Below are 115,343 nucleotides of genomic sequence, written 5' to 3'. Positions count from 1 at the left end.
TTGAAGTTTAGCTTTAATTTGAGGTATATTTTCAAAAAATTCATAAGCTTGACTAACTGTCATATTTAAAACATCAGAAATTGATTTGTCTTTATATTTCACCATTAAAGTTTCACTATTATAACGTTTTCCTTCACACACTTCACAAACAACTTCAACACTTGGCATAAATTGCATTGAAATAGTAATAACTCCATCACCTTGACAATGTTCACATCTTCCACCTGCAACATTAAATGAGAATCTTCCTTTTTTATATCCTCTTATTTTTGCTTCAGGTAAATTTGTAAATAGATCTCTTATATCATTAAAAACTGAAGTATAAGTTGCAGGATTACTTCTTGGTGTTTTTCCAATTGGTTCTTGAGAAATATAAATTACTTTATTAATATTTTCTACTCCTCTAATTTCTTTTACTTTACCCGTTGGAATGTATTCTTTAGATAAATTATTTTGTAAACCTTTATAAACAATATCTTCTAATAATGTAGATTTACCACTTCCACTAACTCCTGTAATTGTTACAAATTTATTTAATGGAATAGTTACATCAATATTTTTTAAATTATTTTCACTAGCTTTAATTATTTGAATAACTTTTTTATTTCCACTTCTTCTTTTTGTTGGAACTGGTATAGTCATACGTTTTGATAAATATTTTCCTGTAATAGTATCAGTTTTTAAAATTTCATTATATGTTCCTGAAAAAGTAATTTCTCCACCGTTCTCACCGGCTCCTGGACCAATATCAACAATTCAATCGCTTGCTTTCATTGTATCTTCGTCATGTTCAACGACAATTAAAGTATTTCCTAAATCTCTTAAATGTTTTAATGTAGCAATTAATCTATCATTATCTTTTTGATGTAATCCAATTGAAGGCTCATCTAAAACATATAAAATACCAGTTAATTGACTTCCGATTTGTTTTGCTAATCTAATTCTTTGAGATTCACCACCAGAAAGTGTTGTAGCTGTTCTTGCTAGATCTAAATATCCTAATCCCACTTCATTTAAAAAACTAGTTCTTGAAATAATTTCATCTAATACTAATTTAGCAATTGTTTTTTGAGTTTCAGTTAATTCAATATTTAATAAAAAATCTAACTCTTCACTAATGCTTATTTTTGTATAATCAAAAATTGATTTATCATTAATTTTTACTGATAATGCTATTTCATTTAATCTTGATCCTTGACATAAAGTACAAGTTGTTGATGACATAAATTTAGAATATCAATTTCTAATTTCTTCAGATTTAGTTTCAAAATATCTTCTTTTAATTAATTGAGCTGTTCCTTCGATATAATCAAAACTTTCATATTTTTTACCATTACTACTTACAAGTCTGATATCAATTTCTCTGTCACTTCCTCATAAAATAACATCAATTTGTTTTTTAGTTAATTGGTTTAAAGGCAAGCTTAGATCAATATAATAATAATCACACAATGTTCTAAATTTTTGTCATTCTAAATTATCAGTATGTAAAAAGTTTCTATAATAACTAACTCCACCTTCATTAATTGAAAGATTCATATTAGGCATAATTAAATTAACATCAGGTTCTAAATTTACACCTAATCCATTACACTCACTACAAGCACCTAATGGAGCATTAAATGAAAATAATCTAGGTTCTAATTCAGGAACAACAAAATCACATTCTTTACATGCAAAAGAAGTTGAAAATAATTTCTCAACTTTTTGATCATCATTAATATAAGCGATTTTAATTAAATTATTAGAATAGTTTAATCCCGTTTCAACAGCTGCAAAAACTCTTGAATTGATCTCATCAGCATTTTGATAAATAACTCTATCAACAACAATATCAATATTATGTCTTTGATTTTTATCTAACTGAATTTCATCATCTAACATTTTTAATTCACCATCAACAATTACACGAATAAATCCATCAGAGCTTAATTTCTCTAAAACATCTTTAAATGTACCTTTTTTATCTCTAACTAATGGTGAAAGTATATGAATTTGTTGATTCTCTGTTGTTGTTTGTTTAATATTATTTACTATTTCACTAATGCTCATAGCTTGAATTTGACCATGACCATTTATACAATAAGGTGTTCCAATTCTTGCATATAATAAACGTAGATAATCATAAATTTCAGTAACCGTTCCAACTGTTGATCTTGGGTTATGACTTGTTGTTTTTTGATCGATTGAAATAGAAGGAGATAATCCTTCAATTGAATCAACATCAGGTTTTTCATTTCCACCTAAAAATTGTCTAGCATAAGCTGAAAGAGATTCAATATAACGTCTACGTCCTTCAGCATAAATTGTTGAAAACGCTAATGAAGATTTACCAGATCCACTTAATCCTGTAAAAACAACTAATTTATTTTTAGGTATTTCAAGATCAACATTTTTTAAATTATGTTCTCTTGCACCTTTAATTATGATTTTGTTGTTCATAATAAACCTCCTAATTAGAACTTTTTTGATTTTCTAATTCAATAATTGTATCTCTTAAAACTGCAGCTCTTTCAAAATCTAATTCTTTTGCAGCTTGTAACATTTCTTGACGTAAATCATCAATAGCTTTTTGAAGTGTTTCAACTTTTTGTTTTGAATTTCGGATTTTTTTAGCTTTTTCAATTGCTTGTTTAGATTTTTTGCTTAATACTGATTCAGTGATTTGTTTTGAAACTGTTTTAGGAGTAATATTGTGTTCTTTATTGTATTGTTGTTGAATCTCACGCCTACGATTAGTTTCATCAATTGCTTGTTGCATAGCTTGACTAGTACTATCAGCATACATTATAGCTTTACCGTGTTCATTTCTAGCAACTCGTCCTATTGTTTGAATTAATGATCGATAGTTTCTTAAAAATCCTTGTTTATCAGCATCTAATATACAAATTAAACTAACTTCAGGAAGATCCAATCCTTCTCTTAACAAGTTAACTCCGACTACAACATCATAAACTCCTTTTCTTAGATCATTTAATATTTCACTTCGTTCTAGTGTTTTTAATTCAGAGTGTAAATAAGCTACTTTAATATCTCTTTGTTGTAAATAGTTAGTTAAATCTTCACTCATTCTAATTGTTAGAGTTGTTATAAATACTCTTTCATTCACTTTTTTTCTGTTATGTATTTCATTGATAATATCATCAATTTGATTTGTTGTAGGTCTTATTTCAACAATTGGATCTAACAATCCTGTTGGCCTAATAATTTGTTGAACTACATGATTATTAACTTGATCTAATTCATAATCTCCTGGAGTTGCTGAAGTATAAATTACTTGATGTAATAAACTATTAAATTCATCAAAATTCAAAGGGCGATTATCTAATGCACTAGGTAGTCTAAATCCGTATTCAACTAGCGTTGTTTTTCTAGATCTATCAGTGTTATACATTCCTCTAATTTGAGGAAGCGAGATATGAGATTCATCAATAATAGTTAAAAAATCATCTTGAAAATAATCTAATAAAATATAAGGGCGTTGACCTGGTTGACGCAGATCTAAATGAGAAGAATAATTTTCAATACCACTACAATATCCAAATTCTTCTAAAGATTCAAGATCATATTTAGTTCTTTGTTCTAATCTTTGAGATTCTAATAATTTGTTTTCACTAGTTAAAACAGCTAATCTGTCAGTTAATTCATTTCTAATGTTGTTACAAATTATTTTCAATTTATCTTGTGGTGTGACATAAGCTTGAGCAGGAAAAATTGAAACAGTACTAGTTCTATCTATAACTGCTCCAGTAATTGAATTTAAAACATCAATCATTTCAATCTCATCATTAAATAATGAAATTCTAAACATAATATTATTTGCTCAACCAGGAACTATTTTAATGACATCACCTTTAGCTGAAAAACTACCTAATTCATTTTCAATATCATTTCTTGTATAACCTGTTTTAACTAATCAATTTAATAATTCATTTCTTGCAATTTTTTGTCCTAATTTCAATTCGAAAAATGCTGATGAGTATTCATCTGGATTTTGTAAAGCAAAAATAGCAGCAACACTAGCTACAACTATTGTGTCATTTCTTGTTAAAAGCGCATTACAAGCACTAAGTCTCATCATATCTAATTCCATATTCTGACGAGCATCTTTATCAATATATAAATCTTTAGATGGAACATAAGCTTCAGGTTGGAAAAAATCGAAATTTGAAACAAAATATTCAACTCTATTTTCAGGAAATAATTCTTTTAACTCGTAATACAATTGCATAGCTAAAGTTTTATTATGAGCTAAAACCAAAGTTTGCTTGTTGTGTTTTGCAATAACATTTGCAATAGTAAAAGTTTTACCAGTTCCAGTAGCACCTAGTAAAACTTGATATTTTTTATTATCTTTTAATCCTTGATTTAATTGTTCAATAGCTTGACTTTGATCTCCAGAAGGTGAGAATCTACTTACTAATTTAAACTTATTGTTATTTATATAATTCATATTTAAAATTAATTACTTTCTTTATTAATTTTTATTATACTCTCATTTTTAATGTTATTTTTGTTTGTCAATTTATTTGACTTGTTATAAATTAAAATATTTAAATAATAAACACCAACATATAAAAAACTAATTAAAGCAATAAATGCAATATTTCCTAAAATATAAAGAGCAACACCTATTTTATGAGCTGATAAAAATGAGTATGGATAAACAACAGATTGATCACCTACATTTGGTATTAATCTAATTCCAATTCAAATTAAATATGCTGAAAGTATAACAACATTTTGTAAACTTCCTAATCAAACTTGTCTTTTAGTTTTTTGATCAGAAATAGGAAAAACAAAAAAGTAAACCAATCAAATTAAAGGAACAATAACATGAATTGCACTAGCACGATAATAAGTATCAAAACTTGTGTCATCTATTTGAGTTTGACCTATAAATATTCCAACAACATAAAATAAGAAAATAAAAATCGTTCAAGCAGTAAATGTATATTCAGTATATTTAAAAATAAGTAATTTTTTAGTTTGTAACATTTTTGTAATTTTCATAGCAGAAAATACCATTACAAAAGTAGCGTATCATTCACTTAAATAAGTTGTATCTCTTGCAAATATAAAATCAGCACCTTCAGGTTTATTTGTAGTTATGCCAAATGATTTAAATACAAAAAACATAAATAAACATGAAGCTATTAAAAATAACATAATAACTGAAACGATCATCTCAGATTTAAATGTTCTTTTAAAAGTTTTTAATCAATTTTTATTATCAACTTTTTTCATAAATACCTCCATTTTTATTTACTAAATTATTAATTTTTATTACTGCAAAATAACTTGAAAAATGCACAGCAAATATAAAAATACCTAAGAAAATAAAATTAGTTACTCCTAGTTTTTCTATATCAATATCAACAAAACTAAATTGATTGTTTTTAACTAATTGTAATCTTGCAAATGTTTTAACAAGTACATAAACAATATAAACAAAACTAATTAATGCTAATCTTCATGTTGATCTAAACATTACTTTATTATCTACTAATGTTTTATTTTTAAACAATAATAAATAACTTAAAAATGCAATTGGCAATAAAAAGTGTGAGTTAATTATTTTTAATCAATAAGTTCAGTTAATAATTGCGTTAACAAAACCTACGCTTAAATAAAATATAAATAAAATCATAGATGCTAAAAGCATACTTACAGTTAAAAATTCTACTCATTTATTAGAATAAACTTGTTTTATTTTTATATTTTTATATAAAGCGTAAACTGAATAAGAAGTTGAAATTCACATTGATCACATAGAAATTGAAATTGAATCTAAAAAAATTAAACTATCTATATTAGCAAGTTTTTCACTAATATTAGTTATTGCAAATGAAATATTTATAAAAAAGCTAATAAAAATAATAAAACTGTAGAATATAAGATCAGTTTTTAAAGTCCTTGTTAGTGATAGTTTTTTCATGTTTCTTCTCCTTACATAGTTTTATTATATAAAATATATGAAAAATAATAAAAAGTACGTTAGTAACTTTTAAATTACCCGATACGTACTTTTACTTTTTGATCTTCTTCGGTTGCGTCTTCTGCTTTTTTCTTAGATTCAAATCTTGCTTGTTTTTTGAAGTCATCCATTCTTTGAACAAGTTCTAATAAAATATCTCTTGCAATTGATAGTTTATGCAATTCGTCTGCATCTTTACATTTTTTAGCTATTTTTTCAAAATCAGCTTGAACTTCTTCTATTGTAATTGTTGTGATGTCTCTTTCTTTTTGAATTTTTTTAATCAATCTTGTGATTTCTTGATTTTCAGCTGAAGATTCAGAGATCATTTGTTCTCTTCTTTCTAATTCCATTACTAGACCTAACATAATGTCACGTTGAATTCTTAATCTTCTTAATTTTGTTTTATCTTCTTTGAATTCTTTTTCTAATTCATCAAAACGTTTATTAATTGCAGAATTGTTAATATCATCTTTTGATAGACCAGTTTCATTTAAGATGTCTTCAATATCTTTATCTGTGATTTCAATTCTTTCTTCTCTTGGTTCTTCTTCAACTAATTTTAGAATTACATTAGATAAGTTGTTTACAATTTCATCAGCGATATTTACTTTCATTTTGTTAAATAAACTAGTTGCTTGTTCAACATAAATTGCTAATGGGTTATTTTGAGCATATTGTTGTAGATAGATTCCACTTTTTAGTTTATTAGCTAAATCTAAGTGTTTAGTTCAATATTTATCAAATGAATCTAAAATGACTCTTCTTTCCATATTTAAAGCTACATCTTCAGGAATATCTGAAATTCTTGCTTTATATAATTTCATCATTGCTTCAGCTATTTCAATTGCTAGATCCATTTTTTCTTTGTTATAGAAATCTTGAACAGTAAATTTATTTTTAGGAACTAAATTACCATCAATTACTTTTAATAAACTTTCTGAGTTTAATGTTTTTTCACCGTGAACTTCAGTTGAGTGTTTTTCAATTAATTCATAAGCTGTTGTAATTTGGAATTTTTTAATTGCTACAGTTAGATCAGTTGCTTCTAAAATATCTTCACGTTGAGCATAAATAATTTCACGTTGTTGAGCTAGAATGTTGTCATAATCTAAAACGTTTTTACGTTGATCAAAGTTCATTCCTTCAAGTTTTTTCTGGTTGTTAGTAATTGCTCTTGTAAACAATCTAGATTTAATATAATCATCACCTAAAGATTTAAAACGTTGTCTTTGTTTTGGAACAGTAAAACGAATCATTAAATCATCATCCATTGAAATATAAAATCTTGAAAGACCTGGATCACCTTGACGACCTGATCTACCACGTAATTGGTTATCAATACGTCTTGCTTCGTTACGTTCAACACCAAACACACGTAAACCACCAAGTTTTTTAACTTCATCACTTAACTTAATATCAGTTCCACGACCAGCCATGTTAGTTGCTAAAGTAATAGCTCCTAATTGTCCAGCTTTTGCAACAATTTCAGCTTCTCTGTCGTGATTTTTAGCGTTGATTGTTTCAAATTTTAATCCAGCTTTTGTTAGATATCTTGATATTTGTTCACTTGATTCAACACTAGTAGTTCCAATTAGAATAGGAGCACCAAGTGCGTGAGTTTCTTTTACATCTTTTACAAGTTTTTTTAACGCTGCATTTTTTGATCCGAATGTTAGATCTGGTTCATCTTTACGAATAACAGGTTTATTTGTTGGAGTAACAACAACTCTTGTGTTATAAATTTTAATAAATTCTTCTTCTTCAGTTTTAGCAGTACCAGTCATTCCTGCAATTTTTGAATATAAACGATAGAAGTTTTGATAAGTAATTGTTGCTAGTGTTACAGTTTCTTCTTCGATTTCAACATTTTCTTTAGCTTGTAAGGCTTGTTGAAGTCCATCTGAATAACTTCTTCCTTCCATAATACGACCAGTAAATTGATCGATTAATAAAATTTCTCCATCTCTAACTGTATATTCAATTCCTTCTTTAAAAACAAATTGAGCTTTTAAAGCGTTCATGATTAAGTGGAAAATTTCAGTATTTTCTAAAGCAAATAAGTTTTTTAATGAAAAGAATTCATTTGCTTTTTTCATACCTTGTTCATTTAAATAAACTTGTTTTGATTCTAGATCAATATCAACATCATCATGTTCTTTTAAAGTTAAAGCAAAATCATTAGCTGTTTTATACATGTTTTTTCTAGATGATGATCCACCTGAAATAATTAAAGGTGTTCTTGCTTCGTCAATTAAAACTGAATCAGCTTCATCGATAATACAATAGTTTAATTTTCTTTGAACTCTTTGACTTGGATCACTTACCATATTATCTCTTAAATAATCAAAACCTAACTCTGAGTTAGTTGTATAAGTAATGTCTTTTTCATAAGCTTCTTTTTTTTCTCATTTAGACAATCTACTTCCATTAAGACCAACAGTAATACCTAAAAAATCATAAACTTGTCCATTTATTTCGCTATCACGTTTTGAAAGATATTCGTTAACAGTAACAACATGAACTCCTTTACCAGTTAAAGCATTTAAATATGCAGGAAAAATACCAGTTAAAGTTTTACCTTCACCAGTTCTCATCTCAGCAATATCTCCAGAATTTAAAATAATTCCTCCAATTAACTGAACTCTATAAGCATTTAATCCCAACACTCTTCTAGCTGCTTCTCTTGCTAGTGCATAAGCTTCAATTAATAATGAATCAGGTTCGGTCCCGTTTGCTATTAAATCTTTAAATTCTTGTGTTTTAACTTTGAAATCTTCATCTTTTAGTTTTCTCATTTCTGGTTCTAATTCGATAATTTTATCTGCAATTTGACCATATCTTTTAATTAATCGTTTATCAGAAATCATTTTATCCTCCCACATTTTTGGCATTACAATATAATTATTATATAACATATAATAATAAAAATAATTTAGAAAATAGATATGAAAACAATAGATAGTAAAGTTTATACAAATCAAATAATAATTAAGAATTCAAAATTCATAACAATTATGAAAAAAGTTAGTTCTAAACAAGAATTAGAAAGTTTTTTAAATACTTATTCTCAACTTGATGCTACACATAATTGTTATGCTTATAGAATTTATGATAATAAAGTAATTGGTGGTTATAATGATGATGGAGAACCTAGTTCAACTGCAGGAAAACCCATCTTTAATGTATTAGAAAAAAATAATTTATTTAATGTAGTTATTTTAGTTATTCGTTATTATGGTGGTATTAAATTAGGTGCAGGACCTTTAACAAGAGCTTATTCTAATTGTGCTAGTGAAGTAGTTAAATTAGCAAATATCATTGAAACTAAAAAATATTATGTATATAAAATCCAATTTAATATAACAGAAATAAAACAAGTTAATAATTGAATGAATAAAAATAAAATTGAAATAATTAATAAAGAATTTAATGAAAAAGTAGTTTATTTAATTCAATCAGAAGATGAAATTGATAATAGTAATTTATTTCAAATATTAGATATAAGTATTGTTAATAAGTAATAAACTTAAAATTTGTGTGGGATTCCACACTTTTTTTAAGTGTATCTAATTGCTGTAGTTTCAAATGCTATTTTTTGTTTATACATTAAACTTCAGAATCAATAAATGATCCATCTAATAAAAAGTCTATTAAGCCTATGTACAATACACCTTTTTGATCATATTTAGGTATTGAATTATCAAAAGTTATAATTATCTTTTTAAATGAGTCATCTATATTATATAAAGAACGAGCTTCTTGTTCTTTTTTTTCTTGTGTTGGCATTTGGTATGCTGATTGAATGTAGTATTTTTTATTTGCTTTTTTAGCTACAAAATCAACTTCTAAAGTTTTTCTGTTTGTTTTATTATCAACTGTTGAAAATGTTTCAACAACACCTGTATTTATAATAAAACCTCTTCTTTTTAATTCGTTATATATTATATTTTCCATAATATGATTTTCTTCATATTGATTAAAATCTAAACGTGCGTTTCTTAAACCAAGATCTTCAAAATAATATTTTAAAGGAGTTTTAAAAACCTTACCTCCTTTAACATTAAATTTATAACAACTAGAAATTAAAAATGATTGTTCGAAATAATCTAAATAATTACTTACAGTAGTTGGTGATATTTGTATTTTTGTTTCTGAATCAAATCTTTTTGATAATTTACTAGGATTTGTTAGAGATCCAATACTTGATGATATGAAATTTAATAATATTTCTAGAACATATTTATCTTTGTGAATTGATTTTCTTTCAAGTATATCTTTTATATAAAGTTCATTAAACAGATTAACTAAGTACTCAACTTTTTCATCTTCTGTATCTAAAATATAAACACCTGGTAGTCCCCCATAATAAAAATAATGTTCCAAAGCTTTTTTTTGATCAGCAAATAAAGGTAATATTTCACTAAAAGATAGTGGCAACACATGTATTCTATTAGATCTATCTCTAAATTGAGTAAGTATTTCACTAGATAGCATTACTGAATTACTTCCAGTTACATAAACATCAACATTATCTCTTTTCATAAGTTCAATTAAAACATCTACAAAAGTGATTTTGTGTCTACTATTTTTAACGTAAGGATTATCTATTATTTCACAATATTGAATTTCATCTATAAAAACATAATATTTCTCTTCATTAGAAACAATAAATTGTTCTATATGTTCTATAAGTTTTAAAGGATCTCTTAAAGAAATATTTTTAACACTATCTAGTGAGAGTTTTATAATTTGTTCTTCTTTTACACCTTTAGAAATTAAATAATCATTAAAAATGTTAAAAAGTAAAAACGATTTACCACATCTTCTTATTCCTGTTATAACTTTAACCTTACCGTTGTTCATTTTATTTATTAGTTTATTTAAATAAAAGTCTCTTCTTATTGACATAGATACCTCTTTAGATTTATGTAGGTTTCACACTTTTTTAAGTGAAATTGGGCTAAATATATAAATTTTTTAATATTTTTTTACCGAACACTTAAAAATTATGTGTTTTCCACACTTTTTTTAAGTATATTATACAAAAAATACATGTTTTATCAGGTTATAACTAATAAATATTTAAAATTTCTGTGGGATTCCACACTTTTTTAAGTGAAATTGGGCTAAATATATAAATTTTTAATATATTATTGCTAAATACTTAAAAATAATGTGTTTTCCACACTTTTTTTAAGTTTACTTAGAGAACTTCTTTTAATTAATGAATTTACAACTTTTTTAATCATATGTGAGATTAATTTGTTAAAACCTTTCTGAAACATTAAAAATAGCACACAAGTGCTATTTTTTATTATTTATTCTTTGTTTGATTTTTTCTCCTATTTTGTGAACAACTCAAATTAAAGGTAATCCAAATAAATAAGAAAAACAAACATCTGAAAATCAATGACCTCTATCAACAACTAAAGCACAACTCATAGATAGTAAGTGTAATAAGAAAATTACTAAGAAAATAATATTTATATAACTTAATTTCCTTTTATTTGAAAGAAAGAAAAAGAATGTTGTTGACATTGTTAAAGTTCCAATTATATGACCTGACGGAAATGCTCATTCTACTCACTTGTCATAAAAATTTAAATCTTGACGTGGATGAAACGGTTTTCCATTTATTACATATCAAGCTCAATTACCATCAATGTTAATTACATCATTATTGCTATCAACTAAACCGTGTTTAAACTCAGTTTGATCCAAGTAAAAATTTACTCAATCTTGATGACCTTCTTGTTTCATTTTTTCTAATAGATCAGCATAAATAACATTGTAATAATAAACTCTAGAAGTCATTCCTTTTAAAATGATAACGATTATATATGCAATTACAAAAAACATAAACATTTTAATAGATTCAATTCAATATTGACTAGATAAGAAGTTTTGAGATCTAGCAAACTTAAAATGCAATAAACAAAAACCAACGATCATAATTAAATGAGTAACAGTAATTGAAATTATAAGTGCTACTTTTCTATAATGCATACTCATTAAAAATACAGCATCTCCATCAACTTCAAATCCATTACCTTTTTTAAGTTGAAAATAAGATACAGTTGATAGAACTAATAAAGATGAAATTAAGATTGCTAAATAGATTACTTTTATAATTCATTTATTTTTACTTCAGAAGTTTAACTGATTATTTTTTGATTTATGTAAAAACCAACTTTCAACAACAACCATACAAGCAAAACATATAAATGGTGTTAATAACATATTACCTAACATTTCATAAGTAACTGATCAATATTTACCTATTTCATAGTCTAATGCTTTTTCAAAAAACTTAGATATTTCAAGATCTGTTTTATAAGGTGTAGAAATCACTAAACCTACCAAAGCTAATATAAAAAGTATTAATAAACTAAAAAATATAGTATAAAAAACTGAACTTTTCTTTTTAATATTCATCTTACACCTCTTTTATATTTATAAGTCTTATACAATATTTAATTTTACCTTAATTGTTAATTAATACGTGCTTATTTTATCTTTTACTTTTTAGTGTTATTATTAAATACGTAAGGATTGATTAGAACAATGATTACGAAAAATGAAACCAAACCGATTTTACTAATTGATGGTTATCATTTATTACATAAAGGCTATTATGGTACTTTAAAAAGAAAGAAAATTTCAACAAATAAAGACGGAGTTATAATTAACGCTGTTTATACATTTGCAGCAAATATATTTAAATTTATTAATTCAAACAACTATCATTGTATTATAGTTACTTTTGATATTGATAAAGAATCTTTTAGAAAAAAATTATATCCAAACTATAAAGCAAAGAGAAAAGAAACACCAGCAGATCTAATTCCTCAAATGAAAATAGTTAGAGAATTTTTAACTGCAGCAAACATTCCTTGATATGAAAAAGAACCTTATGAAGGTGATGATGTCATGGGAACTATTAGTAGAATTGCAAATAAATTAGGATATGAAGTTAGAATTCTTTCTAATGATAAAGATACATTTCAATTAGTAAATGACAAAACTTATATAATTACAAATATTAGTAAAAAAGACGCTACACATATAATTACTGAAAAAGAAGTTTATGAGCATTTTTCTTGCTCTCCTAAACAAGTTGCAGATATTAAAGCGTTGTTGGGAGATAGTAGTGATAACATTAAAGGTGTTAAATATATGCGACACAAACAAGCGTATATGTTATTAGAAAAATATAAAAATGTTGAAACAATTATTGAAAACATTGATAAGTTACCTAAACCTTTAAAAAGAAATATTTCAGAAAATAAAGATTTATTAATTTTAAATAAACAAATAACTACTATTTTAACTAATTTAAAATTAGGAAAAATTAATTTTAAACCTACTAGAGTTACTTATTATAAATTAATTAAATTTTTAAAATCTCAACAAATGTATTCTTTTATTAAACCTATTAGAAATAAGATTGAACAGTTTGATAAAAGTAATTCAATTAACTATAGTAAAAATAAAAAGAAGAGAGTTACTAATAAAGTTAGCAAAACAAAAAGTCAATCTAATTAGATTGACTTTTTAATTATTAGTCTATTTTAGTTGGTGTTTCTAGTCTACTTCCATTTTCATCAACTAAATATAAGTTTTCAGTTATTATCTTACATTCAGTTTGACTAACAGTCATTAATCCACCACTAACGTGAACATAAGTTGTTTGATTATTTATTTTAAAATTTAAATCACTAATTATTAAAGCAGTTACAAATGGAGGCATATTTGCTAATATACCCATTTCTCCATCAATAGTTTTAACATTAATTATATCTACTTCTTTACCGTTGATAAAAATACCATTTGGAGTAATAATTTTAAGTTTAATTCCCATAGTTTGTTTTCCTAAAATTATTTTTTGTCATTTTTAAATTTCATAATAACATCATCAATTGTTGATGCATATAAGAAGTATGATTCAGGAATATTATCTACTTCACCATCTAAAATAGATTTAAATGATCTAACAGTATCAGCTACTTTTACAAATACTCCGGCTCTTCCTGTGAATTTTTCACCAACAAAGAATGATTGAGATAAGAAGTTTCTTATTTTTCTTGCTCTTTGAACAACTAATTTATCTTCTTCACTTAATTCATCCATACCTAGAATTGCAATAATTGATTGTAAATCACGGTATTTTTGTAATGTTTCTTGAACACCTAAAGCAGTTTGATAATGATCTAATCCTACAATTTCTGGATCTAGCATACGAGATGATGAAGCTAGTGGATCAACTGCTGGATAAATTCCTAAACTAGCAATAGATCTATCTAAAACAATACGTGCATCTAAGTGAGTAAAAGTAGTTGCAGGCGCTGGATCAGTTAAGTCATCAGCAGGCACATAAACTGCTTGAACTGAAGTAATTGATCCGTTTTTAGTTGAAGTAATACGTTCTTGTAATGAACCCATTTCAGTAGATAAAGTTGGTTGGTATCCTACAGCTGAAGGCATACGTCCTAATAAGGCAGAAACTTCTGCTCCAGCTTGTGTAAATCTAAAGATGTTGTCAATGAATAATAATACATCCATGTTTTTCTTATCTCTAAAATATTCAGCCATTGTTAATCCAGTTAACGCAACACGCATACGTGCTCCTGGTGGTTCGTTCATTTGACCAAATACTAAACTAGTTTTATCTAAAACTCCAGCTTCAATAAATTCGTAGTATAGATCGTTTCCTTCTCTAGTTCTTTCTCCGACTCCAGCAAACACCGAAACTCCGTTGTGTGCTTTTGCGATGTTATTAATTAACTCTTGAATTAAAACGGTTTTACCAACTCCAGCTCCACCGAATAATCCAACTTTTCCTCCTTTAGAAAATGGAATCATTAAATCAATAACTTTAATTCCTGTTTCTAAAATTTCAGTAGTTGTAACTAATTCATCATAACTAGGAGCATCACGGTGAATTGGTAATCTTTCACCTTCAACATCAGGTTTTTCGTCAATTGCATCACCTAAAACATTGAACATACGACCTAATACAACATCTCCAACTGGAGCTTGAATAGGTTTTCCTGTATTTTTAACTTCTAATCCACGAGTTAATCCATCAGTTGGTCCCATGGCGATTGTTCTAACTATTTCATCACCAATACTTTGTTCAACTTCTAAAACAAGTTTTACACCGTTATTATCAACTACTAAAGCATCATAAATCATAGGGATGTTATTTTCACTAAATTTAACATCAACAACAGGACCCATAACTTGAACTATTTTACCTGTTGATACAAATTCAGTAGATTCTTGACTTGTTTTTTTACTTTTTTTCATTTTATCCCTCCTAATTTGATTGTGCATTAGCACCAGAAACAATTTCACTTATTTCTTGAGTAATAGCACCTTGTCTTTCACGGTTATATTTTAAACTTAAAGTTTGTTCTAAACCTTTACCGTTATTAGTTGCATTTTCCATTGCATTTCTTCTAGAAGCTTGTTCGCTAACTTGAGATTCAACTATTGTTCCATATAAAACAGAATTTAAATATAAACTAATTGCTGTGTCTAAAATTTCTTCTGCACTTGGTTCAAAAACAATTTTAGCTTTTGAACTATCATTTTCTTGTTCTTTATCATTTATTTTAATAATTGGAAATAGTCTTAATATTGATGCTTCATAAGTAACATTATTGATATATTTAGTATAAACTAGTCTAATATCATCAAATTCACCACTTGTGTAAAATGATAGAATATCATTTCCTAATAATCTAGCTTGTTCGTTTGTAAAATTAATATCAACATCAGTTTTTTGTTCTTTAATTTTTACTTTTCTTGCTTTGTAAAATGAAACAGCTTTTGCTCCAATTGCATATACTTGATCATTAGGTTTAATGTTTTCCATGACTAATTTATTAACATTAGAATTGTAAGCTCCACATAATCCTAAATTTGAATTAATAACAATTCATAATGTCTTTTTTAATGATTTTTCATCATCTTTTAAATAAATAGACTTATCTGAATTAGTGATAATGTTATTAAATAATGTATAAACTTCAGTTACATATTGATGTGTTTCAACTACTCTTTTACCAATTTTACGTAATTTAGCACTTGCTACAAGTTGCATTGCATTAGTGATTTTTCCAATGTTTTTAACTGAAGAAATTTCTGCTTTTAAACCACTTAAATTTGGCATAAACTATTTTCCTAAACTTTCATAATCAGCAAGTGATCCATATTGTTCTGGTTTGTAATCTTTAATAGTGTGAGTAATTCTTGCTACAATTTTTTCTGCTTCTTTTAGAATTGATTTCTCTAGTTGATCGTCAAATACTTTGTCTTTTTCTAATTTTTGATATAACTTTTTAGCTGAACTATCTTTAGCAAAATGACGTAAAACTTCATTTTTAAATTCCGCAACAAAGTCAAGAGGAAGTCATTTAATTAAGTGAGATTTGATAGTTAATAATAATATAGCTTCTTCTGTTTGAGATAATGGGCTGTATTGTTTTTGGATTAACATTTTAATAATTCTTGCACCTTGATCAAGTTTGGCTTTAGTAGACTCATCTAGATCTGATCCAAATTTAGCAAATGATTCTAATTCATAGTATTGAGCTAATTCTAATTTTAAAGTTCCAGAAACTTGTTTAATTGACTTAATTTGAGCAGATGATCCAACACGAGAAACAGAAGGACCGATGTCAACAGCTGGTCTTACACCTTGGTTAAATAATTCACTTGATAAGAAAATTTGTCCATCAGTAATTGAAATAACATTAGTTGGAATATATGCTGAAATATCTCCTGCTTGAGTTTCAATAATTGGTAGAGCTGTAATTGATCCTCCACCATATCTTTCATTAACTCTAGCAGCACGTTCTAATAAACGAGAGTGTAAGTAGAAAACATCTCCAGGATAAGCTTCACGACCTGGTGGTCTTCTTAATAGAAGTGACATTTCACGATAAGCAACTGCATGTTTTGATAAATCATCATAAATGATTAAAACATCTTGTCCATTTTCCATTCACTCTTCAGCAATAGTGACCCCAGTATATGGTGCTAGATATTGAAGTGGTGCTGGTTCACTAGCTCCAGCATTAACTACAACTGTATATTCCATTGCACCATATTTTTTAAATTTCTCAACAACTTGAACAACTGTAGAATCTTTTTGACCGATTGCTACATAAATACATTTAACGTTTTTTCCTTTTTGATTAAGAATTGCATCAACTGCAATTGCAGTTTTTCCTGTTTGACGATCACCAATGATTAACTCACGTTGACCACGTCCGATAGGAATAGCTGAATCGATTGCTAAAATTCCTGTTTCTAAAGGTTGAGAAACTGATTTACGTGCCATAACACCAGTTGCTACTCTTTCAACTGGTCTTGATTTTGTTGTTTCGATTGGTCCTAAATCATCAATTGGATGACCTAGTGCATTAACAATACGTCCGATCATTTTATCACCAACTGGTGTTTCAACAACCTTACCACTTCTTTTAACAAAATCTCCTTCTTTTACTAAAGTTTCATCACCTAAAATAACAGCTCCAACAGCACCTTCTTCTAAGTTTAAAACCATACCATAAACATCATTAGGAAAAATTAATAATTCACCCATCAATGCTTTATCTAATCCATAAATTAAAGCAACACCATCACCAATAGTAACAACTGTTCCTTGTTCTGATTCAACAACTTTTTTACCGTAATTTTTGATTTGTCGTTCAATCATTTCAGAGATTTCTTTGATATTAAAACTCATTTTTTAACCTCCTATTCACCTTTTATTGCTTGATATTTCATAGATTCTAATTTAGCTTGAATAGAACCATCAAATATTTTGCCATCAACATAAACTTTAACTCCACCTATTAATGAAGAATCAATTTTGTTAATTAAGTCTATTTTTTTATTAATTTGTTTTGAAATTTTTTGTTCAATCATTTCTATTTGTTTTTTAGTTAATTCTTCAGTTGATCAAACAATACCTGAAACTATTTTTTTAGAAGCTAATAATTTTTGATATAAAACTTTTAAAATATCTCTAAAGTTTATAAAAGCTTGTATTTCAACTAATAATTTCATAGCGTTAATAAGATGTATATTAAACCCAAATCCATTAAAAGTTTCATCAATTATAGATATAGATCTACTTTTTTGTTCATTAGTTGAAAAAGATAAAATTTTTGCAAAATCATCTTTATCTCTTAAAACACGAATTAAAACATCTGTTTGTTCAATAAATTCGTCAACTAAATTTTCTTCTATTGCGATATTTGACAAGGCTACAGCTCAGTTGTTAATAACTTTTTCTTTTAATAACATAGTTTTTAATCTAAGTTTTTAATAAATTCGTCAACTAATTGTTTATTTTTTTCTTTATCAATTTCTTGATTTAAGATTTTTTCAGCTGCACCAAAAGCTAAGTTTACAATTGTATTTTTAATTTCATCTTCTGCTTTTAAACGTTCTTGAGCAATAGAATTTTTAGCTTGATTTTGAATGCTTCTTGCTTGAGTTGTTGCATTATCAATGATTTGATTTTTTTGAGCTTCAGCATCAATTTTTGCACTTTTAATAATTGATAATGATTCAGTTTTAGCATTTTCTAATAAAGAATTTGCTTTTTGAACTTGAATGTTTGCTTGTGATTGTTTTTCAATAGCATCAGTTAAAACTTCATTGATTTTTTCTCTATGTTTATCAATTGCTTGTCTAAATGGTTTGTAAACTCATTTTGATAAAACAATAACTAAAACGATTGTTGCTAATACATGGGCAATAAAATTAGGTAAGTTTGGGAAAAGGTTTGCAACAATGTCGGGCACACCTTGAGTTTGAGCAAATAAAGCAGTGTTAAATAAACTAAATACCATAATATATTCTTTCTATCTAACTAAACAACAAAGATTAATAAAATAGCAATAACTAATGAATAAATCGCACCAGACTCAGCAATACCAGCTGCAATAATCATTGTTGAAGTGATTTTTCCGTGCATTTCAGGGTTACGTCCAATAGCAAGACACGCACCTTGACCAACTGCTCCTTGACCAATTCCTGCTCCAAGAACACCAACCATTGAAACTCCTGCTCCAAGGTATTTTAATCCTGTTCCAGTATCTGAAGCTAATAAATTAGGTAAAATGATTGATAATGCAGTAATGTAATTTGCTAATACGTTTGATACAAATGCTGTATATAACATGATTTTTTTCTCCTTTTTAATTTAATTGAATAATTTGTTTTTGATTTTGTGAATTATTTTCTATTCACATATTTTCAACTGCCTCATCTGCTTTATGAGACCCTTCATCAAGTTTAATTTGCTCTGCTCAATAAGATAGAGTTAACATAGTAAATACTATAGATTGAATTAATCCGTCAAATAAATCGAAATAGATATGTAACATTGGAGCTAATGGTGTCGTGAATACGTTCAATCCTGCTCAAAAATATTTATATTGTAATTTTCAAGCTTCATTAGCATCTGGAAACTCAGATGGATTTCATATGTAATAAGAAATTCAATGATTATTAACAGATTCTGTTGTTCAACTTAATTGAAAACCTATTAATAAAGCATACAATAATCCTAAAATAATCGATCCACCTAAAAGGTTACCAAACAAACGGAAAGATATTGAAAGTAACGGGGTAAATTGTGAAAATAATTCAATTGGATTTATGTAACGACGACAGAATGATCATCTTTGATATTTCAAACCAAAATAGTAAATCATTACAAAAGTAACTAATCCCATAGAAAATGTAACTGTAAATGATGTTGTTTGAGATTCAAATCCAAGTAGTGAAACTACTGATCCTAAAAAGATATAAGATAATAAATACATTGCATATGGTGTAACTTTTTTATATTTTTTACCTAGAATTGAAGTAACAATATTTTCAACTGTTAATACAAACATATTTATTAAAACTAAAAATCCAGACATTTTTTCATCTACATTATGAGATCTGATTTTCTTGTTATAAATAATAGAAATTGTACAAACAAAAACAGTTACCAGAAAAATAGTGATAAATGAACTAGTAAAGCTATCTCATTTTTTGAAATTATCAGCTATTGACATCAACATTAACTTGCTTCCCCCTTTCTTTTTTTATTTCTAATATCTAAATAAGAACTTATTGGTAGTAAAAATACAGTTGTTAAACCAATTAGAATAGATAGATAATTAAAAATTTTTCCATCATATAATACTAAAGATAAGAAAAATGGAATAACATACAAACCAATTCTAATAAGAAACATAAAACAAAATAGAAAAGGATTTTCATACTTAATCATAAGTTCTCTAGTATAAAACAACATTATCAATCCTAAAATTGATGAAATTTGACCTAAAATTAATCCAGTTAATCAATTTCATGCTATTGTTCTTGTACCAACCAAAATTGCAAAAACAATAACAAAAAATGATATTCATAATAAGTTAACAATCAAGGTTATTTTTGTTAAATTCCTTGAAAGCGCTTGTTTTAACATGCTTTAATAGAACCTTTCTTTTATATGGTAGTCCATGATATAATTTTACTCCTTTTTAGCTAAACTATCATCTAAAATTGTTTAACGTCTTTAATATTGACTATTAGAAGTGCGGTTTTTACTATTGAATTTTTAATTATTAATTTATTTTTGATTTTAATAATAAAAAACTCTTATGTAGAAATTAAATCTACTTTAAGAGTTTTTCAATTATTTAATTATTATTTAGTACCAAAAATTCTATCTCCAGCATCTCCTAATCCTGGAACGATGTAACCTTTTTCATTTAAATATTCATCTTTTGAAGCTGCATAAATTTCTACATCAGGGTGCTGTTGTTGGATTTTTTGAATTCCATTTTCAACAGCTACTAAACAAACAAATTTAATGTTTTTAGCTCCTCATTCTTTAACAATATCAATAGCTTTACATGCACTTCCTCCAGTTGCTAGCATAGGATCAACAACAATAACATAGCTTTTATCAATATCTTTAGTTGTTTTTGCAAAATATTGGTGAATTTCTAAAGTTTCTTCATCTCTATATAATCCAACGTGAGCAATTCTTGCTGTAGGAATTAATGCTTGAATACCATCTAACATACCTATTCCTGCTCTTAAAATAGGAACTAGTACAATCGGTTGATCAATTGTATAGCCTTTAGTTTTTTGAATTGGTGTTTCAATTTCAATTTCTTGTAATTGTAAATCTCTAAAAATTTCATAAACCATTAATTGAGCAATTTCATTTAGATTCTCTCTAAAATCTTTAGATGAAGTTTCTTTTCTTCTCATTCTTGTTAATTTATCAATAATTAATGGGTGTTTTAATTCAGTAAATGCCATAATATTCTCCTTTTTATCTATTTTATTTTAATTTAAAAAATATGCAAATATTTTTATTAGTTACAAAAAATTAAAAAGTGCTTAAAAGCACTTTAAATTTTATTAGAATATAGTTCATTTAATTTATTTTGCATAAAGTATTTATCTTTGATAATTTTGTCTTGTTTTATTAAGTTATATTTATCTAAAACCATGTTTAAATCTATATTTTCATTACTAATTTCATACATTATTTCGTCTTTAGATGAATAAGTAGTATTTCCTAAAATAGAAAAATCATCAGTAATTAATAACATATTTCTAGGATCTAGATTATATGTTTTTTCATCTGTAAAAATATTAGTTCCAAAATAATGATAATCTTTATTGTTTGAAAATAACTCTAACATAGTTGCATAAATATCAATATGACTTCTAACGTTTTTATTTACGCCTTTTAATATACCTTTAGCTTGATTACTGTTTGGATCGTTATTTTTATCTGGAATATAAACAAAAGCAAGGATTTTTTGTCTTAGTTTTACATATTCTAATCAAGTTAATTTCTTATTATAATAGATTTCTAAATCATTTTTATTTAATCCAGTATGTGGATGATCGCTATAAAATACAAACATAGTATCTTTTAATTTATTACCTAATTTTATAAATTGTTTAATAACATTGTCAAAATCAATAGCAGCATTTAAATATCTTCTACCTTCAGTTGATAGTTTATTAAGATTATCATTTTTAATTTCTACTTTATTTTTATAATAGTTAAATGGAGCATGTGGGAATAATAAATTTACATGAAAGAAGTTTTTATCTTTCTTGTTAGGATTGTTATTATTGGTAATAACATCATAAATTAAACTAGGTAGTATTTGATCATTAATAACATCAGTATTAAATAAGTTTAAAGTAGGTTTTATATTGTTTGATCCATCTAGATTTTTGATTTCTTTAAAGTTGAAAACATTGAATTTATCATCATTTCTATATTTTTTATCATCTGTAAAATAATATCTATTTTGATGACCTAAAGATTTTTCAAAGAAATGATTATAGTGATAAAACTCTAAGTTATTTGGTTCAAAAATATAGTTATTAAAATCAGTTAATACTCTAGGTAGTGAAAATTGAATTTCACTTTTTGTTCTTTTTAATTCTTTAGAACTTACTCTATTTCCTGTTGGTATAATTCCAGTTGAAACTCCTAGTGTACCGTCAGCTGAATTACCAACTCCTGCATTTGAATAGAAGTTGTCTAACACATATGATTCTTTTAATAATGCTCTTAAGTTTGGTAGATAATCAGTGTTAGTGAAAATATTATCTTTAGCGCTAAATAAATGATTAGTTGATTCAAATTGAACATAAATTATGTTTTTTATTGAATCTTTAATTTTATAAATTTTTGAATTAGCATCTAAATTCTTTTTATCATTAGCTAATATATTTTTAGAATAACTATTTAATCTAGAATATTTATTGATATTTAATTTGTCTTTATCAATATCTAATTTTTGATTATTTTTAACAAATGGATCATAACTTGAATAAAGTACATAATTTAATTTACCCATCATTTGCATCATTAAAGTTTGATTAGATGATTCAACTTGTACAGTATTTTTTAAGAAAGTATTATAATTTCAAAATGTTAAAAATGAAGTAGTTAATCCACCAGAAAATAAACACATAGAAATTAGAAATCTTTTAAATAATCTTATTGAAAAATTAGATTTGTTTTTCTTAACATTAACATCTTTAAAATACTTTCTATTCAAAATAAGATATGTTATTGCATAAATATCAAAAAGAATTATATAAATTATCAGAAGGTAGAATTTATACTCTAAAAAGTAACCCGCTCCTGCATTTTTTCCAGCATTTATATAAAATTGACTAGCATTTTCTATTTTATGATCATAAAAAGGAAATGCTGTAGTTGCATATTTTGAAACTCCAAAATTCATGAATAGATAGACAATTAATAAAATTAGAACTAGGTTCATTAATAGAATTCTTATTAATTTATTTTTAAATAAAAGTATTACACTAAATAATACTAAAAGTATTGAGATATCTCCTATAATAGCTAATACTTTATGTTTTAAAGGTATGGCAAAAAACGTTACAGTTTGTAAATAATTACTATTTAATCTTGTATAAAGAAAAGTGAAAAATAAACATAAAAAGATTACATATATAAATATATGTAAAACTTTGTCTAATATTTTTTTAGATTTTTGTGACATTAATTATTCTATTAATATTCTATGTTTTGATATATAGGGAATTGTTTACAAATTTCTGTTACTTGTTTAGATAATTGTTCTAAGTTTTCTTCTGATCTATCTTTTAAAGCGCTACCTATAATTTGTGCAACTTTTATAAATGTGACTTCTTTAAATCCTCTTGTTGTCATTGCAGGTGTTCCAAATCTAACTCCTGAAGTATAGAATGGTTTTTCTTGATCAAATGGAATCATGTTTTTATTTGCAACGATTCCAATTTTTTCAAGAGTTTTTTCTGCTACTTTTCCTGTAATTCCAATAGTTGATTTAACATCGATTGTTATTAAGTGATTGTCTGATCCACCAGCAACTAATCTAAATCCTTGATTTTGTAATTCATTAGCAAATGCTCTTGTATTAGCAACGATTTGTTTTGCATACTCAACAAATTCAGGAGTTGATGCTTCTAAGAATGCTTGAGTTTTTCCAGCAATTTGATTTTCTAACGGTCCACCTTGTGATCCAGGGAAAACTGCTGAGTCAACTTTTTTAGCATATTGTTCTTTACACAAAATAACTCCACCACGTGATCCTCTTAAAGTTTTGTGAGTTGTAGTTGTTACAATATCAGCATATTCCATTGGGTTAGGGTGAACTCCAGCAGCAACTAATCCTGCAATATGAGCCATATCAACCATTAACATAGCCCCTACTTTATCAGCTATTTCACGGAATTTTTTAAAGTCAATAATTCTTGAATAAGCACTTGCTCCTGCTACAACTAATTTTGGTTGGTGTTCTAAAACAATTTTTTCAATTTCATCATAGTCTAATTGTTCAGTTTCTTTACTTACACCATAAAATCTAAAGTCATAACTTGATCCTGAAAAGTTAATTGGATAACCATGTGTTAAGTGTCCTCCGGCATCTAAACTCATAGCAACAACTTTATCACCCTGATTTAAAATAGCTCTATATGCTGCTTCGTTTGCTGAACTTCCTGAGTGAGGTTGAAGATTAGCGTGATCTGCTTTAAATAAGTTTTTAATTGTTTCGATTCCTAAACTTTCAATTTCATCAACAAATTCACAACCTCCATAATATCTTTTTCCTGGATATCCTTCGGCATATTTATTAGTTAAAATTGATCCATTTAATTTTAAAACTGCTTCTGAAACGAAGTTTTCAGATGCGATTAATTCTATATGATTTTGTTGTCTTTCTAATTCCTTTCTTAATGGAATTAATATTTTTTCATTAATTTTTGAATTCATTTAATGTACAAACCCTTTCTATGTGTCGTCCTGCTTCAAAATCTGTATTTAAAAATGTATCTACTAGTTCTAACGATTTTTCTACAGCAATAAATCTTGCTCCAGTTGCTAAAATATTAGCATCATTATGCAAACGTGAAAGTTTTGCGGCTTGAGTTTCATAAACTAAAGCAGCTCTTGCTCCTTGAACTTTATTAGCAGCAATACTAATTCCAATTCCAGAACCACAAAGTACAATACCTTTACTATTTTTATCTTCTACAACATGTTTAGCAACGTCATATCCTATGCTTGCATAATTACATGATTGACCATCGCTATTTCCTAAATCAACAACTTCATAACCTTTTTCTGTTAAGTGTTTTTTAATAGCGTTTTTCATTTCAACTGCTGTATGATCGTTTCCAATATAAATTTTATCCATTTTTACCTCCCAGTTTAAAAATATTTTACAACATTATTAGATAACATTTATAGTTAAGTAAAATATTAGTAGGTGAATAGTGTGAATAAAATTAGTATTTCAAATGAAGAGTTTTTTCAACTTATAGATCAAGGTTGAAAAGTTATCGATGTTAGAGATCAATATGAATATCAAAACTTCAAAAGATTTGAACCAAGTGAAAATATTTCATATCCTGAAGTTATAAATAATCCACAATTTAGATGACCTGATATTAATGAAAAATTAATCATAGTATGTAATCACGGAAATAGATCTGGACTTACTGCTAGATTCTTACAAAAAATGGGTTATAAAAATGTTTATGTTTTAGATCGTGGAATTTATTCATTAGACTAATAAAGTAAAAATCATGCATAAGCATGATTTTTTTATCTATTTAAAAACTCTATTAAAAATGTAATCAACATGTCTTAAAAAGAAATTATTATCAAATAAAGATTCTAGTTTTTCTTTTGCTACATAATTTGTTAATGAACTTTGTAAAACTTCATTTTTGAAATCTAATTTATCTTTTAAACATTTTAATGTAATTGCTTGAACTTGATCGTAAATTTCTTCTCTAGTGACATTTTTACAATTTATTAAAATATAAGTTAATATTCTTTGAGAAAAATAAATATTTTTAGCTTCGTTAATATGATTTAACATTTGTTGATGATTAATAACAATATTTTCTAGTGTATCATTTGTTCTTCTAATTACATAAACTAGTAAATTAAATATTTCAGGTAAATAGATTCTTTCATTTGATGAATGTGAAATATCACGTTCATGTCATAAATTATTATTTTCTAAAACTGTTAAAACTTGAGATTTAATATAACGACTTAACCCAGCAATATTTTCACTTGATATAGGATTTTTCTTATGTGGCATTGATGAACTTCCTTTTTGATTTTTACTAAATCCTTCAGCTAATTCATTAACATCACTTCTTTGTAATAATCTAATTTCAGTTGAAATTTTTTCTAAAGTTGTTGCAATATTTGCAAATACTTCAACTAAGAATATGTGTCTATCTCTTTGACAAACTTGAGTTGATAAATTATCAACTTGCATATCTAATTTGTCAGCTACATATTTTTCAACTTCTACTTCTAAATTAGCATAATTTCCCATAGATCCAGAAATTTTAGCTACTTCTATATCTTGTTTAGCTAATTTAAAACGATTAATTTGTCTTTGAATTTCATCGAATCATAAAGCGAATTTTAAACCTAAACTAGTTGGTTCTCCATACATTCCATGAGTTCTTCCCATGATTAATGTTTTTTTGTTTTCTAGTGCTAATTTTTTAAGAGTTGAAGAAATATTTTCTAATTCTTTTTCAACAACAATATTAGATAGTTTAATTAAATAATTTTGAGCAGTATCTACAATATCAGTTGAAGTGATTCCTAAATGTATTCATTTACTTTCATCATTTAATTGTTCAGATAACATTCTTGTAAAAGCAACAACGTCATGTTTTGTTTCAGCTTCAATTTCTAACATTCTATTTAGATCTACTTTTAAATTGTTGTTAATTTTATCAATATCAGTTTTATCAATATAACCTAATTCAGATCAAGCTTCACAAACTAGTTGTTCAACTTTTAGTCAAATGTTATATTTGTTTTCATCACTTCATATTTTTGCTATTTCTTTAACTTCGTATCTTTTAATCATCAAATTCACCTTTAATTAAAATTGTTTGCTTACGATCTGGTCCAACTGAGAATCCTAAGAATGGAGTTTTTACAATTTCTTCAATTTTTTTCATGTATTTTTGAGCATTAATTGGAAGTTGGTCAAATGAAGTAACTTTAGTAATATCTTCATTTCATCCATCAACTTCTTCATAAATTGGTTTACATCTTTTTAGATCTAAATCATTTGCTGGCATTGAATGAATAATTTTTCCATCTAATTCATAAGCTGTACAAATTTTAATTTTTTCTTCAGTATCTAAAACATCAAATAATGTTAAGAATAATTCATCAATTCCACCAACTCTAATTGCATATTTTAATGCAACTAAATCTAATCAACCTATTCTGCGTGGTTTTCCTGTGTTTGATCCATATTCTCTGCCACGTTCTCTTAATTTGTTAGCTAATTCACCTATTATTTCGGTTGGCATACCACCTGATCCAACTCTAGTATTATATGCTTTAACAATTCCAACAACTTTATTAATATGTTTTGCGTGAACTCCTACTCCAATTGAAGCATTGTTTGCTGAACAGTTTGATGAAGTTACAAAAGGATAAGTTCCGTGATCAATATCTAATAAAACACCTTGTGCTCCTTCAAATAAAACAAATTTATCATCTTCAATTAAGTTAGCAACTTCATAACCTGAATCTATAATATTATTTTTAATTACTTCAAAATTACTCATTAATTCATTATAAATTGGTTCTAATTTTAATGGTTCGTGATTATAAACTTTAGTAATAATTTCATTATGATAATCTATGTTTTCTTCTAATAAAGCTTTAAAGTTTGGTTGTAAAATATCGCAAATTCTAATACCATAACGAGCAGCTTTATCTGAATAAGTAGGACCGATACCACGTTTAGTTGTTCCTATTTTATTTTCTTTTCTAGCTTCTTCTTGAAGTTCATCTAATAAAGTGTGTCACTCAAAAATTAAATGTGCTCTATCTGAAATATAAACGTTTTTAGTATCTATTCCAGCTTCATTTAATCTTTTCATTTCAGCAACTAAGTTTTTTAAATTAACAACTGTACCATTACCTATAATGTTTTTAACATCAGCATTAAATACTCCTGAAGGTACAATAGTTACTTTATGTCTTTTATTATTAAATTCAATCATGTGACCAGCATTATCACCACCAGCAAATCTAACTACAGCATCTGCTTTTTGAGCAAAATAGTCAGTTATTTTACCTTTTCCTTCGTCACCTCATTGACTACCTACAACAACAAGCGACTTGTATTTTTTCTTCATAAATTTTCTCCTTAAAGTATATAAATTTATTTTACAATATAAAATTCTTTTAATTCTACAATAAAAAATCTTATGCTTTTAACATAAGATTTTTAGTTATTATTAATACTCGTTGTTGTGGTATTCTTCAGCTAATTTTTCAATTTCACTTGTTCCTGTTAAACCAGTACCAGCAGGGATTAAGTTTCCTAACATAATGTTTTCTTTTAATCCTTGTAGTTTATCTTCTTTTCCTTTGATAATAGCTTTTGTTAACACTCTAGCTGTATCTTGGAATGATGCTGAAGATAATCATGATTCTGATTCTAATGGTGCTTTTTTAATACCAAAGATTTGAGCAACTGATAATGGAGGTCTTTGTCCATTAATAATACATTTTTGCACAGCTTGTTTTCAATTTTGAATTGTAACAATTTCACCTGGTAATAAGTCTGAATCACCACTGTCAGTAATTTTTACTTTGTTTAACATTTGTTTAATAATGATTTCGATGTATTTATCTGAAATTTCAATACCTTGTAAACGATAAACTTTTTGAACTTCTTTTAGAATGTAGTTTTGAACATCTTGAATTCCACCAACTTCTAATAATTGATGTAAATCAATAGCTCCTTCAGTTAATTTTTGACCTACATGAACATGTTCACCATTTTCAACACGAAGAATTGAGTTGAAATCAGTTTTGTATCTTCTGATTGTATCGTTTTCACCAACAATGTTTATTACATAAATTCCATTGTGATCTTCAATGTTTGATACTATTCCATCTATTTCTGAAATAATTGCAACTGATCCTTTTGGTGTTGTAACGTCAAGTAATTCTTTAATACGAGGTAACCCTTGAGTAATATCAGCATTACCAGCAACCCCTCCGGTATGGAAGTTACGCATAGTAAGCTGAGTTCCTGGTTCTCCGATAGATTGTGCAGCAACAACTCCAACAGGTTCTCCAACTTTTACTAATGAAGCAGTTGCTAAGTTACGTCCATAACATCTTTGACATACACCACGTGTATTATCACAAGTTAATACTGAACGGATTAATACAGTTGTAATTCCTGCTTTAACAATTTTTTCAGCAATGTTTTTATCGATCATTGTATTAGCAGCAACAATTAAATTGTTATTGTTATCATAAATATCAGCAAATGCAAAACGACCATCTAATCTGTCTTTTAATGGAACGATAACATTATCGTGTTTTGTATCAATAATTGCTGATACTTCAAATCCTTTAGTTGGTTCACAGTCTTCATTTACAACAACAATTTCTTGTGAAACGTCAACTAATCTTCTTGTTAGATATCCTGAATCGGCAGTTTTTAAGGCAATATCGGCCATACCTTTTCTAGCTCCGTGCGTTGAAACGAAGTATTCAGACACAGTTAATCCTTCACGGAATGATGATTTAATAGGGATTTCTTTAATATCTCCTTTAGTATCGTTCATCAATCCACGCATACCTACTAACTGAGTGAAGTTAGATACATTACCACGGGCTCCTGAATCCACCATTACAAAGATTGGGTTTTTTACATCTTTACGTAATACTGTTGATAATTCGTTTTGGATATTATCTTTAATTGTTGATCAAACTTCAATGATTCTACGTTTTTTCTCACTAGCAGTTAACATACCCATGTTGTAGTATTCAGTAATTTGTTCAACTTTAGCATCAGCTTCTTTGAATTCATCGTATTTGTGAGTAAAGGCAACAACGTCACCAGCAGAAATAGTAGTTCCTGATTTTGTTGAGAAGTGGAATCCTAGATCTTTCATTTTATCTAGCATTTCAGCTGTTTTTCTTGCTCCATAAGTTTGGAAGTATCTTTCAATAATGATTGATAATTCTTTTTTCTTAATTGGTTGTTGAATTTCAACATTATTAATTACATCATTAATGTTTTGGTTGAAATCATAAATAAACTCAGGTAATACTTCTTCAGCATTTCAAATACTGTTTGAGTTAATTCATGGGAAAGCTTTATCAAAGATTTCATTAAAGTATAATTTACCAACTGTTGTTAATAAGTATGAATTTTGTCTTTGCTCTTTATTGCTAAATTTTTCTTCTGGAAGTGCTGATAGTGGTATACCAATTAATGCATTTAATGAAACTTGTTCGTTTTTGTAAGCTGTAAATGCTTCTTGAATAGATGCAAACATCATACCTTGACCTTTAGCATCTTTTTCTTCAGTTGTTACATAGTAGTTTCCTAAAATGATATCTTGACCTGGAGTAACAATCGCTTTTCCATCTTTAGGTCCTAGAATCGCATTTGATCCTAACATTAAAGCTCTTGATTCAGCAATAGCTTCTTTTGTAATAGGAACGTGAACAGCCATTTGATCCCCATCGAAGTCGGCGTTAAATGCAGTTGTAACTAGTGGGTGTAGACGGATTGCTTTTCCTTTAACTAATTTAGGTTCGAATGCTTGAATTCCTAAACGGTGTAAAGTAGGAGCACGGTTTAAAAGAACTGGTCTTTCTTTAATAACTTGTTCTAAAGCTTCTCAAACTTTAGGGTCATTTTGTAATACCATTTTTTCAGCAACTTTAACGTTTTCTGCATATTCATGTTCTTGTAGTCATTGAATTACAAATGGTTTAAATAATGTAATAGCCATTTCACGTGGTAATCCTGCTTGATACATTTTTAGATCTGGTCCAATTGCAATAACTGAACGAGCAGAGTAATCAACACGTTTTCCTAATAGGTTTTGTCTGAAACGACCTTGTTTTCCTTTTAAAACACTTGTTAATGATTTTAAAGGACGTTTATTTTTACCTTGAACTGGTTTTGGTTTACGTTCGTTATCTAATAAGGCATCAACAGCTTCTTGTAACATACGTTTTTCGTTGTTAACAATAATTGATGGTGCTCCCATTTCTTTAACTTTTTTAAGTCTTTCATTTCTGATGATAATTCTTCTGTATAGATCATTAATTTCAGAAGTAGTGAATCTACCACCATCTAATTGAATAATAGGACGAATGTCTGGTGGAATAACTGGAATTACTCTCATAACCATTCATTCTGGTCTTTGGTTTGAACGTCTTAAAGAATCAAGAGTTTCTAAACGTTTCATTAATTTAGATCTGTCATTTGGAGATTTTTTAAGGTTAGATAGTTCAGCTTTAATAGCTTTGCTTTCTTTTTCTAAATCTATTTTTTTCAATAGATATTCAACAGCTCTTGCTCCAATACCGAATTTAGCACCTGTATACTTACCAATTAAAGTAGTTGCTTCGTCAATAGAAAATGGAACGCTAGTATTATTTAATTCTTCTAATAATCTATTAGCTTTTCTAGTGTCACGGTGTTCTGGATCATTGATTATGTTAATAACTTCTAAAATTGTTTCACGTAATTTTTCACGTGTTTTATTAATTTTAGTTGAACCTAGATCTAAAACTTCTTTTTCAGTAAAGTGTTTTGAATCTCCAGCTTCTAAAACTATGTGTGAAACAAAGTATACTACTTCTTCTAATTCTTTAACTTTTAGATCTAATAAAGCAGCAATTCTGTATGGTGCAACTTTTAACATTCAAATGTGAGTTACTGGTTCTTCTAATTCGATGTGTCCCATTCTTTCACGTCTTACGATCGCTTCAGTTAGTTCAACACCACATTTCTCACATTTTTTACCTTTATTCATAGGGTTTGCTTTTTTGTATCTACCACATGAACATTCATAGTTTTTAGTTGGACCAAAAATTCTTTCATCAAATAATCCATCTTTTTCAGCTTTTAATGTTTTATAGTTGATAGTTTCTGGTTTAGTAACTTCTCCGTGTGATCAAGAACGGATAGTATCAGGGTTTGCTAATTCAATCTTAATAGATTTTTTGTTTTTTATGTTTTCCATGTTTCCCCCTATTATTCTTCATCTTCTTCATTAAATCCAAATGATTCTAAGATATCTTTTTCATCAATGTAAGTTAGATCTTCTAATTCATTTTCAACATCTTGGTTATCAATTGATAGGTTTTCTACTTCTACATTTTCATCATCAAATAATTTTGATAATTGTTCTTCTTCTTCATATGCATTAATTGATAATCTATCACCTTGTTCATCAATCATATACATATTAAATCCTAATCCCATAATTTCTTTTGAAAGAACGTTGAATGATTCTGGAATTCCTGGTTCAGGAACACGTCTTGATCTAACAATAGCTTCATAAGTTTTTGAACGACCTTTAATGTCATCTGATTTAATTGTTAGAATCTCACGTAATGTGTGAGCGGCTCCATAAGCTTCTAAAGCTCAAACTTCCATTTCTCCGAAACGTTGTCCCCCGTTTTGAGCTTTTCCTCCTAAAGGTTGTTGAGTAATTAATGAGTATGGCCCTACGTTACGTGCATGAATTTTGTCATCAACCATGTGTGATAGTTTTAACATATACATCACACCAACTGCGATTGGTTTATCAATAGCTTCACCAGTTTTACCATCAATTAAAGTAACTTTTCCATAATTTGTCATTCCAGCTTCAGCCATTATTTCATCTAATTCTTTTTCATTTAATCCTTCAAATACCGGAGTAATTATTTTTTCATTTATTTTTTTAGCAGCCATTCCTAAGTGGATTTCTAGAATTTGACCGATGTTCATACGTGATGGAACCCCTTGTGGGTTTAACATAATGTCAACTGGTGTACCGTCTTCTAAGTGAGGCATATCTTCAACTGGTAGGATTCTTGAAATAATACCTTTGTTTCCGTGACGTCCTGACATTTTGTCACCTTCTTGGATTTTACGTTTTTGAACGATGTAAACTTTAATTACTTCTACAATATCCGCTGGTAAATCGATACCATCTGGATTTGATGCAGATTTAGCTTTGAAACGTTTAATTGATTGAACAATTCCTTCTCCACCGTTTGGAACTCTTAATGAGTTGTCTTTAACGTTTCTTGATTTTTCACCAAAGATTGCATGTAATAATTTATCTTCTGGTGATAATTGAACTTGACCTTTTGGAGTAACTTTACCAACTAAAATATCTCCAACTTTAACTTCAGTTCCTATAGCTACAATTCCTTCGCTATCTAAGTGTTTTTTAGCTTGTTCACTTACGTTTGGAACTTCACGAGTAACTTCTTCTAGTCCTTGTTTTGTGTTTCTTACTTCGATTGTGTATTCATCGATGTGAATTGAAGTAAATCTATCGTCCATTACAACTCTTTCACTCATAACAATCGCATCTTCGAAGTTGTATCCATTATAAGTTGAAAAAGCAACCACAACGTTTTGACCAATAGCTAATTCACCTTGATCCATTGATGGACCATCAGCAATAATTTCACCTTTTTTAACTACATCACCTTTTTTAACAATTGGAGCTTGAGTTAATGAAGTACCATTATTTGATCTTTCAAAATCAGATAATGTATAAGTTTTAATTCCTGATTGTCCTTGAATTGAAATCATTTTTGAATCAACGTATTTAACGATTCCGTCTTCTTTAGCAACAACCGCTTCTCCTGAGTCACGAGCAGCTTCAAATTCAATACCAGTTCCAACAAATGGAGATTCTGGTCTAATTAATGGAACAGCTTGACGTTGCATGTTTGCTCCCATCAGTGCACGGTTGGCGTCATCGTTTTCTAAGAAAGGGATTGCTGAGGTGGCAACAGAAACAATTTGTTTTGGTGAAACGTCAATGTAATCAATTTCATCAATTCTAGCCATGTAGTCATCACCATTAAAACGTGAAACTACGATTTCATCTAAGATTTTTCCGTTTTCATCTTGTTTAACGTTTGATTGAGCAATAATAAATTTTCTTTCTTTATCAGCTGTTAAGTATTCAACTTGATCATTTTGAATAACACCATTAACAACTTTTCTATATGGAGTTGTAATAAATCCATATTCATCAACTCTTGCATAAGTTGATAAGTTATTAATCAATCCGATGTTTGGTCCTTCTGGAGTTTCAATAGGACAAATTCTTCCATAGTGAGATGGGTGAACGTCACGAACTTCAAGTCCAGCTCTATCTCTTGATAATCCACCAGGTCCTAAAGCTGTTAATCTACGTTTATTAGTTAATTCTGATAATGGGTTAATTTGATCCATGAATTGTGATAATTGTGATAAGTTAAAAAACTCTCCAATAATTGCTGTTAAAGGTTTAGCATTGATGATTGTTGAAGTTTTAACTTTGTATAAATCACTTGTAGCTAATTTTTCTTTAACGTTTTTATCAATACGGTTTAATCCCATTCTGAATTGATTTTGTAATAATTCTCCAACTGTTCTTACACGTCTGTTTCCTAAGTTATCGATATCATCGATTTCACCAATGTTGTATTTTAAGTTTAATAAGTATGAAATTGTTGAAATAATATCAGGAACTGTAACAAATTCTTCAACACTTTCTTTAGTGATTCCAACTAAAGTAGTTATTTCATTTTTTAGATCATTATCTTTATAAACTTTTAGTTTTTGAACTTTTCTACTTCCACTGATTTCTTCTAAATAATTAACATCAAATGTCATTACACCAGTATCTAAAATATCTGAAATTTCTTTAATGTTTGATTTGTTAACTTCAGTATCTTTTTTAACTAAAATGTTGTTGTTAGCATCAAGAATATCTTCAGCTATGATTCTTCCAAAAATTCTATTTTTAATAGCTAATTTTTGTTGTAATTTAAATCTTCCAGCTTTTGTTAAATCGTATTTACGTTTATCAAATAAAATACCATTAATGAATTTAGAAGCACCTTCACTAGTTGCTGTTTCACCTTGTCTAATTTTTTTATAAATTTCTTGTACTTGGTGTGCTCAATCAACTTGTTGATCTCCAAAACTTGTGTCTTGATGTAAAGTTTCATTTATAACAGCATCATTATCAAAAATTTCTAATATTTGTTTTGAACTAATTCCTAATGCTGTTAAAAGAGAAGTTGCAGTAGTTTTTCTTGATTTATCAATTTTTACATATAATGGATTGATTGCATCAACTCCAGTTTTTTTAGAATCTGTTTCAAATTCTAATCAAGTACCACGACTTGGAATGATGTCTCCAGAATAAATCATTTCTCCAGTTTTTCTGTTTAATTCTTTATTAAAGTAAGCACCTGGAGATCTAACTAATTGGGAAACAATAACTTTTTGTGAACCATTAATAATAAATGTTCCAGCTTCAGTCATTAATGGGAAATCTCCTAAGAAAACTTCACCTGATTTATAAATTGAAACGTTTGCGATTAATGCTGTTTGTTTGTTTTCAATAATATCAATTTGGATTAGATCTGGTTTTTCAGCTTTTTTAATAGTTACTTCAAAAAAGTATGAATCCCCAGCACTTTGTTTGAAAGCTACTTGATTACTATCTGTTCTATTTTTTAATCATATTGTTAACGATTTTTTAATATCTTTTTCATCAAAACCTTCGAAATCTTTTTGAATTTCTTCAGTTCTGTTAACAGATAATTTTAAGTTTGCATAAATTGGTGCATCATAAATTTTTGATTCTTCTTTAGCTTTTCTTACACTAATTCTTGGTTCTTTAAAACCTCAATTTTCTAATGTTAAAACACTAGTTCCATCCATTGATAAAATAGGGAAGAACTCATCTAAAACTTCTTGAATACCTTGTTGTTTAAATCAGTTAAATGTTTCAGTTTGCACTTCAATTAAGTTTGGTAGAGATAAATTACCTGAAACTTTAGAATAGTTACGTCTTTTAACTCCACGGTTAATTTGTTGAATTTTGTAAGCCATTGTATAGTCCTTTCTCATGTTCTATTTGACTAGAAATCTAGCCTTTTCTAGATCTTTGTCACAAAAACTATATTTAATAGTTTGATTACCTATTTTTTGAATAACATTTTTAGTAATCAGTTTATCTAATATTTTTTCTAGTTCTTGATCACTAAGCAATTTAATTTTGTTTATTGTTAATAAATTTTTAATACTACTTAATGATAGGTTTTCTGTTTTTTGAAGCATCAGTACAAGTAAAATAAATGTCTGATCATCTTCAAAAATTCACATTCTGTTTTTTATATCTTTTAATATCCATTTATAAATGTGAGAAGCGTGATAATAAAAATTTATATTCTCAACATAATAATGCTTGATCGTATTTAAAGTTTGATTAACATCCAACTCTTCATTAATTAAATTATTTATATTATCATTAAAGTTATTTCAATTTTTGGCGATTTGATATAGAGGAATAACTATTTTTTTACTTTCATTTCTTTGGAATGAAAATCATTGTGTAAATAAAGTTGAAAATGTTAAATTATAATTTTTAAAAGGTGATATAAGCATTACTACAATAAATAAAATATATGCTTGTGTGTAACCAGATAACATCTTGCTATCCATGTCTTTTAAATAATCAAATAATGCGTTAAACTCACTATCAATATCAGTTGCAGATAGTGTGTTTTCTACAATTGTCTTATCAGTTGGCGAACGATAGTAATTAGTTTTAATATCTAGATCAAAATCTAAATTTTGCAATAAGATGTGAACAAACATCTCAAAGTTATTTTCATCTAATACTATTTTAGGCATTTTTATAAATTCGTATGCATAAATGGTGTTGTAAATAATATTTTCAATTTCTGTTTCAGGTCTTTTTCCTTTTTTAATATTTTTAAAAGTATAAAGAACTTCAAAAAATGAATAATTTATTTTTTTTTCTAAAAATAAAAGTAGACAAAACTCAAAATCAAACAACTTTTCTTCCACTACCGGTTCAACAAATTCATCATAAAATGCTTTTGTGTAATCATACAAAAATCGATCTCGATCAACTTGGTTGACTAGATCATATGATAATTTATTTCTTGTTGTTATTGGTATTGTTGTTTTGAATGTGCTATTTTTTAATCTTTTTAGTATGTTGTTTAATGACTTTGTTTTTAAAAAGTAATCAAAACGCATTTATACATCCTCTTATAATCGCCAAATAATAAGAAAGAGAATAGCAGAAGCTCTTAACGACTAAACTATACTCGATTTAATTAATTCTAAACGTTTTTTAACAAAAAGTCAATAGAGTTACATGTTAGGTTGTTATATCAAATAAAAAAGAGTTACAACGTAACTCTTTAAACTGTTAATTATTACAATAGAAATTATTTAATGTCTACTGAAGCTCCAGCTTCAACTAATTTAGCTTTGATTTCTTCAGCTTCTTCTGGTTTGATGTTTTCTTTAATTACAACTGGCATTGTTCCGTCAACCATTTTTTTAGCATCCATTAATCCAACTCCAGTTAATTCTTTAACAACTTTAATAACTGCAACTTTTTGTGGTCCTGCAGCTGTTAAAAGAACTGAAACTTCACTTGGAGCTGCGTTTCCTGCTTCTGGAGCAGCTGCTGCTGCAACACCTACTGATGCAACAACACCGAAGTGATCTTCGATTGATTTAACTAAATCGTTTAATTCGTTTAATTTCATTTCTTCTAATGCTTTAATAATATCTTCTTTAGTAATAGCCATGATTTTTCTCTCCTTTATAAACTAATTTAATTGATTGCTATCAATACACAAATTTTTTTAAATTCTATTAATTGCTTTTAGTTTCAGCAACTGCGTTGATTGCTGCCATAACTTTTCGTAATGGGTATAGTAAACTTGAAGCAAACATTGAGTATAGTTCTTCTTTTGAAGGTAAAGAAGCAACTTCGTTGATTCCAGCTGTATCAACAACTTTTCCTTCGTAGATACCAGCTTTTAATTTAAGATTTTCATTTTTCTTAGCAAATTTTGCTACTAATTTAGCAGCACTGATGCTATCTTCGTTTGAAAATATAAACACGTTTTGTTGAGTTAGGAATGGACTTAAATCGCTTAATCCTAATTCTTCAACAGCTCTTCTAACAAGAGAATCTTTATAAACTTTAACATCAATATTTTGTTTTAAAGCTTCTAATCTTAATTCTGTCATGTCAGCAACTGTTAAGTATTTATATTCAGCAACAGCAACACCTTGAGCGTTTTGAATTTTTGAAACAATTTCAGAAACTATTTCAGCTTTTTTAGCATGATTAGGTCTTGAGTTTGACATCTAAATTCCTCCTTTGTTCTATAATTAACTTTAATAAAAACCTCGGTTAGTAACTAATAAACTAAACCGAGGACAAAACAAAAAAATGTTTTTTAAAAAGAATTCCTCGGTAACATTATTAAGGTTGTACCCGTTACTGTCTTCGGTATTAATAGCCTTATTAATATTACCACACTACACATAAAACTGCAATATAAACTTAAAAATAAGAACATTCATAAAATTTAAGTGTGTAGAATTAAAAAACCAAGTAAAATTACTTGGCTTTAAAACTAATTATTTTGTTTTTTATTTTTAGATGCTTGTTTATATTTTCTAATAAGTGGTAAAGAAAGACTACCTACTATTCATGCTGAAGCAAGTGAAACTATAACAATAAATGCTGTGTCAGTACCTTTATCTTCAGCCGGTTCTACTTTTACTATAACAAATTTAACTGTAACTGAACCTTCATAATTATCAACATCTTTTTTTGCACTTATTGTTGCAATAAGTTGTTTGGCTATACCTTTTTCATTATTTTCAACAGTATACTTATTCATTATGATTTGATCTGCAATTAATTTAGTTGTTGTTTTACTGTTTGCAATGTTTATAGCATTCAAAACATCATTTTTAGAAATTGTAGGTGGTAGTTTTGGTGTTTCATACCTAACTTTTTGTATTACTTTAACAAGTTCATCTAACTTAAATTTAGCTTTTGGGTTAACTTTGAAAGTAACTTCAATTGATCCTGTGTATTCTTTACTGTCTTTTTTAGCTGAAATTTCAGCTTTTTGATCATCTATTTTTTTTACAACTAATTGTTTAATATCTAAAGTTTGATTATTTTTTCTATTAATTGCTGTAACTATATCTTGATCAGAATATTTAAGAATATCACCTATATTTTTTTCTGTAACTAATTTATCTAAAGATTGTTTTTCTGTTTTATTTTCTGATTTTAAAACAATATGATTTGTGTGTGTATTTGTTTGTTTATTTTTATTTAATAAACCAGGAGCTAAAGTTGTTGATAATAGTAAAGTTGAAATAGTTAAAATACTTAAAAATTTCTTCATAATTTTTTTATAAATAATTGTTATGATAGTTTTTGATTATTTTCAACTTGTACTATATTTTCAACTTTATTTTTTTCTCATTTATCAGATAAGAATTTTGGTGCTCCTTTTCTAGCACATCATAATTGGTACTCTATTTTTGGATTGTCTCTTAAAACAATTCAAGATATTTCAAAACAAGCTATTACTAATGCTGAATAAGATGCTCATTCAATAGGAACAAGTATAGCTCTTTGAATCATCTTAACAACAATTAAACCTTGTCTAGTTGATGTTGTTCCTCCATATGAAGCAAATGATAATGGTGTAATAACTAGTAAGTGTAATGCTACTGAAGTTAACATTAGTCCTACAATGCTTAAAACAAAGTATATTTTTTTATCTTGCTTTGGTAAAAATACTAATGCACCTAAAAATCCGTACATAACTTTAATTAATGTAAATCCAAAGTGTGGAACTCCTCCAGAAATTAATAATCCAGTAAGATCACTTAATAAACCAGCTAATGGTCCAGCTAATGGTCCTAAAAGCATTCCACATAAGAATAATAAGAAATTACCTAATTGGATTTTGAAACCAAATACTTTTGAATATCCGATCACATTAGTTGCAATAATGCAAAGTGCAATTAATACTCCTAGTAAAGATATAACTTGAATTGTTATCTTACGTCAAAAATGACGATCTAAAAGATATCCGATAACAAAAAATGAAATAATAAATAAAATCGCTACTGCGTTTGCAGAAAAGAACGTAAGTTTATCTGCTATTTTAGGTCCGTTTCCTGCTAATAATGCTAATGAAATGAAATCAATCAGTCTGCCCTTCTATAATATATATTTTTGAGAATAAATTACTCAAAAATATTATAAAGATATTTTTTAAATAAAAAAAGATCTCTTAAAAAGAGATCTAGTATTAGTAAATTATAATTGAACTTTGATTCCTGGCCCCATTGTTGTTGAAACACTTACGTTAATGATGTAATCACCTTTAACAGTTTGAGGTTTAACTCTTCTGATTTCATCAACAACAGTTTTGAAGTTTTGTTCTAATTTGTTTACATCAAATGATGATTTTCCGATAATTAAGTGAACGTTTCCTTCTTTGTCAGCACGGTATTCAACTTTACCTTTTTTAATTTCATCAATTGCGTTAGCAACATCCATAGTAACTGTTCCAGTTTTTGGGTTTGGCATTAATCCTTTTGGACCTAAAATTTTTCCGATTGCTCCTAATTTTGCCATCATTTCTGGAGTAGCAACAATAACATCAAATTCAAATCAGTTTTCGTTTTTGATTTTGTTGATTAAGTCTTCTCCACCAACGATATCAGCACCAGCTTGTTCTGCTTCTTTAACTTTAGTGTTTGTTAAAACTAAAATTCTTTGGCTTTTTCCTGTTCCTGCAGGTAAAACTATAGCACCACGAATTTGTTGATCAGCTTTTCTTGGGTCAATGTTTAAGTTAAATGAAACTTCAACAGTTGAATCAAATTTAGTTGTTGAAGTATCTTTAGCTAATTGTAAAGCGTCTTGTACAGGATATAATTTGTGTTTTTCAACTTTAGCTAAAGCTTCTTTGAATCTTTTACTTATTTTAGCCATTATTTAATATCCTCCATACCTGTAACTTTGATTCCCATGTTTTTAGCTGTTCCTGCGATTTGTTTCATAGCTGCTTCAATAGTGTTTGCATTTAAATCAGGCATTTTGTATTCAGCAATTTTTCTAACATCTTCTGCTGAAATAGTTGCAACTGTTTGAGTTTTTGCGTTGCTTGCACCTTTATCAATTTTAGCTGCTTTTTTTAACATAGCTGCAGCTGGTGTAGTTTTTAAAACGAATTCAAATGATTTGTCATCATAAGCTGTAATAATAACAGGAACAACATCTCCTGCTCTATCTTTAGTAGCATCGTTAAATTGTCTTGTAAATTCAGGCATGTTGATACCTAATGAAGCTAATTCTGCTCCTGGTTTTGCTTGCATAGCCATGAATTCTAATTTAGCTATACGTGTGATTTTTTTAGCCACGGGTTTTTCCTCCTTATATATTTAAGGTCGTTTTTTACTCGCTGTGGTCCGTATGAGTTATTTTAAAATAAACAAACTCTCCCACAATAAAAATCGCCTACACATTATTATATAACAAATTTTTATAAATAAAAGAAGTTATTTTACTCTATTTCAAATTTAGTTGTCAGTATATTAAAAATAAAAAGTGTTTTTATTTTTATGCTTAAAGTGGGAAACATAGAAAATAAAAAGCATTTTTAAATGCTTTTCAAATTATTAGTATTCTTTAATTGGTTCAACATTTTTAAATGAAATTTCTAAAACTGTTCATCTACCGAACATTTCAATAGTAACAAATGCAACACCTTTTGAATAATCCATATCTTTAACTTTTCCTTCTTCACCTTCATGAAGTCCAGTTTTGATTTTAACAACATCTCCAACTTTAAAGTCAGCTGTAAATAAAGGTTTTTTAGCAACAGCTTCATTTTTAGTTTTTTCAACAGCTTGATCTTCTTTTTCAATAGCTGTATCTGGTAATAACATTTTTAAAGTTTCTTCAGTTGTTAAAGGGGAAGGCTTAGCTCCACGTCCACTTGAACCGATAAATCCAGTTACTCCTGGAGTGTTTCTGATTAAGAATCATGCTCTTTCACTCATAATCATATTTATAAAAATATAACCAGGGAATTTATTTTTTTCAGTTTCTTTTCCAGATTTTGTTGTTACTAGTCCTTTTGAGATTTTAATGTGAAATATTTCATCTTCAATGTTTGCAGATTTTATTTTTTGTAATAAATCAGCTGAAACTTTTTCTTCATGACCTGTCTGACAACTAATTACAAATCATTGACCTTTAGCAGTTAATATTTCATCTTCTAATTTTCTTATTTCTTCATTTGTCATAATCTATTATCCTTACCTTTATTAAAATACTTTAATCAATTGAAATAATTGTTGAATACCTAAGTCTAAGCTATAAAATATAACCGCAAAAATAAGCATAAATAAAATAACAATTATAAACTTTTTACTTAAACTATCAGATCCTGATCATCTAATTTTAGAAATTTCTTTAACCATTTTTATTGGAAACTCTTTAAACATTAATTTAATGTCTCTAGGTTCTTTTTCTTTTTTAACTTTTAATTTCTTTTTAGTTTTTTTTGAGATTTTAATTTTAGAATTTGAAGTAGTAGAAACTGAGTTATTATTTTCAGTTGTATTAGTCTCAACGTTAGTTTTATTTAAATCTTTATCCATTATCTTGTTTCCTTATGTAGTGTATGTCTAGTGCAGTTTGCACAATATTTTTTTAGTTGTAATCTTTCTTTTTGAGTTAATGTAGATTTGTTAACTTGATAGTTTCTATTTAAACATTCTTCACAAACTAATGTTATTTTTCTTTTAACTTGTTTAGACATAATCACTTCTCCCTACTTTTTCATTCATATATATTATATATAATAATGTCAATTTAACAACTTAAGATAATTTTTCTAACTTATTTGCTATCTCATAACAAATAATAGAACTAGCAACACTTGCATTAAATGAATCAATTGTTTTATTTGAAGGTATATAAATATTTACATCACTATTTTTAGTAACTAAACTACTTACACCTTTTTGTTCATTACCAATTACTAAAACTGTTTTATTAGCAAAATTAACTTTTCTTATATCAACTGAATCACTATTTAAATTTGTTGAATAAACTCAGAAATTATTATCTTTTAATTGACTTATAGCATTACTTAAATTGTTAACTTTAGAAATTTTAATATCATAAGCTGTTCCACTACTTGTTTTTACAACTGTTGGGTTAACTTGAACTTGTTTTCTATCTAAAATAACAATTCCATCCACTCCAAGTAAAACAGCACTTCTAATAATTGCACCAAAATTATATGAGTCATGAATTTGATCTAACATTAAAATAAATGATTTTTCTTGTTGGTTCACAAAATCTAATAACTCAGCAAAAGGTGTGTAATTAAACTCTTTAATTTCAGCAACAATACCTTGATGATTAACGTGTTCATCAAACATTTTTTCTAATTTTTGATCAGTTGATTTAATCACTTGAATTTTACTTTTATTTAAATTAATTGAATTCAAATAACTCAAATCTTTTGTTCAAATAGTTTTAACCATGTTTTGATGTTTATTTAAAAACTCTAAAACTACGTGTCTACCATATATTAAATTTTTCTTTTCCATTGATTAAAGAATTCCTTTTTTAACTAATTGTTCTCTTAATTGATCTGCACTAGTGAAATCTTTTTGTTTAACTTTTTCTTTTCATTGTAAATATAATTGTTTATCTTGATCATTAATTTGGTAATTAAATATATCTTGACTAAATCCTAATGTATTTAAAATATGAATTAATGAACCAACTAAAATCTCAATTTCTTGATTTGAACTAATATTTTTATTTATATCTTTTATGATTGATTCAATTAAAGATAATACCATTGCTGTATTTAAATCATCTTGCATATACTGATTAAATTTATCAACATATTCTGATTGACTTACAACATTAACTTCTTTATTCATAACAACTGATCAATCAATAATTTTTTTAGAAAGATTTTTTAATTTATCTAAAAACTTATTTGCTTGATGAATTATATCTTTATTTATATTTAATGGTAAACGATAGTGTGATGATAAAAAGATTCATCTTAAAGTGTTAGGGTTGTGTTCTTTTACAAAATCTTTAACTAAAATAACATTTCCTAATGATTTAGACATTTTTTCATCTTCAATTTGTAAATGTCCATTATGCATTCAAATATTTGCAAGTTCTTTATTTCTTAATCCTATAAATTGTATTCTTTCATTTTCATGATGAGGGAATTTTAAATCAATTCCACCTGCGTGTATATCAATAGTTTGATTATTAAAAAATTCATCAATTAATAAAACACATTCAGTATGTCAACCAGGACGACCTAATCCAAATGGCGATTCTCATCTAACACCAACATCAGTTTTTTTTCATAAAGTAAAATCTAGTGGGTTTTTCTTTTTAGAATCAATTTCTACTCTTTCTCCAGCGATTAATTCATTAAGTTTGAATCCTGAAAGTTTAGAGTATTGTTGTTCATATTTACTAATATCAAAATAAACATCACCATCAACAACATAAGCTGAATTGTTGTCAACTAATTGTTTAATAAAATCAATCATCCCATTCATTTTTAAACTAATTGGAATTAAAGTATCTGGATGATTAACATTTAAAGAAGTTAAATCATCTAAATATGCTTTAGTATATCTTTCTGATAGTTCTTTTTCTGTTGTACCTTCTTCTAAAGCTTTTGCAATTATTTTGTCATCTACATCAGTTACATTTTGTAAAAAATTAACTTTATAATTTAAACTTCTTAAAAAACGCACAAAAACATCCATTAATATAGATGGTCTTGCGTTTCCTATATGAATAAAGTTATAAACTGTAGGTCCACAACAATAAAGAGTAATTTCTTTTTTATCCAAGTCTTTTACTTGTTTTGATAATGAATCATAAATTTTCATAAAATACCTACTCTCTATTATTTCTATCTTACTTTAATTAAAGGTCTTAAAACCACATAAACAGTAGTTAAAACAGTTGTGTTAAATAATAATTTTACAGGTACTTGAATCATTCTCAGAACAACCATTGTAATATAAGTGTTTTCAGTTCCATTAGTTCCATCTCGAATTTGACCTGGAGTCAATATTTGATAATCAGCTCACGCAGCAGATAGAACGGTTACTAAAATTTCAGTGATAATACATAACAATATGATTGATAAAATAATATTTAATATTTGATTTTTCTTTCTAATCTCTAAAACAAATGTTACTAAATAAATTAAAACTAATGTTCCACCCATCATACCTAAGAATAGATATGGAAACACCGCAGGATTTACTTTAATACCAAAGATTCTAGTATCATCTGGATTTAAATTTTGCATACCTCTCATGATTCAAAACATAAAACCAGCTGATAAAACTATAAACATAGTAATTAAACTTAAAGTAAATCATTTATTTTTTAATCTAAATGAATATGCTGTCATTCCTGCTCAAAAACCAAATGAGAAGGCAACAACTAAATAACCGATATGTATATATGAAGGCACAAACATTAATGTTAAAGCTTCAGTAACTATACCTACTATTAATCCGATAATTGGACCAAATATCATACCCGTGATTTTGATCATAACACCTTCGAAAGCGATTCTTATTGGTGGTAGGACTGTAATAGGGATCGTTAATGAGATAACTGTTGTTATAGAAACTGAAACAGCAACCATCATAGATATATATGTTATTTTTTTAGTATCAAACTTTGTTCTTTCGTTATAAACAAAACCATTTTTATAATTTCTTACAAATCTTTTTGAAGCTTTAAAAATAAAGTAGATGAAAATAGTAGACACCGTAACAATTAGTGAAAAATATGCTAAATTATGTGACTGAAGCAAAAGTTTTCTAAGATTGTCTAATCCTGCCATTTTCATCACCACCTTACTATATACCTATTATATTTATATCTTAAAAGTGTGGAATGTATAATTTACCACACTTTAACGTTGAACACATACCTTTATTATATTAGATAAAACAATGTTCTACTATTATTTTTGTTCTGACTTTGTTATTTCTAGTTGAATATCTTTAAATGATGCAACTTCTTCACTATAATCTTTAGCATCAGAAAATCTATAACCAACAAAGCTTCATCCAAAACTATTTGTATCAGTAGTTGATTTATTATCTGCAGCGTTAGCATTATTAAAAGTAGGAACAAACACTTTGTATAAGTTTTTAAAGTTTACGTTAAATACAAAATCTTTTTTCTCATTTTTACTATTTAAATAGTTATATGTTAATTGAAGTTTTAAACTATCTGATTCTTTATTATTTAAATAGTAGAAATCATATTCTGAAGTAGCTTTTAAAGATTTTTTATCTTCAGATAGATTTCAATTATATTTAAATTTATCTTTTTGTCCTTCTTCAGCAAGATTAATTTTTTCTCTAGTTTTTTCTGGAGTTAAATCTTTTGATGAATATATTAATTTTGGAGCTAAAGCATCATTATTAACCACACCTTTATCTCCAATAATAGACGAACCATATGGATCTTTTGCACGGTTAGTTCCAAAAACAAATTCATTTACTTCATTTTTATTTTCTTTATTATATGTAAGATCACCAAGAATTTTATCGTCAACTGATGTTAATTTGATTTCTTCACCTTGTTCAGTTGGTTCTTTTCTTTTATCAATTGCAAATGTTGAAAAACTTGAACTTGATGATTTAATTTCTGAAACTAATTTAACAGATGAGTACATATTATCATTTGAAGAATTTACAATTTGATTTAAGTTTGCAACAAATTCATCATCTCAATCATTAATTTTTTCTCAATCTTGTTTAACTGATTTTTCTCATTTAGCAACAATTTCTTTATTTTTATCTTCTTTAGCAAATTTTCAAAGTTCTAATAAACCTTTAATTGAAGAAATATGAGTTTCTGATTCATCCATTAATTTATAGAATTCTTCTTGAGTTTTAGCTTCATTATTAGCATTGTTTCATTGACCTAAAATATTAGTTTTATCTTTTTTACCTTTAAAAATTTTGTACGCGTCACTCGCATCTCTTTTTTGAATAATGTTAGCATTTAATAAATTTAAAACTCTTGCAACTAAACTTCCATAACCAGTAGCATCTAAAGAAGTTTGAAGATCTTTTTGTCATTCTTCTTTGTTATCTGAAGCTTTAATTTCTTTTGGTTCATATTGATTTTTGTCTTTATTTCAAACCATTTTATTAATAGTTATGTTTTCATCATAAGTTCTTTTAACTTCTACTTCGTTTTTACCACATGAAACAACAGTTAGCCCAGGTATTATTGCTAATGTTGTTGACATCATAAGTGTTAATAATTTTTTCACTTTTCTTCATCTCCCAAACGTATAAATACTATCTAATTATAACAAATTATCAAAGTATTATTCAAATCATTTTTTTAACATAATCTCTATGTACTTAAACAATAATAAAGATTAAAACTTTTAGTTTCAATCCATAAATCTACCGTGATCTTTAATAAATCTTAACTCAACAGTTGTTGTTGCACCATTTCTGTGTTTTGCAATTATTAGTTCTGTTTTTTGTTTGTCTGATTCACTTAGATCTTTATTATAATAATCTTCACGATATAAGAATGCTACTAAATCCGCATCTTGTTCAATAGCTCCTGAATCACGTAAATCTGACATCATAGGACGTTTATCTTCTCTAGTTTCAGCACGACGGCTTAATTGTGATAAACAAATAATAGGAATTTGAGTTTCTCTTGCAATTTGTTTTAACTGTCTTGAAATTTCACTAACTTCGTTTTGTCTATCTTTATAATTAGATCCAGCAATTAATTGTAGATAATCAACAACACAAAGTTTTATATCATGATCTCTTTTCATTTTATATAGTTTAGATCTAATTTGTTGAATAGTAATTCCTGGAGTTGGATCGATATAAATAGGGGTTTTATTAAGCTTATCTTTAGCTAGTAATAGATGTTCTCATTTTTCACGATCTAATCCTTTACCACTTCTTAAATTTCAAGAATCAATTGATGAGATTCTAGATAATAAACGTTGAGTTAGTTGTTCAGCTGGCATTTCTAGAGAAAAGAAAGCAACAGGATAGCCTTGACTTGCAGCATTATAAGCTAAGTTTAATGAAAATGCAGTTTTACCAACACTCGGACGAGCAGCTAAAATAATAAAATCAGATGATTGTCAACCACTAGTACATTTATCTAAACTTGAAAATCCACTAGGAACTCCAGTTAGTGAATCTGGTTTTGATTCTAATTCTCTAATTTTAGCAATAACTTTATTAGCGACCATTCCAATTGATTCAATTTCAAATTGTTTTGATTCTAGATCGATATCTAACAATCTTGTTTGAGCGATTTTTAGTAAGTCATCAATTTCTAATTCTCCGCTAGCTCTTTTCGCTTCTAATTCTTTAATAACATTGTTTAATTTTCTATCAATACTTAAGCGATGAATTCTATCAATATAAGATTCTAATCCTTCATCTGTTCAATATTGAGCAGCAATGTTAAAAATATAATCTTCTCCACCAGCATCTTTTAACATGTTTTTTGCATTTAAAAAATCAATAATAGAAATTGGAGATATTTCTTTTTGTTTAAGATTTAATTCTAAAATAGTTTGATAAATTAGTTTACTTGTACCAAAGAAAAAATCTTCAGCTTGTAATCTACTAGTAATGTCAGCTAATGTGTTTGGATTACTAATTGCTGCTGATAAAACAAAATTTTCAGTATCTAAAATTTGTTCTTTTGTTAATTCTTTTTTCATATTAAGCTTCCTTAACTTCAACTTTAATTAATGCTTCTATTCCAAATTCTAATTTAATTTTTACATAACTTAAACCAATGCTGTTGATATTTTTAAAGTTAACGAATTTTCTTTTATCTAATTCTATTTTAAATAAATCATTTAATTGATTAACAATATCTTGATTAGAAATGCTTCCAAAAACTTTTCCATCATTTGTTTGTAATTTAAAGTGTAATGTTACTTCTTCTAAAGATTTTTTAAAAGCTAAATTTTGAGCTTTAGCAAGTTGTTTTTCTTCTTCTTTAACTTTTAATTTTGTATTTAATGTGTTTACACTATTATCAGTTGCTAATTTAACTAATTTTCTAGGTAGTAAGAAGTTTCTAGCATATCCATCACTTACTTCTTTTACTTCATCTTTTTTTCCTTGTCCTTTAACATCTTGTAAAAAAATTACTTTCATATCTTCACCTCATATTTATTATTTTTATTATACAACTAAGCAATAGTTATTTATAAGTATCATGGTTAATAAAAAAATCTAGATAAACTAGATTTTAACATTTATTAATCGATAACGTATGGTAATAAAGCCATTTGACGTGCTCTTTTAATTGCAGCAGCTAATTGTCTTTGGTCTTTAGGAGATGTTCCAGTAATTCTTCTTGGTAAAATTTGTCCATTATTTGAAATGAATTTTTTCAATAAGTTAACGTCTTTGTAATCTATGTATTTAATGTTATTTTTTTGAAAGAAATTAACTTTTTTTCTTTTTTTGAACTTTCTAATAGCCATAACATATCACCTTTCTACTTATTTATTCTCATAGAATTGAAAATTCATCATCAGAATCATTCTGTGAATTATTTTCAAATGAATTAGAAGTTGGAATAGAATTATTTGACATAATATCTTGATCAAACATTTGATTATCAAAATTTGATGCATTTCTAGTTGCATTAACTTTAGAAGATTCTAAAAATGTTACTTTATCAGCTGTAATGTTAACAATAGTTTCAACTCTTCCATCAGGTGTTTTATTACTTCTTGTAGTAACTCTTCCTTCAACAGAAATTAAACTTCCTTTTGAAAGATATTTAGCCATGTTTTCAGCTGTACGGTTAAATGCTGAACAAGGAATGAAATTAGTTCTTTCTTCACCATTTGAAACATATTCAGAAACTGCAACTGTAAAGAATACAAATTTAGCATCATTTTTTGCAGCAGTTCTTAATTCTAAATCTCTTGTTAATCTTCCTATTAAACAAACTCTATTCATCATAAAATAACTTCCTTTGTTTTATTATTAATTATTAATATTATTTAACTTCTTTTGATGATGCTTCTTCTCTTTTGAATGAAGCTCTTTTGAAGTTTTTCTTTTCACGTTGTTCTTCTTCGAATTTTGTCATATCAGTTTTTGATAATTCAACTGATTCTTCGTAATTTTTATTATTTTCAGTATTTAAAACTAAAGTTCTAACAACATTTTTATCAATTTTAGCAACACGTTCAAATTCTTTAATTGCAGCTGATGTTGCTTCAACAATAACTACACGGTAGAATCCTTTTTTCTTATGATTAATTTCATAAGCAAAGTCAATTAAACCTAAATCGTTAGATTTAATCATTTTTCCACCTTCTGTTAAAATGTTATCTAATTTAGTTGATAATTCTTTTGTATCTTTTAAATCCTGATCTAAAATATACATTACTTCATATTTTCTAATCATTTAGATAATCCTCCTTATGGTCTTTTGGGCTTTTATAAGCCAAGGAGTTAATTCATTTCGAAATTAACTCATATGAATTATATAAAAAATCACTTATTAATACAACTTAAAAACGACTAATTTATAAAAGTAAAAGGATTCTTATAATAATTAGAATCCTTTTTTGTCATTTATTAATTATTTATTAAAGATTTCAAATAGAGTTCTTACTAATACACCTTGTCCACGACCATCAATATCAGCAGTTCCAGCAATATCAAAGTGAACAAATGGTTTGTTTTCAGCAAATTCATTTAAGAACGCAGCAGCAGTTGAGCTTCCACCTTCTCTACCTTTACATGAGTTTGTTAAATCTGCCATGATTGTATCATTTTTAACTTTTTCAACATGTTCTTCAAAAATAGGCATTCTTCACATTCTTTCACCTGTTTTTTCAGAAACTTCTTTTAGTGTTTTTCATTTTTCATCATTATGAGTAAACACTCCTGTTGCTCATGAACCTAAAGCAATAGTCATTGCTCCAGTTAGAGTTGAAGCTTCTCATATTTCAGTTGCTTGTTTTTCTCTAATTGCATAAGTAATTCCATCAGCTAATACTAATCTTCCTTCAGCATCTGTATTACCAATTTCAACAGTTAATCCATTCATTGAAGTTAGAACTGATTCAGGTAAAGTTGCAGTTTTTCCGATTCTGTTATCAGTGAACATACCAACTCCAACAATGTTAATTTTTGCTTTAGCTTTTGCTAATGCCATAACTGTTGAAAGCATGATAGCAGCACCTGACATATCGAATTTCATTCCTTCAATAAAGTTAGTTGGTTTTAAGTTGTATCCACCAGTATCGAATGTAATTCCTTTTCCAACTAATGCTACTTTTGGTTGTGATTCGTCACCGATGTATTCTAAAACAACTGCACGTGGTTCATAACAAGATCCAGCATTAACTCCTAAGAATAATCCCATTCCTAGATCTTCAGCTTCTTTTCTTCCTAAAATTGTTACTTTTAATCCATCGATTGTTTTAGCTTTTTTAGCAATTTCATCTGCTAGATATTCACTTGTAGCGATGTTTGGTGGAGTGTCTTGTAAAGTTCTTGCAAAGTTTACAAATTCCATTTTAATTTCTTCTTTTTCAATTAATGGTAAAACTTCTTCTTTTGTTGTTAAGTTGTAAACTACATCAGTTTTGCATTCACATTTTTTGTAGCAAACTTTTTTAAATGATTCAAATGAAATTGATTCATAAATAGCTGAAATAACTTTTGATTTGCATCCGCATTCAGCAGCAATTTCAATAAATGAATCTAAATCTACATTAACACTTAATTTGTTTGAAGCAACAAATTTTTTAAATGCTTTTCTAATTTTTGCAAATAAATCTTTTCCGTCTTTTTTAATAACCATGTAGATTTTCTTTTCTTCACTAATTAGTGTAGTTGAACAATCTGCTTGAGAAACATATTTTAATTCTTTTGGATCAACTACAGCAACTAAGGTTAATTCTTCATGCTTTTCGTTAAATTTAATCATATTAAACTCTCCTTTTTTCAATTAATCATATTATAACATTTTTAAATTTTCTTAAGCTTCTTGAAATATATTTTTAGGTGATTGTTTACTTGTAAATGCTTTAACTGAAATCAACATCATAACTATAAATAATACAAATGGAATTATACAAATTAAAATAAATGAAACAGATCAATAAAATGAAAGTGTTAAATTAAATGTATCAGTGAATTGAGAACCTAGCATTAAAATTATACGGTTGACTATTAGAATAGCAAAACCAACTGATAGAGTTGCTGCAACAACATATCCAAAAATAAGATATCTATTAATTTCTTTTAACTTATATCCCATAGCTTTAAATAGAATAATTGTTCTTCTGTTTTCATATAAAATCAAAATAATTAAAATCATAGAAATAGAAATAGAAACAACAACTAAGTAATATAAAACTTTTTGAATTGCTCTTGTTAACGGGTCTAGTTGTTTTTGAACAATTTCAGCAAACTTATTAAAGTTAAAAGAATTATTAGCCATTGATTTTAAATAAGTTACTAAAAATGATGATTCAATATCTGCATTTATATCATTGCTATGTTCAGTTATTGGGAATCAATAATTTGTAATTTGTTTTCCATCTGATTCTGGATTATAACAAGTAGTTCATTGATTATTTTGATTTAAAACTGAAAGTGATGAATATATAGGTAAAGTAAAGTACTGATTGTTTATTGGTAATTCATCTTTAGAAAAATTAGTATTATTTAAGAAATCACCATCATTATTTATTCCATCACGCATAGGTTCTATTATGTTTTTTATCTCATCATTTACTTGAATGTCAACATCTTTTTGATCATCACTAGTTAGATAATTATAGTTATATAACATGTTAATAAAATCTTTTTTATCAAAATATAAACCACTATAAATATTTTGTCTATTATAAACTTTAGCTATTTTTATATAAACAAATGGAAATGAATCTACTTGATCTGATTGAAATGCAGTACCAAGAGTAATTTTTAAAATATCACCTAATCTTGCATTACTTTCTTTAATAAAAGTATCAGTTGCAGCAACATTTAAAACAGGAACCTCTCTAGTTTTTTTATCAACTTTAAATCTTTCTACACTTATTGTTTTTGAATCTTTAAATTTATTTTTAATTTCTTTTTCTATATCTTTTAAAGCAAAATTTTTTGAAATTTCATCATCACTATTAACAGCAATTCCTGTTGTTCAACGAAATCTTTCATGTGCTAATCCATTGTATTTATTAATATTACTACTATACATTAAAGAATGAGATCAATAACTTGCTATACTATTTTCTTCTGATTTAAAAGATAAAGATTTTCCAAACAATAAATTAATCGGAACAGCAATATCTGGGTCATTATATTTATTATTTATTAAAGATAATTTAGTTCTATATTCTTTTATAAAATCAATAATTTTTTGATCAGTTGAAATTATTTGTTGTTTGTGATCATCAATCATTTTTTTCATAAATTCTTTTTGATCTTTATTACCTATTTTTGATTTATCGATTTCATTTATAAGATCATCAATAAACTTCTCAGGATCTGTATTTTCTATTTTATGAATCAATTCTTGTGAAATCATATAATTTTTAATATCATCACCTGAAAAAGTTGTATTAAGTAATGCATTGATCAAATCTTCTATTGAGTTAATTGATGTTATGCCTTCTAGTGATTGAATTGAAGAATAACTTAATTTTCTATTATTAGTTTCTTTGTCAGTTAAATCAGAAGCATCATATGTAACAGGTAATGAATTTTGTAATTTAACTGATTCATATGGTTTGTATGCTTGTCTAATTGATTCAATAGAATTTTTAACTGATGAGTTGAATTGTACTGAATAAAATAATGTAGTAAATGAAATTAATAATAATACAAATGTAACTATATTTTTATAGATATTTTTAAATGAAAACGCAAATCCAATTTTTATATTAGATGGTGCTTGATTAATAGTTTTTTTAAATAATTTATAACCTAATTTTGGTGCTTTTGATTCATTAACACTATAAATAGATAGATTTTTATCTGATAGTTTAGTAGCAGTAACTAAAATAAACATGATAAACATAACTATAGAAATAAAGATAAGTAGAAATGTTGTTTTTTCTGAAAATAAAGAATTTGGTCATATGAAAGGATATTCATTTTTAACAGCATCAACAAATATTTGTGAGATAAATGATGAAGTAGAAATACCAATTATTAAAGATATTATTAATGGGAAAATAATTGATGAAATTGTTAGTAATGAAAGTTTAAGTTTATTAACTCCTAAGCTTCTTAAAAATGATAGATTTTCTCTTTGTAATTTAACTAATTGATCAGCAATGAAATAAAAGACTGCACAAACTAAGAAAATCATTAGAATTGAAATACCTGAATTAACAGCAAGTAATATGTTTTTAGCTTTAATTGCATCGTTTGCATATTGTTTATTATTATAAAATGTTCTATCTAAAGTATGATCTTTAAATGCAACGTCATTAGGTTGGTTTAATTCAAAATCTTTTAAAAATAAGTTGTTAAATTTTTTATAATCTTTTGCAGCAGATGAATCGAACGCAATTTCTATCATATCGAATCAATATTTTATATGATTGAAATTAGGTGGCAGAAAAATATGCGCTTCTTTTGAACTATCTTTTTCAAAAATCGAATCTAGACTATAGCAAGTTCCAACTAACATAAGTTTAGTTCAACCAACGCTTGTTTTAAATTCGTAATATTCACCTAATTTTAAGTTGTTATTTTTAACATATTTTGGTGATGCGAAGAAATATTTTTGATCTTTTATACTTTGTTTTTGTTCATCTGTTAATTTCGATACATTGATTTGAGATTCTATTTTAACTTGATTTTTGAATTTAAAATTATGATTAACTTTCTCATCGAAATCTTTTTTGTTTTCTCAAAAATCTCTAATTTCAGGTATAGTTTCTAAATAAACTTTTGATGAACCAAATCTGTCTTCAAGTGTTACTCAATGACTTCATCTAAATCATTGATTATGAATTTTATATTTTTCTTTACTATCTTCTAGATATTGCATTAATAAATTTTTTGAAAACGATCTAGTTGTTGACTTGTATCCTTGTATTTGTTCATCACAAAAATAATGAAATATTTCTTTTCCAATTTGTTTAACATTTTGATCTTCTATTTCATCATATTTTTCTAAATCACCTCTGTGATTACCTATTACATCTATATATTCTTTTATAGAAGATTTTAATATATTTTGTTTTTCAAATTCTTTATATTTATCATTATCAATATTTTTAAAAATATCATCTACATATTTATATAAATTGTCATTATTATCTATAAAACCAGCAAATTTATCATCGTCTTTTTTATTAGAACTTGCAAATCTAGGATAATTAAAAGCTATATTAGCAGCAGGTTTAAACATATCGTCAAAGTATTGGTCAAACTTAAATTGAAATGAAAAAAGACCTGTAATAATAGAAAAAGCTACTATTAAGAATAATAGAAAAATAGAATATAAAATCTTTCTAGATCTAAAGTCTCTAAGTGATTGTTTTAAAACAAGTCTTAATTTCATAAATTACCCCAAATTTTTATAAGTTATACTCATTATTTAATTTTAACATTAAATAAATAACAAAAAGACCAATCTAGAAACCGGGACAAAATTATTAGACTAAATAGTTATGTTTATTATACACACCTCATAGTTCTTGAGGTGTTTTTCATTTGAATTTTTTAATATTCTTTCATTGTTATATCACTCAATGAAATTTTTAATACATTCTTTTAGTTCACTAAAAGTCATTTCTTTACTTTCTTTTCAAAGTTATAAAACATTTCTGATTTTAAAATTGAAAAGAAATATTCAGCTTCTCTATTGTCTAGAGAGTTACCTATTCTTGACATTGACACCACTCCACCTCGTTGCTTTATATACTCAAGATATTCATTCGATGAATATGTTACACCATGGTCTGTGTGAATAATAAAGTTTTTAGGAAATTTTGTTTTTCTAATGTGAGTCATAATTAAATTAGTGTCGTTATATATGGATAAATTATAACTAACAATTTTCTTTGTTTTGTGATGAATTACGATAGATAAATAAACATGTCTTCCTTCTACATCTATTGGAGCAGGAATGTAACTAACATCACTTGCATAAATATCGTTTTGTAGTCCATTATAATCTCTATTAGCAATATTTGGATAATACACGTTAGTATTTTTTGATTCACGCTTTTTCTTGCACGTTGTTCTTACGTGACAGAAAAGACCTAATTTATTCATTGCTCTTCCTAGTGTTCTAGGGTTAATAATAATGCCATATGTCTTGAAAATATATGCTGATAGCCTTTCTCTACCATATCTTCCGTTTTGTTTTGCAAAAGCTTCTCTAATTATTTCTGCGTGTTCTATAACAGCTTCTTTCTTATCTTTTGATTGTTTCTTGATTTTGTAGTAAAAAGTTGATTTAGGTATTCCAAGAATTTTCATTATTTCCTTGTTAGAAATATTTTCTCCAAATTTTTTCTTAATTTTTTCTATCAGTTCATCTAGATTGTCAACCTTATTTTTCTTTAAAATATCTTCTTTAAAAAGGTCTGTTATTAACCATTCTAAAACTTCGCGATCAATCTCTTTAATCACTTCGTTTCTTTGTTTATCATATTCTTCTTTGTTCTTTCTAGGTCTACCTGATCCTTTACCTTTTTTAGGTGCTTTTCCTGTTTGTGATTCTTTTAGTTCCATACCTAAATTATAATCTTTATATTTTCTAGATAAATATCAGAAGGCTTCTTCTGAAAGTAAATAATTTTCAGAATTTCTAATTTTGCTATAAATATAACAAAATTCTTTTTTAGTAATATTTTGAGATAAATATTCTTTGTAGTGCTTAAATACTTCTAACCACTCACTTACACTTAGTTGCTTTCCTCTTTTCATAAATACTCCTTTTTTGAAAAAAATAGACCCCCTAGGGGGTCTATCCCTTAGGGAGTCTAATAACTTTGTCCTACTCTCCTATGTTGGTCTTTGTTTTTATTAAATTTACAATTATTTTTCGATTGAAATAACTGTTCCAGCTCCGATAGTTCTTCCACCTTCACGGATTGAGAATTTTGTTCCTTCTTCAATAGCAACTGGTTTAATTAAAGCGATTTCCATTTCTACGTTGTCACCTGGCATAACCATGTCTGTCCCTTCTGGTAAAGTAACTTCTCCAGTAACGTCAGTTGTACGGAAGTAGAATTGAGGACGGTATTTGTTAAAGAATGGTTTATGACGTCCACCTTCTTCTTGAGTTAATGCATAAACAGATGCTTTTAAAGTTGTATGAGGTTTAATTGTACCTGGTTTAGCTAAAACTTGTCCACGTTCGATTGAGTTTCTGTCAACTCCACGTAATAATGCTCCAACGTTATCTCCAGCTTCAGCGAAGTCTAATAATTTTCTGAACATTTCTAATCCAGTAACAACTGTTTTAGTTGGTTCATCTTTTAATCCGATGATTTCAACTTCTTCGTTAACTTTAACTGTTCCTCTTTCAACACGTCCAGTAGCAACAGTTCCACGTCCAGTAATTGTAAATACGTCTTCAACTGGCATTAAGAAAGTTTTATCTGAATCTCTTTGAGGAGTTGGGATGTATTCATCAACTGCATCCATTAATTCGCTAATTGCTCCAACTCATTTAGCATCTCCGTTTAATGCTCCTAAAGCTGATCCTCTAATAACTGGTGCTCCTTCTCCATCGAAGTCGTATTCAGTTAATAGATCTCTAATTTCCATTTCAACTAAGTCGATCATTTCATCATCATCAACCATGTCACATTTGTTTAAGAAAACAACGATTTTTGGAACTCCAACTTGTCTTGATAATAAGATGTGTTCTCTTGTTTGAGGCATTGGTCCATCAGTTGCAGCCACAACTAAGATAGCTCCATCCATTTGTGCTGCTCCAGTAATCATGTTTTTAACGTAGTCAGCGTGTCCTGGACAGTCAACGTGTGCGTAGTGTCTGTTAGCTGTTTTATATTCAACGTGTGAAGTGTTGATAGTAATTCCACGTTCTCTTTCTTCTGGTGCATTATCAATGTTTGCGTAATCTTTGAATTCTGCTCCACCTTGTTCTGCTAAAACTTTAGTAATTGCAGCAGTTAAAGTAGTTTTCCCGTGGTCAACGTGTCCAATTGTACCAATATTAACGTGAGGTAAACTACGGTCAAATTGTTCTTTTGCCATTTGTTTTATTTCTCCTTATTTCTAATAAATAACTAATTGATAATAGACAGAATCTACTATCAGATTTCTGCCCCCGTAGGGGCACTTAAATTTATTGTATATTTTACACTTTATTATTAGTAAAATCAAAGCAATTATTTACCTGATTTTTTAATAATTTCTTCAGCAATTGCTTTAGGTGCTTCTGCATAGTGACTGAAGATCATAGTGTAATTTCCACGTCCTTGAGTAAATGAACGTAATTCAGTAGCGTATCCAAACATTTCTGTTAATGGAACTTTTGATTTAACAGTTTGTGCATTTCCTCTTTGTTCTGAACCTTCGATTAATCCACGTTTTGATGAAATGTTACCCATAACATCTCCGTAGTATTCATCTGGAACTGTTACTTCAACGTTCATGATTGGTTCTAAAACAACAGGATTCATTTTTTTAACAGCTTCTTTTAAAGCCATTGAAGCAGCAATTTTGTAAGCCATTTCGTTTGAGTCAACATCGTGCATTGATCCATCAATAATAGTAGCTTTAACATCGATCATTGGGTATCCTGCAATAACCCCGTTTTGTAAAGCATTTTCTAATCCAACACGAGCTGCATTGATGTATTCTTTTGAAATACGTCCTCCAGTAATTTTATCAATTCATTCAAATCCTTTATCAGGGTTTGGTTCGAATTCAATCACAACGTGTCCATATGATCCACGTCCTCCTGATTGTTTAACATATTTACCTTCAGCTTTTCCTGGAACTTTTACTGTTTCACGGTATGAAACTTGTGGAGCTCCAACGTTTGTATCAACGTTAAATTCACGTCTCATACGGTCAACGATAATATCTAAGTGTAATTCTCCCATACCCGCGATAATTGTTTGACCTGTTTCATCATCAGTATAAGTTCTGAATGTTGGATCTTCTTCAGCTAATTTGTTTAAAGCAATACTCATTTTTTCTTGGTCAGCTTTAGTTTTTGGTTCTAACGCTAATTGGATAACTGGTTCTGGGAATACCATTGATTCTAAGATGATTTCAGCTTTTTCATCACATAAAGTATCTCCAGTTGTTGTATTTTTTAATCCAACTGCTGCAGCGATATCTCCAGCATAAACTTCATCGATTTCTGTACGGTTGTTTGCGTGCATTTGTAAAATACGTCCAACACGTTCTTTTTGTTGTTTTGTTGAGTTTAATACATAACTTCCTTTTGAAAGAATTCCTGAATAAACTCTGAAGAATGTTAATTTCCCTACAAATGGGTCAGTCATAACTTTGAATGCTAATGCTGAGAATGGTTCTTGATCATCAGCGTGTCTTTCAACTTCTTCACCTGTTGGTAAGATTCCTTTAATCGAAGGAATGTCTAATGGTGATGGTAAGTAATCAACAACAGCGTCTAATAATAATTTAACCCCTTTGTTTTTGAATGCTGATCCAGCTAATACTGGGAAGAAGTCAGCATTGATTACTCCCTTACGGATTGCTGATTTTAATTCTGGAATAGAGATTTCTCCACCATCTAAGAATTTCATCATTAATTCTTCATCATATTCAACAGCAACTTCAACTAATTGACTTCTTAATTCTTTAGCTTGATCTAATAAGTCAGCTGGAATTTCGATTTCTTTAGCAACTTCTTCTGGTTTTCCATCGAATTCGTAAGCTTTCATTTCAACTAAATCAATAATACCTGTGAAGTTTTCTTCAGCACCAATTGGTAATTGGATTGGAGCAGCTTTTGCACCTAATCTATCACCAATACTTTTTACTGAGTAAATGAAATCAGCACCAGTTTTATCCATTTTGTTAACAAAAACAATACGAGGAACTTTATAGTTAGTTGCTTGTCTTCAAACAGTTTCAGTTTGTGGTTCAACTCCTGATTGACCATCTAAAACAGCTACAGCTCCATCTAAAACTCTTAATGAACGTTCAACTTCAACAGTGAAGTCTACGTGTCCAGGAGTATCGATAATGTTAAATCTTGTGTCTTTTCAGAAAGCTGTTGTTGCAGCAGAAGTAATAGTAATACCACGTTCTTGCTCTTGAGCCATTCAGTCCATTTGTGAAGCCCCTTCGTGAGTTTCACCTATTTTATGAATTTTTCCAGTATGTAACAAAATACGTTCAGTAGTTGTAGTTTTACCAGCATCGATGTGAGCCATAATACCAATATTACGAGTATTTAATAAACTGTATTCTCTTGCCACGATAAGTGTTTCCTTTCTTTAAATTATCAACGGTAGTGTGCAAATGCTTTGTTTGCTTCTGCCATTTTGTGAGTATCTTCACGTTTTTTAACTGATCCACCCATGTTGTTAGATGCATCAATAATTTCATTAGCTAATTTTAAAGTCATTACTTTTTCGTTTCTTAATCTTGCATAGTTAATTAATCAACGTAAAGCTAAAGTAATTTGTCTTTCTGCTGAAACTTCAACAGGAACTTGGTAGTTAGCTCCACCAATACGACGAACTTTTAATTCTAAATGAGGTTTAATGTTTTCAATTGCTTTATTAAATACTTCAATAGCTTCTTGACCTGTTTTTTCTTTAATAATGTCAAACGCATCATAAATAATTGTTTGAGCAATTCCTCTTTTACCATCTAACATAATTTTGTTAATAGCACGAGTAACTAACTTAGAATTGTAAACTGGATCTGCTAAAACATCTCTTTTTTCAGCTCTATTCTTACGCATGTTTTTAACTCCTTTCTCTTTTCTTCATTTATGTATATGCTACTTAAATGTGTTTTTGTTATCTAATCACACGGTTATTTAAATAGTTTTATTTACTACTATTTTTTAACTTTAGGTCTTTTTACTCCGTATAATGAACGACCTTGTTTACGGTTGTTAACTCCTTGAGTATCTAATGTACCACGGATGATGTGGTAACGTACCCCAGGTAAGTCTTTAACACGACCTCCACGAATTAAAACAACACTGTGTTCTTGTAAGTTGTGACCTTCACCTGGAATATAAGCGTTAACTTCCATTCCGTTTGTTAATCTAACACGAGCGTATTTACGTAACGCAGAGTTAGGTTTTTTAGGTGTCATAGTAGCCACACGAGTACATACTCCACGTTTTTGTGGTGAAGAAATTTTAGTTACTTTTTTCTTTAAAGTGTTGATTCCTCTGTTTAACGCAGGAGCTTTAGTTTTTCAAGTTTTTGCTTTACGGTTAACTTTAACTAATTGGTTAATTGTTGGCATGATTTTTCCTCCTTTCACATTTCCGTGTGTATCGAATTAACACTTGTTTAATTATATATTAAAAAAAATGCTATTTCAATAACATTTTTTATTACTATGTTCGATTGGTATAAAACATATTTATAATAGTTGAGAAATTGATGTAACAATAAAAATTACACCCATTACAACTACTAAAACTGGAAAATTTTTCTTAGTAAATTCTCATACTGTTTGAGAAGTTCTATTTCTTTGTTCAAAAGAATCGTTTTTAGATCATTTAGAATTACTTCTATATCTAACTCATAAAAATATACCTAATAAAAGTACTATAATTCCGATTCCTAATATTCAATAATAAACTGATATGGGTGGTTTTTCGGCTAGTAATGTTAACATGTGATTTCTCCTGTCTAAATATGGTTTTTAGTAAATTATTAAAAACTGTGTGATTATACTTTATATTAATATAAAAGTATACAAAAAGGTTCCAATAAAATTAAAAGCTCCTATTAACATGATTAGTACACCTGGTGCACAAAAACAAAATATTTCAAATATCTGTAAAATTGGTAACATTATTTTTTTTCATTTTAGATCGGTTTTTTTGCTACTTCTTTTTCCTGATAAATGTAATGCTTTTTTAGTCTTTTTATCATTTATAATTCTTATATCTTTTTTAAAGTTTTTTGCATAACTTAACATATATCTAATACGAACCTCGCAGTTGAATTCTCAATTTAAAATATCACCATTAAATTCAATACAATCATAAAACATAAAACTCATATTTGTTACTTTAGAAACATCTCATGCTGTATATGATGATCCATTTGGGTTATTAACTACTTTTGTGTTGATATTTTGGTTGAATTTTTTAGCATGAGCAAACATAGATCTCATAGTAGTTACACTGGATGTGTTTCAATTTGATATATCTTGGTTGAAAGTTATTGTGTTATAAAACATTTGGCTCATATCAGTTACATTTGAAGTGTTTCAGTTATCTAGGGGTTGATTGAATATAAATGCTTCTTGAAACATACTACTCATTTTTGTTACTTTAGAAACATCTCATGCTGTGTATGATGATCCATTTGGGTTATTAACTATTTTTGTATTGATGTTTTGGTTGAAGTTTTTTGCATATTCAAACATCGAGTTCATATTAGTTACTTTAGAAGTGTCTCACTCACCAATGTATTGATTGAATTTTTTTGCATAAGCAAACATTGAATCCATATTAGTTACGTTTTGAGTATTTCAATTTGATATATCTTGATTAAAGTTTTTTGCATATTCAAACATCGAGTTCATATTAGTTACTTTAGAAACATCTCATGCTGTGTATGATGATCCATTTGGGTTATTAACTATTTTTGTATTGATGTTTTGGTTGAATAAAGGGGCATCTCTAAACATACACTCCATATTTGTTACACGTGATGTATTTCATTTTGATATATCACCATTAAATTGCAATGCTTTGTTGAACATATAACTCATATCAACTATTTTTGACGTCTTTCAATTATTTAAATTTTCTATTGTTTTATTTATATTTCCTTCAAATGCACCTTTTAAGCTAGTTATTTCTGTAGGTAACTTCTTAGGAACTTTTCTAATTGTTTTTGGAAAAGGTTTAATTCTAATGACTTCACCCTTTTTATAATAACCTATTTTCACACATTCGGTTTGATCGTAATTATAAATAGGTATTTTTTTATTTTTCATAATTTTATTTAAACGGTTAATTATTTTATTTTTCCATTTATGGAATTTCTCTATTTTGATCATAAGAGGTCTATTGACAAAAATAAGAAATACGGAAGTATGCAATAAAACTCTACATACCCAAAGAAAATATCCAACGGTTTCTTTATCTTTTATAACTGTACATAATCAATAAAAAACTAATACTATAAGAGACACCGAAATTATCACAAAATATTCTATAAATCATATCTTATAAATAACTTTTTGAGTGTACTTTTTATATATAAGAGTTTCATCTATAAAGTCTACAGCATAAGAAATTAGTAAAATACAAACAAATATAATATAGAGACTCGCTAATCAATTGGGTGTATATTTTTCAGAAATTAAATTGTAACCTAACTTATTTATATGAATAATACATAAAGGTAAAGAAAGAGTTACTGAATAAGGTAAAAATAAAAATATAAAGTTGATTCACCAAAAGAGAGGTTTTTTATTTTGCAATTTAGCACTATTAGACTTATTTCATAAGTAGGACTCTTTTCTTTCTGAATAAATATCATAATAACGTAAAAGTTGAAAGAATAAAACTATAATTAGATATACAACAAATCATGTTATAACAATAAATCCTACTGAACCTATATTGATAATAAATAGCAGAGAGTAAAGAAAGATGAAAAAAGATGGGAAAAATAATAACGTTATAAAGAATAAAAAATGAGAGTTTACAACACCGAATAAAAAGTAATTAGTAATATTCAATTTAAAATTAAATCTAACATCTGTTTCATAGATTTGATTTATACGACATCTATATTGATAATATTCTCTAGAGATGTGTGAAAAATATCTAAAACTAACAATAATTCCTGAAATTCATTCTTCAAATTTATTTGAATTTTTTATTTTAATTTTTTCTTTATAATACATTTCTTTCGCAAGCTTTATCACTTCATGAAAAACCGGAATATATAAAGATAGATCATTTCGTTCTGAAATTGTATTTTCTAAAACTTCATCTATTAAATCAGAAACAAAAATAGGTTTACACAAAAGTTTAGCATCTTTGTGTTCTTTATAATCTTTGCACATTTTTATAATGTCATCTTTACTAATATCTTTTGAATTTTCAATTTTGTACTTAAATTTTTTTAGATATTCAATGGTTTCTTTATATCCATAAGCTACAAAATCTTTTCTATTTATAAAATAGTTTTTTATATTTTTAAATGTTTTGTATACTGTAATCCTATAAATATTAACTATTACAAATACAACAACTGAACCTATTATATACTTCAATTTTTCTAAAAAAGCAAAATAACTAGTATTACCAAATATGAAACCAGTTAATTCATAACCTTCATATTTTATAAATTCTTTTCAATCTGATATTGGTGTAAAAACATTGAAATTACATTTCAATAAATCATTTCATTCTGAAATGAAATTTGAAGACGTTGACGATAATATAAATTCTTTGCCATCCTTTGTCCCTTTTATACTAAAAGCAACGAAATTATCAAGTAAATATCAATATTCAAAAAATACAAATGAACAAAATACTAGTAAAATACACCATCTAATAACTTTCTTCATATAAACCTCTTAATTCAACAATTAATAATTATAAAATCATCGGCGTTTTTTCTCAATATATTTAATAAAATTTACAAACAAAAAGTAGCTCTCGCTACTTTTTACATTTCTTCTCCATTTAATAAACCGTTTAGATAATGTCCTACTCCACCTTCATCATTTGAAAGATGAGTAATTCCTTTAGCAACAAATTTTAAAGCGTCAGTTCCGTTTTGCATTGCAACTCCATGACCTACAGTTTGAATCATTTGATAATCATTTAATTGATCTCCAAAAGCAATAGCATCTCTTAAATCTTTATTATAATACTGAGCTAGAAATACTGCAGCAAATCCTTTATCAGCATTTTTATTAGTTAAAGTAATAATAGGATTTTTGCTTTCTGATTTAATACCATATAAAATATCGCTTTGAATTTTAACAGCATCTTGATATTTAGTTAAAACACGTAAAACTTTATCTTTAGCTTCTTTTGATTTTAATTTTATAACTAAATTATTACTTGGATCATTTCACAATTCATAAGGTGAGCCTTCTATAAAAATCTTAGTTTCTTCTTTTGCTTCAACATCATATAAATGGAAAAATTCATACAAGTCTTTATCATCTTTTCAAATTAATGTTTTATTGTAATATTCAATTAAAATATTTTCAACATTTTCTTTAATTACAGGTTCATTTATAATTTGCATAATAATGTCATTATTAATAGGTAAAATAATTCTTTTTAATTGTTTTTTCTTAGGATCATGAATGTGTGCTCCATCAAAAGTAGCAACAACTGTATCAAGATTCAATTCTTTATAAATATGTTTCATAGCTCTATAAGCTCGACCAGTTACAACACAAACTGTATGTCCTCTTTTAACAGCATCTTGTAATGCTTGTTTAGTAACAGGATGGATTTTATCATTTGAATTAGTTAAAACTGTTCCATCTAAATCAACTAGTATTAGCCTTTTTACATCCAATCTTTTTAATTTCATAATTAATCTCCTATCTACTTCATATTATTATAAAAATAAATTTATTTTTTATTTTTGATTACAAATAATAATTAGAAAATTTATTAAATATTACATTTCTTTTTTAGAACCTACACAAAAATGAAATGTTGGTGCATCTTTTAATTCATTAAAGTTATTCTTAATAATTTCTTTTGTTATATTCATATTTTTTAAAGCTTTTTTAGTAGCTTTATCATCAGCGATTATTTTATTTTCAAACATTAAAGTTCGATATACTGTTTGATAGTAATGATCTTTTAATGCAAAACAATGATTACATGAATTATATATTAAAATCTCATCATCTTTACAATGGTTTATACGGTTTATATATAGTCTTAAAGAATCAGTATGTGGGGTTATAACATCATTAATACCGTGTATAAAAAGAGTTGGTGCACTAGCTGGAATAATTTTATCTTGTTCATATTTAGCAAATAAATCTAATTGTTTTTGATCTTGATTAGTCGCTGATTGTTGAGAATCTAATACTTTATCTACGATTTTTCTTGCAATTCTTTTATTCAAAAATAATTTAAATCAAGCTCTTCAAGTTTTATATAATAATGATTCTATTGATCCATAAGTTGAATCGCTAATTGCAAACTTAACATTACTTTTATCTAATAATTCTTTTTCAGTTGTAGTTACATAATTAGTAATATAAGCTCCCATACTCATTCCAAATAAACCTAAAGTTTCAACATCTTCAGTTTCATTTAAATACTTAATTGCAGCAATTAAATCTTTACTTTCAAACAACCCCATACTTATAACATCAGTTTTATCTGATTGACCGTGATTTCTAAAATCAAAAACTAAAATATTATAACCAAGTTCAATAAAAGCTTTAACATGAGCTAATGCTCAATATTTATGACCAGCAAATCAATGAGAAGAAATTAATCATTTTTTAGATTTTTCATCTGTTATGTATTTTAATCCAACTAGATTAATACCATCTTCGCTTTTAAAATCAAATGATTTGATTTTGTCATCTGAATGTAAAATAAACTCTTCTCTTTTATAGTAATATTTCATGATTTTATTTATTTTATTTAATTCAGGAATATCACTTACATAACTTTGTTTTTTATTTCTTTTTAAAACTGTTAAAGATTCAGCTAATCAATATACAAAACTAAAAGGTTTTTTAATATATTTAAATAATTTTTGTCCTATTAATTTATCTAATACTATTTTTTTATTTTTTTTCATATATCTCCTAATTATTTACGATTTGTTTATCATAAATTTTATTATTTTTGTCTTTAAGATCAGTGTTGAAATATTTATTTTTAATGTTGAAACATATATTGTTATAAAACATTACAATCATTTGAGTTAATGTTGTTGAGAAAATAATAAAAAGTAAAAGTAAAATAAAATAAATAACCGAAGAAGAACCTATTAAAGGTTTTTCAAAATTTAAAAATCCATAAACAAATCTAAATTGTTCAATTCCTGCATTTTTATAAACTATTGATCTTGTAGATATAAAACCTAAATAAATACAAGGATAAATATTAGCTATAAGTAATTCACCTAAATAAGATTTAATTTTTTTAAACTCATAATAATAAGTAGTTTGTTCAAAAAAATAAATTACAACTAAAGCTAAAGGAATTATAAAATGAATCACAATAGTAACAACAGCTTGATAAGTTGTTCATTTTTCTAATGAAACAAGTTGATTTGCTATTTCAGGTTTATTAAAAATCAATCCAATTAGAAATCCAATAAACATCATTAAATTTAAATTTAAAACTAAATTTCTACAGATTCTTGCTCAGCTATTACTAGGATTTATTTTGTCGTACTGTAATATTATAACTATTAATCAAATAGCAGTTATGAAATTAACATGAGTTGTGAAAAATGAATTCATTGCATCATAACTTAAAATTAAAGCATGAGTTTCATTTTTATTATTCATATATCAACCTTCATTAATAATTCCATACTTAATGCTTAATACAAACATGTATAAAATTAAAAGTAAAATACCTACATAGTAATATCATTTTCAATTTAAATAAAATCTTTTATACTCTCTACTTTTCATAAAATATCTCAGCATTTCTTTTCATAATATTATTCTATATCTATTTAATATTTTTTTCTATTATATGTTTTTTTCTATTCTAAACTATTATTATAAATTAAAAATTTAAAGGTTTCATTTTGTTTAATATTTCACCAAGAAATTAAATAAAATTGTTTTTGAATCTAATTTGTTTAAAATATTATTAGTATAGAAATGAGATAGTAATATGCATAGATTTTTTTGTAATAATAAATTTGAAAATCATTTTATTTTAGATGATGATTTAATGCATCATATTAAAGTTGCTAGATTAGAAAATGATGAATTTTTAATTAATTTCAATGGTGTATTTTTTAAATGTAAATTACAAAATAAAACTAATATAGCTACAATAATCCAACAGTTAGATATTAATCATGAATATCAAAAAGATTTAGTTTTAGCAGCTCCAATTATTAAAATAGATCGCTTTGAGTGAATGATTGAAAAAGCAACTGAATTAGGTGTAAAAACAATTCATCCAATGATTAGTCAATTTTGTAATCATAAACTAGTTGATTTTAGTTTTTCAGATAAAAAAATGATTCGTTATGAAACTAAAATTAAAAATGCTAGTGAACAAAGTTTTAGAAACATAATTCCTGTAATTACAAAACCTTTAGATTATCAAGATATTATAAAAAAATATTTAGAATTAAACTACACAATTTATATCGCTCATGAACAATTAGATAGTGATTTACAAATAGATCAATTAAATACAAATTCAGTTTTAATTGCTGGTCCTGAAGGTGGATTAAGTGATAAAGAAATTGAATTTGCAAAAAGTTTAAATAGTGATCAAATTAAATTTATTTCATTAGGAAAAACTATTTTAAGAGCAGAAACTGCAGCAATTAAGATGTTAAGTAAAATAAAAGAATAGATAAAAACTCAGGAGTTAAATACCTGAGTTTTTAAAATTATCTTATTGTGTCTTTTTACCTTGTAAACGATCTAAGATGCCTTGAGCAGTTGTTGTCATATTTTTTAAGTTTTCAGCTTCATCATTTATTGTTTTAATAAGTTGAGCTATTTCATCATTTTTATTAGTTAAAGCATCTTTAATTCTTTGAATTTTTTGATCTTCATCTAAAGCATCTCATGCATTTTTATCTAATCCATCGATTTTTAATAAATTGTAGAAATCTTGCTCTTTTAAAGCGTTTAGTTTATCTATTAATGTATCATATTCATTTTTCTTATTGTTGAAAAAATTAATTAATACATCAAAACCTTGTTTAATTTTTGATAAAAAGTCTTGAGTAATCTCAAATATTACCGATGCTTCTTTTTCTGGTAAGTCTTTATCTTCAAGGTCTCCTTCTTTAGCATCTTTGTATTTTTTTATTTGTTCAAGTTCAGGAATTTCTTGTTTTTGTTCTGTAAGAGTAGTTGTTACTTCACTTGATGCTTTAATTTCATTATTTTCATAATATGCTAAATAATAAGTTATGCCAGGTTTTTGTTCACCTTGTTTTGTTATTTCATATTTTGCAAATGTTTTTAAAGTTTTAAAAACTTTTTTAAGTTCTTCAACATTTGATTTAGATTGTTGTATAGTTGTTGTTAATTCAGATTGAATTTGGTTAATAATACCTTGTAATTTAGATCTTTCAGACTCTATATTTTCTTTTGCTTTTTCATAGTCAGTTTTAAGTTTTTCTACTTCTTGTCTAAGAGCTCTTATTTGAGATTTTTCATTATGTTGATTTACTGCAAAATAAGTACTAGCAATACCTACACCAGCTGTAACAACACTTGAAATGATTGGGATTATTATTTTTTTGCTTTTCATAATTTCACAACCTATCTATTTGTTTTACCTTCTAACATACCATCTATATTATCGATAGTAGTTATCATTGTTTCTAACTTACCATTAACTTCATTTATCTTACCAATTAAACCTTGTATAATTTGATCTTTACTTGTTAAAACGTTTTTAATTATTTCTATTTTAACACTAAGATCTTTTGTTTCTCAACCAGTTAAATCTTGACCATTGTCTTTTAATAAATCTGTTAATTCTTGACTATTTAAACCTTCTAATCTTGATGTAAGTTCTTCTAATTTCTTAACTTGTTCTACAGCTTCATTAAAAGTTTTTTGCATTGATTCTCTGATTTTGCTACTTACTTGTTGAATAATTGCAGTAATTATTTCTTTTTCTCTTTGTAAAATATTTTTATTTTCTTCTTTTTTAGCCATCTCAGTTTTATATTGTTCTACAGCTTCAATATTTGGAATTTGACTTCCTGTTTTATTTTCATTAACTTTAAATTGGTTATTTTCATATATTACAAAATAGAATGTAGATTCAACACCTCTAAAGTTTTTTAATTTAAATTCATTTAAACTTTTTAAGTTTGTATTAAAGATAGTTTTTAAATCAGCAATATTTTTTTCAGTAGTTTCAGCTAATTCCTCAACTTTATCTTTTATAGCGTTAATTCTAGTTGTTAAAGTTCCAGTTAATCTTGCTAAGTTATCTTTAGCTTGTTTTATTTCTTCTTTAAAAGTTTTTATTTGATTTCTTAAAGTTATCAGTTGTTTATCATCTTTATTAGCTGTTAGTTTCACACTTGTAATAACACCAGTTGAAACTGCAACTAAACCTAGTCCTAATGCTAAGTAAGATTTTTTTATTTTCATACTTACTCCTATCTATTTATAAATGTGTATCAATTTAATTAAAACATTAATTTATATTTTTTCAAACTTTATAAGTCAATTTATGACAATACAATTTAAACAATGAAATTTAAATAACAATATTGTAAAATATAAAAGGAAATAGGAAATAGAATATGAAATTATTTAGAAAAATAGCTATGTTCATAACTTTAACAACTAGTGTATGTGCTAGTTCTTTTCTTGTTTCATATAAACTATTTATTAATAATCCCAACAGTTCATTTAATGTTGATTTTAATAGAAATAATACTTATAACACATTAAAAAAAGAACTTGATCAATATGAACAACAAATAAATAATCTTAATACTGAGTCAAGTAATTTAAATGAAATAATTAATCAAATCAATACTATAGTTTCTAATGTTAATTCTAAAAGAAAAGAAACTTTTGATTTTTTAAGTCAAACATTTAATAACATGATAGCTAATCTTTCTAAAATAACTCTTAATAATAAAAATATTATTGTAATAGCTTATGATAAAGAAAATAAAAACTTAGTTGTAGTTAATAATGAAAAAATAGAAAATAAAAATATTGTCGAACTTACTAAATTAGATGATATTTTAACTAATGAAAACATAAATGATCTAAATAATAAAATAGATCGTAGTATTGAATTAATTAAAAAGTTTAAAACTGATTTTCAACAAGTATTCACTCAAGATTATGCAGTTAAATTTTTTGAAACTAAAATTAGAATTGATAATGAAAAAGAAATTTTAAAACAATTAAATTTAGTTAATATTCCTTTTTCAGATGATAGACTTTGATCTCAAATTCCTTTAGAAGAAAAAATAGATAAAATTATTAAATTCTTAACCACTGAAAAACCTAATGAAATTCTTTTATTAGATAAATATTATGATCTATTAGAAGAAAAAACATTTTATAATGATATTTTAAATGGATATAGTTTAAGAACAAGTATAACAAGTGTTGAAATACTAAAACAATGAGAAATAATTAAACGTGCTATTAGTCCAACAATGACTGTATTTGATGTAGTGAGACTAATAGAAGGACATATCGGAGATGTTTCTCAAGAAGGTCCGGATAGAAATATAATAATACCAGAGGGTGGGGGAGTTAAAATCAAACTATACAAAGGAGAGAAAATAGCAGACTTTCAAAATGAAAAAGTTATCGATATTGATGAAGATATAAAAATAGAAATAGAAGATAAAAATTTTGAGAAACTAGTAGAACTACCAAGAGTTAATAAAAAAGATATTCTAACAAAAGAAGAATCATTAAAATTAAAAAGTGAAGTTCAAAAAGTGTGAGAACAATTAAAACAAGAAAATGAAATTGATCTATATGATTCAATTGGAGATATGGTTAATAAAATAAGATTAAGATTGACTCATCATCAAAACTTAGTAAATGTTCATAAATTTTTAGATATTAAAAAATATCCACGAATCGATAGAACACAACATGGTGTATTAACAATTTGAGCAGGTCATGAAGCTTGTCAATTAGAACTTCCTAACATAAGTGTAAAAAATGAATTTCCTAAAGAACAAAAAACTCATTATATTAGCAACGGTGAAATAAAAGAAACTGATGTTAGAGATCTAAATGAACTTGATGATCAAAATATTGAAACTGTTCTTAATATAGGTTATAGATATGACACTTTTGAGGGTGTAGAACAAATAAAAGCTACTACAATGCCTAAAACTATTAAAAAAGTTCCATCTCAAATTTCTAGAAAAATAACATGACTAGAAGGTATATTTAAAGACTGTGTTCAATTTAACCAAAACATCAATTCATGAGATGTAAGACATGTAAGAATAACAAAAGATTTATTCAATAATGCAACAAATTTTAATCAACCTCTTGATTCTTGAATAGTAAAAAATGTTTTTGAAAGTGTTGATATGTTTAGTAATGCAAAATCTTTTGACCAAAACTTATCAAGTTGAAAATATAGAGTAAGAAATATGCAAAGAGTCTTTAGTGATATGTTTATTGGTGCTGATAAGGTTAAAGACAAACTCAATGAATGAGGATGAATATCTTTTAACCTTTCTAATAATAATTAACAAAAAAAGGAGGACTTATGAAATTAAAAGCTTTTAAATTAACTTTATTATCATTAACACTAGCTAGTATTTCAGCAAGCGTTCCTTTTGCTATAAACAATATCAATAATCGTTATGTAATTGATAATGATACAGCTTTAATTAGAAATTATATTAAAGAAAAAGAACAAGAGTATCGAAAAATATTAGATCACACTAATCAATTAAAAACTAAACTAGAAAATCTAGATAAGAAAATAATTACTAATATTCAAACATCAAATAAGAGATATGAAGATTTATTAAATATTTTTAACAATGAATTAATCTCTTATACAGAATTTAAAATTAATAATAAAAACTATATTTTAGCTGCCATTGATAAACAAACTAATGAATTTGTAGAATTAGAAAATTTTAGTATAGATGATTCTAAACATAAAAAAATAGAACAAATAGAAAAAGTTAGTGATACAAACTTAGAAGATACTACTAACTTAATAGACTTAGTTTCTAAAAAGATTAGTAGTTTATCTAAAATATTAACTAACGTTGTAACTAATTTTGTACCTAAAATTAGTAATATTTTCAAAGAGATGGAAGAATTGAATAATCTAATTAATAGAACAATAAATAAACAAGAAGTAATAGATCTAGTAGGTACTTCAAACAGAGAAATATGAAATTCTTTATCAGTACAAGAAAAAGTAGATCTACTTAAAAACAAAGTGGATGGTGTTTCTAATGCTAGTTTAGATATAACTAAAAAAATAGAAGATGCTGATCAATACAAAGAAAAATTAGAAGATAAATTAAATGGTTTTTCTATTTCTACAACTGAGCTTAGTTTAAAAATAAAAAAATATTGAAATTTAATAATTAAGCATAAATTTAAACAAACAGATAATGTAGAAGTTGCTATTAATTACATTAAAGAAATTCTAACTGAACAAGAATTAAATAAAGTTAGTTTCTTAACAACTAGAAATAATGAAAAAATAGAAGGTGAAGCTGTTACTCTTTTTATAAATGAAACAAAACAAGACGGAAGTAAAAAAACAAAAACTATTGTTTTGGATGAAGTTAAGTTTACATATGATGATGATTTTATAAATTCAATAGAAGAAAGAGTAAGTGAATTATTTAAAAATATAACTTTACCTAAAGATAAAAAAATTATTAAAAATTCTGAGTTATTAGATATCATAAAGAATAATTTTTCTAATGAAAAAGAAAAATTAGCTATTCATTTAAACAATATTGATGATTACAACAAAATATTTGAAGATAAAATTCAACTAAAATATAGTTATGATTCTCAAATTTATGAATATAAAATACCTGAAAGAAAAATAGAATGAGTTAAACCAACTATTTATTTAGATAGTGATAAAAAAATCCAAGAAACATTTGACACAGATTTAAGCACGGATAAATATTCTTCAGTTTGATGCATTAAGCAAATAGGATATTTTAAAGATGAATCTTCTAATCTTATAAAAGCTGTTAGAATGCCAAAAAATGTAATACAAGTACCAGATAAATTGCCTGAAGAAATCGAATCTACTGAATCGATGTTTGAAAACGCAGGTTTATTCGATGGTAATTTAAGTACATGAGATGTTTCAAATGTAAAAAGCATGAAAAGTATGTTTAAAAATACTCGTTTATTTAATGGTGATTTAAGCTCATGAAATGTTTCTAGCTTAATTGATGCTAGTGGTATGTTTCAAGAAGCAGGTGGTTTTAATAGACCATTAAATAGCTGAGCAGAAAAAACTAGAAATATTGAAAATATGGAATCAATGTTTGAAAAAACATCTAACTTTAACCATAAATTAAATGATTGAAATACTTCAAAAGTAACTAATATGAAAGCGGTATTTAAAAATAATGAAAATTTTAATGCAGATATTTCTTCTTGAAATACTTCAAAAGTAACTAATATGGAATCAATGTTTGAAGATGCTGATAAATTTAATGTAGATATATCTAATTGAGATGTTTCGAATGTAACAACAATGCATAAAACTTTTTCAGAAGCTGAAAATTTTAAAATAAATTTAGCAAAATGGAATGTTTTAAAAGTTGAAGATATGAGTTATATGTTTTATAAAACAACTATACATACAAACTTTTCTGAATGATCTAATAAATTGTCAAAAGTTAAAAATATGGAATATATGTTTCAAGAAACTAGTATTGATAGAAACGAGATTGAAAAAAAATCTATAGCTTCATGAGATATTAGTTCTGTTGAAAGTTTAAAAGGACTATTTCAAGATTCAAAGTATAATTTAAATTTAAATGGAAAGTTCGGACAAACTATGTCAAAAGTTAAAGATCTTTCATATATGTTTTATAACAAAAGTGAGTTTAATAAAGAAATAAAAGATTGAGATTTATCTAGTGCAATAACACTTGAAAAAATGTTTAGCCAGAATGAAGCGTTCAATCAAAAAGTAGATTTTTCTAAAAAAACCAACAGCTTTAAAAACCTATCAGGTATGTTTAAAGATGCTAAACAGTTTAATGAATTAATAAACTTTAGCACTATAAATGTAACTGATATGAGTTTCATGTTTTGTGGGGCTAAAAACTTAACAGACAAAGCGTTAGAAAAACTTTTTGACTGAAGAAATAACACAAATAATGTTCAGACTGTAAAATGTATGTTTGCTAATACCGAAAATTTTGTAGGAAATTCTCTAAAAGGAAATTTTGACTTTAAAAATGTTAGAGATTTTAGTAGTATGTTTGAAAGTGCAACATTATTTAATGGAGAGATAGCCCGTTGACGTTTTGCTGTTAATGATAAATGTGATTTTAATATTAATATGCAAAACATGTTTAAAGGGGCTACAAATTTTGATCAGGATTTAAGCAAAAGTTGACGACCTAGATTAAAATGTGTTGAAAATATGAATGGAATGTTTAATGGTGCTACAAGTTTTAATCAAAATATATCTATATGGTTATTACCTAAAATACTAGGTGGAACTATAAAAACTGATGACGGTAGGTTTATTGAAGTAGAGGGAAATAATAATTATAAATGTTTTAATGCGAACGGTAATGAACACTTTACTTTAGCTAGCGGTAATTTACCAAAAGGTATGCAAAAAATTGAAGGAATAAGATAATAACCAAAAAAACAGAGCTTAGCTCTGTTTTTTGTGCTATTCAGTTTTATTTCTTAAAAATAATTTTATGTTTTGATTCATATTTAAATTCATTATTGTTAATAAAAATTTTATTTAAAACTTCATCAATTTCAAATTCGTATTCAAGATTGTCAACTTGGCCGTAAATATCTACTTCAATTTCTTGATCTTTAATATTTTTAAAATTGTAATCACCATTAGTAAATCTTAATATTACTGAACCGCTTTTAACAAAGATTAATATATCATCTGAATCAACATCAAAATTATATAAATGATTTCCTTGATATTCTTTTGATTTGTCGTTTAACTTGTATCAAGAACCATCTGGTAAAAATACATCTCTATTATTAGAGTTTTGCTTTAATATAGGACATATTAAAATGTTTTCTCCAATATAATATTGATCATCAATTAATCTAGCTATTTTATTATTTTCATTTTCTAAAACCATTGGTCTTAATATTGGTAGACCTTTTTTAATTGATTCTTGTTCTCATACTTTAAATTCTGGTAGTAAAGTTTTTTTGAATCTAGCTCATTTAATAGAGTTATCTAAAACTTCTTTACTAAATCTTCAAGGTTCTCTTTGTCCGAAAGCATGGTATCTAGAAAAAGTGTTTAACATTCCAAATTGTGTTCAACGGTTATATAAATCTTCACTAAAATCACTTGACTGAACAAATCCACCTATATCTGTTCCTCAAACAACTTCACCAGCTAATGCTAATGATAATCCTGCTTGTAAGTGATTTTTTAAATCACTAAAACTTGTAACACTATCTCCAGATCATTTACCAACAAATTTTTGAGTTCCGATGTATCCAGGACGGCTAACAACTACATTTCTACCAGTTCCAAAGAATTCTTCACCAGCTTCATAACAACATTTTACATATAAATACATAAAGTATTGTTTGAAATCTTTAGATTTATAACCATTATATAAAACTGCGTCTTCAGGTAAACCATCACCATAATCTGGTTTCACAAATCGTAATCCTAATTCAAATAATTTTTTAATTTGATTTTTATATCAGTTGTAGGCTTTTGGATTAGAAAAATCTATTATATAGTTATTTTCTTGATAAGTTTCTGTTCCTGTTCAAGGATGAGCATAATCTTGATTTGCTGTTCTAACTAATAAATCATTTTCAAATAAATATTTAGAGTTTTCTGATCCATCATTTTGAATATATGGATTAACTCAAAAACACATTTCTAAACCTTGTGATTTTACATCTTCAAATAATTTTTTAAAATCACCAAATGCATCAGTATTATATTCAAAATTACAACTTTTTGTATATCTATTTTTTAGTCATTTAGGATCTAAACTTATAACATCTAATGGGTAATTTGTTTCTTTTACTTTTTGAATTGCTTCAAATAATTCTTCATGGTTATGATAATAAAGTCTATTTAATCAAACTCCATAACCAATATCAGGAACTTTTGAAATTCTATTAGTTAATAATGTATAGCTTGATACTAATTCTTTTAAACTATTATTAGTAAATAAATATAAATCTAAATAATCTTGATCTACTTTAAAAGATAATATATCAGTAGTTGGTGAACCTATTTCAAATGTAGTTTTAGCACCTGTATTAACTAAAAATCCTCACTTATTAGTTGAATATAATAAAGGTAAACCATTGTAAGCTAGATCGTTATTAGTTACACAAGAGTTATCTGTATTTCATATTACTGATTCAACTCCATTTTTAACTAAAGGTCTAAATTTTTCACCAAGTCCATAGAATTTTTCATCATTTTCAATATCAAATGACATAAAGAATCTATGAGTTTTATTTTCATCTACTTCTATTCCTAAATTAGGATTAATAAATCCTTCAAAGAATTGATATCCACTTCTTAATGTTGTTTTAGTTTTAATATTATTATTTTTATCTAACAACATTAATGAGAAAGGATTGATGTTAAAAACTAATTTTTCATCATTTTCTAAATGAACAATAATTTGTTTATCTGTTTTAGTGAAATTAATAGCTTTTTTATTTATTTGTTTATTTAAATGATCATTAAAACATTCATCAACTTGTCTTTGTGAAAGTTTAAGATTAATAATATTTGAATCTAAAAGTTGTATTTTAAAAGTAGCTTTTTGAAAATTAGAAAAAGTTATTTCTATAAATAAAGTATCATTATTTGTTCAAATATCAGAAACTTTATTAGTTACTCAATATTCGTTTTTAGGATTAAAGATTCTTTCTTTAATCGGAAATGAATATTCTAACATTTCTTTAGTAACATTATTTGGTTTTGGCATTGTTGTAGTCTTCCATTTTCTCTATAATTTCATTTTTATAAATATCTGCTTTAGGTCCATAAACTATTTGAAGTGAATTACCTCTGTCAAGAACTCCAAAAGCGTTAGTTAATTCTTTAAATTTATCTTCAACTTTTGATCTATCTTTAATTTTAACTCTTAATCTGGTCATACATGCATCAACATCTTCTAAGTTATCATATCCACCTAGAAGTTGAACAATAGTATCAGATATTGTTGTTTCAGTTTCACTTATTTTCGTTGAACTATCAATTGAAATGTTTTGTTTAGAAATAGTTTTTTCATTTTCTTCAATACTTGTAAATCCAGGAATTGCAGGTTTGAATAATTTTGAGAATGAATAGAATACAACAAAATAAATTCCAGCAAATGCGATAGTAACTAATAATAATCATAGTCCTTGGATTCATAATATTCCTTCTAATCCAATACCTCTAATTGAAAGAGGTCCAAATACAAATAGATATTTAACAATTGTTTCAATTCCACCAAATGCATGAATTCTCATAGGAATAAAATCACTTAAACCAAATGCTAATCCTGATAAAATAGCATGAATCACATATAGAATTGGTGCAGAGAACATAAAGATAAATTCAATAGGTTCAGTAACACCAGTTAATAAACATGAAAGCATTGCTGATACATAAATTGATGTATATTTTGTACGTTTATCTTTTGGAACTGCTAATCACATTCCAACACCTGCTCCAATTAATGAACCATTTGAAGTTATCATTTGACCAACTTTAAATCTAACAGGTGTAACAGATTCTAAAACAACTTTAAAAGTGTCTTGCATTGATAATGATAATGAATTAGCTTTTGCATAATCAGCTCATTCGCTTTTAACTTGACCTAGAGCAGTAACTCAACTTAATCAAATTTTTTCTTGTCCTTCAGCTTTTAGATTTGTAATCACACTTGCATCTCTAGAAGCAAAGAATTCAGCAATTATTTTTGCATTTTCTGGAGTTGTATTACTAAATTGACTAACACTAGTAAAGTCAACTGTTCCTCCAAGTGCACTATAGTTCATAGGAATAGTTATCATATGATGTAAACCAAATGGTAATAATAATCTTTCTGATGAACCATATAAGAAAGGCATTAAGAATTTAATTTTTTGTTCTTTAACAAATAAGTTTCCTAATATATTGATACCAGTTTGAACAAGAGGTCAGAATAAACCGATAATAACTGATAAAGGCAATACTATTATGATAACCATAAATGGAACAAATCTTGAACCATTAAAGAATGATAATGCATTAGGTAATTTATTGAAATTGTAGAACTTGTTGTAAATCATAGCACCAATAAATCCCATACCAATTCCACCCATAGCATCGTATCTAATAGATAAAACCCCTTCTTGTGGACCAAAGAATATATCTTGTTTTTCTCATCTACCTAAGATGTAGTTTAAGAACTCTATACCACTACCATCTTCAGCTTGTCTTGTTACAAACATATTTGCTCCAACAGCAAGTAAAACAAAGTATGCAAATGCTGCAGCAAATGATCCACCGTATCTATTTTTTGCTCATGCTCCACCTATGGCAACAGCAAATAATAGACCCATGTGAGTGAAAGCAGCTCATCCAACGTTTTCAATAACTGAACCGATTTGATTGAAAACAGCTGCTGTTGATTTAATATTTCCCAGACCTAAAGGTCCAATTATTTTACCTAAAATAATTGTTAGTCCGGCAGCAGGAAGTAAAGCAACAAACGTTAAAATAGATTTAGAAAATTTTGAAAAAAATGCATGAATGTTGCTTTGTCTAGTCGCTTTGAAATCTAAAATTTTTTTCATTTTCCCTCCTTGTACAACTTTCATAGTATCAAGAAAAAAATAAAAAAACAAGAGAAATTAAAACCCTTGTTTTATAAGTAAAATAACTATTATTTATCAATGATATTTTTAATTGAATCAATTGTTTTTCTTAGAGTTTCACACGAAGAATCAAATCTAGCTTGTTCTTTTTTGTTGATGTCTCATTGAATGATTTTTTCTCATCCATTTGCTCCAACTATAGCAGGAACTCCTGTGTATAATCCACTATTTTTATATTCACCATTTAATTGTGCACCAACTGCTAAACAAACCTTTTCATCTTTTAAAACAGCTGTAGCAATTCTAGCTAAACAAGCACCGATTCCATAAAATGTTGCGTGCTTTAAATGAATAATTTTATAAGCCATCATAATTGCTTCTTTTTCTATTTCTTCTAATTCTTTTTGAGAAATTTTATTTGTTTTTATGTAATCAGATATTGGTTTATCGCAAATATTTGCTTTAGATCAAATAGCAACTGATGAATCTCCGTGTTCACCTAATAAGTATGCATCAATTGATGAAGGATTAACATTTAGTTTTTCACCTAATAATCTTTTTAATCTTGCTGAATCTAATGTAGTACCAGAACCGATAACTTTGTGTGGATCAAATCCTGTAACTTTTTGATATACATGTGTTGCTATATCAACAGGATTTGAAGCGACAATTGTAATACCATTAAAACCAGATTTTTTAATTTCATTAGCAATAGATTTCATGATTTTGGCATTTCCTTCAACCATATATAATCTAGTTTCATCTGGTTTTTGTGGACGTCCTGCTGTAATTACAATAAGATCTGCATCTTTACAATCTTCGAAATTACCAGCTTTAATAGAACTAAAAGAGTTAGGCATAACTACTAAAGCATCTAATAGATCTAATGCATTACCTTCTGCTGTATCTTTAAATGCATCAATTAAAACGTAATGTTGAGCTAGTCCTTGATTAATAGCAGCATACAAGAATGAACATCCAACCGCTCCTGCTCCAACTAGCACTACTTTTTTTGAAGTTTCTTTCATATCTATATTTCCTTTAAATGTTGAATCAATTATATTATATAACTCGAGTTTTACAGTTGTTGTGCTAAAACAAAAAGTACAACAACTTTTTTAAGTGCAGAGGTTGTAAATAAAAAAACAGCTTTCGCTGTTTTTGTTAATTATACTTATTCATGATTTGTAAAAAAGTTTTATTATCATCTACAAAATCATTAATAAAATCTGATTTTTGACTAATAGTATTTTTAATAGATAAAATTTCATCATTACTAAATTTAGACAACACTCAATCAACTATTTTTCATCCAGCAGCTGGGGGGTTTATTCCAATTCTTAATCTATAAAAATCTTGAGTAGAAAGATGTTGAATAATAGATTTAATTCCATTATGTCCAGCTGCAGATCCAGATTTTTTAAATTGAATTCTTTCAACATTTAAATCTTTATCATCATGAATCACTATTAAATCTTTAATACTAATTTTGTAATAATGCATAATTTGAGATACAGCTATTCCTGAATTATTCATATATGTTAAAGGCTTAACAAATAAAACTTTTTGATTATTAATAATACTAGTATATACTTGAGCATTAAATTCTTGTTTAACAGAATTATATCCATATTTTTCTAATAATATATCAACAGCTATTCAAGCGGCATTATGTCTAGTTATTTCATACTCTCTACCAGGGTTACCTAATGCTACAATTAATTTCATTAATTTCCTTCTTTAATAAAGTCTTCAATTTTTCTTTTAATTTCTTCTTTATTTTTAATATAAACTTCAGTTAATGAATGATGTTCTTGTGAGTTTTTAATCATATCAGCTAACAATCCAGCAACTGATACAATTCTTAATCCTTCAAATTTTCTATCTTCAGGAATTTCAATAGTGTTTGTTACAATTACATTTTTAACAATATTTTGTTTTATAGCTTCAGTCATTCTATCTTTAGCTGGACCATTAAATAATCCGTGACAAGCAAAAATATAAACATCTTTAGCACCATTATCTTTTAAAGCTTTAGCCCCGCTAATAATAGTTCCACCAGTATCGATCATATCATCGATAATAAAACAAGTTTTACCTTGAATATCTCCTAAAACAAATTCAACTTCAGCTTTATTTGGTTCAGGACGTCTTTTACCAATAACAGCAATTCCGTTAGTCATGTTTGTTGTATATGAATCCACTTTATGAACTCTGTTTAATCCTCCATAATCTGGAGAAACTAAAATACATTTATCTCTATCTAATTTTTCTTTAATAATTGTATTAACGATTTCATTAGCTAGAATTTGAGAAGTTTGGAAGTTATCCATTGGTATATCAAAAAATCCCATTGATTGAGGAGAGTGAATATCAAATACAATAACTCTATCTGCTCCTACTTTACTTAATAAATCAGCTACTAATCTAGAAGTAATCGGTTGTCTTCCTTTTGCTTTACGATCTTGACGAGCGTATCCATAATAAGGAATAACAACATTAATTTTTTCTGCACTACCACGTTTAAATGCATCAATTGCAATTAATAATTCCATTAAATTTTCATTTACAGGCATAGATGTAGCTTGAATAATATAAATTTCTTTACCTCTAACTGAATCTATTGCTTCTACTAAAATTTCACCATCTGCAAATCTAGTTGTTTTAGCTATCTTTTCTTTGATACCTAAAATATCACATACTTCTTTTGCTAGTTTTTGTCCTGAAGAAAGACCGAAAATGTATATATCATTATTATTCATAAATTAACCCTACCTTTTAAAATAATAATAACAAAAATTAGACATCTAAAATATAAACAAATGGTAAATAAAAATAGTCTTAAGACTATTTTGTGATTATTTATTTCTTCTTTTAGTAATAGTTTTTGCAACTTGTTTTTTAAATTCTTCTTCATTATTGATTTTTATTCTATAAAATTCATTATTTCTAACGTTTCATAACACACCTTTTTTTAATCCTAAAGCAACCATGTAGCAAGCTGTTTGTAAGAAATGTGTTCATGTAACTTCATTAACAAACTTTAATTCAATAACTGTATCATTTTTAACAACATCTGCATACCCCAAAGCTTCTATTGGGTGATCATTTTTATAAAATCCTAGTGATAAATAGCAAGGTTGCTGAATTTGTTCTTTTTTTGAAAGAATCTCCGACAACTTATATGAATTAATTGTTCTTCAGATTCTGTTATATAAGGTGTTTCAACTTGTGTTATATATCTTTGTTGTTTTGTTTGAAGAAAAATAAAATAAAGTATTTTGTCCCGGTTTCCTTTCTTTTTTAAATTTTTTATATTCTTTTTGTGTAACTTTTATAGTCTTTTCTTTACCAGATTCTATATATTGTTCTATTTCTAAATTAATGTTATAGTCTTTAAAATACGAAGCTTCTTGATAAATACCTATACAAGGAGATATATCTATAAGTCCGTCATTTGCTTTAATTTTTATCTCACTTTTATCTGATGATTCTACTTTTTCAATTTCTAACATTTCGTAACAATCGTTTATATCTTCTTCATATTTATGATCAAACATTTCTGATATTCTAAATGGAGGTTTACATAAAGATTCTTCTAGATTTTCTTTAAATTCTTTGCTTTCAATTAGTATTTTTGAAGTCAGTTTTTCATTAACGTCATTAACAAATACTATATGTTCTTTACCTCTGCTTGCTGCAACACAAAAAATGTTTCTTAAAATTTCGTATTTAGAATCTTCTTGCATTAATCTTATAAATCAGTAATTTAATTCAAAGTCAAAAACTACACAAATAGGTTTTTCTAAACCTTTAGATGAATCGAATGTAGTAAATATCGCTGAGTCATGTTTAGGTGTTAAATTTTGATCACTATCTTTTATACTTGCATAAACAGTTTTTTTGTTAAATTTATCACTGTAATTCGTTTCCAACTTGTTTAAAACATCATTAATAACTCCAGATCTAGAACCTAAACATAATATGTCTTTTGGATCTTTTGTTGCTAAAAAATCAACAACTTCTGTTGAAGTCATGCAAGAGATTTTACAATCTTTATTAACACCATTTATTTTTTTATTTCAAACTTTACCTAACTCTTTTGCATGATCTTTAGGCATTCTAAATGAATTTGTGAAATATATTTTTTTATGATTATTTATAAAACTACTAATAAATTTTGAAACATCAAGTGAAGTATTGTCATAAATTTTTTGATCTAAATCTCCAACTGCAACTATTTGAATGTGTGGATTTTGTTCTTTAATAATTCATAACATTTCACTAATTTCAGTTGAAATATCTTGATACTCATCAAGAATTAACACATCACTCCATGCAATTTGCATTTGATTTTTTTTTTTTTTTTGCAATAATGAATTAGTGCATTTTCATATAAGGTAGGGGATAAAAATGAAACTTAAAGATTTAATTACAAAAAAAGTGATGATAATAGGTTCTTCAGTTTTTGTAACTATTTCAGCAGCTACTACAACAGGAGTATTAGTTAGCAAAATAAATTCAAAAACAGATATTTCAAAAATAGAACTTGAAACAAATATTGGATCAATAAAAGAAAAGAACAATAATTTAATTATTCAAAAATTTATTGATATTAATAAAGAAAAAATAGCTGAACTTAATAAAGATGATTTTGATTTAAAAGAAGAAAACAGAAACTCAATAGTTATTGAAGTTAAAAAAGATAATCAAAAATATAAAGGTGAAATTACAATTAGTTTCAGACTTAAAACTGATATTGCAACTTTAGATTTAAATCCTAATGTTGGAGCGTTTAATCAAAAAAATGATAATTTAATAATACAAAGATTCATCGAAATTAATAAAGATAAATTAGCTAGTTTAACTAAAAATGATTTTGAAGTTGTAAGTAATGAAAACCGAATTTTAATATTAAAAGTTAAAGACGATAACAACGATTGATTTGGTAATATTCTAATTAACTTTAGTATTAAAACTGATATTGCAACTTTAGATTTAAATCCTAATGTTGGAGCATTCAATTCAGATGATGCTAGTGTTATTGTTCAAAAATTTATTGATATTAACAAAGATAAGTTAACCGGTTTCAACAAAAATGATTTTGAAGTTTTAAGCAATGAAGACGGAATTTTAATATTAAAAGTTAAAGATGATAACAACGATTGATTTGGTAATGTTCTAATTAACTATAGTATTAAAATTAATATCGAAAATATCCGATTAGTTAAAAACTTTGCAGTAGATAATGATCAAGATCAAGAAATTATAACTACATTTTTAAGAATTAATAATAGAACTTTACAAAATGGTTTAACTAAAGATGATTTAGAAATTGAAAAAACACCTGGACGAGTAGGTGATTCTGCCAAAGCAATTCTAAAAGTTAAAAAAGATAATCAAAAGTATCAAGGACAAATAACAATAACTTATAGAATTAGAAAAGATATCAACACAATTGAAGGTCTAAAAACTGAATTATTCTGTTTAGATTCAAATGCTGATGAACCAGTAATAAAAGCTTCAATAGTAAATCTATTTTTTGAATTAAATAAACAAAAAATATATCCATTAGCATTTTGAAACTTAAATGTTGTTAACTTAAACATTAATGAGAGAAAAGCAACTATTACAATCATTAATTCTGAAGATTATAAAGGTCAAATAGAAGTTACACTTAAAGATAAATTAGATATTTCTAAAATTGATGGAATAAAAAATACTATTTTCCAATACAGTGAATCAACTGCAAATTTTGAAATAAGTGATTTTATAACTGCTAACAAAGATAAGCTACCATTACTAATTGCAAGCGATCTTGAGATAAGTAAAAAAGAACGTGATAAAAATAAATTGGTTATAAAAGTAGATAATTCAAGATTTTATAAAGGTGAAATTACAATTAATTGAAAACGACTTACTGATATTTCTGAAAATAAAGATATCAAGTTATCTATCGATTTAAAAGATGAAAAACCTCTAGAAAATAACATAATTGAATTATTTTATGAAACTAATAAAGATACTTTCGAAAAGTTAAAAATAAAAAAAGAAGATGTAAAAGTAGAAAGTATTCGTTATAGCAATGAAGAAGCTGATATTAGAATACTTGGTTCAGAAAAATATTGAGCAAGATTTAAAGTAAAATATAAATTTAATAGAATTGACATTAACACGTTAAAAATCAAAACTTTAAATGTTCGTGGTAAAAAAGAAATTAACGAACAAGTTATAAAAGAAGCGTTTGCTAAACAATATTCAAATTTATTCTTCTTTTACAGATGAGAATTTCTTGGATATGCTGAAACATTTTCTCAGTCATTAGAAGATAAACACGTTGAAGTTATAGAAATAAAAAATGACTCTGTTGAAGTTAAAATCTCATATGAAAACTGATTTAAAAATAGTTTAAAACTTAGATTAATAAAATAATTAGAAAAGGTGCTTTTGCACCTTTTGCTATATTCATTTAACTGATTAAATTTTTAAACTAAATGTTATTAAAACAGAACAATTTTAAAATTTTTCGCTAATACATTATTGAAGTAAAACACGCTAACTATAAATTAAACTGACCTTATAAAAATACAAAAATACTATACAATAAAATATAGATAACTAATATAAACAAACTAGTATTATAAAATATTATTAAATTAAATAAATCTAAAATGGAGGTAAAAAGATGAGTAAGAAATTTTATGTAACTACACCAATTTATTATCCTAGTGGAAATCTTCACTTAGGTCATGCGTATACAACAACACTAGCAGATATTTTAAATAGATACAAAAAAGAACAAGGTTATGAAACTTTCTTTTTAACTGGAAGTGATGAACATGGACAAAAAATTGAAGCAAAAGCTAAAGAAGAAAATGTTAGTCCATTAGAGTACTTAAATCCAAAAGTTGAAAGCTTTAAAAAGTTATGAGAAAAGTTAAATATTAAATATGATAAATTCATTAGAACAACTGATGATTATCATGAACAAGCTGTTAAAAAAATATTTACTAAATTATATGAAAAAGGATTAATTTATAAAGGAGAATATCAAGGTATTTATTGTGTTAGTTGTGAAGAGTTTTTAAATGCTGATCAACTTGATAAAGATGGAATGTGTAAAATTTCAAATACAAAACCTCAAACAGTTAATGAAGATACTTACTTTTTAAAAGTTAGTGAATTTCAAGTTTTTATTGAAGATCTATTAAAAAGTGAATTTTTAATCCCTGATTACCGAAGAAATGAAATGTTAAAAAATTTCGTTGAACCAGGATTAAAAGATCTATCAGTAACTAGAGTAAGTTTTAAATGAGGTATTCCAATTGATCAAAATCCTGAACATATCATTTATGTTTGATTAGATGCTTTAAGTAACTATATTACTGCTTTAGGTTATATGCAAGATGATGATCATTTATTTGAAAAATTCTGAAATGATAAAGATACAGAAATTCTACAATTAGCAGGAAAAGAAATTATTAGATTCCATTCGATTTATTGACCGGTAATGTTAAAAGCTTTAGATCTACGTCAACCTACACATTTACTAGGTCATGGTTGAATATTAAATAAAAATACTAAGATGAGTAAATCACTTGGAAATGTAATTGATCCTATTAAGATAATAGATACTTATTCATCTGATGCTCTAAGATTTTATATAGCAAATGATCTTCCAACAGAAAAAGACGGTAACTTTAGTTTAGAATTATTTATTGAATCATTTAACGCTCATCTAGCTAATAATGTAGGTAATTTAATAAGCAGAACTCATAATATGATTACAAAATATTTCAATGGATATATTGATTTAAATGATATTGAATATGATCAAGAATTAATTGATTTATCTATTAAAACAATTGATGAATATGTTAAAAATATGGATCAATATAAAATAAGTGCTGCAGTTAGAAATGTATTAGATTTATCTGCATCATGTAACAAATATATTGAAGATACTGCTCCATGAAATTTAGCAAAAGAAAATGATATTGATAAACTAAAAACTGTTTTAGCTACTCTACAAAGATGTATGTCAATTATAAGTTATTTATTAAAACCTATTTTAGTTGAAAAATATGATGATATGATTGAACAATGTGGATTAGAAAATGTAGAAATTAACTTTGATAATTTAAAAACATTTAAAGATATCAAATTTAATAAATTAAATGATAAAAAAGTATTATTCATAAGAGTTAAAGAATAATAAAAATTCATTACATTTGTTTTGCAAGTGTAATGAATTTATTGTTTTATAGAGTTATATTTAATAGTAATTGATTGTTTGTTCAAGGTATTTTTATTATTTTTTGTCCCTAATATAGTTTTATTTGTCCCTAGATGTTAAACTAAAGTTAAGGTGATTATAATGAAAAAAGCTAATGTTATAAATTTGATAAAATACCATGTAGAAAACAATGATAGTGCTTTTAGAGATGAGGCATATTTGATAGCAAATGATTTTTATTTAAATGGAGATTCTAAACTAACCGAATATATATCCTCACTTCTTTCTAATGCAAATACTTTTGTTCCACAATTTAATGAAAATCAAACAGAATGAATAAGAAGAGTTGAAATAGAAAACAAACCACTACCTATTCCTGAAGAAATAAACAACGACATTATTGGAATAATAAATTCGTCAAATAACCAATTAGGAGTTAATAAATTTTTATTTATAGGTCCGCCTGGAACTGGAAAAACTGAAACAACAAAACAAATCGCGAGAATTCTTAAAAGAGATCTTTTTGTTGTTGATTTTTCGTCACTTATAAATAGTAAATTAGGTCAAACTCAAAAAAATATTACTATGCTTTTTGATGAAATAAATAATTTATTAGTACCAGAAAATGCAATTATTCTATTCGATGAAATTGATGCTTTAGCCTTAGATAGAACAAATAGTAATGATGTTAGAGAAATGGGAAGAGCTACATCAACTGTTTTAAAAGGTCTAGATAACTTAAATAAAAAAGTTATTGTTATTGCAACAACAAATCTATATGAACTGTTAGATAAAGCACTTAGTCGTCGATTTGATTCAATTGTTGATTTTGATAGATATTCACAACGCGATTTATTAGATATATCAGAAATTATATTTAGTGATTATTCAAAAAAACTTAAATACATAGCAAAAAATTCAAGAATGTTTAGAAAAATTATTTCATTATATGATCAAATTCCGCATCCCGGAATCTTAGAAAATGTTATAAAAACTTCACTTGCTTTTAGTGATCCTAATAATGAATTTGATTATCTAAAAAGACTTTATAAAAAGATAACTAATGGTAAAGAATATAATTTAGAAGAACTTAAAGAAAAAGGTTTCACACTAAGAGAAATAGAAATTTTAACTGGTGTATCTAAAAGCCAGGTAGGTAGAGAATTGAAAGGAAAAGTGTATGTCTAATAAGGTTATAGAGTTAAGAAATGAATTTAAGTCTGAATACTACACAAAAAAAATAGGTTCTAATCAATTACCTAATAACGCAAAACTTAATGTTAAAGAACTAATTGATTTAAAAGAACAATTAATCACAATAAAACAATTCTGAGATTCTCAAAAATTAAAAATTAATCCTCTTGTTAGTGTTCATTACAAAAGAATTATTTCAAAAAGCAATAGAATAAAAGCTATATTTGAAAATGATGCTCTAAAAAATAATAAAAATGTAGTTGGTGCTAAGTTCTCTAAAACAATACCAAGTTATCATATAATCACATATTGTATAACTAATGAAATATTAGAAAACTCTATTTTAAATTTAAAAGAATGTATAAATTATCTAAATAAATATCAATACAAAGAAATTTCACAAGACGATATTTTATATATTAATAAAAATTTTGATAATTCTTTTTCTAAAAACTTAACAAAAACAAGACTAATAAATACAATAATTGATACATATTACATAAAAAGTTTTGGAGTTGATCAATTTGATGAATTCTTAGAAGGTGGATCAATTATAACTATTTATGATATAAAAATCAAAACTTCAGAAATCCTTAAACAACTAGACATAAATCCATTAACTGTACCAAAATTAAATGAAACAACTTTTTATTTAAATGCTGAACAACTTAAACATTTTGTTCAAAAAGCACCGTATTTAATTGCTATGGGAATTAGTGATATTTCAAAAATGGATCCTTTAAATTCAAAAGAAACACAACAAACTATAACAGAAATAAAAAAACCATCAAATGAACCAATAATAGGTGTAATAGATACATTATTTGATAAACAAAATACTTATTTTTCAGAGTGAGTAGAATATGAAGATAGATTAGATGAGAATATAAATAGAAGTGTTGAAGATTATATACACGGCACTCAAGTTAGTTCAATTATAGTTGATGGACATAGGTTAAATCCTGAACTAGATGATGGATGTGGTAATTTTAGAGTTAAACATTTTGGTGTTGCAAAACAAACAAGATTTAGTTCATTTACGTTACTAAAAGAAATTGAATCAATTATTAGAACTAATAAAAATATAAAAGTTTGAAATTTATCTTTAGGTTCAACAAAAGAAATAAGTGAAAATTTTATTTCAATAGAAGCTGAATTTTTAGACAGAATTCAAGCTGAAAATAATGTTATTTTTGTTATATCAGGAACAAATAAAACATCAAATGAAATTATTAAAATAGGTGCTCCTGCTGATTCAATAAACTCTATTGTTGTAAACTCAGTTGATTTTGAAAAAAATAGTACTAATTATTCAAGATCTGGTCCGGTATTATCTCTTTTTAATAAACCTGATATTTCTTATTATGGTGGAAGTGATAAAAAAGGTATAAGAGTTTGTTCAGGATTTGAACAACGATATGCTATTGGTACTTCATTTGCTGCACCTTGAATAGCTAGAAAGTTATGTTATTTAATTGAAGTTATTGGAATGTCAAAAGAAGTTGCAAAGGCATTATTAATACATTCTTCAACAAATTGAACAGATGATAATAAAAATATTAATACAACAGGACATGGAGTTGTTCCTATTCATATAAAAGACATATTAGAAACACCAAAAGATGAGATAAGATTTATTATTCAAGGAACAGTTAGAAAATATGAAACATTTAACTATACTTTGCCTGTTCCATTAAATAAAGATTATAAACATCCATTTGTGTCTAAACTTACAATGTGTTATTTTCCAAAAGTTTCAAAAACCCAAGGTGTAGATTATACAGATACAGAAATGGATATAAAATTTGGAAAAATTATTCAAAAAAATAGGAAAATAATGATTGACCCAATAAATAAAAATAAACAATCTTATGATGAACCTGTCTCTATTTTTGAACAAGAAGCAAGACAAAAATTTAAAAAATGAAATAACACAAAACACATCCAACAAAATCTATTTACTAACACTGGACGAATTGTAAAACCTACAAAATCAAAACAAGAACAAGGTTATTGAGGAATTAATATTCTAACAAAAGAAAGATTAGAAACAGTAAAAGATAAAAATCTTAAATATGGACTTGTTGTAACACTTAAGTCTGTTGATAAAAATAATTATTATGCTGATTTTATTAAAAATTGTGAATTTAGAGGATGAATTGTAACTCAAATTGACATAGAAAACAAAGTTGAAGTTTATAATAAAAGTAATGAAACTATCAAGTTTGATTAGCAAATAGATAAGGAGATTTATTATGAAAAATTACCAATTAAAAGATTGTAAAAACAATTTAGTAAATTTATCAGATCTAGTCGGAGAAAAAGGGTTAGTAATATTTTTCTATCCTAAAGCAAAAACTGGACTATGTACATTAGAAGCTTTAGAATATCAAAAACACTTAAACGAATTTAAAAACAAAGGTTATAATGTTGTTGGTGTAAGTCAAGATACTCCAGAATACAATAATGAATTTTGTTGTGAACAAAACTTAGAATTTTCATTAATTTGCGATGTGGACATGCAATTAACTAATGAGTTTAAATTAACATTCACTGAAATTGAATTAGAAGGTAAACCTTGAAATAAATATGAAAGATCAACATTTGTTTTAGATAAAGAATTAAACATAATAAAAGAGATGAGAAATGTTGATCATATCGAACACGTTGGTGAATTATTAAACCAATTATAATAATTATTACAACTTCACTTGAAGTTGTTTTTGTTGAGAAATTTTAAGTGTAATTTCTAATGTTTAATTTATTTGTGAATTGTAATAAAATTAAAGTTAGGAAAAGAAAGGTGCAACAAATATGCCAATTATTAAATTTAGCGGAGTTTCTGAAGAAAAAGTTAAAAAATTTACTAATAAGGTTAATGAAATAGCTGAGCTGATAACAGCTAATCCTGAAAATATTATATTTATTTGTGAAAATTCTAAAGTGTTCCAATTAAAACAAGAACAAAATCCAATTTATATAACTGTTGAATGATTATCAAGACCTGATAAAGAACAAATATTTGCAGAATATATAGTTAATTTTTTCAAAGAAGATTCGTCAAAAGTATGAATATTTTTCACAGATGTTAATGGTAAGTTGTATGCACACACTAAAAGAGTAGGTTAATAAATGAAAATAGGTAATATTGAAATAAAAGGTAAAGTTGTTCAAGGTCCAATGGCAGGAGTAAGTAACGAACCATTTAGAGTTATTTCAAAACAACACGGTGCTAGTTTAGTTTATGCTGAAATGGTATCTGTTGCTGGAATGGCTCATGAAAATAAAAAAACATTTAGTATGCTTCAAGTAAGTAAAGAAGAGCATCCAATGAGTATGCAAATATTTGGAAATGACGTCGATGATTTTATTAATGCAACTAAGTGAATAGATGAAAATGTTGATTGCGATATTATAGATTTAAATCTAGGTTGTCCAGCACCAAAAGTTGCAGTTAGATCAGCAAGTGGATCAGCTTTATTAAAAACACCTGAACTAATTTATGAAATTGTAAAAGCTGTAGTTGAGCATACAAAAAAACCAGTAACTGCAAAAATTAGGTTAGGTTGAGATAAAGATAGTGTTAATGCTGTTGAAGTTGCTAAATTAATTGAAAAAGCAGGAGCTAGTGCTATTGCAGTTCACGGAAGAACAAGAAGTGATTTTTACTCAGGTCACGCTGATTGAGAAAAAATTAAAGAAGTTAAAGATGCAGTTAAAATTCCTGTTATAGGAAACGGTGATGTTGTTGATGGACCTTCTGCTAAAAAAATGTTAGATTTAACAGGTTGTGATGCTGTTATGATTTCTAGAGCATGTCAAGGAAATCCTTGAATATTTGAACAAATTAATTATTATTTAGAAACTGGAAAAGAATTAGAAAAACCAAGTTTTGAAGAATGAGAAAAAACTGTTTTAAATCATGCTAATTTACTTATAAAATTAAGAGATGAACAATCAGCTATGCGTGAATTTAGAAAACATTTAACTTGATATTTAGATGTATTAGATAAAAAACCTATTTTAAAATTGTTAAAAGAAAAAGCTAACAAAATAGAAACTTTAAAAGATGTAGTAGATATTATTAAAGAATACGGGAGTGAATAAAATGATAAATGATAGAAAATTTACCGAACAAGAATTAGTAAGAAGAGAAAAACATCAAGAATTAGTTAAAAAAAATAAAGATCCATATAAAATAACTAAATTCCAAAGAACTAACTCACTAAAAGAATTAAACGAAAAATTTGAACAATTCTCTAAAGAAGAATTAGCTCAAATGAATCAAGATATTATTAGTGTTGCAGGAAGAATTAAATTATATAGAGAAGCTGGTAAAAAAGCTGCTTTTGTTAATATTGACGATCAAGATTCTGGTATTCAATTATATGTTAGATTAGATGAAATCGGAGCTGAAGCTTTTGAAGATTTTAGAGATTTCGATCTAGGTGATATTATCGGAGTAAAAGGTATCATGATGAAAACAGATCATGGTCAATTAACTGTTAGATGTAAAGAAGTTGTTTTATTATCAAAAGCATTAAGACCACTACCTGACAAGCACGCTGGAATTCAAGATATCGAAGAAAAATACAGAAGAAGATATGTTGATTTAATAATGAATCATGACGTTAGAAAAACATTCCAAGCTAGAACTAAAATAATTAGAACACTTCAAAAATTCTTAGATGAAAAAGGATATATGGAAGTTGAAACTCCTATTTTACATTCACTAAGAGGAGGGGCTGCTGCTAAACCATTTAATACTCACTATAATGCATTAGATACTGATGTATATTTAAGAATCGCTACTGAATTACACTTAAAACGTTTAATTGTTGGTGGATTTGAAGGAGTTTATGAAATAGGTCGTATCTTTAGAAATGAAGGAATGAGTACCCGTCATAATCCTGAATTTACAAGTATTGAGTTATATGTTGCTTATGAAGATATGTTCTTTTTAATGGATCTAACAGAACAAATTTTCAGAGTATGTAATGCTAGTGTTAATGAATCATCAATTATTAAATACGGAGATGTTACATTAGATCTATCTAAACCATTTAAAAGATTACACATGGTAGATGGAATTAAACAAGTAACTGGAGTTGATTTCTGACAAGAAATGACAGTTGAACAAGCTATGCAATTAGCAAAAGAACACAACGTTCATGTTGAAAAACACCAAGAAACAGTTGGACACATTATTAACTTATTCTATGAAGAATTTGTTGAATCAACAATTGTTGAACCTACATTTGTTTATGGTCATCCAAAAGAAATTTCTCCATTAGCAAAATCGAATCCTGAAGATCCAAGATTTACTGATAGATTTGAATTATTCATCATCGGAAGAGAATATGCTAATGCTTTCAGTGAGTTAAATGATCCAATAGATCAATACGAAAGATTTAAAGCTCAAATCGAAGAAGAAAACAAAGGAAACGACGAAGCTACAGATATGGATATTGATTTTATCGAAGCTTTAGAACACGCAATGCCACCAACTGCTGGAATTGGTATTGGAATTGATAGATTAGTTATGTTATTAACAAATAGTGAATCAATTAAAGACGTGTTATTATTCCCACAAATGAAACCAAGAGACTAGAAGTACAGGAGTGTGTTATATATGCAAGAAAAACAACAGAAAATAAAAGATAGTATTGAAATGCTAACTAATCAAAAAAAGTTTTTAGAATCTGAATATACTAATTTATTAGCAGATCCAATACAAGAAACTCAATTTAATGTTTTTTCAATTTTATTAATTATCGTACCTTTATTCTTTGTTATTTATGTATTTATATACTTATCAAAAAAAGACAAATACGAAAATTGAAAAAATAAAAAATATGAACTAAAACAAAGAATAATGGAATTAGAGTATAAAATAAAAGAACTAGAAGACAATTTAGCTTTACTTTCCTAATCAAAAACAAACTTGCAATTGGCAAGTTTTTTTAATATTTTCCTAATACTAATATTGTTGAGTATATTTAACTTTTAATTGTTAAAATATATATAAATGACAAAAGGAGAGAATTATGAAATTAACAACATGAACATTTTATAAAGCAAGCAGTTTTCAAACATTAACTGGAGATAATCAAAAAATAAGATCAGTTCCCGTTTTGGTTTTACGTCCTGATTTTGTTAAAGAAAGAACTGTTTTATGTTTAGCATTAACTCAAAAAGCAGTAAATTCAATAATTATTGATTTACAAAATAAAGCTATTCAAGGACAAGAATTGTTAGAAATTTTTAAAGATAATATTGGATTTGCTTCTACAGATAATTTAGAAAAAATAGATGCAAAAGGATTAGATCTTTCAACACCAATTCTTGATGAAAATATTAAAAATTTAATTGAAACTTATAATTTATTTTTAACTAGTGAACCTATCGAATTTGATAGTGCTGATTACGAAACAACTGAAAAAGCTCAACAACAAAAAGATGTATTTACAAATGTTGAAGTAGATAAAATGAAATTACCTGTGTTACTTGAAACATTAAACGTAGGTATGGAAAACTATAAACAAAGAGTAGAAGAATTTTCTAAATTAAAAGAATCAAAAATACCAGCTAAAAAAGATGAACTATTTAATTTACAAGGTAATTTAATTGTATTTTTCGATCAAGCTCTAAGAGAAATGGATGCATTAATTGCTAAATTAAGTGAAAGAAATTCTGAATTGTATAAAGAATTGCAAGAACTTAAAGGGGAAGATAAAAAATAATGAAAAGAAGTCAAGCGACAAATGATTATAAATGAGATTTTTCACACCTTTATAAAAATCAAGATGAATGAAAACAAGAATTAGATAAGCTAATGAGTCTAGCTAAAGAGTATGAAAAATTCAAAGGTAAATTACACATTAAAGAAGAATTTTTTAAATCTATTAAATTAGATGAAGAAATTGAATTACTTGTAACTAAATTATCAATTTACACAAGAATGGGTGATACTGATCAAACTAATGAAGTTTATAGAACATTAGAAGGTTTATTGATGAATGCGTTACAAGAAATTTATCAATTAACCGCATTTGCAAGCCCTGAACTAAAAGAAGTTGGTCAAGATGTAATTTTTTCATGACTAAAAGAAAATAAAGAGCACGAAAAATACGAATATGGATATAGAAAATTCTTTGAACACGCTAAACATATTTTAGACAAACACGATGAAGAATTACTTTCTAAAGTTTCAAGAAGTAGAAGTGCAATTTCTATGATGTATGATACTTTAGCTTATGCTGATCGTCAAGATCAAGAAATCGAATATAAAGGACAAAAACAAATCTTAACTAATTCATTATTAGCTGAAATTAACCAAGATTCAGATCCTATAAAAGATCAAGATCTAAGAATCAAAGCAGGAGTTTTATTTTCTAAAAACTTTAGTGATAAAAAACACAGTTTTGCTCAAATTTATGAAGGTATTTTACAATCAAGTTTAGAAAGTGTAAAACTAAGAAATTACGAATCAAGTTTACAATCAAGTTTAAGTAGCGATTCAATTGATACATCAATCTATTTAAAATTATTAGAAGTTGGTAAGAAATACATTAAACCGCTAGAAGATTATCTTTTATTAATTAAAGATACATTTAAATTAGAAAAATTCTACCCTTCAGATAGACAACTAAAATTAGTTAAAGACTACAACCGTACTTTTACAGTTGATCAAGGTAAAGAAATAATTAGAAAAGCATTATCTGTTTTAGGTAAAGAATATCTAGATAAATTAGAGATTGCTTGAAGTCCTAATAGAATTGATTATTATGAAGATACTAATAAAAGAGACGGTGCATATTCAACTGGTGGACATGGTGTTGAACCAATCATTTTAATGAATTGAGATGATAAATTAAACTCAGTTAATACATTAGCTCACGAATGTGGTCATTCAGTTCATACTTTATTTGCTGATGAAAACCAACCATACCCATTAAGTGAATATCCAATTATTTTAGCTGAAGTTGCTTCAACAATTAATGAACACTTGTTATTTGATTTTATGTATAGCAACGCTCAAACTAAAGAAGAAAAAATCTATCTATTACAACAAAGAATTTTTGATTTAACTTCAACATTCTACAGACAAATTCAATTTGCTGATTTCGAATATAGAGCAAGCCAATTAGCAGAAAAACAAGTTCCATTTACAGCTGAACTATTAAATAATCTTTTTGTTGAAGTTCAAAACGATTATGGTTATACAGTTTTTGATAAACTTGAGGACAAAGATAAAAAACACGGATTTGGTTGACCAAGAATTAGTCACTTCTTCCATTCTCCATTCTATGTTTATAAATATGCAATCGATGTTACTGCGAGTTATAAATTATATGACGATATCAAAAAAGGAAATATTGAATCAACAATCAATTTCTTAAAAGCCGGTGGACACAAAGAACCATTAAAAATAATGTTAGATGCAGGAATTGATTTTACAAAAGAAGAAACTTATCAACCATTAATTAATGGAATTGTAGAATATACTAATCAATTAAAAGAATTATTAAAATAAGGAAAAACTACTATTATAAAGAGTAGTTTTTAACTTTTATGTCTAATCTTTTAAAGCATTAATAGGTACAACTAAAATACCATCTTCTCTTTTATAAATTACATTCCCAAAACCAACAATAACACATTTTAATATTGGAGGTCTATTATTATTTTTTATAATATTTGAAATTGTTTTGTTTAGTGTTTCAGCAGCTTCATCAACTTTATTAGAACCCAATTTAATTTCAAACGCACATCAATCACCATCTTTAAGTTCAATAACAACATCAATTTCATTATCCAAATAATCTTGATAGTGATAAATCTTGGCATCCATCGCTCTTGAATACACCTTTAAATCTCTAACAACTAACGATTCAAATAATAACCCATATAAATTTAAATCTCTTTGAATTTTTGCTGGACTTAGATCTAATAATGCACAAGCTAAAGATGGATCGCAAAAATATCTCTTATCTTTTTGTTTAACTCTTAATGATGATCTTACATCTAATGAAAATGGTTTTAAATTGTCAAATAAAAACATAGAGTTTAAGAAATCTAAATATTTAGTAAGTGTTGGTCTAGATATTGGATTATCATTCTCATTTTGAGAAATATCTTTTAATATAGAGCGATCAGAAACTGTAGTTGATGTATTTCTTGCTAGAGATTTTAGTATCAATTCAATTTTTTCAGGACTATATTTATTATCGTTTTCGTCAACTAACTCTTGTTTTAAAATCGTTTTAATATAAGACTTAACAATTACGTCACAATTATCTATGCTGGAATCTATATTATTAGGTCATCCTCCTCTAACTATTAAATATGACAATTGTTCATAATCTAATTCTTTTACATATGTAGGTTTTGGATTAAAATCTTTTGAACAAATTTCTTTAAGAGACACAATACCAATAGAATCTTCAGACTCATATAAAGTCATAGGGCTCATTCTTAAACTAACAATTCTTCCAGCCCCACTATGTAAAATACCTTTATATTTAGGTGTAGCAGATCCTGTTAGTATAAAAAGTCCTTTTTCACCAATCTCATCTACTTTAGCTCTGGTGGCATCTCATAATGCAGGGGCTTCCTGTCACTCATCAATCATTTTAGGATATTCACCATCAAGAACGAGTTCGGGATTAAAATTAGCTAGCTTTCTATTAGCAAAATTATTATACGGACTACCAACTAAAAATTCACTCTTTGAATTGTGTCTTGAAGTTCATGTTTTACCACACCACTTAGGTCCTTCAACACAAATTGCTCCAGCTATTGATAAGTGTCGTTGAATTACTTTATCCATTATTCTAGGTTTATAATTATCGTTTCTCATATTTGTCTCCTTTTTGATATTTTTACCAAATTCAGGATAAAAATTTTACCAAATTAGACGAATTTTTTTTACCAAATTTGTTAAATTTATTTTACCAAATTCAGGATAAAAATTTTACCAAATTAGACGAATTTTTTTTACCAAATTTGCCTTAAAAATTTTACCAAATTTGTTAAATTTATTTTACAAAATTACGAGTTCTTTGTTTACATTATTACGCCAAACCTTTTCTTAATACAATATTAGCGTTTAAACTTTCTAAATTATTTATTATGTTGTATCATTTATATGTAACGGGGATGTCATGGTCTCGACAGGATATAACCAGCATATATAAGCAGTAGTGTGGTAGACTATAAATACTACTAGGTTTAAAAAAACGCAAACGAAAACGAAGAAAAATTTGAAATGCCAGCATTCATGATCAACAATGCATCAGCTGGAGCAAACTTTATGTTTGCTTAATAACTACTTAGTTTAGTTATAGTATTTCACGAATTATAGGTAGTTTAGGCTTTATCTATAACCGTATTACCCTAGTCTAATAGGATGTATGATTGCGATAAATATATCCGAATTCTAATTGCAAATGACATTTAATCTTTTGTTAATTTTAGTTATCTGTTAAATTATAAAATTAACTAAACTGTAGAAAGTATATGTAAGTGTATTTTGGACGCGAGTTCGATTCTCGCCATCTCCACCATAAAGAAAATAAGCTAGCTTGGAATTTCCAAGCTTTTTTAATTTTAAAATTTATTCAATATTTCAGTAAAACATATTATACAAGTGTACGAATGCTTGATTTATTAAATTTTCATTAAATTTACAAACACATGTTGGTAAAAGTGTTGGTAAATTAGATGTACCTTTCCCACTTTAAGCATAAAAACAATGTCTAGAAAACACCTACCTTTCCCACTTTAAGCATAAAAATAATGTCTAGAAAAAACCTACCTTTCCCACTTTAAGCATAAATATATTACAAAACAAAAACACTACTTTTAAAGTAGTGTTTTTAATAATTATTTTTTAGTATATTTTCCTTGAGCAAGGTTTGAGTTTCCTCCACCCTTAGTTTCTAATCCTTCAAGGTTATTAAATATATCAATTGCTTTATATTTTGATTGTAAACTTTCACTTACAGCAACAACTATAAAGTTAGTTTCACCTGTCTGACTAGCTAATATTACAATTAAATCTTTAAATTTATTTCTTAACTCATCAGCTAATTGTTTTAAATCTTTGATAGTTAAGTCTTTAGTGAATAATCTAATTTCATTAACACCATCTTTGTTTAATTCTGGTTTTAAATCGTTAAATTGTGATAGTTTAGAAGCAGTTAATAGATCATTAACTTTTTTGTCATAATCTTTGTATAAATCTTTTAACTTAGATAGCATTGATTTTATTACAACTAAATTTTGTTTTGTAATAGTTAAATTTTTAATTTCTGAATAAGTTTTTTCAATTTCTTGATTTTCTAATACAGCTTTATGTTGGTTGTATTTTTCAATCACATTTTCAACTTCATCTTTAACTAATTTAAATTGTTCATTTAAATATTCACTTACAGCTTTATTTGAAGTTAATGCTTTAATTCTATATAAACCACTACCTTTTGATTCTAACCCTGTAATAATGAAATCTTCAATATCGCTTGTATTATCTACGTGAGTTCCACCACATAATTCTGAAGAAAAGTCTCCGAATTTAACAACTCTTACAATTTCATCATATTTTTCAGTAAAGAAGGCTAATGCATTATATTTATTAATTGAATCTTCTAAACTACAGAAATAAGTTTCTCTATTAATGTGTTCACTAATTTTTTGTAATACTAGTTCTTCAGCTTTATGTAATTCATCACTTGTTGCTAATCTATTAAAAGTAAAGTCCATACGCAAACCGTGTTCATCATTATATGATCCTGATTGCATTACACTGTTTCCTAAAACTTCTCTTAAAGCAGCATGAATCATGTGAGTTCCTGAGTGGTTTTTCATAGTATAGAAACGTTTGTCTTCATCAACTGTAGCATTAACGATATCTCCAACTTTTAATGTTCCTGAAACTTTAACTCTATGAATGTTTTGGTGTTTTGGTCCTTGTTGAACATCAACTACAACAGCATTTGCATTATCATTTGAAATAATACCAGTATCAGCTGCTTGTCCACCTTTTTCAGCATAAAATGGAGTTTTATCTAAAATTATATATGCTTCTGAATCTGTAACTGAATCAATTTGTTTTTGATCAGCGAACATATAAACAATTTTTGCATCACTTCTTGATGTTTCTTCTCAACCTGTAAATTCTGATTTAACATCAAGTTTAGTAAATAATTCATTTTGTTTATCTCAAGCTTTTGAATCTTTTCTACTACTTCTAGCAGTTTCTTTAGCTTGTTCTAAAAGTTCTTCAAATCCTTTAATATCTACTTCAACATTATGTTGTTGAGAAATTTCTAAAGTTTGTTCAATTGGAAAACCATATGATTCAAATAATAATAAAGCATTTTTAGCAGTAACTTTATTTTCAGATTTGATAATTTCTTCTAATAATTCATAACCTTTAGATAATGTTTTTAAGAATTTTTCTTCTTCAGCTTTAATTGTTTGTTCTACTAATGTTTGTTTTTCTTCTAAATAAGGATAGAATTCTTTCATAGCAAACACTACTGAATCAACTAATTTGTATAAGAATGCATCAGTTATTCCTAATTCTCTTCCAAATACTGAACTTCTTCTAATTAAACGTCTAATAATGTATGCTCTATCTTTATTTCCTGGAAACACTCCATCACTAATAGCAAAAGTACATGCTCTAATATGATCTGCAATTACTTTAAATGCTGTATTAATTCTTGTTTGTTCACTTGTTGGGTTGAAGTAATTATCAAATGAATATTTAAATTTCTGATCACACATAGTTTCAACTTTTTGAATAGTTGGTCAGAAAATATCAGTTTCAAAGTTAGTTGGTGTATCTTGGAAAATTGATGATAATCTTTCTAGTCCTGCACCAGTATCGATATTTTTTCTAGGTAATTCAGCATAATTATTATTTCCATCATTATTAAATTGTGAAAATACAATGTTTCAAACTTCAATATATCTATCATTTTCAATATCATCACTAATTAACCTTGGTCCAATTTTTTCTGGATCTCATTTTTCACCACGATCAAAAAATATCTCAGTATTTGGTCCACAAGGTCCTTGTCCTACATCTCAGAAATTAGTATCTCTTGACAAACTGAAAATATGATCTTTTTCAATTCCAATTTCTTCAGTTCAAATTCTATAAGCTTCATCATCTTCATTAAATACTGTTATATATAATTTATCTTTTGGCATAGCAAATCATTTATCTGAAGTTAATAATTCTCAAGCAAAATGAATAGCTTCTTTTTTGAAGAAATCTCCGATAGAAAAATTACCTAACATTTCAAACATAGTGTGGTGACGTGCAGTAACTCCTACATTTTCAATATCATTTGTTCTAATTGATTTTTGTGAGTTAGTAAGTCTAACAGCAGGAGGTGTTTTTCTTCCATCAAAATAAGGTTTTAAAGTAGCAACTCCCGAATTAATTCATAGTAAAGAAGGATCATCAACAGGTATTAATGAAACTGGTTCTAAAAAATAATGATCTTTTGATTTAAAGAAATCTAATCACATTTGTCTTATTTGATTTGTAGATAATTTCTTCATTTTGTTTCTCCTTTGAAAATGTTTTATTGTAACTATATTTAATTCTATCAAACAATAATTAATAAGTAATACACATAATTTATAGATTTAAATTTTAAAAATAAGATATAAAATAAGTGAAAAAATAAATATTAAAATTGAACTTATTAAAAAGATTTTTCTAAGTCTAATTAGTCTAGCTTCTTCATCTTCTAATGTTTTTTGATAACGTCTTCTTCTATCATTAAAAAATCACATCGCATGTTTATTTCTTAAATATCCAATTACAATACTAATTAAAAGTAAAATTGCACCAATAATAATAGAAAATCAAGTAATACCTTTTCATTTATTAAATGTTGTATTCTTTATATTTAAAGTTAAATAACCAAATAAAACAGATAATAAACACGTAACAATAAAAATAGCTAATACAATTAATCAACCTTGTCATTTCAATGCTTTTTTCTGATTATATTCAAAAACTTTTGCTGAATAATTTCTAGAATCATAAACACTTTTTATTTTTTGATCAACTTCTTGATTGTAAGCTATATTATCTTTTATTCTATGTTGTTTTAGTTCTTCAGATTTTTTCATAATTCATTCCTTTTATTTATTAATTTTATATTAAAAAAATTATTCTATATTTTTAAATTAAATCAATCAGTTTTAATGAATAATTTCACCTAATATTTTATAATTAATTAATAGTATTTTAATAAAAATATATACTTATAAATTTGAAAATTTTTATTGTTTATTTTTTGACTATTTTATTTTGAAGTGTTATTCTTATTAGAATAAGAAATAAGTTAAAATAGTTAACTTTAAACACAAAACACAAAAATAATAGAAAGGAATCTAGCATGAAAAATAACAAAACTATTATTTATGATGAAAAAATAGATTTTAAAACTGATCTATTATCAGAAGATTTTGATTTGTCTTCTGAGTTAGATAATCATGAAAAGATAAGTAAACTAACAACTATTAAATATTGATATAGCGATCTAAATGCTAATATTTATAAGTTTTTTGTAAGACATCCTTTATATGGTTATTCATTTAAAAGAATCGTTTATGGATTAATTACTTTATTAATTGCTATTGTTTTACTTTATGCAATCACAAGAGCGATTACTCCTGATGAAAAATACTTACCTGCAAACTATGAAAAATTAGGTTTATCAAAAAAAGCTTTAGATGAACTTTTAATTGATAGAATGAAAAAATTTGGAGTGTATGGTCCGTTCTGAGAACAAGTTTTAAATTATTTAAAAAATATCATTCCATTTATACCTAAACATATTTTAGTTAGTGCTGAATATGGAGTTGATGATTTTGGAAACTTAACCGCAACACAAATTTATGAAACTAGATTTGTATATTTAGGAGTTGTTTCAAGTCCATCAATCGCTGAAGAAACATCAGATGTTTTCAATTTATTTAAAGCTGCAATGCCTTATTCATTTGCTTTTGGATCAATTGCAATTTTAATCGCTAACACTTTAGGTATTTTAATTGGTATTCAACAAGCTAAAAAGAAAAACAGATCATTTGATAATTTATTCAGTGCTGCTTCAGCATTTCTAGTTGCATTACCTTCATTAGTTATTGTTTTAGTTGTATTCATTTTCTCAGTTTCAATTTTAGGAAGTTCTGGACTTTACAACACAGGAACATTTGCTACAAAATTCTGACCGATCATAACAATGGTAATTATTAACATACCAATTGTTGCATCATACACAAGAAGATATGTAATAGAAGAAATGACTGCAGATTATGTAAAATTCACTCTTTCAAAAGGTATGAGTACAAAAAGAGCTTACTACTTACATATTTTTAGAAACTCAGGAATAAGAACTATTAGAACAATACCAAGTCAAATTATTTTAACTATGTTTGGATCATCAATCTTAACTGAAACTCAATGATCTATTCCTGGAATGGGACAATACATTATTAAATCAGCTGGTGGAAATGACTTTTTCGTATTCTTAGGATTTACAGTATTATCTTCATTTGCAACAATATTTGCCTCATTATTATCAGACTTAATTTATGTTTGATTAGATCCAAGAGTTAGCTTAACTAAGAAATAGAAAGGATTGGTAATTATGCAAACTAAAAAACAAAAATCAAAAGACATTTATTCTAGTTTTACAGCAGAACAACACCAATCTTTCGAGTTGAAAAACGGAATAAGTTTAATAGAAATTGATCAAGAGTTGTTTGATCATGTTGGTTTTCAAGAAAAAGGATTAGAATCAATCGCAACAAAACCTTATAGTTATTGAAAAGCTGTAGGTAAAATTTTATTAAAAAGTAAAGTATTTATTATTTGTATAAGCTTATTAGTTCTTTTAATGATAATGTCAATAGTTATATCATGAGGTCAAGTAGCTGTTCCATTAATTAAACCAGGTGATTCAACCGAAGCTCCTAGTGCAAAACATTTATTCGGACTAGGAAAACAAGGTCAAGATTATTGAATTGAAATATGATTAGGTTTAAGAACAACTCTTACTTTCTCACTTGTAGTTGTAACAATTCAATTAGCTATTGGAATTTTTGCAGGACTTATTTGAGGATACTTTAGAAAATTAGATATTTTATTCTACCAAGTAACTGCGTTAATTTTAATCGCTCCACAATTAGTTATGATTATTTTAATTATTTCTATATTAGGAACTGGATTCTGACCAATGATCTTAGCAGTAATTATTCAAGCTTGAATTGGTCCTGCTTTAAATGTTAGAGCTGCAGTTTTATTAGTTAGAAATTCAGATTACAACATAGCATCAGTTACACTAGGTTCAAGTTCAGGAAAAATTATTAGAAAAAATATTTTCCCTAAAATATTACCTATCTTAATTCAAGTTGCTGTGTTTGCTATTCCAACAGCAATTTCAATCGAAGCAACAATCTCATATCTTGGACAAGGATTTGTTGATGGTTCAATCAAAACTTCATTAGGTAAAATTTTAGAACTTGCTATTAGTAGTACTGAATGACAAGTTTATCCTCACTTATTAGTAATTCCTGTAGCATTTATTTCAAGTATTTCATTACTATTCTTCTTAGTATTAAAAGTATTTGCCGATTCATTAGATCCAAAAAATCATCGTTAGAAAGGAAACTTGATTATGAAACAAAAAGTTATTTTATCTATTAAAGATTTAGTTGTTAAATTTAGAGTTCGTTCTCAAGTTTTAACTTCTATAAGAAATATTAGTTTTGATATTTATGATGGTGAGACTGTTGCTATAGTTGGTGAGTCCGGATCAGGAAAATCTGTTTTTACAAAAACATTAACTAATATGTTAGAAGAAAATGGATACATTGCTAATGGAACTATTACTTACTATCCAAGAAATGAAAAAAATGCTATATCTAACTTTAAAAAAGAGGTAAACTTAGTAGATTTTCATAAAAATAATTTAGAAAACAACTCAAGAAGAGAAATTAGAAAATACAATCATTTAAAGATTAAAGAAATTCAATCTCAAATTAATGAATTAGAAAAAGCAACTATTGATTCTGTTAATCTAAAAATTCAAGATTTAGAGAATAAAATTGAACAATTAAAAAAATACGAATTTACTAAAAATATTAAAAAAATAATTAAAAGAGATGCTCTTATAAAAGAAGTTGCTAGATTAAATAAACAAATTGAATTAATTAATGATCCTAAAAAATTAGATTTTAAAATCAATGAATTAAAAAGATCAATTAATAGATTAAAACAAGAAAATGCTAACTTCCAATTACTTTCAATTTCTAAAAAGTTTTTATATCAAAAAATTGTAAGTTTTATTACTAAAAACAAAAATGATTTTGAATATGATTTAAATTTAGCTAAAGACTATTTAAATAAAGTAGAAAAAGTTGAATTTAAAAGTGATTTTGAAGATTTGATGGTTGAAATTTTAACTGAAATTTCAAAAGAATCTAAAAATTTAGAAAAAGAAAAAATTGAATCATTACTTGAAATTTGAAATTTTGTTAAACTACCAAATTTCATAATCAAAAAAAGAACAGCCAAGAACTTAGAAAAACTTCGTGGTGGAACAATTGCTACAATTTTTCAAGATCCGATGACTTCTTTAAACCCTTTATTAAGTGTTGGTTTTCAAATTTCAGAGGTTTTAAGAATTCATAATAAATTATCAAGATCTGAAGCTAAAGCTGAAGCAATTAACTTAATGAAAAAAGTAGGTATTACAAACGCTGAAAAACGTTATAAAGATCTACCAAGAAAATATTCTGGAGGAATGCGTCAAAGAATTGTTATTGCTATTGCTTTAGCATGTAGACCTAAAATATTAATTTGTGATGAACCTACAACTGCATTAGATGTGACTATTCAAGCTCAAGTTCTAGATTTAATTAAAGAACTTAAAAAAGAATATAAATTTACAGTGATTTTTATTACTCACGATTTAGGTGTTGTTGCTAATGTTGCTGATAGAGTTGCGGTTATGTATGCTGGTCAAATTATAGAACATGGAAAAATTGAAGAAATTTTCTTCAATCCTCAACACCCATATACTTGATCATTATTACTATCACTTCCACAATTAGGTAAAAAAGGTGAAGATTTATACTCAATTTCAGGAACACCTCCATCATTGTTTAAAGAAATTAATGGAGATGCTTTTGCTCCAAGAAATAAATTTGCTTTAGCTATTGATTATAAATATGAACCTCCAATGTTTAAAGTTTCAGATACTCATTATGCTAAAACTTGATTGCTAGATCCACGTGCTCCTAAAATCGAAAGACCGAAACAATTAGAACTTCTAAAACATGCTGTTGAGAATACAAAGGTTGGTGAATAATTATGAAAAAAGAAAAAATCATAAGAGTCCGCGACTTACTAATTGAGTTTGGTAGTGGTAAAAATAAAGTTAAAGCCGTTAAAAGTGTAAGTTTTGATGTCTTTAAAGGAGAAACTTTCGGATTAGTAGGTGAATCTGGATCAGGAAAAACAACTATTGGTCGAGCAATTATGGGTATTCAACCTATTCAAGATGGTGCTATCTTTTTTGAAAATAAATTATTAAGAGGTAAAGCTCCTAATGTTTATGAAATCAATAAAAAAATAGCTAGACATTTAGATGTTATGAAACAAAACCAACTAAATACTTCTATATGTTTAAATGATTATTCAAACGAATTTAAAAGAGTATTTTATAAATATACTCAATCTAAGTTTTATAATTTTAAAACTAAAGAATTAGAAGATTATAAAGACAATGTTTCAAGAATTATTGAAGAAGGAACAAACTTAAAAGATACTAAATTAATAAACACTAAAAAGAATGTTAACCTTTGAATTATTTCTGAATCTATCAATGATAATTTAAAAAGAATGTTAAAAATTATTAGATTACAAGATAAGTTATCAAAATTTTTACAAACTGTTTTTGATTATATTGAAACTAGTAAAGAACTTTCAACTGCTATTAATCATTATCAAACAGTTGTTAGTGATATTATGATTGAAATGAAACATCTTGAAAATCAAATTTATCGAATACTAGAAGAAATGACTGATATTAGAACTAAAGTTGAAAAAGGATATCATACTTCAATTTCTGGTTTCTTTGATCAACTAGGTGTTAGACTTAAAAAAGTTATTTCACTTCACAAACAAATTTCAGTTTTAATTGAAAAAGCAAGAAAAGCTCAAATAGTTAATATAGCTTTAACTCAACCTAAAAAGAATTTAACTCTAACTTCAAAACAACTAGAATCAATCAAAGATGAAAGTTGACTAATTGCTGATTATGAAAAACTTGTTGAAGTTATTGAACAAAACAATTTCTATAAAGCTTTAGAAAATGGAAAAGTTTTCCAACAACCATCTAAACAAGAAATAAAACAAAATAAAAAAGATATCCAAATGATTTTCCAAGATCCAAGTTCATCATTAAACGATAGAATGGCGATTGAAGAAATTGTTCAAGAAGGATTAGATAACTTCCCAGAACTTTACAAAAATGATGAAGTTAAAAAATCTTATATTAAATGATTTAACAAAAATAATCCTAAACAAAAACTAGATCAAAATAGTAATGTAAAATTAAGTGATATTAAAAGATATTTAATCACAGAATTATTACAAACTGTTGGTATGCTTCCTGAACACTTATCTCGTTATCCTCATGAGTTTTCTGGAGGTCAACGTCAAAGAATTGGTATTGCTAGAACATTAATTATGAAACCTAAATTTATTGTAGCTGATGAACCTATTTCAGCACTTGACGTTTCTATTCGTGCTCAAATTATGAACTTATTAAGTAAATTCCAAAAACAATTTGATTTAACTTATATATTTATTGCTCACGATTTAAGTGTTGTTAGATTTACTACAAATAGAATTGCTGTAATTTATCGTGGAGATATCGTTGAATTAGCTGAATCAGATGAGTTATTCGAATGTCCATTACACCCTTATACTCGTTCATTACTAAGTGCAATTCCTTTACCTGATCCTATTCAAGAAAGAAATAAAGTTCACTTTGAATATAAACCAGAAAAAGAACACCATGATTATTTAATTGATTTTCCTAAATGAAGAGAAGTTAAAAATGGTCACTATGTATATGCAAACGATAGAGAGTTCGCTGAATATCAAAAAGAGTTAGACAAATATTATAAAAATAAAAAAGAAAGTTAAAGAAGGTGATAAGTATGAAAAAAATACTAAGCTTAGCAGCATGTGGTATGTTTCTAGCATCGACTTCAGCAACAGCTGTTAGTTGTTCATTAAGTTTTAATCCAAACAAGTTACTAACAAGAGAGCTATCAGATACTACAGTTTTTAAAGACTTAATTGTTAGTCCTATTGTTAACTGAAACTCAGCTATTAATAACAGTACATTTGATAGTAAAATTATTGCTAAACTTCAAGATACTTTAATCACTGTTGATAAACATGATAATTTTGAAGGTGCTTTAGCTTTAAAATGAAAACACGACAAAGAATTTAAACAATGAGATTTTAAACTTAGAAACAATATTAAATGATCGGGTTTAGAAAATGGTAGAACTGTCGACAAAGGACAAATCACTGCAAAAGATTTTTTCAATACTTTCAGATATGTATTTAACAAAAATAATAGAGCTCTAACTTTAGATATTTGAACTTCAGCATTAAATAAAACTAGAGAATTAGTTGATTTTTTAAACAAACTTTCAAATCCAGCTTACACAAAAGATAAAAAACCTCACGATTTATATGATCCAATATTTGATAAAGAAAGTGAAAAATATGAAGGTAAAACTTCTTTAGAAAGTGAAATGAGATCTAGTTATTATTTAGATCGTGCTATCATGGCATATAATCAGACATTAGATGAAGTTAAATCAAAACAAATGGCGTTAAATGACGGTTTATCAACTAAACAACTTGCAGAGGATTCTTTTAAAGAAGGACAAATTATAAGCCAAGCTAAAGAAGGGTATGATATTTCATTCCACTTAAATAAACCAACAAGTTATTTTGAAACAATCATTTCTTATTTAAGTTTTGCACCTATGCCTGATTTTTCTGTTGAATACTTAACTATTGGTAAAGAAAAAGCATCACAATTTGCAGGTACATCTTATTCTAAAGCTGCTGGTACAAAACAAGGTTATGAAACAATGTGATACTCTGGTCCTTATGTTGTCGATAGTTACTCTTCTGGAAGACATTTAAATTTAAGAAGTAATGAAAACTACTTCAACAAAGAAAATGTTCACATAAAAAAAATACTTTTCAGTTTCTCAAGTAAAGGAGATCCTGCTTCATATAGATTCTTCTTCCAAACTGGAGATATCTCTTCATTTAAAGTTGTTCCAAACGATCTAGCTGGATGAGAAACATATGTTCAAAATATAAACAATCCTCCATTTAAAGGAACAAATATTATTAAAACAAAACCTACAACAACATGAGCGTTTGTTTTCAACTATCAAAGTGAAGGAACAAGTATATATGAAAAAATTGAACTTAATAGAGAAGGAAGTTTAAGAGACGGAAAAAGAACAACAAGAAATGCTAAACAAGATGCAGAACTAAACAAAACAATTGCATTAAAATCATTTAGAGTTATGTTTAGATACTTACTAGATAGATCTATTTTTTCAAAATTCTTCTCTAGTGCAATTGATGGTAATAATAGAACAAGTAGTTCATTAAGAAATACTTACACAAGTCAATATATTGCAAGTTACAGAGATCATGAACAACCAGAAAACTCAGCAGAACAAAAAGATAATACAGTAGATTACTTTGATGTTATGTCTAAAAACTACTATGATAAATCAAAAGATTCTACTAAACAAGAACAATCATCTACTACAGGTTGATTGATTAAGGTTCTTAAAGAGAATAAGGATTCAAAAGATCTAATTACAGATGAACAATTAGCAAATTGATCAAAAAGATTTGGTTCAATTGAAGAAAAAAATGCAAGTGCTAAATCTGCTCTTGATCCAGGTAAAGATGCATTTTTCGAAAACGATTTATTAGCCTTATCTGCATTCTTAAAACAAGATGAACTAACTGGAGATCATGATAATTTCGCATTAAATCAAGATCCATCTAAGGTAGAATTTAAAAATCCAGAAAGAGCTAAAGAATTTATCAAATTAATTGGTAAGTATGATAAAGTCGATCCAAATAAGTCATATCCAAGACAAGATGCAAATTTAAAAATTTTACATGCAAAAACAAAATTGTTAAAACAACAAATTAAAGAAGACATGGAAGGTCTTGGAATTAATACAAATACTCCAATTACTATACCATTCTTAATGAACCCTGGAAACTCAAGTACAGGAAGTGCTACTGGTTATATTAACTATTTAACAGCTGCACTTAAAACTTTCAATTTCTTAGTACGTAAAAGAAGTAATGATGATATAAATTCTCCATTTGTTATTGATACTTATACTCCTGCAACAGCAATTGAATTCTCTTCATTAGCAAGAGCAGGTAAGTCCTCAATAATGGAAATAGGTTGATCTCCAGATTATGCAGATCCAACAAACTATTTATACACAGTTCTTTATGATGGAGCATATGATTACATAATGAGTTTAAATAAAACATTTAAAAAAGATTTTTCAAATAATTTAACACCAGCTGACATCATAAAAAATGATGCACAACATTATGAACAATTACGTAGATCATCTGAATTCCTACTTAAAAAAATTGAAAATGTTGATGTAACTATACCTGATCATAAACAAAGATTTGAGGCTTTATCAAAACTTGAAAACTACTTAACTTTATCTTCAGCATTGATAATTCCTACATATGTTAAAGAATCAGAATTAGTTCCTACAGTTTCATATGTAGATCAATTAACAATATCTCGTTTCCCATTAGGATCACAACCAGAACGTATGGTTGGAGTTAAAATCGATAAAAAAATTATTCAACAAGAAGAGTTTGAAAAGAGACTTGAAGTTTATAATGAGGAAAAAATAAGCGGATATCAATCTCTATATCCAGATGCAAGAGGTCATTACCTAAGTGGATTTAAAGGTGATTGAAATAAAGAAGTAGATTAAAAAAATTAAAGAGACGTAAAACCTGTCTAATAAAATTAGTTATGTTGAAAGACATAACTTTTTTATTTTAAAAGCAAAACAAAAAAAGAGAAGGTATGAAAACCTTCTCGATTACTTAACAAATTCTTTATATTATGGATATCTTCTTTCATACATTTCTTCTAAAGAAATGAACTCTAAAGAAGAACCATCCACTATAGTTACAGACTGACTAAAAATTTATATAGTTAATTTTAGTATAATTAAATTGGAGGTTTTCTATGTTATTTAAAAAAGAACTTATTAATTTTGTTGATAACGAAATTAATTCATGACAAAAGGCAATAGAAATTGCTAGTGAATCATTAATTAAAAATAATTATGTTGATGATTCGTACTGAAAGGAAATAATTGAAATTACAGATAAAACAGGTCCTTATTATATAGTGGCTCCTAAAATTGCATTACTTCATTTATCACCTAAACCAGAATGAAAAGATAAAGAAAATGCTTTGAGTTTAACGGTGTTTAAAAATAGTATTAAATTTAAACAAGAGCCTCGATATCATGTTAATTTTTGTTTAGCTTTATTTGCTAAAGACAATTCAAGTCATATTGATATTATGCAAAAATTTGCGATTTTATTTACAAATCAGAAATTTCTAGCAGAATTAGAAAATGCAAAAAATATTGATGATGTATATAAAGTTTTAGAAAGATATGATACTTAAAAAGGAGAAATAAAATGAATTTTGGAAATTATATATTAAATTTCTTCACCCAATTTATAGGAACACCTGCTATTTTAGTTGGGTTGTTTGCATTTGTTGGATGCTTACTGCAGAAAAAGAAAATTTCAGAAGCAATCACTTCTACTATTAAAACAGCTATTGGATTTATCATTATTGGAGCTGGTGCTGGAGTAATTGCCGGATCTATTAGTAAATTAGGTTCAGCTTTTAACTTGTTATTTGATAGAACTGGAGTTATCGCAAATAACGATGTTATACCTGGATTGCTATTACAAACTTCAAATATAGTATTAACTGGTTCACTAGTTATGATAACAGCAATGGTATTAAACATAGTATTAGCTAGAATTACTAGATTTAAATATATTTACTTAACCGGACATGTTTTATTCTATTTTTCAGTTATGTTTGCAAGTGTAATGCATGTTGCTGGATTAAACTTAGATAAAGTTGAAAATATCGTTTCAACAGTTATATCTGGAGGAATGTTAGTATCTATGTATATGGTATTAACTCCAGCTTTACTAAATAAACACGTTATAAGAATTACTCAAAATGAAAATCTAGCTTTAGGTCATACTGGAGCTTTAGGATATTGATTATCAGGATCAATTGGTTCATTAATTAGTAAAATGAGCAAAAAACCTTGTAAATCAACTGAAGAAGTTAATTTCCCTAAAACATTAGCTTTTTTAAGAAATACTAATGTTGCAATTGGTATTACAATGCTAATTTTATATTTAATAATTTACTTCACTACTTGAGCAGTAAGAGGTTATGATGCTATGGTAGTTGCTGAAATTATTAAAAAAGATGATGATGTTTTTGTTCAAGGATTATTACAATCATTTACTTTTGCAGCCGGAGTTGAAATAGTATTAATCGGAGTTAGAATGTTTATTGCTGAGATTGTTCCTTCATTTCAAGGTATCTCACAAAAAGTTGTTCCAAATGCAAAACCTGCTCTAGATTGTCCGATAGTCTTTCCATACGCACCAAATGCTGTATTAATTGGTTTTGTTTCATCATTTATTGGCGGGATTATTGCAATGGGAATTACTATTTTAATAGTAAGTATTCACGGTATCAATGTTAATTTATGAGTAATTATAATTCCAAGTATTGTGCCACACTTTTTTGTAGGTGCTACTTGTGGAGTGTTCGGTAATGCTAAAGGTGGTATTAAAGGAGCAATTATTGGTTCATTTGTGAATGGATTAATTATTTCGTTTGTACCATTTCTATTTATTGGATTACAAATGGTGAGTTCACTTAAAGATAATAATCAAATAGTTGCTTGAGGAGATGGTGATTTTCTACTAGGAATTCCATTTGGATTGATAGCAAAATATTCAAATCAATTTGCTGTTTGATTAATACCAGTAATTAGTGCTATATTATGAATATTATTACCTGTTTATAGTTTATTTAGTAAGAACAAAAATACTAAATTAAATACAAAACAAGATAAATCAACTACTCAAATTGATGAATCTAAAAATGAAACTACAAAAATCAAAACTAAATATGATTTTACTAAACAAAATAAAATTGTTGCAGTTTGTGGTCAAGGACTAGGTTCATCATTGTTGATTGAAATGAATCTTAAAAATGTAGTTAAAAAATTAGATTTACCAATAGAAGTTATTCATACTAATTTAAATTCATTTGATAGTAATGATGAATCAATTCTTGCAGTTGTATGTGGTGTTGATTTAGAAAATAGTATTAATTTTGATCGCAAAATAGTTTTAGAAAATCTATTAGATCCAAAACAAGCTGAAGAAAAAATTAAGGAATTTTTAGAATAATGAAGATTACTCCTTCAATTTATTGTGCTGATTTAGTGGATTTAAAAACTGAAATTTCTAATTTATTAAAAGCAGGAATTGATCAAATTCATTTTGATGTTATGGATGGAATTTTTGTTCAAAATTACGCACTTAGTCCAAAACAATTAGATGATATTAAAAGAACTTTTCCTAGTTTAAAAATTGATGTTCATATTATGGGTGTTGATTTATTAGATAAAATCAAATGATTTAAAAATGCAGATTATTTTACATTTCACTGAAATGCTG

91 protein-coding genes, 1 other RNA gene, 1 pseudogene and 1 other annotated feature (2 of these 94 cut by a window edge) are annotated in these 115,343 nt (G+C 26.6%); of the genes and pseudogenes, 27 read left to right on the top strand and 66 right to left on the bottom strand.

Annotated features, from left to right (window positions below; translation table 4 throughout):
• The 5 genes from uvrA to secA form a co-directional block, all read right to left on the bottom strand.
• A protein-coding gene (gene uvrA / locus NX779_RS00710) for an excinuclease ABC subunit UvrA (protein WP_310795081.1) crosses the window boundary here: on the bottom strand, nucleotides 1–2,445 show its 5' portion. Its footprint begins 390 nt before the window's first position; 2,445 of the gene's 2,835 nt are visible here — the first part of the coding sequence; its start codon is at nucleotides 2,443–2,445; its stop codon lies off the left edge, out of view.
• Nucleotides 2,446–2,452: 7 nt separating this feature from the next.
• Entirely contained in the window at nucleotides 2,453–4,453 is a 2,001-nt protein-coding gene (gene uvrB / locus NX779_RS00705; RefSeq protein WP_259430319.1) for an excinuclease ABC subunit UvrB, read from the bottom strand.
• Nucleotides 4,454–4,461: 8 nt separating this feature from the next.
• Nucleotides 4,462–5,247, bottom strand: a complete 786-nt coding sequence (locus tag NX779_RS00700; protein ID WP_259430318.1) for a lipoprotein — start codon at nucleotides 5,245–5,247, stop codon at nucleotides 4,462–4,464.
• Nucleotides 5,231–5,938: a hypothetical protein gene (locus tag NX779_RS00695; protein ID WP_259430317.1), complete on the bottom strand. Its 708-nt coding sequence runs from the start codon at nucleotides 5,936–5,938 to the stop codon at nucleotides 5,231–5,233. Before NX779_RS00695 ends, NX779_RS00700 begins: the two co-directional genes overlap by 17 nt.
• 74 nt (nucleotides 5,939–6,012) lie before the next feature.
• A complete protein-coding gene (gene secA, locus NX779_RS00690; protein ID WP_259430316.1) occupies nucleotides 6,013–8,847 on the bottom strand; it encodes a preprotein translocase subunit SecA in 2,835 nt (944 codons plus the stop codon).
• Nucleotides 8,848–8,925: 78 nt separating this feature from the next.
• On the opposite strand from secA, the gene NX779_RS00685 reads away from it, so the two are divergent.
• Nucleotides 8,926–9,501 (top strand): IMPACT family protein, encoded by a 576-nt coding sequence (locus tag NX779_RS00685; protein WP_259430315.1) that lies wholly within the window; start codon nucleotides 8,926–8,928, stop codon nucleotides 9,499–9,501.
• A gap of 85 nt (nucleotides 9,502–9,586) precedes the next feature.
• On the opposite strand, the gene NX779_RS00680 is transcribed toward NX779_RS00685, so the two are convergent.
• Nucleotides 9,587–10,888 carry an ATP-binding protein gene (locus NX779_RS00680; protein WP_259430314.1) on the bottom strand — a complete coding sequence of 434 codons (1,302 nt, stop codon included), beginning with the start codon at nucleotides 10,886–10,888 and terminating at the stop codon, nucleotides 9,587–9,589.
• A gap of 396 nt (nucleotides 10,889–11,284) precedes the next feature.
• Nucleotides 11,285–12,415, bottom strand: coding sequence for a phosphatase PAP2 family protein (locus NX779_RS00675; RefSeq protein WP_259430313.1), 1,131 nt, complete (start codon nucleotides 12,413–12,415; stop codon nucleotides 11,285–11,287).
• A gap of 129 nt (nucleotides 12,416–12,544) precedes the next feature.
• On the opposite strand from NX779_RS00675, the gene NX779_RS00670 reads away from it, so the two are divergent.
• Nucleotides 12,545–13,525, top strand: coding sequence for a 5'-3' exonuclease (locus NX779_RS00670; RefSeq protein ID WP_259430312.1), 981 nt, complete (start codon nucleotides 12,545–12,547; stop codon nucleotides 13,523–13,525).
• A 16-nt stretch (nucleotides 13,526–13,541) separates the two neighbouring features.
• On the opposite strand, the gene NX779_RS00665 is transcribed toward NX779_RS00670, so the two are convergent.
• From NX779_RS00665 to rpiB, 13 genes are all read right to left on the bottom strand, one after another.
• On the bottom strand, nucleotides 13,542–13,841 hold the full coding sequence (locus NX779_RS00665) for a FoF1 ATP synthase subunit delta/epsilon (protein ID WP_259430311.1): 300 nt from the start codon (nucleotides 13,839–13,841) through the stop codon (nucleotides 13,542–13,544).
• 17 nt (nucleotides 13,842–13,858) lie between these two features.
• Nucleotides 13,859–15,289: a F0F1 ATP synthase subunit beta gene (atpD, locus tag NX779_RS00660; RefSeq protein ID WP_259430310.1), complete on the bottom strand. Its 1,431-nt coding sequence runs from the start codon at nucleotides 15,287–15,289 to the stop codon at nucleotides 13,859–13,861.
• A 10-nt stretch (nucleotides 15,290–15,299) separates the two neighbouring features.
• Nucleotides 15,300–16,157: an ATP synthase F1 subunit gamma gene (gene atpG / locus NX779_RS00655; RefSeq protein ID WP_259430309.1), complete on the bottom strand. Its 858-nt coding sequence runs from the start codon at nucleotides 16,155–16,157 to the stop codon at nucleotides 15,300–15,302.
• Between the two features lie 3 nt (nucleotides 16,158–16,160).
• Nucleotides 16,161–17,738, bottom strand: a complete 1,578-nt coding sequence (atpA, locus tag NX779_RS00650; protein WP_259430308.1) for a F0F1 ATP synthase subunit alpha — start codon at nucleotides 17,736–17,738, stop codon at nucleotides 16,161–16,163.
• Between the two features lie 11 nt (nucleotides 17,739–17,749).
• Entirely contained in the window at nucleotides 17,750–18,301 is a 552-nt protein-coding gene (locus NX779_RS00645; protein ID WP_259430307.1) for a F0F1 ATP synthase subunit delta, read from the bottom strand.
• A gap of 5 nt (nucleotides 18,302–18,306) precedes the next feature.
• Nucleotides 18,307–18,852, bottom strand: coding sequence for a F0F1 ATP synthase subunit B (gene atpF, locus NX779_RS00640; RefSeq protein WP_259430306.1), 546 nt, complete (start codon nucleotides 18,850–18,852; stop codon nucleotides 18,307–18,309).
• Nucleotides 18,853–18,872: 20 nt separating this feature from the next.
• Complete coding sequence (atpE, locus tag NX779_RS00635; RefSeq protein ID WP_259430305.1) at nucleotides 18,873–19,184, bottom strand: ATP synthase F0 subunit C; 312 nt, start codon at nucleotides 19,182–19,184, stop codon at nucleotides 18,873–18,875.
• A gap of 16 nt (nucleotides 19,185–19,200) precedes the next feature.
• Nucleotides 19,201–20,076 carry a F0F1 ATP synthase subunit A gene (locus NX779_RS00630; RefSeq protein ID WP_259430304.1) on the bottom strand — a complete coding sequence of 292 codons (876 nt, stop codon included), beginning with the start codon at nucleotides 20,074–20,076 and terminating at the stop codon, nucleotides 19,201–19,203.
• Nucleotides 20,076–20,486, bottom strand: coding sequence for an MG406 family protein (locus tag NX779_RS00625; protein WP_259430303.1), 411 nt, complete (start codon nucleotides 20,484–20,486; stop codon nucleotides 20,076–20,078). Before NX779_RS00625 ends, NX779_RS00630 begins: the two co-directional genes overlap by 1 nt.
• A gap of 221 nt (nucleotides 20,487–20,707) precedes the next feature.
• A complete protein-coding gene (gene upp, locus NX779_RS00620) occupies nucleotides 20,708–21,331 on the bottom strand; it encodes a uracil phosphoribosyltransferase (RefSeq protein WP_004428096.1) in 624 nt (207 codons plus the stop codon).
• Between the two features lie 92 nt (nucleotides 21,332–21,423).
• Nucleotides 21,424–23,574 carry an LTA synthase family protein gene (locus tag NX779_RS00615; protein WP_259430302.1) on the bottom strand — a complete coding sequence of 717 codons (2,151 nt, stop codon included), beginning with the start codon at nucleotides 23,572–23,574 and terminating at the stop codon, nucleotides 21,424–21,426.
• A gap of 11 nt (nucleotides 23,575–23,585) precedes the next feature.
• A complete protein-coding gene (glyA, locus tag NX779_RS00610) occupies nucleotides 23,586–24,827 on the bottom strand; it encodes a serine hydroxymethyltransferase (protein WP_259430301.1) in 1,242 nt (413 codons plus the stop codon).
• Nucleotides 24,811–25,251, bottom strand: a complete 441-nt coding sequence (gene rpiB / locus NX779_RS00605; protein WP_259430300.1) for a ribose 5-phosphate isomerase B — start codon at nucleotides 25,249–25,251, stop codon at nucleotides 24,811–24,813. Before rpiB ends, glyA begins: the two co-directional genes overlap by 17 nt.
• An 81-nt stretch (nucleotides 25,252–25,332) precedes the next feature.
• Here rpiB and NX779_RS00600 point away from each other — a divergent pair, with 81 nt between their 5' ends.
• Nucleotides 25,333–25,629, top strand: a complete 297-nt coding sequence (locus NX779_RS00600; protein WP_259430299.1) for a rhodanese-like domain-containing protein — start codon at nucleotides 25,333–25,335, stop codon at nucleotides 25,627–25,629.
• A 36-nt stretch (nucleotides 25,630–25,665) separates the two neighbouring features.
• Here the strand turns inward: NX779_RS00600 and purB are convergent, their stop codons facing one another.
• The 9 genes from purB to NX779_RS00555 all read right to left on the bottom strand — a co-directional run bounded on the left by purB (nucleotide 25,666) and on the right by NX779_RS00555 (nucleotide 39,979).
• A complete protein-coding gene (gene purB / locus NX779_RS00595; RefSeq protein WP_259430298.1) occupies nucleotides 25,666–26,961 on the bottom strand; it encodes an adenylosuccinate lyase in 1,296 nt (431 codons plus the stop codon).
• Complete coding sequence (locus NX779_RS00590) at nucleotides 26,954–28,252, bottom strand: adenylosuccinate synthase (protein WP_259430297.1); 1,299 nt, start codon at nucleotides 28,250–28,252, stop codon at nucleotides 26,954–26,956. The genes purB and NX779_RS00590 overlap by 8 nt, the downstream gene beginning before the upstream one ends.
• Nucleotides 28,253–28,354: 102 nt before the next feature.
• Nucleotides 28,355–32,122, bottom strand: coding sequence for a DNA-directed RNA polymerase subunit beta' (gene rpoC / locus NX779_RS00585; protein WP_259430296.1), 3,768 nt, complete (start codon nucleotides 32,120–32,122; stop codon nucleotides 28,355–28,357).
• A gap of 11 nt (nucleotides 32,123–32,133) precedes the next feature.
• Nucleotides 32,134–35,997 carry a DNA-directed RNA polymerase subunit beta gene (gene rpoB, locus NX779_RS00580; protein WP_259430295.1) on the bottom strand — a complete coding sequence of 1,288 codons (3,864 nt, stop codon included), beginning with the start codon at nucleotides 35,995–35,997 and terminating at the stop codon, nucleotides 32,134–32,136.
• Nucleotides 35,998–36,018: 21 nt separating this feature from the next.
• Nucleotides 36,019–37,173 carry a hypothetical protein gene (locus NX779_RS00575; RefSeq protein ID WP_259430294.1) on the bottom strand — a complete coding sequence of 385 codons (1,155 nt, stop codon included), beginning with the start codon at nucleotides 37,171–37,173 and terminating at the stop codon, nucleotides 36,019–36,021.
• Between the two features lie 194 nt (nucleotides 37,174–37,367).
• Nucleotides 37,368–37,736: a 50S ribosomal protein L7/L12 gene (gene rplL / locus NX779_RS00570; RefSeq protein WP_259430293.1), complete on the bottom strand. Its 369-nt coding sequence runs from the start codon at nucleotides 37,734–37,736 to the stop codon at nucleotides 37,368–37,370.
• Nucleotides 37,737–37,803: 67 nt separating this feature from the next.
• Nucleotides 37,804–38,304, bottom strand: coding sequence for a 50S ribosomal protein L10 (gene rplJ / locus NX779_RS00565; RefSeq protein ID WP_259430292.1), 501 nt, complete (start codon nucleotides 38,302–38,304; stop codon nucleotides 37,804–37,806).
• 25 nt (nucleotides 38,305–38,329) lie between these two features.
• Nucleotides 38,330–38,468: a sequence feature (ribosomal protein L10 leader region), on the bottom strand.
• Between the two features lie 108 nt (nucleotides 38,469–38,576).
• On the bottom strand, nucleotides 38,577–39,365 hold the full coding sequence (locus tag NX779_RS00560) for a hypothetical protein (protein WP_259430291.1): 789 nt from the start codon (nucleotides 39,363–39,365) through the stop codon (nucleotides 38,577–38,579).
• A gap of 20 nt (nucleotides 39,366–39,385) precedes the next feature.
• Entirely contained in the window at nucleotides 39,386–39,979 is a 594-nt protein-coding gene (locus tag NX779_RS00555; protein WP_259430569.1) for a folate family ECF transporter S component, read from the bottom strand.
• 1 nt (nucleotide 39,980) lies between these two features.
• Between NX779_RS00555 and NX779_RS00550 the strand changes: the two genes are divergently transcribed.
• On the top strand, nucleotides 39,981–40,217 hold the full coding sequence (locus NX779_RS00550) for a hypothetical protein (RefSeq protein WP_259430290.1): 237 nt from the start codon (nucleotides 39,981–39,983) through the stop codon (nucleotides 40,215–40,217).
• A gap of 74 nt (nucleotides 40,218–40,291) precedes the next feature.
• Here the strand turns inward: NX779_RS00550 and rplA are convergent, their stop codons facing one another.
• From rplA to NX779_RS00420, 26 genes and pseudogenes are all read right to left on the bottom strand, one after another.
• On the bottom strand, nucleotides 40,292–40,972 hold the full coding sequence (rplA, locus tag NX779_RS00545) for a 50S ribosomal protein L1 (protein ID WP_259430289.1): 681 nt from the start codon (nucleotides 40,970–40,972) through the stop codon (nucleotides 40,292–40,294).
• On the bottom strand, nucleotides 40,972–41,400 hold the full coding sequence (gene rplK / locus NX779_RS00540; protein WP_259430288.1) for a 50S ribosomal protein L11: 429 nt from the start codon (nucleotides 41,398–41,400) through the stop codon (nucleotides 40,972–40,974). The genes rplA and rplK overlap by 1 nt, the downstream gene beginning before the upstream one ends.
• 258 nt (nucleotides 41,401–41,658) lie before the next feature.
• Complete coding sequence (gene nusG, locus NX779_RS00535; protein WP_259430287.1) at nucleotides 41,659–42,288, bottom strand: transcription termination/antitermination protein NusG; 630 nt, start codon at nucleotides 42,286–42,288, stop codon at nucleotides 41,659–41,661.
• Nucleotides 42,289–42,309: 21 nt separating this feature from the next.
• Nucleotides 42,310–42,645, bottom strand: coding sequence for a preprotein translocase subunit SecE (secE, locus tag NX779_RS00530; protein WP_259430286.1), 336 nt, complete (start codon nucleotides 42,643–42,645; stop codon nucleotides 42,310–42,312).
• Nucleotides 42,645–42,806: a 50S ribosomal protein L33 gene (rpmG, locus tag NX779_RS00525; protein ID WP_004428362.1), complete on the bottom strand. Its 162-nt coding sequence runs from the start codon at nucleotides 42,804–42,806 to the stop codon at nucleotides 42,645–42,647. Before rpmG ends, secE begins: the two co-directional genes overlap by 1 nt.
• A 61-nt stretch (nucleotides 42,807–42,867) precedes the next feature.
• A complete protein-coding gene (gene rlmB, locus NX779_RS00520; RefSeq protein ID WP_259430285.1) occupies nucleotides 42,868–43,605 on the bottom strand; it encodes a 23S rRNA (guanosine(2251)-2'-O)-methyltransferase RlmB in 738 nt (245 codons plus the stop codon).
• A gap of 3 nt (nucleotides 43,606–43,608) precedes the next feature.
• The gene (cysS, locus tag NX779_RS00515) at nucleotides 43,609–44,931 is read right to left on the bottom strand and encodes a cysteine--tRNA ligase (RefSeq protein ID WP_259430284.1); all 1,323 of its coding nucleotides are present in this window, start codon (nucleotides 44,929–44,931) and stop codon (nucleotides 43,609–43,611) included.
• Between the two features lie 23 nt (nucleotides 44,932–44,954).
• Nucleotides 44,955–45,905: an ECF transporter S component gene (locus tag NX779_RS00510; protein WP_259430283.1), complete on the bottom strand. Its 951-nt coding sequence runs from the start codon at nucleotides 45,903–45,905 to the stop codon at nucleotides 44,955–44,957.
• Nucleotides 45,906–46,028: 123 nt separating this feature from the next.
• The gene (locus NX779_RS00505; protein WP_259430282.1) at nucleotides 46,029–47,354 is read right to left on the bottom strand and encodes a hypothetical protein; all 1,326 of its coding nucleotides are present in this window, start codon (nucleotides 47,352–47,354) and stop codon (nucleotides 46,029–46,031) included.
• Nucleotides 47,355–47,474: 120 nt separating this feature from the next.
• Complete coding sequence (dnaB, locus tag NX779_RS00500; protein WP_259430281.1) at nucleotides 47,475–48,794, bottom strand: replicative DNA helicase; 1,320 nt, start codon at nucleotides 48,792–48,794, stop codon at nucleotides 47,475–47,477.
• 1 nt (nucleotide 48,795) lies between these two features.
• Nucleotides 48,796–49,239 carry a 50S ribosomal protein L9 gene (rplI, locus tag NX779_RS00495; protein WP_259430280.1) on the bottom strand — a complete coding sequence of 148 codons (444 nt, stop codon included), beginning with the start codon at nucleotides 49,237–49,239 and terminating at the stop codon, nucleotides 48,796–48,798.
• 104 nt (nucleotides 49,240–49,343) lie between these two features.
• The gene (rpsR, locus tag NX779_RS00490; protein ID WP_004428375.1) at nucleotides 49,344–49,571 is read right to left on the bottom strand and encodes a 30S ribosomal protein S18; all 228 of its coding nucleotides are present in this window, start codon (nucleotides 49,569–49,571) and stop codon (nucleotides 49,344–49,346) included.
• 22 nt (nucleotides 49,572–49,593) lie between these two features.
• On the bottom strand, nucleotides 49,594–50,055 hold the full coding sequence (locus tag NX779_RS00485) for a single-stranded DNA-binding protein (protein WP_310795080.1): 462 nt from the start codon (nucleotides 50,053–50,055) through the stop codon (nucleotides 49,594–49,596).
• A 40-nt stretch (nucleotides 50,056–50,095) separates the two neighbouring features.
• Nucleotides 50,096–50,509: a 30S ribosomal protein S6 gene (rpsF, locus tag NX779_RS00480; RefSeq protein WP_259430278.1), complete on the bottom strand. Its 414-nt coding sequence runs from the start codon at nucleotides 50,507–50,509 to the stop codon at nucleotides 50,096–50,098.
• A gap of 177 nt (nucleotides 50,510–50,686) precedes the next feature.
• Entirely contained in the window at nucleotides 50,687–52,042 is a 1,356-nt protein-coding gene (locus NX779_RS00475; RefSeq protein ID WP_259430277.1) for a M17 family metallopeptidase, read from the bottom strand.
• A gap of 51 nt (nucleotides 52,043–52,093) precedes the next feature.
• The gene (locus tag NX779_RS00470; protein ID WP_259430276.1) at nucleotides 52,094–55,639 is read right to left on the bottom strand and encodes an ABC transporter permease; all 3,546 of its coding nucleotides are present in this window, start codon (nucleotides 55,637–55,639) and stop codon (nucleotides 52,094–52,096) included.
• 94 nt (nucleotides 55,640–55,733) lie between these two features.
• A pseudogene (locus NX779_RS00465) lies at nucleotides 55,734–57,012 on the bottom strand (IS3 family transposase).
• A 111-nt stretch (nucleotides 57,013–57,123) separates the two neighbouring features.
• Nucleotides 57,124–58,311 (bottom strand): elongation factor Tu, encoded by a 1,188-nt coding sequence (gene tuf, locus NX779_RS00460; protein WP_259430275.1) that lies wholly within the window; start codon nucleotides 58,309–58,311, stop codon nucleotides 57,124–57,126.
• 134 nt (nucleotides 58,312–58,445) lie between these two features.
• Nucleotides 58,446–60,515: an elongation factor G gene (fusA, locus tag NX779_RS00455; protein ID WP_259430274.1), complete on the bottom strand. Its 2,070-nt coding sequence runs from the start codon at nucleotides 60,513–60,515 to the stop codon at nucleotides 58,446–58,448.
• 23 nt (nucleotides 60,516–60,538) lie between these two features.
• Nucleotides 60,539–61,006, bottom strand: coding sequence for a 30S ribosomal protein S7 (rpsG, locus tag NX779_RS00450; protein ID WP_004428389.1), 468 nt, complete (start codon nucleotides 61,004–61,006; stop codon nucleotides 60,539–60,541).
• 98 nt (nucleotides 61,007–61,104) lie between these two features.
• Nucleotides 61,105–61,524: a 30S ribosomal protein S12 gene (gene rpsL / locus NX779_RS00445; protein WP_036497776.1), complete on the bottom strand. Its 420-nt coding sequence runs from the start codon at nucleotides 61,522–61,524 to the stop codon at nucleotides 61,105–61,107.
• 120 nt (nucleotides 61,525–61,644) lie between these two features.
• Complete coding sequence (locus NX779_RS00440; RefSeq protein ID WP_259430273.1) at nucleotides 61,645–61,902, bottom strand: hypothetical protein; 258 nt, start codon at nucleotides 61,900–61,902, stop codon at nucleotides 61,645–61,647.
• Between the two features lie 60 nt (nucleotides 61,903–61,962).
• Nucleotides 61,963–64,824 carry a BspA family leucine-rich repeat surface protein gene (locus tag NX779_RS00435; protein ID WP_259430272.1) on the bottom strand — a complete coding sequence of 954 codons (2,862 nt, stop codon included), beginning with the start codon at nucleotides 64,822–64,824 and terminating at the stop codon, nucleotides 61,963–61,965.
• A gap of 101 nt (nucleotides 64,825–64,925) precedes the next feature.
• Nucleotides 64,926–65,810 carry a Cof-type HAD-IIB family hydrolase gene (locus tag NX779_RS00430; protein ID WP_259430271.1) on the bottom strand — a complete coding sequence of 295 codons (885 nt, stop codon included), beginning with the start codon at nucleotides 65,808–65,810 and terminating at the stop codon, nucleotides 64,926–64,928.
• A gap of 90 nt (nucleotides 65,811–65,900) precedes the next feature.
• Nucleotides 65,901–67,049 (bottom strand): alpha/beta hydrolase, encoded by a 1,149-nt coding sequence (locus NX779_RS00425; RefSeq protein ID WP_259430270.1) that lies wholly within the window; start codon nucleotides 67,047–67,049, stop codon nucleotides 65,901–65,903.
• A 7-nt stretch (nucleotides 67,050–67,056) separates the two neighbouring features.
• Nucleotides 67,057–67,896, bottom strand: coding sequence for a hypothetical protein (locus NX779_RS00420; RefSeq protein WP_259430269.1), 840 nt, complete (start codon nucleotides 67,894–67,896; stop codon nucleotides 67,057–67,059).
• Nucleotides 67,897–68,104: 208 nt separating this feature from the next.
• Here NX779_RS00420 and NX779_RS00415 point away from each other — a divergent pair, with 208 nt between their 5' ends.
• On the top strand, nucleotides 68,105–68,803 hold the full coding sequence (locus NX779_RS00415) for a 16S rRNA (uracil(1498)-N(3))-methyltransferase (RefSeq protein ID WP_259430268.1): 699 nt from the start codon (nucleotides 68,105–68,107) through the stop codon (nucleotides 68,801–68,803).
• 42 nt (nucleotides 68,804–68,845) lie between these two features.
• Here the strand turns inward: NX779_RS00415 and NX779_RS00410 are convergent, their stop codons facing one another.
• Nucleotides 68,846–69,715, bottom strand: a complete 870-nt coding sequence (locus NX779_RS00410) for a hypothetical protein (protein ID WP_259430267.1) — start codon at nucleotides 69,713–69,715, stop codon at nucleotides 68,846–68,848.
• Between the two features lie 11 nt (nucleotides 69,716–69,726).
• A complete protein-coding gene (locus NX779_RS00405) occupies nucleotides 69,727–70,572 on the bottom strand; it encodes a hypothetical protein (protein WP_259430266.1) in 846 nt (281 codons plus the stop codon).
• A gap of 155 nt (nucleotides 70,573–70,727) precedes the next feature.
• Here NX779_RS00405 and NX779_RS00400 point away from each other — a divergent pair, with 155 nt between their 5' ends.
• Nucleotides 70,728–72,668 carry a BspA family leucine-rich repeat surface protein gene (locus NX779_RS00400; protein WP_259430265.1) on the top strand — a complete coding sequence of 647 codons (1,941 nt, stop codon included), beginning with the start codon at nucleotides 70,728–70,730 and terminating at the stop codon, nucleotides 72,666–72,668.
• 17 nt (nucleotides 72,669–72,685) lie between these two features.
• Nucleotides 72,686–75,790 (top strand): BspA family leucine-rich repeat surface protein, encoded by a 3,105-nt coding sequence (locus tag NX779_RS00395; RefSeq protein ID WP_259430264.1) that lies wholly within the window; start codon nucleotides 72,686–72,688, stop codon nucleotides 75,788–75,790.
• A 46-nt stretch (nucleotides 75,791–75,836) separates the two neighbouring features.
• Here the strand turns inward: NX779_RS00395 and NX779_RS00390 are convergent, their stop codons facing one another.
• The 6 genes from NX779_RS00390 to NX779_RS00365 form a co-directional block, all read right to left on the bottom strand.
• Entirely contained in the window at nucleotides 75,837–78,104 is a 2,268-nt protein-coding gene (locus NX779_RS00390; RefSeq protein ID WP_259430263.1) for a glycoside hydrolase family 31 protein, read from the bottom strand.
• Nucleotides 78,088–79,944, bottom strand: a complete 1,857-nt coding sequence (locus NX779_RS00385; protein WP_259430262.1) for a PTS transporter subunit EIIC — start codon at nucleotides 79,942–79,944, stop codon at nucleotides 78,088–78,090. The genes NX779_RS00390 and NX779_RS00385 overlap by 17 nt, the downstream gene beginning before the upstream one ends.
• 89 nt (nucleotides 79,945–80,033) lie before the next feature.
• Entirely contained in the window at nucleotides 80,034–80,993 is a 960-nt protein-coding gene (locus NX779_RS00380; protein ID WP_259430261.1) for an L-lactate dehydrogenase, read from the bottom strand.
• A 136-nt stretch (nucleotides 80,994–81,129) separates the two neighbouring features.
• Complete coding sequence (gene pth, locus NX779_RS00375) at nucleotides 81,130–81,693, bottom strand: aminoacyl-tRNA hydrolase (protein ID WP_259430260.1); 564 nt, start codon at nucleotides 81,691–81,693, stop codon at nucleotides 81,130–81,132.
• Nucleotides 81,693–82,727 carry a ribose-phosphate diphosphokinase gene (locus NX779_RS00370; protein WP_259430259.1) on the bottom strand — a complete coding sequence of 345 codons (1,035 nt, stop codon included), beginning with the start codon at nucleotides 82,725–82,727 and terminating at the stop codon, nucleotides 81,693–81,695. Before NX779_RS00370 ends, pth begins: the two co-directional genes overlap by 1 nt.
• Before the next feature lie 96 nt (nucleotides 82,728–82,823).
• Nucleotides 82,824–84,314, bottom strand: a complete 1,491-nt coding sequence (locus tag NX779_RS00365; RefSeq protein ID WP_259430258.1) for a GxxExxY protein — start codon at nucleotides 84,312–84,314, stop codon at nucleotides 82,824–82,826.
• A gap of 64 nt (nucleotides 84,315–84,378) precedes the next feature.
• On the opposite strand from NX779_RS00365, the gene NX779_RS00360 reads away from it, so the two are divergent.
• From NX779_RS00360 to pepF, 11 genes are all read left to right on the top strand, one after another.
• A complete protein-coding gene (locus tag NX779_RS00360) occupies nucleotides 84,379–86,397 on the top strand; it encodes a hypothetical protein (RefSeq protein ID WP_259430257.1) in 2,019 nt (672 codons plus the stop codon).
• 253 nt (nucleotides 86,398–86,650) lie between these two features.
• On the top strand, nucleotides 86,651–88,180 hold the full coding sequence (metG, locus tag NX779_RS00355; RefSeq protein ID WP_259430256.1) for a methionine--tRNA ligase: 1,530 nt from the start codon (nucleotides 86,651–86,653) through the stop codon (nucleotides 88,178–88,180).
• A gap of 162 nt (nucleotides 88,181–88,342) precedes the next feature.
• Nucleotides 88,343–89,389, top strand: coding sequence for an ATP-binding protein (locus NX779_RS00350; RefSeq protein WP_259430255.1), 1,047 nt, complete (start codon nucleotides 88,343–88,345; stop codon nucleotides 89,387–89,389).
• Nucleotides 89,382–91,628, top strand: coding sequence for a S8 family peptidase (locus NX779_RS00345; protein ID WP_259430254.1), 2,247 nt, complete (start codon nucleotides 89,382–89,384; stop codon nucleotides 91,626–91,628). Before NX779_RS00350 ends, NX779_RS00345 begins: the two co-directional genes overlap by 8 nt.
• Nucleotides 91,629–91,650: 22 nt before the next feature.
• Entirely contained in the window at nucleotides 91,651–92,088 is a 438-nt protein-coding gene (locus NX779_RS00340; protein WP_259430253.1) for a peroxiredoxin, read from the top strand.
• A 121-nt stretch (nucleotides 92,089–92,209) separates the two neighbouring features.
• Nucleotides 92,210–92,524, top strand: a complete 315-nt coding sequence (locus NX779_RS00335; RefSeq protein ID WP_259430252.1) for a DUF1904 family protein — start codon at nucleotides 92,210–92,212, stop codon at nucleotides 92,522–92,524.
• Between the two features lie 3 nt (nucleotides 92,525–92,527).
• Nucleotides 92,528–93,502, top strand: coding sequence for a tRNA dihydrouridine synthase DusB (gene dusB, locus NX779_RS00330; protein ID WP_259430251.1), 975 nt, complete (start codon nucleotides 92,528–92,530; stop codon nucleotides 93,500–93,502).
• A gap of 1 nt (nucleotide 93,503) precedes the next feature.
• Entirely contained in the window at nucleotides 93,504–95,006 is a 1,503-nt protein-coding gene (gene lysS / locus NX779_RS00325; protein ID WP_259430250.1) for a lysine--tRNA ligase, read from the top strand.
• Nucleotides 95,007–95,027: 21 nt separating this feature from the next.
• Nucleotides 95,028–95,327 carry a hypothetical protein gene (locus NX779_RS00320; protein WP_259430249.1) on the top strand — a complete coding sequence of 100 codons (300 nt, stop codon included), beginning with the start codon at nucleotides 95,028–95,030 and terminating at the stop codon, nucleotides 95,325–95,327.
• 115 nt (nucleotides 95,328–95,442) lie between these two features.
• Nucleotides 95,443–96,138 carry a hypothetical protein gene (locus tag NX779_RS00315; RefSeq protein ID WP_259430248.1) on the top strand — a complete coding sequence of 232 codons (696 nt, stop codon included), beginning with the start codon at nucleotides 95,443–95,445 and terminating at the stop codon, nucleotides 96,136–96,138.
• On the top strand, nucleotides 96,138–97,931 hold the full coding sequence (gene pepF / locus NX779_RS00310) for an oligoendopeptidase F (protein WP_259430247.1): 1,794 nt from the start codon (nucleotides 96,138–96,140) through the stop codon (nucleotides 97,929–97,931). The genes NX779_RS00315 and pepF overlap by 1 nt, the downstream gene beginning before the upstream one ends.
• Before the next feature lie 42 nt (nucleotides 97,932–97,973).
• Here the strand turns inward: pepF and NX779_RS00305 are convergent, their stop codons facing one another.
• Nucleotides 97,974–99,257, bottom strand: a complete 1,284-nt coding sequence (locus tag NX779_RS00305; RefSeq protein WP_259430246.1) for an ATP-binding protein — start codon at nucleotides 99,255–99,257, stop codon at nucleotides 97,974–97,976.
• 295 nt (nucleotides 99,258–99,552) lie between these two features.
• Between NX779_RS00305 and ssrA the strand changes: the two genes are divergently transcribed.
• Nucleotides 99,553–99,963, top strand: a transfer-messenger RNA (tmRNA) gene (gene ssrA / locus NX779_RS00300).
• 319 nt (nucleotides 99,964–100,282) lie between these two features.
• Here the strand turns inward: ssrA and alaS are convergent.
• On the bottom strand, nucleotides 100,283–102,973 hold the full coding sequence (alaS, locus tag NX779_RS00295; RefSeq protein WP_259430245.1) for an alanine--tRNA ligase: 2,691 nt from the start codon (nucleotides 102,971–102,973) through the stop codon (nucleotides 100,283–100,285).
• An 87-nt stretch (nucleotides 102,974–103,060) separates the two neighbouring features.
• On the bottom strand, nucleotides 103,061–103,552 hold the full coding sequence (locus tag NX779_RS00290) for a hypothetical protein (RefSeq protein WP_259430244.1): 492 nt from the start codon (nucleotides 103,550–103,552) through the stop codon (nucleotides 103,061–103,063).
• Nucleotides 103,553–103,821: 269 nt separating this feature from the next.
• On the opposite strand from NX779_RS00290, the gene oppB reads away from it, so the two are divergent.
• The 8 genes from oppB to NX779_RS00250 all read left to right on the top strand — a co-directional run.
• Entirely contained in the window at nucleotides 103,822–105,060 is a 1,239-nt protein-coding gene (gene oppB, locus NX779_RS00285) for an oligopeptide ABC transporter permease OppB (protein WP_259430243.1), read from the top strand.
• A gap of 15 nt (nucleotides 105,061–105,075) precedes the next feature.
• A complete protein-coding gene (gene oppC, locus NX779_RS00280; RefSeq protein ID WP_259430242.1) occupies nucleotides 105,076–106,089 on the top strand; it encodes an oligopeptide ABC transporter permease OppC in 1,014 nt (337 codons plus the stop codon).
• A gap of 15 nt (nucleotides 106,090–106,104) precedes the next feature.
• Entirely contained in the window at nucleotides 106,105–107,799 is a 1,695-nt protein-coding gene (oppD, locus tag NX779_RS00275; protein WP_259430241.1) for an oligopeptide ABC transporter ATP-binding protein OppD, read from the top strand.
• A gap of 2 nt (nucleotides 107,800–107,801) precedes the next feature.
• Entirely contained in the window at nucleotides 107,802–109,643 is a 1,842-nt protein-coding gene (locus NX779_RS00270) for an ATP-binding cassette domain-containing protein (protein WP_259430240.1), read from the top strand.
• 14 nt (nucleotides 109,644–109,657) lie between these two features.
• On the top strand, nucleotides 109,658–112,531 hold the full coding sequence (oppA, locus tag NX779_RS00265; RefSeq protein WP_259430239.1) for an oligopeptide ABC transporter substrate-binding protein OppA: 2,874 nt from the start codon (nucleotides 109,658–109,660) through the stop codon (nucleotides 112,529–112,531).
• A 260-nt stretch (nucleotides 112,532–112,791) separates the two neighbouring features.
• Nucleotides 112,792–113,241 (top strand): PTS sugar transporter subunit IIA, encoded by a 450-nt coding sequence (locus tag NX779_RS00260; RefSeq protein WP_259430238.1) that lies wholly within the window; start codon nucleotides 112,792–112,794, stop codon nucleotides 113,239–113,241.
• A 14-nt stretch (nucleotides 113,242–113,255) separates the two neighbouring features.
• Nucleotides 113,256–115,073 carry a PTS ascorbate-specific subunit IIBC gene (locus NX779_RS00255; protein ID WP_259430237.1) on the top strand — a complete coding sequence of 606 codons (1,818 nt, stop codon included), beginning with the start codon at nucleotides 113,256–113,258 and terminating at the stop codon, nucleotides 115,071–115,073.
• Nucleotides 115,073–115,343 carry the beginning of a ribulose-phosphate 3-epimerase gene (locus tag NX779_RS00250; protein WP_259430236.1) on the top strand. Its footprint extends 386 nt past the window's final position, so the window shows 271 of its 657 coding nt (coding positions 1–271); its start codon is at nucleotides 115,073–115,075; its stop codon lies beyond the right edge, outside the window. Before NX779_RS00255 ends, NX779_RS00250 begins: the two co-directional genes overlap by 1 nt.

The organism is Mycoplasma cottewii, from assembly GCF_024918975.1.
GTDB lineage: Bacteria > Bacillota_I > Bacilli_A > Mycoplasmatales > Mycoplasmataceae > Mycoplasma > Mycoplasma cottewii.
The sequence above is the reverse complement of the archived record's forward strand: the minus strand, read 5'-3'. Positions and strand labels throughout refer to the sequence as shown.